Genomic DNA, 113,265 nt, shown 5'->3' on the forward strand with positions numbered 1-113,265 from the left:
CAGAGCGATCCCGTACGTCACTTGCCTGGGCGAGACTTCCACCGCCCGCAGGCGATCAGACTTTGCTCACTTTCCAGGCGATCATGCCCGTCGCGCCGGACTTCCCGGCTATGCCGACGAGCAGATCGGGAGAACCCGAGAAGCGCACGAGTGCCATGGACTGATCGCAGGGAACAACCTTTGGCTCCGCCGCTTCGGCAGGAGTGAAAGAGACTTCTACGTCTCCATGTCCCGCGCATACGACTGCCAGCCGGTATTTCGTCCCTTTGACCAGCCCGGGCTGCGTATGCACTCCGTCCTGGACTCGCTCCACCCCGGATGCGACAAGGGTTTCCTTGTCGCCGGCGCTGAGGGAGTCCATGGCCGCCTTCACTTGCGCGGTGAGCTTCCGCTCCGACGTTTGCGCCGATGACTCGGCATCGCCGGGGGGAGAGGCGTGTGCCGTGGAGCCGGTGGGGGTGGACTGGTGCGACGTCCCGGCAGTGCTGCACGCGGCGAGGAGAAGACTCGCGGCCAGAGCTGCCCCGGAAAGGCGGATCCGGCGCTTCGATAGATGCCCGACCATGGTCACGACGAGGTTTCCCAGAACTTCCAGCCCACGGAATTTGTGGGGAGTTTCGCGGTTCCGGATAGAGGTCGACTAATCCTCCGGGGCTGCGGCCTGGGCGGCGAGTGGTGCCGTTCCCCAGCGTCCGTTACGGCGGCCTCGGCCGCCGTAGCGCAAAGCGGTGAAGCTGCGGAGCGGGGCATGGCAGCCGTACGTATGGAGATGCCCATGGGACACCTTTCTGCGGGACCGCCCCCGGCGGTCGACTGCTTGGAGGCTATGCCGCAGGCGTGGGCGCGATAAGCAGTTGGCCAATCTCTGAGCGTAATTTGAGGTTGGGCGTGGATCAATTTAAGCCACCGCTCGGTGGTGAAGCCACATTTTCTCGTCAGCGGTACATCATTGCCCTGAGGTATTGCCTGCTTCAGGCGGCGCCAGGGGCAGGGCACTGCCCTTGCAAAGCAGATGTCGGCGGTTCGAAACTGTCCTCGCCTACCAGTGAAGTAGCCCGAAGGTCCTGCTCGGATGTTGTTTCATCGGAGCACGGGGAGCCCGCACTCGGCGGCGGCGAGGCCGGCCGGGGCGGTGCTGATCGTGTGCGAGGCGGTCGGGACGCGGTCGAGCAGTGCGGAGGCGGTGTGCTCCTCCGGCCGTGTTCGTCGTTGTGCGACCCGCCTGCCGGTCCGCGGTGTTGCGGCCACTGGCGGGGGCCCGGGGCCCCGGACGCAGGGGAATCGGAACGGCCGGGGCGGTCGGGGTCAGCGCCGCGTCGGGTGTCGTCGTGCGGCCATGTCCTGGTACTGGGCGAGGGCGACGAGCGGGTCACCGGCGGGGGCGGCGTGCGCGGACCGGTGTGCGCCGCAGGCGTACACGTCCTGACCGTCCACGACGGCGACTACGACGGTGGGTGCGCCGTCGGGGCCGGCGGTCGTGCGGCAGGTGCGGCAGCGGCGATCACGAGACACGGGCAGACTCCTCTTGGGCATCCGGCGTGGGCGACTGCGGGCGGGCGACGAGCGGGTCACCGCCGAGGGCTTCCCGCCCCCGGTGGAGCAGCGCGACGACTTCGTCAGGCCAGCACAGGTCACCGGGCGAGTCCATTTCGACGGCCCAGTAGGCGCGCCCCTCGGGCTCGGTGTGGTCGACGACCGGCACGCCGAGGTAGTGGCTGTGGCCGAGGCACTCCACCCCCGGGTACTCCCGGGGGTCCCACTGGCTCCCCATGGAGGTGGGCACGAGGAAGTAGTACTGGCGGCTGCCGATGTCCATGACGACCGCGCCACCATCGAACCAGTTGCTCAGGAACACGTCGACGGCGGCGATCTCCCCCGAACTCGCCTTCGCGGCGGGACCCTCGACGCCGGCCGCAGCGAAGACGAGATCGGCGGGCACGCGCACCGCGCCGAGGACGCCACCGCATGCCAGGACCGCGATGCCGTAGTCGCGCCACTCGGCCTTCGCCTCCTGAGCGTTGGGGGCGGCGCTCAGCAGCCAGTCGCGTACGGCCGTTCTCCGTTCCGCCCGGCTTACGACGGCGGTACTCACCGCAGACCGGACGGCAGGCGGGTAGGGAGTCACGGCGATCTCGCGGTGCGCTTCGACATGGGGCCCCATGAGGGTGAGGGGCTTTGGGGACTGGGCCATATCCGGAGCGTAGGAGCGGTATACCGGAGTCAGGCCACACGATGTGTGTGGGTTGTGCTTCACAGTCAAGGGAAGCCTATGGACACCTTCCAATTCGGCCGACGAGTCCATTACTGGCGCACCCGTCGCCGCATGTCGCGCCAGGAATTCGCCCACCTGATGGGCAAGTCACTCCGGTGGGTCGAGGAGCTGGAAGGAGGACGCCGCCAAGCCGATCCGCAGCTCTCCGTGATGCGCCTCGCCGCGCTGCGTCTCGGCATCACGCTGGAGCGGCTGATCGCCGACGTCGTCGACACTGAATGCGTGGGGGAGAGCGAGATCGAGGCCGTACGCCGAGCGCTCCACCGCCACGACGTGATCACGGGGGCGACCGACGACTCCGACGACGAGCCCCTGCCCATCGAACGTCTGCGATCCTCCCTGACCCATGCCCGAACAGGGTTCCAGGCCGGACACTTCGCGCAGTTGGGCAGCGCGATTCCCGTCCTGCTCGTCGACGCCACCCGGGCCGCCCGGCACCACTGCGGCGATGACCAGCTCACCGCTTACGAACTCCTTTCTCTCACGCTGGAATTGACAGAGGCCGCCGCGACCAAGTGGGGCGACACCGAACTGGCACTCATCGCCGGTCACCGCGCCGTCACCGCCGCAGAACGCAGCGAGAACCCCATCATCATGGCGTCCGCAGCCCGCCACCTTGGCGACGCGATGACCAACCACGGCCAGGCCGAAGCCGCCACCGAGTTCATCCTGGCATCCGCACGGCGCCTCGAACCCGAGCTGCTGCGCGGCGGCCCCGAGGGCTATTCGGTACTGGGGATGCTCTACCTCAAAGCCTCCATCTCGGCTGCGGTCGCCGCCGAGGCCGACGACCGACACCCCGATGCCCACGCGAACCAGGTACCTGACCTCCTTGACCAGGCAGACGGGCATGCCGAACGCCTCGGCTACGACGGCAACGAGCTGTGGTCCTCGTTCGGTCCGACGAACTGCGCGCTCTACCGAGTCTCCACACACGTCCATCTCAACGAAGGTGCGGAAGCCGTGGAGGCCGCGGCCGCCATCCCAGCCGAGGGATTTGCCGGCCTCCCCAGAGAACGCCGCGCGCACCTGCTTGCCGACCGTGCACTCGGTGAACTACAGGCCGGAAAACGAGAAACGGCCGTCGACACGCTGCTCGCCGCCGAGCGGCTGGCGCCCGAAGAAGTCCAGTGCCGACCACGCACGAAGAGCACCGTGGAGAATCTGCGCCTGCTCGGCGTCGGGTCTGCCGAGGGACGCTTGCGCGCGCTCGCCGATCGCTGTGGACTGCCTCAGTGACCACCAAAACCCTGTACCTGATCGGCTGCGCCGCTCCTCCCGCCGCGCGCCTTCACGTCCCCATCCGCGCCGCCCAGGCGGCCGGTTGGGACGTCTGCGCGATCCTGACGCCATCCGCGTACCGGTGGGCGGCCGAGGACACCGAGGGCGAGATCAAGGCCCTGGAGAAACTCACCGGCCACCCCGTCCGCTGGCAGTACAAACTCCCCTCTCAGAGTGACGTGCTGCCCTCGCCTGACGCCCTGCTCGTCGCCCCGCTCACGTCGAACACCCTGAACAAGTGGGCCGCTGGCATCAGCGACACCCTGGCCCTCGGCCTGATCACGGAAGGTATCGGCCTCGGCCTGCCCATCGTTGCCCTGCCACACTGGAACGATGCCCAGGGCGGCCATCCGGCCGTCGCCCGCAGTGTCCAGGAACTGCGCGCCGCCGGCGTCACCATCCTGCTCGGGGAAGGCGGGTTCGTCCCCCACAAGGCTCGCCAAGGCGACCTCGACGCCTACCCGTGGCAGGCCGCCATCGACGCCTTGCCGTCCTGACTCCGGACACGACGAAGTCGCCCCCTCCCGCGCCGTAGCGCGAGAAGGGGCATCGTCGTTCAGCGGGCGGTCAGTTCGTACAGGGTGAGACCGAGCGCGGCCGTGGCCGTCAGGGCCGCGCTCGAGGGCAGAGGCCACCGGGCGCGCTCCAGCGCGGTGAGGCGCGTGTCGTGGTCGGCTCGCTGCTTATCCGTCTGGTCGGAGCGCTGCACGAGCAGAGCGAGCGCGCCGTCGACTCGGGCGAACCCGGTCTCCAGTGCACCGCGTAGCCGCTCCAGTCCGAGGGCCTTTCCGGGTCGCGGCCCCGAGGGGGCGGGTCAGCGTTTCTTTTTCTTCCGCTGCTGCGGGGGTGTCCAGTCTCCCCGGTGCAACTGGCACCGGGAGTAACCGATCATGGCCGGATTCTTGCAGGGCTTCCCCGTCGTGGTCCGCTTTGATCCGCACGTGACCTGGTATCCCACACGCCCTCCCTGTCGATTGGAACGGACAGGGAAAATCGTCCTCCGGGGCGGCCGGCTTCGGAGGCGGGATCCTCCCGACAGGCCGATTCCGTAGGTGATGCGACCAGAATCAAGCGGTGTGCGGCGGAGCCGGGTGGCCGCTGCTCACGGTTCAGGGGTGGTAGCTGTCGGGATGGCCGGGGTGATGGTGCCCGCCCACCAGTCCGGTTGCTCGTCCGGCTGCCATGCGATCGCCAGGGGGCGGTCGGCGAACAGTTCGGCCTCGGCTAGTGCGGCCGTCTGGGCCTCGTCCGGGGTGCTGTCGGCCGACGGGTGGTCGAGGGCGCCGCACGCGAGGCCGGCCGGGGACGAGAGGTGGAGGTTGAATCGCCACTGCGTCGGGGTGCGGTAGAGGACGATGCTCGACGGGGTGCCCTGGGTGCCCTGCCGGCTTCTCCGGCTGCGTCTCTTCGCCACGGCCGCAGAGTAGCGCGCGGGGAGAGGCATGATGACGGCCATGAGTTTCGGCGAAGCCGACATACCCGGCGCGGTACGCGTTCCGGTCGAGAGCACCCGTGTCGCCGCTGTGGGCGAGGGCGGCGGGCCGCTCGTCTTCGAATGGGACGCGGGCGCACGCATCAAAGTGCGCGACCTCGGGGGTGAGATCGTCATCGAGGCGAACGCCGCCGGCCTGAGGACGCTGGCGGGGCATCTGCTCGTCCTGGCCGGAGACGGGGTGTTCGACGGGGCGCACCTTCACCTGGAGGCGGGCATCGGGCTCCGGGAAGGGTCCGTCGGTCTGGTTCTGGAGCGTGACGACGAGGAGTGAGCGCGCGCCCGCCGGGGGCGGGTTGTCGGGGCGCGTAGGCGGTGCCGCCGCCTCGGGCGAGGGTGGTGGCGAGGTGGCGGTGGGCGCGGGTGCGGGCGGCCGGCGGGATCGGTGGGAGGAGTTCCTCCCAGACGGGGAGGAACGTGCCGCGCAGCTGGAGCAGGCCGGCGGGGCGGGCGAAGAACCAGAAGTGGAGATGGGCGGCGCCGTCGCCCTGGGCCGTGTCTTCAAACTGCCGTCGTTCGGGCGGAGGCCGGGCCGTGCGGCGTCTGGTGCACTGCGCTCGCTTCGCTCGCTCCGTCTCGGCACTTTGATTCGCCCTTCGGATGCCGAGCAGCATCGCAAGGCGGAGGATCATCCTCGTACTGGGTGTACTTGGATGAATTCGACAACGCAGCGAGCGCGCGTGCCAGGCGTCGCACGGTGGGGGTACCTCCCAGGCGAAGCTCTGGGGGAGGCAGTTTGAAGGCACGGCCCAGCGATTGATATGGACGCGGGCCACGTCGTCGAGGGTGAGCAGGGCGCGTTCGACGCGTTGGAGGAGCGGGCCGAGTTCGGCGGCCAGGGCCGGGGGCAGATCCGTCAGGTCGTGGTGGGCACGCGGTTGGAGCAGCACCGTGGCGGGCAGCTGGGATTCGGTGCCGGGGGCGTCGAGGCGCCAGTGTTCGTCCGCCCACAGTGCCTCGGTGACCGGCCTGCGGCAGGTCGGGCAGTCGACCGGGCCGGCCTCGCCGGCCCGGTCCGGTTCCGGGAGGACGGGCGGCTGGAGCGGTCTGACCCGCAGCTCGCCCTCGAAGGGAAACGTGGCCCAGCCCGCCAGGGAGTCCTCGGGCAGCGGCAGCCGCTCGCCCACGGGCAGACGGTCGGTGAAGCTCTCGCGATCCATCGTTCCCTTTCGAAGTGCCAAGCACCCGGGGCGAGTTGGGGAATGCGGGCAGTGGCCTGGTGGGGCCGGGGGAGCAGGGTGGCATACTCCCCCGCATGGACGACATGGGGGATGGGCCGGAAGTGCCGCCGCGCAGTGGGGAGATGACGCCGAAGGCGTACATAGACGAGCGGCTCGGGCAGTATCAGGCGTGGTACGACCGCAAGGCCACCAAGATGAAGGCGATGCATCTGCGGATGCGGACCGTGTCGGTGGTCGGGGCCGCGCTCGTGCCCGTGCTCGTGAACCTGAACATGGGGTTCGCGCGGGCGACGGCCACCGTCCTGAGCGTGGTCGTGGTCGCGTCGGTGTCGTTGGAGAGCGTCTACCGCTACCGCGAGCAGTGGAAGAACTACCGCTCCACCGAGCAACTCCTCGGCCACGAGCGGGTCTACTTCGCCGCGCGCGTCGGGCCGTACCACAAGCTCTCCGGGCGGGAGGCGTTCACGACGCTGGTCGCACGCGTGGAGAAGGCGATCGCCAGTGAGAACTCGGCGACGCTCAACGTGATGACCCTGGGCGGGCAGGTCAACGCCGAGTTGCAGCAGTACGGGCTGCCCGCGCAGCGCGACGACGCCGCGAGCCCGTCCGCCCCGGCGCCCGCCCCCGCCCCGGCACCCGCACCGGCACCGGCACCCGCGCCCGTACCCGCCCCCGCCCCCGCCTCCACCGGCGAGGCCGCCCCCGCGTCCCCGCCCGTCGCCACGGGCTCCGCCGTCGGCGCCTGAAGGGAACCCGGAGCTCCGGGGTTTCGGGGCTTCCCCGCTCGGTGCCGGGTGCTCGACGCCGGACATCAGGCTCCCGGCGGTCAGGCGTCGAAGTCGTACTCCAGGACGTACGCCGACGAGTCCAGCGTCATCTCGTTGAACTCGACCGCGACTCCCGTCTCCGTCACCGCCGTTCGGCAGATCAGGATCACCGGTGTGCCCGACTCCAGTGACAGTCCGGCCGTCTCTGCCGGGGTCGGCATCCGGCAGCGGATCTCCTCGCGGAAGCGGGCGGGCCGGTGGCCGCGTTCGGCCAGCCGGGCGTAGGTGCCGCCGGGGCCGGTGTCCGGTTCCGTGATCGCGGTGCCCTCGGCGAGCGGGGCCGGCAGGTACGAGACCGCGAGCAGCACCGGCTTGCCGTCGAGGACGAAGCGCCGGCGGCGGACGCAGACCGCCGCGTCGGGGGAGTCCAGGCCCAGGGCGCGGGCCACCCGCGGGCCCGCCGGGGCGGTCGCGGCCACCTCTACCCGGTCCACCACGAGCGTACGGTCGCCGAGATCGGCCGACCAGACCGAGTGGCCGCTGCTCCATCGGTCGCGCGCCAGTCGGGTGATGCCCCGGCGGCGCAGCGGGCGGAAGGCCCGGACGAACACCCCGACACCCTTGCGGGCCTCGGCCAGACCTTCGGCCCGCAGCACGGACAGGGCCTGCCGGGCGGTCATCCGGGCGACGCCGTAGCCGGCCATCAGGTCGTTCTCGCCCGGCAGCCGGTCGCCGGGCGCGTAGCCGCCCGATTCCATCGCGGTTCTCAACTCGTCCGCGATGCGCTGGTACTTGGGCCGCCGGTCGCTGCCTCGGTCGGGCATGGGGGGACCACTCCCTTCGGTCTGCCGCACACCCTAAGGCCCGTTTCCCGGGGCTCATGGACACCTGTGCGCGGCCCCGGGCCCGGGGTCCGTCCATCGGGGGACATCTCTAGAGACGCGTTGACAGGGGGCAGCGCCGGAGCTTGTCTGAGTGGTATCCATCTGATCTCTGAAAGGGACGGGAGGGATAGGTGCAGGCACAGCCCGAGGTCGGTGACCTCGTGCGGGACACGGCCACCGGAAGGGTCGGCTTCTACGTCGACAGTGTCGCCGGGCGCTTCGTCATCCGGCCGGTGCGTGGCGGACTGGAGTGGTACGCCGAACCCGCCGACGTACAGCCCGCGACACCCCTGCGGGAGCTGCGCGCCCGCACGGCCGAGATCAACGCCCGCAGCAGACGGGGCTGGGGGACCTGACGCCGCCGACCGGACGTCTGACGCCACCGGTGGGGCGCGGCACACTGGAAGCATGTGCCGAAGCATCAAGACCCTCCGTCCGCCCGCGCTGCCCCACGAGGCCACCGGGGACGACATTCACGCGGCCGCGCTCCAGTATGTCCGCAAGGTCTCCGGCTTCCGCGCCCCCGCCGCGCACAACCGCGAGGTGTTCGACCGCGCCGTCGAGGAGGTGGCGGAGGCCACCGCCCGCCTGCTCGCCGGCCTGGAGGTACGGGGCACGCGCGCCGTGCTCGACCCGCACGGTTCGCAGGGGACGCACGGGGCGTAAGGACGGTAAGGGGAGTACGGAAAACGCGCGGCGCGTACGGGATGCGCGGCCCGCACGGAACGGGCGCCACTCGCCGCGCGATCCCCGTCAGGTCGCCGGAGTCGCGGGCGTTCGCTCCGGGGACGTCTGGGCCTGGGGAGGAATGACCACCTGAGCGGGCCCCTGAGCGGGCCCTCGGGCGGACTTCCGACCGGACTTCTGGGCGGAGTCCGGGGCCGCAGCGGCGGCCGTGACGGTGGCTCGCGCCGGGGTCGTACGCCGGAGGGTGAGGGCCGCGAGCGAGCCCGCCAGGAACAGCGCCAGGACCGGGACGCAGGCGCCCAGCCACGTCGCGCCGAGCCAGTGGCCGCCGAGCCGGCCGAGTGTCACGCCGTACCCCGCCCAGGCCGCGGCCGCCAGGGCCGACCAGGGCAGGAAGTCGCGGGCCCGGCGCCCGGTCGCGCCGGCGCCGAGGGCGACGACCGAGCGTCCGGCCGGTGCGAAGCGGGCGAGGACGACGAGCGGGCCGCCGCCCTGGACGAGGGTCTCGCCGAGGCGTTCGCGCGCCGCGGTCAGCCGCCGCGAGCGGGTGACGGCGCGGGCGATCCGGCCCTCGCCGCGCCGGGCCAGCCGGTACGCGGCGAGATCGCCGAGGAACGAGGCCGCGGCCGCGCACAGGAGCAGCGGGAGCAGGCCCGGGACGTACGGTGCCGTGGCCCCGGCGGCCCCGGAGGCCCCGCCCGCGACGGCCCCCGAGGCCCCGGCGGTCGCGGCCGAGACGCCGGCCGAGACCGAGGTGACCGAGGCCGAGGCCGTGGCGGCGGTCACGACGAGGATCCCGCTCGGCAGGACCGGCAGGAACACGTCGAGCAGGATGGACGCCGACACCACCGCGTAGATCCACGGGCTCGCGGTCAGCGACGCCAGTGACCACCCCGTGCCGTCGAGCACGTTCACGCTGCGAGAGCCTACGCGGCGCCCGTGCGGCGCGGGCCCGCCGGGTCGTGGACCCGCGCGTCGGGCCGGATCGCGGCGCGCGAGGCGGGGCCGGGTCGGACCGGCCCGTCGGGGTCGAGCGGCCGGGGCAGCCGGGGCGGCCGGCTCAGCAGCCGTTCAGGGTCGTCTGGAGGGCGCTCTTCTCCGCCGAGTCGAGGGTGAGGTTGTAGTAGTACTTCACCTGCACCCACATGCGGGCGTACGTGCACTGGTACGCGGTGCGCGACGGCATCCACTTGGCCGGGTCCTTGTCGCTCTTGGCCTGGTTGACGTTGTCGGTGACGGCGATGAGCTGGGGGCGGGTCAGATCGTTGGCGAAGGCCTGGCGCTGCGCGGTGGTCCAGGAGTTGGCGCCCGAACGCCATGCCTCGGCGAGCGGCACGACGTGGTCGATGTCGAGGTCGGACGCGGCGGTCCAGGTGGCGCCGTCGTACTCGGAGTACCAGCTGCCGCTGGTGGCGGCGCAGTTGGCGTCGGTGGTGACGTTCACGCCGTCCCGCTTGAGGACCGTCTCGCGGGTGTTGCAGGTGCCGGACTGGGTGATCCAGTGCGGGAAGAGATCACGGCTGTAACCGGTGGAGGAACCTTCCGCCTGCACCGTCAGGGAGGCGAGGTAGGTGCGCGCGGTGGCGGCGGTGACCGGGGTGGGCGGGGAGGCCTGCGCGGCGGGCGCGGTGGCGAGGAGACCGGTCACGGTCAGGGCGGCGGACGCGGCGAGAACGGCGAAGCGACGCGCGTAGACAGTGGGGGCGGACATACGAACTCCCTTGATGTGGGGGGGCCGGTGAGCCGGAGGCCCGGCCATCGTGCCGACGCACGGTTTCCTGGAGGGGTGCGTCAGGTTACAGAGTGACGACATGTGCACGTCACATCAAGGGGGGTCAGGTGGGTTGGCGTGCTGACGCCAACATTCCGGTGGGGGCATAGAGGGGCGAGGAGGGGTGAAAGGGGCAGCGCGGCCAAGTGTCGTGCCGCCACCCCTGGTTACGGAAGGTGCCCGCGCGCGGAGGCGGCGGATGTCCGTGTGCGATGGCGGGAGGCGCGCGCCCCCGGGGTGCTGCGGGAGGGTGTGGGGAGGGCGCGCGGTCCGGCCCGTCAGGCCAGCATGTCCTCGATCACGTCGGCCGCCCGTGCCGTACCGCCCTCCGCCAGCGCGTCGGCCCGCAGCCGTGCCGACCGGCCGGCCACCTCCGGGTCCTCGGTCAGCTCGCGCAGTGCCGCCCGCAGGTTCTCGGCGGTGGCGTCCTCGGTGTCGATCCGGCGGGCCACGCCCAGCTCCACCAGCCGGTCGGCGTTCATGAACTGGTCGGTCGCCTGCGGCACCGCGATCATCGGCACCCCGGCCAGCAGCGCCTCGCCGCAGCCGCCCATGCCGGCATGGGTGACGAAGGCGTCCGCCTGCTCCAGGATCGCCCGCTGCGGGACCCACGGGTGCACCTCGACATTCGCGGGGATGGTGCCGAGCTCCGCCGGGTCGGTGTGCTTGCCGACCTGGAGGACGACATGCCAGCCGGGCAGATCGCCGAAGGCTGCCAGGCACTGCCGGTAGAACTCCGGCCGGTGCGTGAACGCCGAGCCCAGCGAGACGAGGAGGACGTTCTCCGCCTCCGCCGGCCGGGCCCACTCGTCCTTCGCCGGAGGGTCGAAGCACGGGCCGGTGAAGGTCACCGTGTCACCGTCCACCCGGTCGGAATGCGGCTGCATCGCCCGGGTGATCAGCGCGAGTGCCCGCCCCGGAGGTCCGGGGAAGGTGTCCGCGTCCAGCGTGGTCGCTCCGCAACCGGCCAGCCACGAGGCGAACTTGGCCCGGTACGCGTCGGCTCCGGGCAGCGTCCACAGCTGCGCCGCGACCTCCTCGGCGTATCCGTCCCACCCCACGAACGTCGGGGACAGCTGAAGCGCGGGCCGGCCCTGCGCCTCGGCGAGGGCGCGGGCCGCGTAGGCGCCGATGTCGTACAGATACAGGTCCGCCGGATCGTCGTCGTAGAACGCGCGCAACTGCGGCAGCGCCTGGACGGCGTCGTCGAGGAACAGCTCCATCGCGGCGATCGGGGAGTCGGGCCAGACGTTGTCGGCGAACGGCAACGTCGAGGTGAAGGGCACCAGTTCGGCCCCGGTGGGCTCGATCAGATGGGCCACCGCCGGATCGTCGGCGTATGTCACCCGATGGCCGCGGGCCACCAGTTCACGGATCACCGCGAGGCTGGGCAGCATATGGCTGACGAGGGGAACGCCGACCATCGCGATGTGGGCGCGGGGGCGGGACATGAGGCATCAACTCTTCCGGTTCGACAGTGACTTCTTCGAGGGTGCCGTGGTGTCTTCGGCGGCGGTGCGATGCGAGGGCGACTCCTCGGCGGTGACTCTTCAGCGGCGACTTCTCCGGGCTCCGGTCAGGACGCCGGTCAGGACGCCGGTCCGGGCACCGGTCAGGGCCCGGTCACCCCTTCGGGGCGGCGGCCTCCAGTTCGGCGATGCTTCCCGACATGATCGTCCGGACATGCGCGGTGATGTGCTCGGCCGGCCAGTCCCACCACGCCACCGCCAGCAGCCGGGCCACGTCCTTCTCCTCGTAACGGGTTCGGATCAGCCGGGCCGGATTGCCGCCGACGATGCCGTAGTCGGGCACGTCCCGGGTCACCACCGAGCCTGAGCCGATGATCGCGCCGTGCCCGATCCGTACGCCCGGCAGCACGGTTGTGCCGTGGCCGAACCAGACGTCGTTGCCGACCACGGTGTCCCCCCGGTTCGGGAGCCCGGTCAGCAGATCGAAGTGGTCCGCCCACGAGCCGCCCATGGTGGGGAACGGGAAGGTCGAGGGGCCGTCCATCCGGTGGTTCGCGCCGTTCATGAGGAAGCGCACGCCCGTGCCCAGCGCGCAGAACTTCCCGATGACCAGCTTCTCCGGCCCGTAGTGGTAGAGCACGTTGCGCGTCTCGAACGCCGTGGGGTCGTCCGGGTCGTCGTAGTACGAGTACTCCCCGACCTCGATCAGCGGCGATGTCACCAGCGGCTTCAGCAGCACCACCCGGGGCTGCTCGGGCATCGGATGCAGGACGGTCGGATCGGCGGGCACCGGCATGCGGAGGCTCCCTCGTCGGCGGCGGGCTGGCGGTCTGCGGGCTGGCGGGCTGGCGGTCTGGCGGTCTGCGGGCTGGCGGGGGCTGGGCGGACTGACGGTCTGGAGGAGAGAGGGGCTGACGGTCTGGCGGGACTGATCGGGGCGGCTGCGCGGAGCGAGTGGATCGGACGCGTGTACGGCCCTGCGCCATGATCGCGGGCCCGCGCTCCGACCGCATCCCCATTTGCCCGCGCGCCGAACGGGTGAACGTCGCCCGGTCCTTACCCCACCGGCCCGACCGCGTTCCTAGGGTGCCGACCATGAGCATTCCCACCGAGCCGATCGGCAGCCTTCCACGCTCGGCCGCCCTGCACCACGCACGCATCCAGCACGCCAACGGTCGGATCAACGACCAGGAGTTGGCCGAGGTCCAGGCGCAGGCCGTCGCCGACACCCTGGACAGGCTCGAGAAACTGGGCAGTCCCGTCCTCGTCGACGGAGACCAGGCCAAACCGTCGGCCGTCACCTATCCCCTGGACGGGTTCACGGGCCTCGCCCCGGACGGGGTGGTCGTCCCCTACGCCGACGGCCACAGCCGGACCCTGCCCCGGCTGAGCTCCGGACCCTTCCGATACGGGGTGCGCGCCGACTCCTATCTCCGTACCTCCCGGCAGCACACCGAACTCCCCGTCAAGGCGACCGTGGCCGCCCCCTCCGGCCTGAGCCTGCTCTATCCCGCCGACGGGCTCGCCGGCTACCCGCGCGAGACCTTCCTGGACGACCTGCTCGCCGAGTCCGAGGCCGAGATCCGGGGCTGCCTCGACGCGGGCGCGCACCGGGTCCAGCTCGACTTCGGCGAGGCCCGGCTCGCGCTGAAGCTGGATCCGTCGGGCGGCCTGCTCGACGACCTCGTCGCGCTGAACAACCGGGTCCTGGAGCGGTTCACCGAGGAGGAACGGGCCCGGATCGGCGTGCACACCCACCCGGGCGCCGACCAGGGCTCCACGCACAGCCTGGACGTCGACTACGCCGAACTGCTGCCCCGGCTGTTCCAGCTCGCCGCGGGAAGTTTCTTCCTCCAGATGGCCAGCGAGACCGATCCCGACCGGGTGCTCGGCGTCGTGGCCGGCACGCTGCGAGCCGACGCCCAAGTCTTCGTGGGGGTGACCGACCCGTTGGACCCGCGGGTCGAGACGCCCGACGAGGTACGGGACCGGGTGCTGGTCGCGGCCCGCCACCTGCCCCTTGACCGGCTCGGGACCTGCGACGACGCCGGGTTCGCGATGTACGCGGACGACACCGCGCTCTCGCGCGAGACGGCCTTCGCCAAGATCGACGCCCGGCTGCGCGGCACGGAGCGCGCCGCCCGGGACCTGGGGCTGTAGACCATACGCCCCGAAGGCCCGTGATCCGCGAGCCATGCGATCCGCACGCCGCACCGCATGAACGAACCGCATGAACAGACCGCCCCGCCTTGAAGGCGGGGCGGTCCTCTGTCGTATGGGGCCTGTCAGGCGGGGGCGGGGGCGGAGGCGGGGCGCGGGGCGCCCGGCGTCCCCGTGTGGCGGCGCGTCCCCCGTGTGAGGGTGTCCGCCGCACGTGTTCGTTACGCGGCGTCGAACCGCAGCGTGATCGAGCCGTCCTCGGCCGGCTCGATCCGGATGCCCGCCAGGTCCGGCACATGGACGTCCGGGCCGAAGGCGGCGGCCCGCGGGCCCACGCCCACGACCCGCATGCCGGCCGCGCGGCCCGCCTGGATGCCCGCCTCGGAGTCCTCGAAGACGACGCAGTCCTCCGGCGCGAAGCCCAGCTCGGCCGCGCCCTTCAGGAAGCCTTCCGGGTTCGGCTTGCTCGCGCCCACGCTCTCGGCGGTGATCCGGACATCGGGCAGCGGAAGACCCGCGGCGCCCATCCGGGCAGTGGCGAGCTTCAGATCGGCCGAGGTCACGAGGGCGTGCGGCAGCGGCGCGAGCGCCGCCAGGAACGCGGGCGCGCCCGGCACCGGCACGACCCCGTCGAGGTCGGCGGTCTCCTCGGCGAGCATGGCGCGGTTGTCGGCGTAGTTCTGCTCCATGGGGCGGTCCGGCAGCAGCGCGGCCATCGTCGCGTATCCCTGGCGCCCGTGGACCACCGTCATGACCTCGTCGGGGACAAGCCCCTGGCGCTCGGCCCAGCGCCGCCAGCAGCGTTCGACGACGGCGTCGGAGTCGACGAGCGTGCCGTCCATGTCGAGCAGCAGGGCGCGGGCGGTGAGGGACGCCGGGGTGGTGGCGGTCATGCGGGATCTCCTGGTGGGGTCGGAGATGGGAGAAAAAGTACGAAGCGGCCCCGCCCGCCGGTCAGGGTATACGGGCGGAACCACTTTGTTCGTCAACGATACAAAACCCGGGCGGGAGCCCGCCAGCCCCTTTCCACATCCCGGACCGGGGGACGGACAGGGGCGGGCGGAGCAGGGGCCGGTCCGTGGCGGGCTCGGCACCCGTCGCTGACTCGGCACCCGTCGCCTGTCACTGGTCCGCTACCGGCCTACGGGTCCGCTACCGGTCCTGGCCGCCCCGCCGGGACTCCGCCTCCAGCGCCGCGCGCGTGCTCGGCCCGTACACGCCCCGGGGGTCGCCGGTGAGGCCCCTGGTCGCCTGGAACGCCGCGACCCCGCGTTCGACCCGCCGGGTGTACGAGCCGTTCGCGGGCCCGGCGTACAGCCCGATCTGCCGCAGCCGCCCCTGGAGCTCCACCACCTCCGGGCCGGACGATCCCGGGGACAGCGTCACCACCGGCGCGGTGGTCGTGGCCGCCGTCGGGACCGGGCGGCCCGGGTGCGCCGGGTGCGTCGCCGGAGCCGTCGGAGTGGCCGGCGCGCCATTGCCGCCGGAGGATGCGGCCGGGGTGCTGGAGGCGGAGGTCGAGGCCGAGGGATCGGAGGAGCCGGTGGAGTCGGAGGCGGAGGTCGTTCCAGGGGACGGCGAGACGGACGCCGGGGTCCGGTCCGGGGCCGCGGAGGCCGAGTCGGACGCCGAGGGGGAGGGGGAGGCCGGATCGGTCGGCGCCTCGGAGACGGCGTCGTTCCCGGAGCCACTCGGGGTGACCACGGGCACGTCGGCCCGGTCGTCTGGGCCCGGATCCCCGCCGCCGACCAGCGCGGAAGCCAGCAGCGTGGTCCCGACGACCCCGGCCGCGACGACCCCGGCGATCAGGGCCCCCCGGCCCCGGTTCTTCCGGCCGTCCGGGCTCCGACGCCGACCGCCGCGCCGCCCCGCGCCCGCCGCGCCTGCCGCCCCCGGGGCGTACCCGAGGGTGTGCGTGGGCTCGTCGTCGTACGGATCGACCCCGGCGCCCCCGAACCCGGCACCCGCGCCGGCCTCGGCACCCGCGCTGGTCCCGTGACCCGCGCCGATCCCGCTCCCGGCGTCAGTCTCGTACGCCTCCTCGCTCCCGTACGTACCCTCGTACGCGCCCCCATGCCCGTACCCAGGTCCAGGCCCAGGCCCATACCCGGGCCCGTACCCCGACAGCGCGTCCGGACCCAGTTCCGCGGCCCCCGCGCCCGCCGCCCCCGCGCCCGACCCCGCCCCCGGCATCGGAACCTCCGGCGGCAGCGGGCCCGCCGGCCTCATCGCCGTCTCCGCGTCCGTCGCGCCCAGCGTCACGTACGGCCGGATCCGCAGCGGCTCGAAGTCCTCCGCCGCCCGGGCCGCGACCTGTGCCGCCTCCTGCTCCGCGGCCCGTTCGGCGGCCTGCGCCCGCGCGCGATCGCAAGCGCAGCCGGGCCGGTGCGCCCCGCACTCGGGACAGACGTGTCCGGACATCGTTGGATCCCCTCCCCAGATAGCTGCGAGCGATTATGCAGCCCGCTTCTGTCCCCCGGGCGAACACCCGTACTCCCGTGCGAGCCTCCGCAGGCCGTAACAGGACAAACGCATCAGGATGGAGGGCACGGACCGGCCGGGACTCCCCTGGACCGGGCTTGCACCGGGCTTGCACCGGGCTTGGACCGGAACAGGAGAGAGCCGGGCGAGAACCGGGGAAGAGCCGGGGAGAAGCGAAGAAGAGCCGGGGAGAACCGGAGGGAGAGCACAGAGCCCATGGCCCAGGACGTACCCGCGCCGGACCCCGGCGAAGGCCCCGCACCGAGGGGGTCACCCAGGGGGTCACCCAGGAGGTTGGGCAAGAGGACGGGAACGGGCCAGGCGAGCGGTCCGAGCGGTCCGGGCACTCCGGCGGGTGACCCGGACGGCCGAACGGGGAACGCCCCAGCGGCGGCACCCGGCGAGGGCCAGAGCCACCGCACCGTCGTCGTCGCGATCGGCGCGCTGCTCATGGGCCTGCTCCTCGCGGCCCTCGACCAGACCATCGTCTCCACCGCCCTGCCGACCATCGTCAGCGAACTCGGCGGCATGGAGCACCTGTCCTGGGTGGTCACCGCCTATCTGCTCGCCTCCACCGCCGCCACCCCCCTGTGGGGCAAACTCGGCGACCAGTACGGCCGCAAGCGCCTCTTCCAGGGCGCCATCGTCCTCTTCCTCATCGGCTCGGCGCTCTGCGGCATCGCCCGCGACATGCCGCAGCTGATCGGCTTCCGCGCGCTCCAGGGCCTCGGCGGCGGCGGGCTCATCGTGCTGTCCCAGGCGATCGTCGGCGACCTCGTCACCCCGCGCGAACGCGGCCGCTACCAGGGCCTCTTCGGTGCCGTCTTCGGCGCCAGCAGCGTCCTCGGCCCGCTGCTCGGCGGCCTGTTCACCCAGCATCTGTCCTGGCGCTGGGTCTTCTACATCAATCTCCCCATCGGCGTCGTCGCCCTCTTCGTCATCGCCACCGTCCTGCACATCCGGGTCGGCACCACCCGCCACACCATCGACTACCTCGGCACCTTCCTCATCGCCTCGATCGCCACCAGCCTGGTCCTGGTCGCCTCCCTCGGCGGCAACACCTTAGCCTGGGCCTCGCCGCAGATCATCGGACTGGCGGTGCTCGGCGGGGTGCTCCTCGTCTGGTTCGTGTTCGTGGAGCGGCGCGCCGCCGAACCCGTCCTGCCCCTCAAGCTCTTCCGGATCCGGACCTTCACCCTCGCCTCGCTCATCAGCTTCGTCATCGGCTTCGCGATGTTCGGCGCGATGACGTACCTGCCGACCTTCCTCCAGGTCGTGCACCGGGTGACCCCCACCATGTCCGGCGTGCACATGCTGCCGATGGTCGTGGGTCTGCTGTGTACGTCCACCCTCTCCGGCCAGATCGTCTCCCGCACCGGCCGCTGGAAGGTCTTCCCGATCGCCGGCACCGCCGTCACCGCCGTCGGACTGCTGTTGCTCCACCGCATGACGGAGTTCACCCCGAACTACGTGATGAGCCTCTACTTCTTCGTCTTCGGCGCCGGGCTCGGCCTCGTCATGCAGGTCCTCGTCCTCATCGTGCAGAACTCCGTCTCCTACGAGGACCTCGGCGTCGCGACCTCCGGAGCCACCTTCTTCCGTTCCGTCGGCGCCGCCTTCGGTGTCGCCGTTTTCGGCACCGTCTTCACCGACCGTCTCACCGGCAATCTGACCGACGCCCTCGCCGGCATCCCGCTCCCGTCCGGCATCGGGCCCGCGACCCTCGCCGCCGACCCGCGCGCCGTCGTCGCGCTGCCGCCCCCGCTGCGGCCCGTGGTCCTGCACGCGTACGCCACGTCCATCACCGACGTCTTCCTGTACGCGGCGCCGGTCGTCCTGGTCGCGTTCCTCGTCGCCTGGTTCCTGAAGGAGGACCGGCTGCGCGGCTCGGTCACCGCGCCCGACGCCGGCGAGACCCTCGGCACCGGACCCGTCGAGCGTTCCTCGTACGAGGAGTGCGCCCGCGCCCTGTCGGTGCTCGGCTCCCGCGCGGGCCGCCGCAAGGTGTACGAGAAGATCACCGCCCGTGCCGGGCTCGACCTGCTGCCGGCCGCGAGCTGGCTGCTGCTGCGGGTCCGCCACCACGGCGCCGTCGAACCCGGCCGGCTCGCCGAGACCGTCCCCGTACCTCTGGGGACGATCACCGAGGCCGCCGGTCAGCTGGAGGAACGGCGGCTGGTGGCGCGCGCGGGCGCGGAGCTGGTGCTCACCGAGCGGGGGGCCGAGACGGCGCTGCGGCTGGGGCGGGCGCGTGAGGAGTCACTGGCCGAACTGCTCGGCGACTGGTGGGGGCCGGACCGGCCGACGGACCTGGTCCGGCTGGTGGAAGTGCTCACCGAGGAACTGAGCGGCTCGAACGGCTTCCACGCGGACGGTACGCGGGAGGGGAAGGAGCGGAAGGAGGGGAGGGAGCCGTCGGAGGGGCGGCCGCCGTCCGGCCCGCCGGAACCGGGTGACGACGGGCGGTCTCGCGGTTAGGGCGTGTCCGGCCCCGGGCCCCGGACCTCCGTACCCGCGAGCCCCGGGACCCGTCCGGGTTCAGAACTCGACCGGATCCCGCACCAGCGGACACGTCATGCAGTGCCCGCCCCCGCGCCCCCGCCCGAGTTCGGCGCCGACGATGGTGACCACCTCGATGCCGGCCTGCCGCAGCAGCGCGTTGGTCTGGGTGTTCCGGTCGTACGTGAAGACGACCCCCGGCTCCACGGCGACGGCGTTGTTGGCGCTGTCCCACTGCTGCCGCTCGGAGGAGTACTCGTCCCCGCCGGTCTCGATGATCCGCAGCCGCGACAGCCCGAGGGCCCTCGCCACGACGTCCGTGAAGGCGGCGCCGCCCTCGTCCGTGATGTCGAGGCCGGACGGCGACACGCCGTCGCCCGGGCGCAGGGTGAAGGTGTGGACGGCGCTCATGATCTTCGGGTAGAGGGTCACGACATCGCGGTCCGCGAAGGTGAAGACGGTGTCGAGATGCATCGCGGAGCGGAGCTTCGGCATGCTCGCGACGACGACCTGCTCGGCGGCACCGTTCTCGAAGAGCGCGCGGGCGACCTGGGTGACGGCCTGGCGCGAGGTGCGTTCGCTCATGCCCATGAGGACGACCCCGTTGCCGACGGGCATGATGTCGCCGCCCTCGAGCGTGGCCTGTCCCCAGTCCTGTTCCGGATCGCCCCACCACACGGTCGCGTCCCGGTAGCCGGGATGGAAGGTGTAGACGGCCTTCATCAGGAGGGTCTCGCCATGGCGGGCGGGCCAGTACAGCGGGTTGAGGGTGACACCGCCGTACAGCCAGCAGGTGGTGTCCCGCGTGTACAGGGAATTGGGCAGCGGCGGCATCAGATACTCGCGGGCGCCGTGCCCCTCGCGCGCGAGCGCCACGTACCCGGGACGGGAGTCCTCCGGCAGGTCCGCGACGGACAGCCCGCCGATGAGGTACTCGACGAGCAGCCGGGGGCCGAGCGAGTCCAGATACGCGCGGGTGTCGTCGACCAGGCCGAGCCCCACCTCGTTCGGCACGATCTTCCGGTCGAGGAGCCAGGAGCGGGCCTCGGGGATGGCCATGGTCTCGGCGAGGAGATCGTGCAGCTCGACGACCTCGACTCCGCGCCGGGTCAGTTCGGCGACGAAGGCGGCGTGGTCGCGCTGGGCGTTCTCCACCCACATGACGTCGTCGAAGAGCAGCTCGGCGGCGTTCGTCGGGGTGAGCCTGCGGTGGGCGAGTCCGGGGGAGCAGACGAGCACCTTCCGGAGCCGTCCGACCTCGGAGTGGACGCCGAGCGCCGGACGGGCGGCGCCGGTTTCGCCAGTGGCGCCGGTGTGGGGGGTGGTCATGGGCGGCCTTTCCGGTGTCCGGTGGGGGAGAACGGATGCGAAGAGTTGTGGGAGTTACGAGAGTTACGAGAGTTACGGAAGCGAGGAGAGCGAGGGGAAGTACGGGAGAGGTGAGGCGTCCGAGAGAGGCGGACAGTGCATGAGGGGACGCTGGGACGGCGGGCACGGCGTCGGCCCGTTCACAGGCTGATCCAGCCGGTGGCGAGGGCGACGATCCCGAGCACGGCCCCCGCGACGGAGACGGCGAGGATCACCCCCTCCCTCGGCGAGAACAGCCGCCGGTTCTGCTCGCGGCGCGCCTTGACGAAGAGGAGGGTGGCCGGGGCGTAGACGATGAGGGAGACGAGGACGAACTTCAGCCCGGCGGCGTACAGCAGGAACGCCGTATAGACGGTGGCCAGGGCGGCGACGACCAGCTCGCGGCGGGTCCCGGAGCCGGCCGGCACCCCCGCCCGCTCCGGCCGCAGCGCGATCTTCAGGGCGAAGGCGGCGGCCAGGAAGAAGGGGATGAGGGTCAGGGAACTGGTCAGATCGAGGGCGAAGTTGAACGCGTCGCCGGAGAACGCGGTGACGACCAGGACGACCTGCACGAGCGACGTCGACATCAGGAGCGCCGGGACCGGTACGTCGTCGTGGCTGACCCGGGCCAGGAAACGCGGCATGTCCTCGTCCTTCGCGGCGACGAACAGCACCTCCGCGGACATCAGGGTCCAGGCGAGATACGCGCCGAGGACGGAGACGATGAGCCCGACGCTGACGAACACCTGGCCCCAGGTGCCGACCGCCGCCTCCAGGACGCCCGCCATGGACGGCTGGCGCAGATGGGCGAGTTCGGCCATGGGCAGGATGCCGTACGACACGATCGTGACCGAGGCGAAGATCGCGAAGACGCTGAGGAACCCCAGGACCGTGGCCCGCCCGACGTCCTTGCGGCGCCTGGCGTGCCGCGAGTAGACGCTGGCCCCCTCCACGCCGAGGAAGACGAACACGGTGGCCAGCATCGTGCCGCGGACCTGGGTGAACAGGGAACCGGCGTAGTCCGCGCCGCGGATGTTGTCCACGAAGACGGACGGCTTGAAGAAGACCAGGGCCAGGACGACGAAGACGAGGATGGGGACGACCTTGGCGATGGTCACGATCCGGTTGACCGCGGTCGCCTCCCTCACCCCGCGGCGGATGAGCAGGAAGAAGGACCACAGGCCGACGGAGGACAGGAGGATCGCGAGGGCCGTGTCGCCGTCGCCGAGCGCGGGCGCGATCGCCCCGATCGTCGACATGATGAGCACCCAGTACGTCACGTTGCCCACGCAGGCGCTCGCCCAGTAGCCGAAGGCGGAGAAGAACCCGAGGTACTCGCCGAAGCCCGCTTTGGCGTACGCGTAGACGCCCGCGTCGAGATCGGGCCGGCGCACCGCGAGCGCCTGGAAGACGAACGCGAGCATCAGCATCCCGAGACCCGCGACCGCCCACGCGATCAGCGCCCCCGCGACCCCCGTCTCCTGCGCGAACCGCCGCGGCAGCGAGAAGACGCCGGCCCCCACCATGGAACCGACGACCAGCGCGGTGAGCGTGGGGAGAGTGAGCTTGGCGGGCTCCGGCGCGTCGGCGGACCGGGCGTCCTCGAGGGTGTCGGCATGCGGCAAGGGGCACCTCGTCCAAGCGCTCGGTCCACGGCGGAACCGACACCGACACCGGCACCGGCACGACGAGCGGCCGCGGCTGAGGCGGCGGCTGTGGCGGTGGCTCCGGAACGGCGGGCCCCGGATCCGAACGTACGCACCGCCGGGGCCCCGGTCCCGCTGGGCGCGTCCATCCGGGCGAGGTGGGGCGGGGCGAGGCGAGGGCCGGGGGCCTTGTGGCCTGGGGCCGGGGGTCGGCCGGGCTCCGAGGGAGGCCCGACCGGAGGGATCCGACCGCCGGGACCCCACCGGCCGGACGGGAACGAGACGGGGACGAGGCAGGGGAGAAAGGGGCTGAGACAGGGGCGGGACCAGGGTCAGGCGGGTGGCTAGACAGCCGCTCCCGCGAGCTCCTTGCCGTACCAGATCTCCATGTACGGGCCGCTGCAGTACGCCGGTATCTCCGCGTACCCGTGCCGTGTGTACAGCGCCCGCGCCTCCACCAGGTCGAGCCGGGTGTTCAGCACCATCCGGGTGGCGCCCAGCTCGCGGGCCGCGTCCTCCAGGCTCCGCAGCAGCTCGCCGGCGCCGCCCTTGCCGCGGAAGCCGTGCCGCAGGAACACCCGGGTCAGCTCGGCGCGCCCGCCGTCCAGCAGGAGCACCCCGCCGCAGCCGGCGGGCTCGCCGTCGTACCGGGCGACCAGGAACCGCCCGGTCGGCGGCGCCAGCCGTTCGACACCGTCGTTCGTCAGACCCGAGTCGACCTCCGCCTTGGTCGCCGGCCGCTTCCAGTAGCGGCTGGCGACGTCGTCGTAGTACGCGCGGCGAAGAGCGGAGGCGTCGGCCGTGTCGTACGCCTCGGGGGTGAATGTCCAGCCCCGCGCCGTACCCGTCGGGCCTGCCGTATCCGCCGGGCCCGCCACCGTGCTCACTCGGCGGCCGGCTTCGGGGCCGCCTGCTGGACGACCTCGAACGACCACACGGTGGACCCGGTCGCGGCGGGCTTCGGCCGCTCGCCGCCGCCCTCGCCACCATCCTGGCCGCCACCCTGGTGACCGGCCTTCATGGGGCCGTTCATCCAGTTCTGGAAGTCCTCCTCGCTGCGCCACCGGGTGTACACCAGGTAGTTTTCGGTGCCCTCCAGCGGGCGCAGCAGCTCGAACCACTCGAAGCCGTCCGACCCCTCGACCACACCGGCGCGGGACGCGAAGCGCTTCTCCAGCACCTCACGCTGCTCGGCGGGGACGGTCAGGACGTTGATCTTCACCACACTGGCCATACGGCACCTCTCGGGAAATACGGGCAGGGCGCTGTGCCGAGCCTTGATCGCATACCCGCAGTCTCTTACATCCACCGGCGACGTGGGCGTGGACCACGTGCGGCCCCTCTCGGCGGGAGGGCCGGCGGTGACCCCGGCTGGAGCCGGCCCAGCCGCTGACCCGCCTCGCACGAGGGGACCCGCGCCTCGGGCGCGGGCCCCCTCGTGCGAGGTCGAGCTTCCCCCGCTGCGCGGGTGTGGCTGACCGGCCGGTCAGGGCGGGGGCTTCGTGGGGGTGTCCGGCGGTGCCGCGGTCGCCTTCGACGCCCATGACGACGTGGAGGCGGACCAAGCGCTTACCGGATCTCGCCGATACCGCCGGTCATCTCGTGCGTCCGGCGGTTTCGGACGGTCGGTCTCAGGACCACTTCTCCGCGCGGACGAAGGAGCCCTGCTTGCCGTAGATGTGGATCCTCAGCGCGTGGCGGGTGTTGCTGACCGTGCCCGTGGCGACGATGCCCCCGTTGGGGTTGCACCGCTTCAAGCCGCTGTCCGCGATCTTCTTCGTGCGGCCCCCGCCCAGATCCTCGGAGATCCATACGCTCATCCGGGCGTGCGTGTTGTAGCAGCGCAGGACAGCGCGCGTCTTCCTGCTCGGCGACTTGTAGGCCCTGGACGTCCACTTACCGCTCTTCTGCGCGGGGACCCAGGAGTTGCCCCAGATCGTGTGCCAGCCGGCTCGTGCCGTGACGGCCGTGACGTCCGCACTGGGGGCGGCCGTCGCCGGATTCGCCACGGCCATGCCGGAGCCGAGTACCAGCGCGACGGCCGAGAGCGTGAGGGTCTTCTTGAAACTCATGGTCGAGGTTCCTTCCGCATCGCAAAGCGGCGCCGCGGTGCGGTGCCGCGCCGGCCCGGTGATCGGCCCGACGACGACCACTCCAGCCGCCCGCACCGTTGTTCAGCAGGCCCCTTCCGCCACTTTGAACAAACACCGGGGGCCAGTTGAGAGGCCGGGGCGAGCCCTTGCCGGTGCACGCGGCGGGTTCCTATCGTGACCACGAAACGGGTTGCGGGGCGCGAGGGGGCCGGTGGCGATGGGGCGTCGTGAAACACCGCTGGATCCGGCCGCGGGGCCGGTGCAGCGGTTCGCGGACGAGTTGCGCGAGCTGCGGCGCGAGGCGGGCGGGGGGCTGACCTACCGGGAGATGGCGCGCCGGGCCCATTACTCGGTGACCGCGCTCTCACAGGCCGCCGCGGGTGAGCAACTGCCCTCACTGGCGGTCACCCTGGCCTACGTGGCGGCCTGCGGCGGCGATGCGCGGGAGTGGGAGCGGCGGTGGCGTCAGACGGCCGAGGAGTCGGTGGTCCGCGGCCGCGAGGACAGCGGCGAGCAGTCGCCGTATCAGGGGCTGGCCCGGTTCGAAGCCGGGGATCACGAGCGGTTCTTCGGCCGCGGCACGCTGGTGGAGGACGTACGCGAACTGGTGCTGACCCACAGCTTCGCGGCCGTGTTCGGCCCCTCCGGCAGCGGTAAGTCCTCGCTGCTGCGGGCCGGGCTGATCCCCGCGCTGCGCACCGAGGGCGCCTCACTGGCGGAGATCCGGGTTCTCACCCCGGGTGAGCATCCGCTGCGCACCCACGCGAAGGCGCTGAGGCCGAAGGACGCCGACGGCGACACCGTCCTGGTGGTGGACCAGTTCGAGGAGGTCTTCACGCTGTGCCGGGACGTACAGGAGCGCACCGAGTTCATCGAGGCCCTGCTCGCCGCCCGCCGGCCGGACAGCGGGCTGCGCGTCGTGATCGCCGTACGCGCCGATTTCTACGGCCGCTGTGCCGAGTACCGCGAGTTCGCCGACGCGCTGCGGGAGGCCAATCTGCTGGTGGGGCCGATGAATCGCGCCGAGTTGCGCGAGGTGGTCGTCAGACCGGCCCAAGCAGCCGGGCTGATCGTCGAACGCGAACTGACCGCCCGCCTCGTGGCGGAGGTGGACGGCGAGGCCGGCGGCTTGCCGCTGCTGTCCCACGCCCTGCGCGAGACCTGGCGTCGACGCCGGGGCCGTGCGCTGACGATGGAGGCGTACGAGGCGGCGGGCGGCGTCCATGGCGCCATCGCCAAGACCGCCGAGGAGGTCTACACGGCGTTGTCCGCCGACGACGCGGAACTGGCCCGGCTCGTGCTGCTGCGGTTGATCACTCCCGGAGAGGGCTCCCCGGACACCCGCCGCCCCGTCGGCCGTGGAGAACTGGACTTCGCCCCCACCGCCCAAGTGGCGTTGGTCCTCGACCGCTTGGCCCAGGCCCGCCTCATCACCCTCGACGACGACACGGTCGACCTCGCCCACGAGGCCCTCATCACGTCCTGGCCCCGCCTGCGCACCTGGGTCGAGGAGACCCGCGATCGCCTGCGAACCCATCGCCGCCTGACGGAGGCGGCCGCCGAATGGGAGGCCCTGGCCCGTGATCCGGAGGCCCTCTACCGGGGCACGCGCCTGGCCACGGCGGACGAACACCTCTCCGACCAGCCGCTGACCCCTGTGGAACAGGCATTCCTGACCGCCGGCCGTACCACCCGCACCGGGGAACTGCGCCGCCGCCGCACCCTGCTGACCACCCTCGCCACCCTCCTCGCTCTCGCTCTCGTCGCGGGCGCCATCGCCTGGCAGCAGTCCCGCACCAGCGACCGCCGCCACCGGGAGTCCGAGGCACGCCGGATCGCCGCGGTGGCCGACGGCATGCGCGCCACCGACCCGGTCACCGCGGCCCGGCTGAGCGTCGCCTCCTGGCAGCTCGCCGACACCGTGGAGACCCGCTCGGCCGTGCTGTCCGCGCTGAACCGCCACGAACAGGATGTCTTCAGGGTCTCGGAACGCGACGCCCGCTCCACCGTCCGCCGCCTCACCGGCGACGGCCGGGAGTTGGTATCGGCCTCCCGCGACCACGTCCGTGTCTGGGACCTGCGCACCCACCGCCTCACTCACACCTACCCGGGGCCCGGCGAGCGGCTGTCCGGCCCCGAACAGGACGTGATCAGCCCGGACGGCCGGACGATCGCGCTGAGCGGGCCGGAGTCCGTGACGTTGTGGGACATCCGCACCGGACGGCAGACGGGGCACTTGCGAGCGATGCTGCCACTGTTCGTCGCCTTCAGCGGGGACGGGCGCAGCCTCGCGGTCCAAGCCGAGAGCGAGATACAGGTCTGGGACGTGCCGAGTCACCGACTGCGGCTGCGCGTCCCCACCGAAGAGGAAGAGCTGCCGGCCCTGGCCATCAGTGCGGACGGGCGCCGACTGGCGACCTGCGGCACCGGGCAGCCCCTGCGGATCTGGGACGTCGCCCGCCGCGTCCTTCAGCCCATGCGCCGGCCGGCCGGGCACGGCAGGGATTTCTGTTCGCGGACGCGGCTCACCTTCTCGCCGGACGGTACCGCCATCGGCCTCGGTTCCCCTGCCGGAGTCCTCGTCCGGGACATCGCCTCGGGGCGTGACCTCGCCCGACTGGACACGGAGGCGGCGGCCGACGTGCGGTTCAGCCCGGACGGTGCGTTCGTGGCCACGTTCGACGAGGAAGGCCGGGTCCTTCTGTGGCGCCTCGCGTCCCCCGATGCCGGCCCGGTGTTCCGCCACACTCTGGGCAGCGAGGCCGCCGACCAGTACGAAGTCGATTTCACCGCGGGTGTGATCCCATACCTCGACGGCTCGCGTACGGCCGTCCGATCCCTGGCCCTGGGCTCGGCGACCACGCCCGACTGGCGTCGGCAGAGCGTGGACGTCGCCCTGCTGTCCCGGGACGGCCGGACGTCGGCCACCCTGCGCGCCCCGGCGGACGGGAAGGGCGACAACAGTGTCCGCCTCTGGGACACCCGGACCGGCAAGGCATTCCTGACCCTGCCGGACAAGCCGTGTCCCGTCGAGGCCGCCGGCCCTCCGGCGGCGGCCGCCCCGCGTCTGAGATCGCCCGCCGAAAACGGGCCGGCCACGGTCTACGACGAGGAACTGCAAGCGACTTCGGAGCGCTCGTGCCTCGGCCTGATGGCCATGAGCGCCGACGGCCGGTCCTTCGCGTATGCCCAAAGTGACACGGACACGGGACAGTCCATCACCGTCTTGGACACGTCGACACATCGCGGGCGCGCGAACATCACCGTACCTCCCGGCCCGGACGGAACGGCCGGCGTCGACGGACTGGCCCTGAGCCCCGACGGCCGCACGCTGTATGTGTCCCGGAGCACCACGACACGGCAGGTCGTGGATGCCTGGGACGTACCGCGCGGGAAACGTCTGCGGACACTGGACGACGTCTCCGCACAGGACATGGCCATCCGTGACGACCAGCGCCTGCTCGTCACCGCGCAGGACGAGGTGACCGACCTCCGTACAGGGCGGACGGATTACCGTGCCCTCGGGGAGGACGTGTCCGATGTACTGGCCTTCAGCCCGGACGGGGCGTACTTCGCGGCCGGCGACGCCATGGGACACGTCACCGTGTGGGACGGCGATGTGCGCAACCGCGTCGGTGTGGCGGGAACCGGCCCCGGTGAGTCCGTCACCGCCCTCGCCTTCTCCCCGGACGGCCGCACCCTGGCGGTGTCCGGCAGTGGGGGCACCGTCCAGCTCTGGGACGTGGCCGCCAGCCGCCCCCTCGGTTCCGCACTCCCGTCCCCCGGCGACCTCCCCCAGGCGCTCGCCTTCGGCCGGGACGGCACCACGCTGTACGTCGCCGGCTCCCACGTCCGGCTGTGGAGGTACGACATCGCGCCCACCCAGGTGGCCCGCCAGGTCTGTGCGCGTACCGGCTCCGGGCTCTCCCGCGCGGACTGGAAGGCGTACCTGCCCGACATCCCGTACCGCAGGACCTGCTGATCCTTTGCCAGAGGTACATGGACAGGCACTCGAACAGTCCAAGGCGAATCGATTCCTCTTGAGCGAAGAGGTGAAGCCCCGCTCTCCGCCGGCCGCGATCACCGGCGGAGCGCCGCACGGGCATGTGGTCACGTGGCCATGCGGTTCGCGTCACTCGGCCACGTGGTCATGCGGTCACGTGTCACTCGGTCACGCGGGCGATCAGCAGGCCGTCGTAGCCCTTCGTGCCGACGGTCTGGACGGCGGTCGCGTCCAGGCGGGGTTCGCGGGCGATCAGGTCGAACATCTCGCGGGTGCCGGTGATCGCCGGGTCGTCCGGGTGCGGGGTGGCGACCTTGCCGCCGCGGACCACGTTGTCGACGATGATCAGGGAGCCGGGGCGGGTGAGCTTCAGGGCCCAGGCGACGTAGTGCGGGTTGTTGACCTTGTCGGCGTCGATGAAGACGAGGTCGAACGGGCCCGCGCCCTCCGCCTCCAGCTTCGGCAGGGTGTCCAGAGCCGCGCCGGTGCGCACCTCGGCGATCGTGTCGAGGCCGGCGTGGGCGAGGTTGGCGCGGGCGACGTCCGCGTGGGCGGGGGAGTACTCCAGCGTGATCAGCCGGCCGTCGGCGGGCAGCGCGCGGGCCAGCCAGATGGTGCTGTAGCCGCCGAGGGTGCCGATCTCCAGGATGCTGCGGGCGCCCTGGGTGACGGCGAGGAGGTGGAGCAGCTTGCCCTGGTTGGGGGCCACGGCGATGGGCGGAAGTCCGGCCTCCTCGGAGGCGGCGAGGGCGGCGGTCAGGGCGTCGTCCGCGGGGACGAGCAGCTCGGTGACGTACCCGTCGACGGCGTTCCAGCGGTCTTGATCGTTTTCGTATGCGGTGCTCATGCGGCCGAACGTACACCGGGCCGGGCCGGCGCCGGTGTACGTTCGGCCGCGGCGCGGGCGGCGGGAGCGGTGCGGGTGGCTCCGTGGATGGCGCCGCTCGTGGAATGCGTCAACCCACCCTGACCTGAAGCTCCTTGATGCCGTTGAGCCAGGACGCGCGCAGCCGGCGCGGCTCGCCGGCCAGGGTGAGGTCGGGGAGTTCGTCGGCGAGGGCCTCGAAGACGAGGTCGATCTCCTTGACCGCGAGGGACTTGCCGAGGCAGAAGTGCGGGCCGCCGCCGCCGAATCCGAGGTGGGGGTTGGGGTCCCGGGTGATGTCGAAGAGTTCGGGGCGGTCGAAGACCTCGGGGTCGTTGTTGGCGGACGAGTAGAAGATGCCGACCCGGTCGCCCTGCCGGATCCGCTGCCCGCCGAGTTCGGTGTCCTGGGTGGCGGTGCGCTGGAAGGCGGTCACCGGGGTCGCCCAGCGCACGATCTCCTCGGCGGCGGTGGCCGGCCGCTCCCGCTTGTACCGCTCCCACTGGTCGGGATGGGTGAGGAAGGCGTGCATGCCGTGGCTGATGGCGTTGCGCGTGGTCTCGTTGCCCGCGACGGCGAGCAGCAGTACGAAGAATCCGAACTCGTCGGAGGAGAGGTTCCCTTGGCCCTCGGCCGCGACGAGCTGGCTGACGATGTCCTCGGCCGGGCACTTCTTGCGGTCGGCGGCCAGGTTCATCGCGTAGCCGATGAGCTCCATGGCGGCCTCGACGCCGATCTCCTCGGTGATGGCGTACTCGGGATCGTCGTACGCGACCATCTTGTTCGACCAGTCGAAGATCCGGGCCCGGTCCTCCTGCGGTACGCCGATGAGTTCGGCGATGGCCTGGAGCGGCAGTTCGACGGCGACCCGGGTGACGAAGTCGAAGGTGCCGCCCGGTCCCGCGTCCGCCGCCGCTGCCTTGGCCTCGGCGACGATCGCGCGCGCCCGGGAGCGCAGCGCGGACTCCAGACCGCGGATGGCGCGCGGAGTGAAGCCGCGCTGCACGATCTGGCGGACCCGGCTGTGCTCGGGCGGGTCCATGTTGAGCATGATCAGCTTCTGGACCTCGATCTGGTCGGGGCTGATGTGCTCGTTGAAGCGGATGACGGCGGTGTTGGTCCGGGACGAGAACAACTCCGGGTGTGTGGAGACGTACTTGACGTCGGCGTGCCGGGTGACGGCCCAGTAGCCCTCGTCGGCGAAGCCGGTGACCCCGGCCGGCTGGGCGCACCACCAGACGGGCGCGGTCTGCCGCAGCCGGGCGAACTCCGGGTGCGGGATGCGGGCGTGGAGCAGATCGGGGTCGGTGGCGTCGAACCCTTCGGGGAGACGGGGACAGCGCATCGGCACACACTCCAGATATCTGATGGTCCATCAGAAGTTGCCGGGAAAGGTAGTGAGGGGTCCGGTAAGAGGCAAGGCGTACGCGGGGAAGTATTGCGTTCCGGACCCTTGCCTACCGGCGGTAACCCCCATAAGACTGCACTCGTAACTAGAACGCGTACTAGTTCTGCGTGAAGTTGCACATCCTCCGCACATTTCTGCGCGGTCCTGCCCGGTCGTGCGTGTCCTCGTGCCAAGTACGCGGTGAAGCAGGCGCAGTTCGCGCACCGCGCACCGCGCACGGTCCGCACACCTCGCACGCCGCGTACGGCCCGCGCCCCGCGCGCGGTCCGTACAGCCCGCACAGCTCACGCAGTTCGTGAAGCTCCTGGAGCTCACGCAGTTCCTGGAGCTCGCGCAGTCCGTGCAGTTCCACGTGACCGTCGACCGGTGGGGTGCCGGGAACACCCGCACCGGGCGAGGAGAGGACCAGCTCATGGCCGCGGAACCCGTCATCGTCGAAGCCGTACGCACCCCCATCGGCAAACGCCACGGCGCACTCGCCCACCTCCACCCCGCCTACCTCCTCGGCGAGACCTACCGCGAACTTCTCGGCCGTACCGGCATCCCCGCCGACTGCGTCGAGCAGATCGTCGGCGGCACCGTCACCCACGCCGGCGAACAGTCCATGAACCCCTCCCGTACCGCCTGGCTCGCCATGGGCCTGCCGTACGAGACCGCCGCCACCACCGTCGACTGCCAGTGCGGCTCCTCGCAGCAGGCCGCCCACATGGTGGCCAACATGGTCGCCGCCGGTGTCGTCGACATCGGGATCTCCTGCGGGGTCGAGGCCATGTCCCGGGTCCCGCTCGGCGCCGGCTCCAAGCACGGGCCCGGCAAGCCGTTCCCCGACGAGTGGAACGTCGACCTGCCCAACCAGTTCGAGGCCGCCGAGCGCATCGCCCGCCGCCGCGGTCTCAGCCGCGAGCGGGTCGACGCCTTCGGGCTGCTCTCGCAGGAGCGCGCCGCCGCCGCGTGGGCCGAGGAGCGCTTCAAGCGCGAGACCTTCGCCGTCCAGGTCCCCACCACCGAGGAGGAGCAGCACGCCGGACAGGGCATGTGGCGGCTGGTCGACCGGGACGAGGGGCTGCGCGACACCAGCCTGGAGGCGCTGGCCGGGCTCAAGCCGGTGCTGCCCACCGCCGTGCACACCGCCGGTACCGCCTCGCAGATCTCGGACGGCGCCGCCGCCCTGATGTGGGCCTCCAAGCGGATGGCCCGCGCGCTCAAACTGCGGCCCCGCGCGCGGATCGTCGCCCAGGCCCTGGTCGGCGCCGACCCGCACTATCACCTCGACGGGCCCGTCGACGCGACCCGCGCGGTACTCGGCAAGGCGGGCATGTCCCTGACGGACATCGACCTCGTGGAGATCAACGAGGCGTTCGCGGCGGTGGTGCTGAGCTGGGCGGACGTCTTCGGGCAGGACCTGGAGAAGGTGAACGTCAACGGCGGCGCCATCGCCCTCGGCCATCCCGTGGGCGCCACCGGGGCCCGGCTGATCACCACGGCCCTGCACGAGCTGGAGCGGCGGGACGGGGAATTCGCGCTGATCACGATGTGCGCGGGGGGCGCGCTCGCGACCGGCACCATCATCCAGCGGCTGTCGTAGGCGTACGCGGAGAGGGGCCCGTACGTATATACCCGTACGTATAGAGGGGTGCGGGTGCGGGTGCGGGTGCGGGGACGGGGACGCGCCCCCGCGTACGCGTCCCGACATCCCGCGTGCGCGTCCCGACGCACGGAAACGACGCAGGCCCCGCCCCTCCGGAGGTGGAGGGCGCGGGGCCTTGCGACGTCAGGGTGCCGCTAGCGCGGCGAGGCTACGACCGGGCTGCCGGTGGGGCGGCTCAGTACCAGCCGTGCGACTGCCAGAAGTTCCAGGCGTCGTTCGGGGAGCCGTAGCGCTCGTTCATGTAGTTGAGACCCCACTTGATCTGGGTGGCGGGGTTCGTCTTCCAGTCGGAGCCGGCCGAGGCCATCTTCGAGGCCGGGAGGGCCTGGACCAGGCCGTAGGCGCCGCTGGAGGAGTTGGTGGCGGTGTGGTTCCAGCCGGACTCGTGCTCGACGATCTTGCTGAAGGACGCGTACTGATTCGACGGCACGATCTGGCGGGCGATCTCCTGCGGGGTGCTGGCCGAAGCCGTACCCGTCGTGCCGAGCACCGCGCCGGAAGCGGCGACCAGAACCGCGGCGGAGGCGGCGAAGGTCTTCTTGCGGGCAGAGACACGGGTGGTGATCGAGCGGATCAAAACGTCATACCTAACGTCGGGGACAAAGGGCGCGCCGGGCGATTTCGACAAGCCGGAACCAGAGCCCGGGGAATCCGGGATCCGGGGGGAATCCGGTCTGCCTGCCCCGGTGACGAGCACCGGCTGCCTGGCGACGTCCACCAGAGAAGCAAACCCGGCGGGGGGCTTGCAACGCCCCCCGGTACGAGCCCCGATCGGAGACCGCCACCCGGCGCCCCCACCCCCGCCCCGGACATATCCGCAGGTCGCCGGGACATAGGAGGGGTGGCGAGCGGGGTGCCCGGGCCTACTACCCGGCTTCGGAAGTGATCTGGGCCCTATGAGCGGCCTCACCCGCCGGGGCCTTTTCGGGACCCCCGAAAGTGACCTGGGCCTCGAAGTTCGCGCGCCGCGTGGCCCGCCGGAGCGCCCGCAGAAGCGCCCCGCCGGTCGTGAGCGTGAGGACCACGGTGAGCAGCGCCCGGCCCAGGTCCCAGCCGAGCGAGGTGGCGGCCACGTACGCCAGGAACCGCACCAGGTTGTCCCCGAGCGGCTCCCCGGGCTGGAAGGAGATGCCCTCGCCCATGCCCTGGCCCGTGCCGGCGACCGTCACCCAGCCGTAGAGATTGGTGACCGTGCCGTACGCGAACGCCGCCACGAAGCCGTACGCCGCCAGCATCACCCGCTCCCCCCGGCCCCGGAGCCGCTCCGGGCCCGGCAGCAGCCCGGCGCCCATCGAGAACCAGCCCATGGCCAGCATCTGCGTCGGCAGCCACGGCCCCACCCCGCCCGTGAGCAGGGCCGACGCGAACATCGTGACCGCGCCGAGCACGAAACCGAAGCCCGGTCCGAGCACCCGGCCGCTCAGCACCATCAGGAAGAACATCGGCTCCAGGCCGGCCGTCCCGGCCCCGATCGGCCGCAGCGCCGCCCCCACGGCGGCGAGCACCCCCAGCATCGCCACCGCCTTCGCGTCCATGCCGCAGTCGGCGATCGTCGCGACGACGACGGCGATCAGCAGGGGCAGCAGCAGCGCGAAGAACCAGGGGGCGTCGGCGGCGTGGTCGGTGAGGGCCGAGCCCTTGTCCGCGAAGAGCGGCCAGCCGACCGCGATCAGCCCGACCACGGAGACGAGGACGAGCGCGGCGACGGAGCGCGGGCCCAGCCGGATGGGACGGGAGGAGGCGGTGGCGCGGGCGCGGGCGCGCGCTCGGGCTGCCGGCATCGGCTGCGGTTCCGGTGCCGATCCCGTCGACTGTGCCGGTTCGGTCGTCACCTCAGCGCCTCCTCGACCTGCTCGACCGTGAGCCACGGCTCCGGCGCCAGGATCTTCGCGACCTGGGGCGAGAAGGCCGGGGACGACACCACGACCTCCGCCGTCGGCCCGTCCGCCACCACCTCGCCGCCCGCGACGATCACCACCCGGTCCGCCAGCTCCGCCGCCAGCTCCACATCGTGTGTCGCCAGGACGATCGCGTGGCCCTCGGCCGCCAGCGCCCGCAGATGGGTCACGAGCCGGGCCTTGGCCGCGTAGTCCAGGCCGCGGGTCGGCTCGTCGAGCAGCAGCAGCGGCGGGCGGGCGGTCAGGACGACGGAGAGCGCGAGCGCGAGCCGCTGGCCCTCCGAGAGATCCCGTGGGTGGGTCGAGTCCGCCACCCCCGGCAGCAGCTCGGACACCAGCGTCCGGCAGCTGCCGGGCGCCGCGCCCGCGTCCTCGTCGGCCGCCGCGCACTCGGCCGCGACCGTGTCGGCGTACAGCAGGTCCCGGGGTTCCTGCGGGACGAGACCGACCTGCCGGATCAGCGCGCCCGGGTCCGTCGTGTGCGGGACCAGGCCCGCGACGCGGACCTCCCCGGAGGTCGGGGTGATCATGCCGACGAGGGTGCCGAGCAGGGTGGACTTGCCCGCGCCGTTGCGGCCCATGAGCGCGACCGTCTGCCCGGCCCGGACCTCCAGGTCCACCCGGCGCAGCGCCTCGACCCGGCCGCGGCGGACGGCGAGCCGTTCGATGGAGACGAGCGGGGCGGCGCGATCGGCGGCGGCGGGGCCGGTGCGGGGACGGCGCCGCCCGAAGAGGGAGAAGCCGCCGGTCCGCGCCGGAACGGGAGAGGGGAGAGGGGAAACCGGCCGGGAGGGGGAAACCGGGTCGGAGGGGGAAGCCAGGCCGGGTATACGGCCCGATGCGGGCGTACGGTCGGCCAGCCGGGCCCGCAGGGGCGCCGCGCGGCGGCGGGCGTCACGGACGGTGAGCGGCAGCGGGTCCCAGCCGACGGCGCGCCCGAGCGACACCACCGGCGGATGCACCGGCGACAGCGCCATGATGTCCGCGGGCGGACCCATGGTCGCCTCGGGGAGCAGCAGCACCTGGTCCGCGTACTGTACGACCCGTTCGAGCCGGTGCTCCGCCATCAGGACCGTCGTGCCCAGGTCGTGCACCAGCCGCTGGAGTACGGCGAGGACGTCCTCGGCCGCCGACGGGTCGAGAGCCGACGTCGGCTCGTCGAGCACAAGGACCTTGGGGTGCGGGGTCAGTACCGATCCGATCGCGACCCGCTGCTGCTGCCCGCCCGACAAGGTGGCGATCGGCCGGTCCCGCAGCTCGGCGAGACCCAGCAGATCGAGCGTCTCCTCGACGCGCCGCCGCATCACGGCGGGCGCGAGGCCGAGCGACTCCATCCCGTACGCCAGCTCGTCCTCGACGATGTCGGTGACGAAGTGGGAGAGCGGATCCTGACCCACCGTGCCCACCAGATCGGCCAGCTCGCGCGGCGGATGCGTCCGGGTGTCCCGGCCGCCGACGGTGACCCGGCCGTGCAGCGTGCCGCCGGTGAAGTGCGGGACGAGGCCCGACACCGCGCCGAGCAGCGTCGACTTGCCGACCCCGGACGGGCCGACGAGCAGCACCAGCTCGCCCTCGGGCACGGTCAGGTCGACGTCCTTCAGCGTGGGCTCGGCCTCGCCGTCGTACGTCACCGAGACGTTCTCGAAACAGATCATCGCGACGATTCCTCCGATCCCTCCGCCGCCTCGGCCGCTATGGCGGGCGTAGCTGCCTTGGCTGCCTTGGCCGTCCTGACTGTTCTGGCTGTCCTGGCTGTTCCGGCCGGCTTCGAGCCGGTGCGTGTCTGCCGCCCCGAAGGCTCCCCCGGCCCCTGCGACCCCTGTGCCCCCTGCGACACCCGGGGCCTCACCGGCCCCTTGGACGCCGGCCCGTTCGGCACCGGCGCCACGAACGCGGGCACCAGCCCCACCAGGACGGCCAGCGCCGGCCACAGCGGCAGTCCGGGCGCCTGAAGCGGTACGACCCCGGGGCGCAGCGCCTCCGGCAGCACCGACGCCGCCGCGATCATCGCGGTCGCCACGGCGGCCCCCGACCCCGCCACCAGCCAGGCCCGGACGCCCCACCGGTCCGGCCGGTACCGGGAACGGGTCGCCCGCCGTCCGCCGAGCCGCAGTCCGGCGACGGCCGCGCCGAGCCCGGCGACGAGCAGCGGCAGCCCGTACCCGGCGCCCTGCGCGGCGAGCAGTCCGTACGAGCCGGCGCACACCCCGAGCAGGCCGCCGAGGGTGAGGACGGCGGTGGTCCGCCGGACCGCGCGCGGGACGTGGGCCGTACGGCCGTAGCCGCGCGCGTCCATCGACGCCGCCACCGCGACCGACCGTTCCAGCGCGCCCTCCAGGACCGGCAGCCCGATCTGGGCCAGCGCCCGCAGTCCGCCGGTCGGGCGGCCGCGCAGCCGGCGGGCGGTGCGCAGCCGGGAGACGTCGGCGACCAGGTTCGGCGCGAAGGTCATGGCCACGACGACCGCCACGCCCACCTCGTACAGCGCGCCGGGCAGCGACTTCAGCAGCCGCGCCGGGTTGGCGAGCGCGTTCGCCGCGCCCACGCAGATCAGCAGGGTGGCCAGCTTCAATCCTTCGTACAGGGCGAACACCAGCTGCTCGGCGGTGACCCGGCCGCCGATCCGGATGCCCCGCACCCACTCGGGCAGCGGCAGCTCGGGCAGTGTGAACAGCTCCACCGACCCCGGGATCGGCGTGCCGAGGAGCATCGAGAAGAACACCCGCAGCGCCACCACGAACAGGCCGAGTTTCACGAACGCGCCGTACGAACGGGCCCAGGGCGCGTCCGTACGGCGGGCCGCGACGACATAGCCCGCGACTCCCACGAGCAGGCCGAGCAGCAGCGGATTGGTGGTGCGGGAGGCGGCCACGGCCAGGCCGAGCGCCCAGAGCCACCAGGCTCCGGGGTGCACGGCGTTGGAACGGTTCGCCTCGGGGGCGCGCAGCGGGGTCATCTCGGAGTCATCCCAGAGTCGGGGGCGTCTCGGTCGTTCCAGGGTCGGGGTCGTCCCGGAGCCAGGCCGTCCCGGGGGTCGGGGTCGTCCCGGGGGCGGGGTCGGGGCCGGTCTCAGGGGCGCGTCGGGGGCGCTCCCGAGACCGATCAGGATCAGTCGCGCCGGCGGCGCGCCTGCCAGACGCCGGCGGCGCCGAGCGCGAGCACGGCGGCGCCGCCCGCGACGACACCGACGGACGGGCCGCCGGAGGAACCGCCGTCACCGGCCGCCGAGGACTTCGCGGCGTCCCCGGCGTTCTCCGCCTTCACACCCTTCGCACCCTTCTCACCCTTCGCGCCCTTCTCACCCTTCTCGGCGTCCACCGCCACCTGCTCGCCGCAGCCCTTCGCCGGGTACCCGGCGATGCCGCACAGCATGGCGTTCGCGTCGTACCGCAGCGGCTTCGCGACCTCGGCCAGCGCCTCCGCCGCCGAGGCGTCCTCGCGGAGCACGGGGCAGCCGACCCGGACCCGCGGGCTGGGCGGCCGCTCGCCGGACGGGGCGTCCTGGCCGGTGCCGAAGTCGATCACGACCGCGACCCGCTTGGCGCCCGCCTTCTCCGCCACACCCGAGCAGATCGCCCGGAAGTCGGGGGCCGTGGAGGGCTTCGCGGCGGCGGCGGAGTTCGCGCTGACGGCGAAGCGGAAGCCGACGGAGTCGCCGTCGGCGGGCCGGGAGGTCGCGGGCCCCTGGGTGGCGAAGCCCCAGCCGTTCTCGCCCGACTCCCAAAAGGCCCAGTAGCGGTAGCCGGCGGCCTGGGCGGGCGAGGCGACGGCGATGGCCGAAACGAGGGCGAGGAGGCCCGCGGCGAGCACGGTGAGCAGGGCGCGGGGCGCTCCTGTGAGGGTCGTACCCGTACGGGTCGCCCCCGCGCCGGCCACTCCCGCCCCGGCCGCTCCGGCGCGGGTCACTTCTTGCGACCGCTCAGGAGGAAGCCGACGCCGACACCGACGACCGTGCCGATGCCGATGATCCACCACACGTTGAAGCCGCCCTCGTCGTCGGCGCCGGTGGACGCCTCCGAGTTGTCGGGGGTCTTCGGAGCCGGGCCGGTGGCGTTCAGTGCCTTGATCAGGTCGAGGGTGCCGAAGCTGCGCGGGTCGGTGTCCATGGCGTGCGCGGCGAACACGAGCTGCGCGTACGCGCCCGGGCCACCGGTCTTCGCCCAGTCCCCGGCGTTCTTCTCCAGCCACGCCAGCGCACCGGTGGCCTCCTTCTTCGCCCCGGCGGCGGCCAGCGCGACGACCGCGTCGGCGGTGTTGCCGTAGTCCGGCAGCTCGGCGGCGTCGGTGGCGCCCGGCATCGGCGGCAGATTCAGATGGCCGGTCTTCGCGAGCCGCGCGGCGAGGTGGGCGGCGCCGTTGGCGGCGGCCCGGTCGGGCGTCGGCGGGGTCGTGTCCGCGCAGGTCGGGGACTGCTGCGGCGCGGAGCCGCGCGCGGTCAGGCCCTTGCCGAGGCCGGCCACGGTGGCGGCGGCGGTCGCGTCGTCGTTCGCGACGAGCGTGCCCTTCTTGTCCGGCTGGTACGCGAAGGCGCCCGCGCCGCCGTCCTTGACCGCTTCGCCCGTGCAGGGCAGGGCGAAGGTGACCAGGGCGTCGTACGGCGTCTTGCCGTCGGCCGACTTCGTCATCCCGGGCCGCACCTTCGCGGCGGCGAGCGCGCCGATGACGAGGGAGGTCGAGTTGGCGTCGCTGGGGCTCGCCGGACCGCCCGCGGCGGCCGGGTTGTAGGCCCAGCCGCCGTCGGCGTTCTGCGTGCTCTTCAGCCAGGCGACGCCCGCGTCGGCGGCCTTGGTGGCCTTGTCCGGGTCGGCGGACTGCCGCGCCACGGCGACGAGCGCCTGTACGGCGGCGGCGGTGGCGTTGGAGTCCCGCATCGTCTTCGCGTCACAGGGCTGGGCCGCCGGGTCGGGGCGGAACGAGGTGAAGGCGCCGTCCGCGCACTGCTGGCCGAGCAGCCACTCCACCGCCTTGTCGGCGGGCTGGATACCGGAGGTGCGCTGGGCCAGGAAGGCCAGCGACTGGCGCCAGACACCGTCGTAGGTCGGGTCGCTCTCGCCGTACAGACCGGCCGGGACCTTGACCGGGGACGGCGTCGGCGACGGCGCGGCGGCGGCCACCCCGGCGGCGGTGGTGCTGAGCACGGCACCGGCCGCGAGTGCGGCGGCGGCGCGGCGAACGCTGATCATGGGTCCCTCTCCTCGTGTGCCTGGACACCGGCACACGAGGGCCAGCGCCCGGCCCGTATTCCTCGACGATGCCGGCGCTCACGTCCCGTACAGGGCAATCCGACTCGCCGCCCGATGGGCGGCTCACGGCTGCGGGTCAGTGCCGGACTTCCACCGGCTTCCCCCTGTACGGGCATGACGACAGCCGCCGAGTCTACCGGCCGGGCATCGTGCCGCCAGGGCGTCTTGGGTCACATGTGGCGGCCGTGGCCGGATCGGGAGCCGGGGATCGCCGGGGGCGGCGGCGGATTCCGGGGCGGGGAGCGCCGGGTACGGCACATCCGGATGTACGGCGGGCCCTGGGCGTACGGAGGGCCAGGGCGTACGTCGGGACCCGGCGTATCCGGGCGTACGGCGGGCCTCCGGCGCGGGCCCCCGGTGTCCGGCGCCGGCCCCCGTGCCGGCGGCTACACCGCCACGTACGCGACAGGCTCCGTACCGGCCACCGGCTCCGCGCGGCCGAGCTTCACCAGGCGGCGGAGGTGGGCCTGGGCCTCGCTGACGGCGATGGAACGCGAACCGTGCGGGATCCGGCCCCAGGGGCGGTTCCATTCCATGCGCTCGGCGAGCTGCCAGGGGGTGAGCGGGGTGGCGAGGAGGGCGAGCAGGCCGGCCAGCCGTTCCTCGTGGTGGGCGAGCAGGGCGCGGACGCGGCCGGCCGCGTCGGTGAAGGCGTGCTGATGGGCGGGGAGCACCTCGGCCACGCCGAGCCGGGCGACGCGTGCGAGGGAGTCGAGATAGTCGCCGAGCGGGTCGCCGCCGGTAGCGCCGTCCGTCGCCCCGTCCGCCGTTTTGTCCCCCGCCTCGTCCGGGTCCTCGTACAGCCCGATGTGCGGGCTGATCCCGGGCAACAGGTGGTCGCCGGAGAACAGCCGGCCGTGGCCGGGCAGCCCGGCGGGGTGGTCCTCCTCCAGATGCAGGCAGACATGGCCGGGGGTATGGCCGGGCGTCCACACGGCGCGCAGCCGCCGCCCCGGCAGGGCGAGGAGTTCGCCGGGGACGATCTCGCGGTCGGGCAGCGCGGCGCGTTCCCCGGGCAGGGTCCGGGTCCGCTCCCCGGCGGCCCGCCCGGCGGCCTGGGAGGACCGGCCCGTCCGGCCCGTCCGTCCGGCCAGTGCGGCGCGCAGCGGGGCGAGGTGCTCCTCGGGCGCTCCGGCGGCGACCAGCTTGCGGTCGAGATAGCCGAGCCAACTCCCGGGCGGGGCCTCGCGGGTGCGGCGGACGACGGCGATGTCGGCGGCGTGCATGGCGATCCACGCGCCGGACTCCTGCCGCACCCGGCCGGACAGGCCGTGGTGGTCGGGATGGTGGTGGGTGACGACGACTCCGTGGACGTCGGCAACTCCGATCCCCAACTCAGCCAACCCGGATGTGAGTTCGGCCCACGAGGCGGGATCGTCCCAGCCGGTGTCGATCAGTACGGGGCCGCGGTCGGTGTCGAGGACGTGGACGAGGGTGTGGCCGAGCGGATTGTTCGGGATGGGCACCCGTAGGGACCACACTCCGCCCCCGTGTTCGGTCACCGCTCCGGCCGGGCCGGTCGCCGCCGTCTGCGTCATGGGCGTTCTCGCCTCCGCTCGCCATCTCCGCCTGCCGGTCTGGCCGTTGCTCATCATAACGAGAACTGGTATCAGTTCTGAAACATCGTCAGATTCGTTCGAACGGGGTTCGGCCGGGACGGTCCGCGCGTCCGGCCGGCCGGGGCCCTCGGACGCGCGCGGGTTCCCGGGAGGCGGTCGGTCGTGACCGAGGTTGTGGAGCACGGAGAACTGTTCATCGGCGGCGCGTGGACCGCGCCGCTCGGCGACGGCGTCATCGAGGTGATCTCCCCGCACACCGAGGAGGTCATCGGCCGCGTCCCGCACGCCTCCCCGGCCGACGTCGACCGTGCCGTCGCCGCCGCCCGCCGGGCCTTCGACGAAGGACCCTGGCCGCGGATGAGCCTGGAGGAACGGATCGCGGTGATCGGCCGGATCAAGGACGCCCTCCTGGTCCGCCACGAGGAGATCGCCCGTGTCGTCAGCGCGCAGAACGGCTCGCCGTACTCCTGGTCGCTCCTCGCCCAGGCGCTGGGCGCGATGATGGTCTGGGACTCGGCGATCAAGGTCGCGCGCGCGTACGTGTACGAGGAGCCGCGCGCCGGGGCCCTCGGGCCGCTGCTCGTGCGGCGCGAACCGGTCGGCGTGGTCGCGGCCGTCGTCCCGTGGAACGTCCCGCAGTTCACCGCCGCCGCCAAACTCGCGCCCGCGCTGCTCGCCGGCTGCACCGCGATCCTCAAGCCGGCGCCGGAATCGCCGCTCGACGCGTATGTGCTCGCCGGGATCGCCGCAGAGGCCGGGCTGCCGGAGGGTGTCCTGTCGATCCTTCCCGCCGGCCGGGAGATCGGCGAGTACCTGGTGGGACACTCCGGCGTCGACAAGGTCTCCTTCACCGGTTCGGTCGCCGCCGGCAAGCGCGTCATGGAGGTCGCCGCCCGCCACCTGACCCGGGTCACCCTCGAACTCGGCGGCAAGTCCGCCGCCGTCGTCCTGCCGGACGCCGACGTGGCCACCGCCGTCGCCGGCATCGTGCCCGCCGCCTGGATGAACAACGGCCAGGCCTGCGTCGCCCAGACCCGCGTCCTCGCCCCCCGTTCCCGCTACGAGGAGATCGCCGAGGCCCTCGCGGCCGCGGCCGGCGCCCTCGTCGTCGGCGACCCCCTCGACCCGGCCACCCAGGTCGGCCCGCTCGTCGCGCGCCGCCAGCGTGAACGCTCCCTCGACTACATCGCCCACGGCCAGTTTGAGGGCGCCAAGATCCTGGCCGGCGGCGGCCGTCCGGCGGCCCTGGAACGCGGCTGGTACGTCGAACCGACCCTCTTCGGCGACGTCGACAACTCCATGCGGATCGCCCGCGAGGAGATCTTCGGCCCGGTCGTCTGTCTCATCCCGTACGGGGACGAGGCCGAGGCCCTGCGGATCGCCGACGACTCCGACTACGGCCTCAGCGGCAGCGTGTGGACCGGCGATGTCGAGCACGGCATCGACTTCGCCCGCAAGGTCCGCACCGGCACCTTCAACGTCAACACCTTCAGCCTCGACATGCTCGGCCCCTTCGGCGGATACAAGAACTCCGGTCTGGGCCGCGAGTTCGGCCCCGAGGGCCTGTCCGCCTATCTGGAGCACAAGATGATCCATCTGCCCGCCGGTTACCAGGCCCCGGGGAGTGGTGCCTGATGGGCGACCGCAGGGGTGACCGCTGGCACGTCGAGGTCGACCGCGGTGTCTGCATCGGATCCGGCATGTGCGTGGGTCACGCCCCGGACGCCTTCCGGCTCGACGCCGCCCGCCAGTCCCACCCGCGCGCCGCGGAGACGGACGCGGGCGAGAGCGTCCTCGCGGCGGCCGAGGGCTGCCCGGTCGAGGCCATCCTCCTCACCCTCGCCGACGGCGGCGAACCCGTCTTCCCGCCGGAGGAGTAGAAAGGGGCGACGGGGGCAGGCGCGGACCGGGAAGAACGGGAACGCGGACGGGTACTTCATGCGGGTACCTCGTGCGGGTATCGCGTGCGGGCATGTGCGCGGCGCGTCTCCCCTTGTGTGATCGGCGAGTTGGTTTCCGTATGCAAAACTACTCCCTTGATCACGGGGGCAAGAGGCTTTCGTGCGCGCGAGTTTGGGAGAGTTGTGCGCAAGGCGAAGTGGGTGGCCGCGGCTGCCGGTGTGGTGCTGCTGGCCGCGGGTTGTGGCAGCAACGACAGCTCGGACAAGGCCGGTTCGAACGCGAAGGAGAGCGGCTCGACGGCCGGGTCCGAGGCGGGCGGCGGCGCGGAGGCGGGCAGCGCGGAGCTGACCGCCGAAGCGGTGCGGAAGGAAATCGAGACCGCGGCGACCGGTGCCGGCTTCACCAAGAGCGACCGGCCCGAGAACGTGCCGGCGGGCCTGGAGCGGTGCATGGTCTCCTGGACCCCGGATGCCCAGAAGGCCGCCGACCCGAAGAAGTCCGCCGCGGACACGGTCACGGCGCTCGGCAAGGGCGGCTGGAAGACGGAGAAGACCTTCTCGCAGTCCGGATCGACGATCACCTCGCTCGCCAAGGGCACCTGGCAGCTGAAGTCCAGCGACCACAGCGCGGGCCCGGTGAAGCTCGTCATGTTCGTCGCCACGGACACCACGCCCGCGTGCGAGGCGCTGTTCAAGGCCGACCTGGAGAAGAACAAGAAGCCGTAGCGACGCGCGCCGGCCGCGCCCGCGCCCCTGACCGGGGGCCGGGCGCGGCCCCATGCCCCGTACCCGCGCCTACGGCAGTAGTGGGGGTTGGCCGCCTTTCGCCTGGTCACAGGCCCCGTGCGACACTTCACGCGCCCGCCGGACGATCGTGTCCGGCGGCCTGTGGAGGGGTGGGAAAGAGCATGCGCGGGGCAAGGGGACTCAAGGTTGTGGCGAGCTCCATGGCGGTGGCCGCGGTGCTCGGTGCCGGAGGATGCGGCGCCGACGGCGCCTCCCCGGAGGCGGCCTCGGCCTCGGGTCGGGCCTCCGTTTCCGCGTCGGCCGCGCCTCGGGCCGGGGAATCCGGGCCGTTCGGGAAGAAGCAGGTGCGGACCGACCTCGACGCCTCGGCCTCCGCCGCCGGTGCTCCGCCCGCCGACCCGGACTGGGCGGCGAGGGAGAAGAAGGCTCCGGCCGGCTCGCTCGGGGCCTGCGGGGTCTCCTACCGGGGCTACGGCACACAGTCCGACCCGGTCGATCTGCGCCGCTACGACGCGGTGATCGGTGAACTGCGCGGGCGCGGCTGGCAGGAGATCACGAAGCGCCGTGAACGCGAGGCCGCGGACGGGTCCGTCGGAGGGGTCGTCCTGATGCTCAAGAAGCGCGATTGGACCATGACGACGGAGTTCCTCGGCCACCGCGAAGGCGGATGGATCAATTTGTCGGCCTTCCAGGAGGACTGCGTCAAGAAGAACGGTTCCGACGCCGACATCGCCGAACGGCTGGGGCAGCAGCCCGGACAGTGAGGGCTCCCGCCCCGGGCGGCCGTTCCGCGCCGCTCAGTCGCGGGCCGGCTCCTTGGAGGCCTCGGACCCGGACCCGGACCCGGACCCGGCTTCGTTCCCGCCACCCGCGCCACCCGCGCCACCCGCGCCACCCGCGCCCGTGTCCGGCCCCGCCGTCTCCTGGGCCGTCAGGTCGATCAGCCGGCAGGCCATCTCGATGTCGATCTTCACCTGGGCGATCGACGCCCGCCCCGACAGCCAGGTGATCAGTGCCGAGTGCCAGGTGTGCTCGATCACCCGGACGGCCGAGAGCTGCTCCGGCGTCGGGTGCTCCGTGCCCATCGCGTCCAGGATGATCGCGGTCGTCAGCCGCGAGACGGTGTCGACCTCCGGGCTCACGCTCCGGTCGGCGAACGTCAGCGCCCGCACCATCGCGTCCGCGAGCTGCGGCTCGCGCTGCAGCGCCCGGAAGGCCCGCATCAGCGTCTGGGCGACCCGCTCCGCCGGGTCCTCGCCCGCCGGCGGGCGTCTGCGCAGGGTCGTGTGCATGCGCTGGAGCTGGTCCTGCATCGTGGCGACGAGCAGGTGCACCTTCGAGGGGAAGTAGCGGTAGAGCGTGCCCAGGGCCACCCCGGCCACCTCCGCGACCTCCCGCATCTGCACGGCGTCGAACCCGCCTCGCCCGGCGAGCTCCGCGCTGGCGTGCAGGATGCGCCGCCGACGGGCTTCCTGGCGTTCCGTCAGGGCTGGTGACGCAGGTCTTTCTGCCGCGGTCATGGGTCTCGTTCCGTGCGGTGGGAGAGGCGTGACGAGAAGCGGTGCAAGGGTGGCGCGAGGGTCGTACGCGGGTGGTGCGGGGGCCGGCGCCGGGCGGCGCGGGGGCCGGTGGAGAGCGCTGAGGGAGCGACAGTATGACGGGTCGGCGGCCGTGGCGGGAATCACCTGGTCCGCCTCTCTCCGCCCAGCTACCTGCCGGTAGATTCAGTGCTCCTCGGAGGACCAGAGGGTTCAAGTCTGTAACTTGTTCTAGATTAGCGCGGGCGGTTACGCTCCCGGGAAAAGCACGCTCGAAGGGGGTCCCAGTTGACCGCGGAGGCCATAGAGGCAAGCCCCCGGCAGGGTGGTGCCGCGGACGGTGACCGTCCGTTGCGGATCGCTCTCCTCACGTACAAGGGCAATCCGTTCTGCGGCGGCCAGGGCGTCTACGTCCGCCACCTCTCGCGTGAACTCGCCCGGCTCGGCCACAGCGTGGAGGTCATCGGCTCGCAGCCGTACCCCACCCTCGACGAGGGCGTCCCGCTCACCGAGATCGCGAGCCTCGACCTCTACCGTCAGCCCGACCCGTTCCGCACCCCGAAGCGCGACGAGTACCGGGACTGGATCGACCGCCTCGAAGTGGCCACCATGCGCACCGGCGGCTTCCCCGAGCCGCTCACCTTCTCCCTGCGGGCCCGGCGCATGCTCGCCGCCCGCAGCGGCTCGTTCGACGTCGTGCACGACAACCAGACCCTCGGGTACGGACTCCTCGGTGGCCCCCGCGCCCTCGGCGCGCCGCTCGTCACCACGATCCACCACCCCATCACCGTGGACCGGCAGCTCGAACTCGACGCCGCCGCCGACTGGAAGCGCCGCGCCTCCGTCCGCCGCTGGTACGGCTTCACCCGGATGCAGAGACGGGTCTCGCGCCGCCTGCCGTCCGTCCTCACCGTCTCCGGCACCTCCCGCCAGGAGATAGTCGAGCACCTCGGCGTCCGCCCCGACCGCATCAGCGTCGTCCACATCGGTGCCGACACCGACCTGTGGTCCCCGGACCCGGCCGTCGCCGAGGTCCCGGGCCGGATCGTCACCACCTCCAGCGCCGACGTCCCCCTCAAGGGCCTCGTCTACCTGATCGAGGCGCTCGCCAAGCTCCGCACCGAGCGGCCCGACGCCCATCTCGTCGTCGTCGGCAAGCGCGCCGAGGACGGCCCGGTCGCCCAGACCATCGAGCGGTTCGGGCTCGACGACGCCGTCCGCTTCGTCAAGGGCATCACCGACGCCGAACTGGTCGACCTCGTACGGTCGGCCGAGGTCGCCTGCGTCCCCTCCCTCTACGAGGGCTTCTCGCTGCCCGCCGCCGAGGCCATGGCCACCGGCACCCCGCTCGTCGCCACCGACGGCGGCGCCATCCCCGAGGTCGCCGGACCCGACGGCGAGACCTGTCTGTCGGTCCCGACCGGCGACGCGGGCGCCCTCGCCGCCGCCCTCGGCCGGCTGCTCGGCGACCCGGAGCTCCGCGCCCGCCTCGGCGCCGCCGGCCGCGCCCGCGTACTGGAACGTTTCACCTGGGCCCGCGCGGCCCAGGGCACCGCCGACCTGTACCGCGCCGCCATCGCCGCCCAAGGGGCCGGTCGCAGGGGCAGCGCCACGGCCCCCCGCCGCTGAACCGCCGCCCCTCGCCCGTACCGCATCCCCACCCGTAGCCCACCCGCACCGCACCCTCGCACGATCCAAGCGGCCCGCCCCGAGACGAGTCCCGAGACGAGCCACGAGACGCGTCCTGGGGGCGAACCCAGGGGTGAGGACCGGGGCGAACCCCGAGACGAACCCCGGGACGCGCCCCGAGCCGAACCCTGAGACCGGAGGCCCGAAGCCTCCCGGTCCCCGGAGTTTTCGACGCTTCGAAGCCTGAGCGCCCCGAAGCCCGAAAGCCCCCGAAGTCCCCGAAGCCCCTGAAAGGCAGACCCCCGTGCTGACCGTCGACTTCACCCGCTTCCCGCTCGCCCCCGGCGACCGCGTACTCGACCTGGGCTGCGGCGGGGGCCGGCACGCCTTCGAGTGCTACAAGCGCGGCGCCCAGGTCGTCGCCCTCGACCAGAACGCCGAGGAGATCCGCGAGGTCGCCAAGTGGTTCGCCGCCATCAAGGAGGGCGGCGAGGCCCCGGCCGGCGCCACCGCCACCGCGATGGAGGGCGACGCGCTCAACCTGCCGTTCCCCGACGAGTCCTTCGACGTCGTCATCATCTCCGAGGTCATGGAGCACATCCCGGACGACAAGGCCGTCCTCGCCGAGATGGTCCGCGTCCTCAAGCCGGGCGGCCGTATCGCCGTCACCGTGCCCCGCTACGGCCCCGAGAAGATCTGCTGGACGCTCTCCGACGCGTACCACGAGGTCGAGGGCGGCCACATCCGCATCTACAAGGCCGACGAACTCCTCGCCAAGATGCGCCAGGCCGGCCTCAAGCCGTACGGCACCCACCACGCCCACGCCCTCCACGCCCCGTACTGGTGGCTGAAGTGCGCCTTCGGTGTCGACAACGACAAGGCGCTGCCGGTCCGCGCGTTCCACAAGCTCCTGGTCTGGGACATCATGAAGAAGCCCGCCGCGACCCGGATCACCGAGCAGCTGCTCAACCCGGTCATCGGCAAGAGCTTCGTCGCCTACGCCACCAAGCCCCACCTCCCGAAGGCCGACGCCCAGTGACCTCACCCGAGCGGATCGCGGAGCACCTGGTCCTGCCGGGCGTCCTCACCGCCGAGCAGGCCGCGAAGACCGTGGCCGGCATCCTCGCCGTCCAGTGCGAGGACGGCGCCATCCCCTGGTTCCGGGGCCACCACCTCGACCCCTGGGACCACATCGAGGCCGCCATGGCCCTGGACACCGCCGGCGAGTACGAGGCCGCCGCCCGCGCCTACGCGTGGCTGGCCCGGCACCAGAACTCCGACGGCTCCTGGTACGCCGCCTACCGGGACGGCGACCCCGACGACGTCACCGACCGGGGCCGCGAGTCCAACTTCGTCGCGTACATCGCCGTCGGCGTCTGGCACCACTACCTGTCGACGGGCGACGACGTCTTCCTCGACCGCATGTGGCCCGTCGTCTACGCGGCCGTCGAGTTCGTGCTCGGCCTCCAGCAGGCCGGCGGACAGATCGGCTGGAAGCGGGAGTCGGACGGTACGGCGGTCGACGACGCGCTGCTGACCGGCAGTTCCTCCATCCACCAGGCGCTGCGCTGCGCCCTCGCCATCGCCGACGAACGCGAGGAGCCCCAGCCCGACTGGGAACTCGCGGCCGGAGCGCTCGGCCACGCGATCCGCAGCCACCCCGAGCGTTTCCTCGACAAGTCCCGCTACTCCATGGACTGGTACTACCCGGTCCTCGGCGGCGCGATCACCGGCCCCGAGGCCGCCGCGCGCATCGACGCCCAGTGGGACGCCTTCGTTGTCCCGGGGCTGGGTGTGCGGTGCGTGCTGCCCAATCCGTGGGTCACGGGCGGCGAGAGCTGTGAACTCGCCCTCACGCTCTGGGCGATGGGGGAGTCGGACCGCGCGCTCGACATCCTCAAGTCCATCGGCCATCTGCGGGCGGACAACGGCAACTACTGGACCGGTTACGTCTTCGAGGGCAACCAGGCCGTCTGGCCGGACGAACAGACGACGTGGACGGCCGGCTCGCTGCTGCTCGCGGTGGCGGCGCTGGGCGGCGACGAGGCGACGGTGGCGGTGTTCGGCGGCGAGCGGCTGCCGCGGGGGCTGGAACCGGACTGCTGCGACTGAACGATCAGCCGTTCGATTCGCGGGCGAGGGGCGTGAATCGGGCGCTGGGGTCGCTCGGGAGGGGCGCACCGCTGCGCGCGGAGCGGTGCGCTCAGCCCGCGATCCAGGCGGCGTTCGCCGTGCCGCCCGCCGCCGGCCACCGCCCCGGTGGCATCCCCGCCAGTTCCCTGAACTCCCGTCCCAGAGGGGACTGGTCGTAGAAGCCGCACACCGTCGCGGTGTCCGCCGCCCCGCGTCCCGCCGTCGGCTCCTCGACGGCGTGCCGCAGACGCGGCACTCGGGCGAGCCGCTTGGGCGAGAGCCCGATCTGCTCCCGGAACCGGCTCTCCAGGTGCCGAAGGCTCCAGCCGGTCCGGTCCGCGACCTCGCGGATCCGCATATGGCCCTGGGCCTGGTGGAGCAGCCGCCATGCCTCCAGGACCGCGGGGGCGACCGTGTGCTCGGGCGCCGCGTCGGCCGTCCACGCGAGCAGGCTCTCGTCGAGCAGGGCGAACCGCTCGTCCCAGCCCGGCGCGGGATGGCGTACGTCGTACCCGGGCACCCCTGAGCCGGGGCCCTGGGGAGACCTCCCCCAGGTGTTCAGGCCCGCGTTCAGGCCCGTGCTCAGGCCCGTGCTCAGGCCCGGTTCAGGTCCGCCAGGGTACGGAGTGTCACCGGGTCCGGCGCCGTGACCAGCAGGTCCGTCACCGGGCCCTCGCGCCACTCCTCCAGCCGTGCGGCGATCCGTTCCCTCGGTCCGACGAGCGAGATCTCGTCGGCGAAGGCGTCCGGTACGGCGAGGACCGCCTCGTCCCGTCGCCCGGCCGCGAAGAGGTCCCGGACGCGTCGGGCCTCGGCCCCGTATCCCATGCGTGTCATGAGGTCGGCGTGGAAGTTGCGGGCCGCGTGCCCCATGCCGCCGATGTAGAAGCCGAGCATCGTTTTGACGGGCAGCAGCCCCTCCGCCACGTCCGCGCAGACCCGGGCCCGCACCAGCGGCGCGACGAGGAAGCCGTCCCGGACGTCCGAGCCGTCCGCCGCCAGGCCGTAGACCTCGGCCCAGCGGGTGGGCGACCAGTACAGCGGCAGCCAGCCGTCGGCGAGGGCGAGGGTCTGGGCGACGTTCTTGGGGCCCTCGGCGCCGAGGAGGACGGGCAGGTCGGGCCGGAGCGGGTGGGTGATCGACTTGAGGGGCTTACCGAGTCCGAGTCCGGGGCCGGGGCCGGCTCCGGCAGTGGGGCCAGGTCCGGGGTACGGGTGCGGGTGGTAGCGCCCGTCTAGCGTGACGGGCCCTTCGCGGCGCAGTACCTGCCGGACCACGTCGATGTACTCGCGGGTCGCGGTCAGCGGTGAGCGCGGGAACGGCCGGCCGTACCAGCCCTCCACCACCTGCGGCCCCGAGAGCCCGAGCCCGAGCAGCATCCGTCCGCCGGAGAGGTGGTCGAGGGTGAGCGCGTGCATCGCGGTGGCGGTCGGGGCGCGGGCGGCCATCTGCGCGACCGCCGTGCCGAGCCGGATCCGGGAGGTGTGCGCGGCGATCCAGGTGAGCGCGGTGAACGCGTCGGATCCCCAGGCCTCCGCCGTCCACACGGAGTGGTAGCCGAGTCGTTCGGCCTCGCGGGCCAGTTCGAGGTGGGTGGGGGAGGGGCCGCGTCCCCAGTAGCCGAGGGCGAGTCCGAGACGCATGCCGGGCAACCTTTCTGACGTAACGTCAGTTCGCTTGCGTCCGGCGACTGTACGACAACGGCCCCCCACCCGGAAGAGATCCGGATGAGGGGCCGTCGACGAAGGCGGGCCCGGTGGTGGGACGGGGCGGCGAGCCGCGCCCGCCCCACCCCGCGATCGCTCGGGCGGGTTCAGCCGCGCTGGATGCCGGTGGTGTCCTGGAGCACGCCGCGCCGCCCGTCCTGCGTCTGGGCGACGAGCGCCTGACCGCGCTGCTCGACGGCCAGGTACCAGGTGCCGGGGGCCAGTTCGGCGAGCGGGGCCGAGCCGCCGTCCTCGCCGTACAGCGGGCGGGCGACGGGGACCGCGAACCAGAACGGCGCGAAGTCCGCCGCCGGAGCCTGCGCGTGGGCCGGAGTGGCCTGCTCCTGGGCCTGCGGCTGCGGCTGGGGCTGGGAGTGCTGCTGGGCCGCGGCGCCGTAGGACTGGCCGCCGCCGAGCGAGGGGTCGGGCTGCGCGGCGTACGGCTGCTGCTGGGCGCCCGGGTAGCCGTAGCCGCCGGGCGCGCCCTGCTGGCCGCCGAGGTGACCGGGCATGCCGGCCTGACCGGGCTGGGCCGCGTACGGCTGCGGGGTGCTCGGCCCGGCGGCCGGGAGCAGCGGGGCCTGCAGGGCCGGGACGAGCGGGCCCGCGATGGCGCCGCCGGCGAGGACGAGCGAGGCGATGAGACCGAGGATCAGACCGGCACCGGCGCTGTTCGCCTCGAACACCCACATCAGCAGGGTCCAGGCGGAGGCGATGGCGAGGGAGACGCCGACCTGGCCGAGTTCCAGACCGGCCACCTTGCGCTGCCGCATCTGGGGCACGGTCCGCGAGGCGACCACGAGGGCGGCGCCGGCGATGCCGAGGAGGAAGGAGCCCCAGCCGAGCGGGGACACCTCCCACGAGTACGCCGAGTCGAACGCGTCGCACGCGTTGCCCGGCAGGTCGCAGCCGGAGATGCCGAGGAACGAGGCGATGAACAGCACCACCGCTGCGCCGATCAGCACGCCATCGCCTCGGGTGAGGGAGCGGATATTCACGTAAAAGAATCCTTCGTCGGGTCGTCTCGTCGGGGTGGTGCGAAGCACGGGGGCGCCCCCGCCGCCGGGGCGAATCTATCGTCCGGCCGTCCGCCTGGCGGTTCTACCCCTGGAGGTAGGCCTCGATGCCGTCGGCGATCCCCCGCGCCGCCTTCTGACGCCAGCCGGCGTCCGTCAGCAGGGCGGCGTCCTTCGGATCGCGCATGTTGCCGCATTCGAGGAAGACCTTGGGCACGGTGGAGAGGTTGAGCCCCCCGAGGTCGTCGCGTACGTCCAAACCGGTACCGGAACCGATGTAGTTGGCGGGCCTGGTGCCGGTGGTCCGGGCGAAGTGCGTGACGAGCTTCTCACCGAGGGTACGGGACGGTGCCACGATCGCACCGGTGTCGGCGGCCCCGTCCTTCACGCGTGCGGGGAGGATCACATGGAACCCGCGGTTGCCGGTCGCCGATCCGTCGGCGTGGACGGAGACGACGGCGTCGGCCTTCGCGGTGTTGCCGATGCGGGCGCGTTCGTCGATGCAGGGGCCGTAGGGGCGCTCGGCGTCGTGGACGAGAACGACCTTGGCGCCCCCCTCTTCGAGGAGATCGCGCAGACGGTGTGAAACGTCCAGGGTGAAGGTGGCCTCGGTGTAACCGGCGTTGGTGGAGGTCCCCGTGGTGTCGCATTCCTTGCGAGTCGTCCCGATATCCACCTTCTTGTTGATTTCAGTGGAATGCCGGAAGTTCCCTGGGTTGTGGCCCGGGTCGACGACGATCACGCGACCGGCGAGCGGCCGGTCGGCCGTCGGCGTGGCACCGCCGGAGCGGGCGGGCCCGGACTGGCTCGGATTGGCCGATTCCCGCGCGCCGGCGGACTCGGTGCCCTGGGATCCGGCGGCTCCGGCCGGGCTCCCGGCCGGGGAGTCCTTGGCGTCGGAGGTCGTGGCGCCGGCGGCATCCGAGGACTGTGGCACCGGGGTCGCGGCGCCGCCGCACGCGGTCAGGGCGAACGGGAGTGCGAGCGGCAGGGCGAGGGCGAGGAGCTTGCGATGGTGGTACGGCACCTCGCGACCGTAGCGGTTTCCGGCCAGGAATGCCCGTAGCGGAACCAAGCCGGTGGAAGGTATGTGAGGGGAAAGTGAAGGATGCGCGGCACGTACCGGTGCGACGAACTAGCGTGACCGGACAGTGTGATGAACAGAGGGGGGACCGGTGGCCGGGGACCAGCACGACCACGGCGGCGACGGAACGACAGGGCGGGACGGGCGTACGGGCGACGGTGGGGCCGCCCCGGCGCCGCGGCCGCCCGCACAGCCTTCAGGGCAACCGCCCGTGCACGACGCGATTCCGCCCGGGTACGAGCCCGCGCGGTCGGGGGAGCGCGCGGCGGACGAGGTGAAGGACGCGGTGCCGAACGACGCGGTTCCGAACGACGCGGTTCCGAACGACGCGGTACCGGAGGCGAAGGATGCCGTGCCGGGGGCGGCGGGGGCGGCGGAAGCGGCTCAGGCGCCGGAGGCCCCGGAGGTGAACGACGCCGTGCCGCCGGGCTACGAGCCGGTGCGGCCCGCGAGCGGCGCGCCGCCGGAGGCGGGCGAGGCGCCCGTGTCCACCCCCGCGCCTGCCCCCACCCCCGCGCAGCCGGTGACACCTCCGCCGCCGGCGCCCTCCCTGCCTCCCGCGCCGCCCGTTCCTCCCGTCCAGAGGGAGAACGGAGCACCCGCGCCCGGGTTCGGGCCGCCGATGGCGGCACCGGGCGGATTCGGCGCGCCGGGGGCACCCGGGGTTCCTGGCGCACCCGGCCAGGGCGCGGTCCCGCCGGGGTTTGGAGCGCCCCAGCCCGGTTACGGCGGCTACGGCGGTGCCCCTCAGCCCGGCTACGGCGCGATACCCCAGGCGTACGGCGCGGTCCCGCCCGGCCAGGGCGGCCCGCCCCAGGGCCCCGGCGGGTTCCCGCTGCCGCCCATGGCCCCCGGACCGTCCGTCCCGCCCCCGCCGCCCGGCCCCGCGAACCCCGCGCAGGCCGCCGCCGTGGCCCTCCTCAACCTCTCCTGCCTGGGCCTCGGTTACGTGCTGCTCAAGCAGTGGGTGTTCGCCGTCGTCTGCTGGGCGGTCACCGTCGCGCTGCTCGTGGTGGCCCTGCCCGCCGACCCTGACGGCATCCCGCTGGGCGTCCTCGTCGCGTTCGGCGCCGTCCACCTCCTCGCGGCTGCCGACGGCGCCCGCCGCGCCCTGCGCGCCCGCCCGGAGGACCTGGCTCTGCCGGGCCGGCGCAAGCTCGTCCTGCCGGTCGCGATCGCCCTGCTGCTGGCCGTTCCTGGCGGGGGGACCTTCGCGTACGGCATGGCTCACGACGCGGCCGTCGAACAGCAGCTCCTCGACCGGCTGGCCGTCGCCGACAAGAAGGTGAAGGACAGCGCCGACGAGCCCTTCGAGTCGGTCAGGACCACCTACCGCGAGGCCCTCGACACGTACCAGGAGATCGGTACCAAGCACCCCGGTACGCAGGCGGCGGAGAAGGTCCCGATGCGGATCCAGACGTACTACAAGACCGTCTCCGCCCCGTACGACCGCGAGGACTTCTGCGGCTCCATCGCCGCCCTCAAGCACCTGCGGGCCCTGCCCGACCTGGTGGACGACAAGCTGATCGGCAACCTCGCCGGCAAGGCCGACGACCCGCTGGCCCACTCGCTGTACGAGTGCGGGACCCGCTCGATCGGCGCCTTTGGCACCGAGCAGACGGCGGCCGACCAGCTCAACGAGGTGATCAGCACCTTCCCGAAGTCGCCCTACCCCGCGCGCATCGAACCGGCCCTCCGCGCGAACCTGGCCGCCCGCGAGAACAACGGCGGCTCCACGCCCTGCGAGACGGCCGAGGAACTCCGGCGCTTCGGCACCACGGTGGGCCGGCTGCCCAGCGAGACGTACGGAGCGCTCGGCAAGGACGTGAGCCGGTCCACCTGGCGCAGTGAATTCGGCTGCGGACTCGACCAGTTCAAGAAGAAGGAGTACGACGAGGCGATCTCCACCATGGACGCCTACGTCAAGAACAACGCGTCCAGCCCGAAGGCCGACCAGGCCCGCAGCGTCTCCATCGCGGCGGAGATCGCCAAGGAGACCCCGGCCGCCGGCAAGAAGGTCCCGTCCGGCGCGACGGAGGGCTCGGGCCAGACGATGGTCGTCAGCAACGACGGCCCCGGCGAGGTCCAGCTCCTCTTCACCGGCCCGGTCACCGGCCGCGTCACCATCCCGTCCTGCGGCTCCTGCAAGTCCTACCCGGCCATCGTCGTCCCCAAGGGAGGCATCAAGCCCTGCTCCGGCTCCTCCTCGAAGTACCCGAAGCGGACGCTGCACCTGCCGGCGGGCAACTACCAGTTCCTGCAGAAGCGCAACAGCACGCGCACGTCGGCCGAGGTGAAGAAGGCGAGCAGCGACAAGATCGAGGCGGGGTACTCGTACACGAACTGTCTGTACGTGACGTCGTTGTACTAAAGGCCGTCGCCCGCCTCACCCCGCTTGGTTGGTGCGGGGTGGGGCGGGCGACGGTCGGCCTCGGGGGAGTGCGGGGAACCGGGGGCTGGAGGGGAGAAGGCGGCAGGTCGCGAAGCCCGCGCCCCGCCCGAGCGGGGATGGGCCCGACGAGTGGATGGGCCACCATGCGTTCAGCGAGTGCGCCCCGCCCGAGCGGGGACTTCCCTCAACCCCTCCGGCGCAGCACCCGCAGCGAGTCCGTCACCGAGATCTCCTCGAAGTCCCCGGACTCCAGAGCCCGGAGGTAGATCCGGTACGGCGCCTGGCCGCCGTCCGCCGGGTCCGGGAAGACGTCGTGGATGACGAGCAGACCGCCGGCCGCGACCTTGGGGGCCCAGCCCTCGTAGTCGTTGGTGGCGTGCTCGTCGGTGTGGCCGCCGTCGATGAAGACGAAGCCGAGCGGGCCCGCCCACACGGCCGCGACCTGCGGCGAGCGGCCCACGAGGGCGACGACGTGGTCCTCCAGGCCGGCCTTGCGCAGGGTGCGCCGGAAGGTCGGGAGGGTGTCCATGAGGCCGACCTCGGGGTCGACGACGGTCGGGTCGTGGTACTCCCAGCCCGGCTGCTGCTCCTCGCTGCCCCGGTGGTGGTCGACGGTCAGCGCGACCGTGCCCGCCGCCCGCGCCACGTCCGCGAGCAGGATCGTCGACCGCCCGCAGTAGGTGCCGACCTCAAGGAGGGGCAGCCCGAGCCGCGCCGCCTCGGCTGCCGCCGCGTACAGGGCGAGCCCTTCCTTGACCGGCATGAAGCCCTTCGCGGCCTCGAAGGCGGCGAGGATCTCGGGGGTGGGCTCGGCGGCGGGCATGGGCGGGTCCTCCTACTGGCGAGTACGCGGTACGAGCGCCCATCGTGCCTTACGCGTCGCACCCGAACCACACCCTCCCCCTCTCCCCTCCCTCCTTCCCCTCCCTTCTCACCCACGGTGAACCCCATCCGTCAGCTTGTGCCGGTATCCACTGGAAAGGGTTCTGCTGTGTGATTCACGCCATCGGAGCTGATTACCGCCACTACGCTCGGCGACGAACCAGAAGTAACGCTTGCGAGCGTGAGCTTGGGGGTGCCTCGGCATGGCCAACATCCGTAGCCTCGATCCCAGTGCGTCACCGCTGGACTACTACGGTTTCGAACTGCGGCGCCTGCGGGAGGAGGCAAAGCTCAGCCAACAGCAGTTGGGGGACGTCCTCTTCTGCACGGCTTCTCTCATCGGCCAGATCGAGACGGCGAAGAAGGTGCCCACCCGCCGTTTCTCGGAACAGCTCGACGCCGCGCTGATGACGGGTGGCCAGTTCACCCGCCTCATCGGCCTGGTCCTGCGCAGCCAGCTCCCGAACTGGTTCCAGCCCTACGCGGACATGGAAGCGCGGGCGATGTACATCCAGTCGTTCCAGACCACGTTGATCGACGGGCTGCTCCAGACTCCGGAGTACGCGCGGGAGATCCTGAGCGCCCGCCACGAGGGCGAGGACCTGGACACCAAGGTCGCGGCCCGGCTGGAACGGCAGCGGATCCTGGAGCGCGACACCCCACCGGTGCTCTGGGTGGTCATGAGCGAGGCCGTGCTCTGCCAGGAGGTCGGCGGGCGCGAGGTGATGCGGGGCCAACTCGCCCGTCTGCTGGAGATGCAGAGGCGGGAGTGGGTGAAGATCCAGATCCTTCCGTTCTCGGCGGGGGCCCACACGGGCATGCTGGGGGCCTTCAACATCCTGCGCTTCGAGGACGACCCCGACGTGGTCTACACGGAGGACTTCACGCAGGGGCGCATGACCGCCGATCCGGCGGCCGTCCGAGAGGGCCTGATCCGCTACGACCTTCTCCAGGCCGCCGCCCTCTCCGTGGAGAGTTCAGCCGCACTGATCGCCCGGGTGATGGAGGAGCGCTATGGCGGCCGAGCCGCACCTCGCGGGAGCGAATCGGCGTGAGTTTTCGCACCGCGCCGTGTGCGTGCCGTCCGGAGGGGCCCTCTGGCGCAAGTCGTCGCACAGCGGTGACACGGGTGGCCAGTGCGTCGAAGTCGCCTTTCTCACAGGGAAGATCGCCGTCCGGGACTCGAAGGATCTGCCGGGCCCGGTCATTCGCGCCTCTCCGGGTGTGTTCGCGGCATTCGTGACGGCGGTCGCCGGGGGCGCCGTCGGCTGAATCCTTCCTGCCGGCCCCGGGGCCCATGCCGGCCGGGTGCCCGCGTGTGACTCCGCCCCGCCCCTCTGTCGAGACCCCTGCGATGTCCCGCTGCCCGGATCCCTTACTTCACACCGCATCTGACCTTCCATCAGATTGGAACGTGTTCTAATCTGCGGCCATGGGCATCGCCATCACGCAGGAACAGCGGGAGCTCGCCCGATCCGTCCGCGGCTGGCTCGCCCGTGCCGTCCCCCGCGAAGAAGTCCGCAGGCACCTCGACGATCCCGCCCTCGCCTTCGGTCGCCCCGCCTACTGGGACGGCGCCGCCGCGCAGGGGCTGCTCGGCATTCATCTGCCCGAGGAGTACGGGGGAGGGGGCGGCGGCGACCTGGTCGATCTCGCCGTCGTCCTGGAAGAGGCCGGGCGGGCGCTGCTGCCCGGGCCCTACACCGGGACCGTGCTCGCCGCCGAGCTGCTGCACCGGGCCGGGCGCGGCGAGGAGGTGGCCGCACTCGCCGCCGGGGAGCGGATCGGGGCCGTCGCCTTCGGCCCCGGCAGTCTGGTCGCCGCGCCCTCCCGCACCGCCGACGGCCTGCTCCTCGGTGGTGTTGCCCCACCCGTGCTCGGCGCGGCCCACGCCGATCTGCTGGTCCTCGCGGCCCGCACACCGCGCGGCCGAACGGTCTGGCTCGCGGTGGACGCCGACACGCTCGCCGTACGGCCGCACGACAGCGCCGATCCGGTCCGGCCGACCGGTGAAGTCGCCGCCGACGGGGTGTTCGTGCCGAACGGGCGGGTGCTCGGAGCCGTCGATACCGCGCTCGTGCGCGACCTCGCCGGCGTCCTCCTCGCGGCCGAAGCGTGCGGGGTGGCCGCCCGAGCCCTCGACACCGCAGTCGAACACGCCCGCACGCGCGTGCAGTTCGGGCGGCTCATCGGGAAGTTCCAGGGGATCAAGCACTTATGCGCCGACATGCTCGTCCGGCTCGAACAGGCCCGCGCGCTGGTGTGGGACGCGGCCCGGGCCGCCCGGGGCGAGGGGGCCGACGTCCGCGCGTACACCGCCGCGCTCGCCGCCGGGGCCGCGCTGGACACCGCGTACGGCTGCGCCAAGGACTGTATCCAGGTGCTCGGCGGCATCGGCTTCACCTGGGAACACGACGCCCATCTGGCCCTGCGGCGCGCCCTGGTCGCCCGCCAGCTCCTCGGCCCGGGCGACACCCACCGCCTCGCCGCCGTACGCCACGCCGTGACCAAGGGAACGCGGCGCGATCTGCGTATCGAACTGCCGCCAGCGGCCCAGGAGTTCAGAAAGCAGGCCAGAGTGGCGCTCTCCGTCGCCGTCGGATCGGATCCGCGCGAGGCGCGCCGGCTGCTGGCCGGGACCGGGTACGCCGCGCCCCATCTGCCCCCGCCGTACGGGCTCGGCGCCGGGCCGGTCCGACAGCTCGCCGTACAGCGGGAGATGGCGGAACTCGGCGTCACCCTCAGTTCGCTGTCCATCGCGACCTGGGTGGTGCCCTCGCTCCTCGCGTACGGCACGCCCGCCCAGCGGGAACAGCACCTCGGGCCCACCCTGCGCGGCGAACGGCAGTGGTGCCAGCTCTTCTCCGAACCCGAGGCCGGCTCCGACCTGGCCTCGCTGCGCACCCGCGCCGAACGGGCCGAGGACGGATCATGGCGGATCACCGGGCAGAAGGTGTGGACGAGCAACGCCCGGGAAGCCGACTTCGGCATCCTCCTCGCCCGGACCGACCCCGAGGCGCCCAAGCACCGGGGGCTCGGCTACTTCCTCGTCGATATGCGCCGCACCCCCGGCATCACGATCCGCCCGCTGACCGAGATCACCGGGGACGCACTGTTCAACGAGGTGTGGTTCGACGGCGCCGTCCTGCCCGCCGACGCCGTCGTCGGCGGGGTGACCGACGGCTGGCGGGTCGCCCTCCACACCCTCGGCGACGAACGCGTCCACATGGCCGACCAGGCCACCTTCGACCTGGGCCTCGAAGCGCTGATCGCCGCCGCCGCAGGCGCCGACGACGCCGTACGGGCCCGGATCGGCGCCCTCGTCGCCGAGGCGCACGCCCTCGCCTGCATCGGGCTGCGGACCACCCTGAGCCGGGTCTCCGGCCTGGAACCCGGGCCGGGCGCGAGCGTCCGCAAGCTCGTCCAGACCGGGCACCAGCAGAAGGTCGCCGAACTCGCCCTCGAACTCCTCGGTCCCGACGGTGCGCTGACGGAAGGGCCCGGGAAGCGGGCGGTGCGCCAGCTGCTGATGTCGCGCTGCCTGACGATCGCGGGCGGTACGACCCAGGTGCAGCTCAATGTCATCGCCGAGCGACTGCTCGGCCTGCCCAGGGACTGATGCCGGGCACCCCGCGCCCAGCGCCGCCACCCGCCGTGCGCCGGGGCCCGGAGCCGAGAACCGACGACCGCGACCGAGTCGAGAGGAAACGCCGTGAAGACGTACATCGTGGGTGTCGGCATGACGAAGTTCGAGAAGCCGGAGACCCGGGACTGGAGCTACGGGGACATGGCGAAGGAGGCCGGCGGCGCCGCGCTGGCCGACGCGGGCATCCCGTACGAGCGGGTCCAGCAGGTCGCGGCCGGCTACTGCTTCCAGCCCTCCACGGCCGGGCAGCGCGCCGTCTACGGGCTCGGGCTCACCGGCGTTCCCGTCTACAACGTCAACAACAACTGCGCGACCGGCTCGACCGCGCTGATGATGGCCCGGCAGTTCGTGGCGGGCGGAGCGGCCGACTGCGTCCTCGCGCTCGGCTTCGAGAAGATGAGCCGGGGAGCGCTGGGCGGCGGGAGCGCGGGCGGCGCGGACCTCAAGTCCTCTCCCGTGGCCCGGCATTACGGCGTCATGGCCGCCCGCCACGGCTTCGCGGCGACCCCGCCCACCGCCCAGATCTTCGGCAACGCGGCCCGCGAACACATGGAGCGGTACGGCACGACCGAGGCCCAACTCGCCGCCGTCGCGGCCAAGAACCACCGGCACTCCGCCCGCAACCCCCGCGCCCAGTTCCGGGACGTCCACACGGCCGAGGAGATCCTGGCGGCCAAGACCGTCCACGCCCCTCTCACCCGCCTCCAGTGCTCCCCGACCTCCGACGGCGCCGCCGCCGCGCTCGTCGTCTCCGAACGCTTCGTGGAAGCACACGGTTTGGGCGAGCGGTCCGTGGAGATCGTCGCCCAGGCGATGACCACCGACACGGAGGAGTCCTTTGCCTCGGGCTCCTGTATCGACGTCGTCGGCCGCCCCATGTCGCGGGAGGCGGCCCTCCAGGTGTACGAGACGTCCGGGCTCGGCATCGAGGACGTCGACGTCGTCGAACTCCACGACTGCTTCTCCATCAACGAGCTTCTGACATATGAGGCGTTGGGCATGTGCGAGGACGGCGCCTCCGGCAAGCTCGTGGAGTCGGGCGCGACGACGTACGGCGGCCGCTGGGTCGTGAACCCGTCGGGCGGACTCATCTCCAAGGGCCACCCTCTGGGTGCCACCGGCCTCGCGCAGGCGGCCGAACTGGTCTGGCAGCTCCGGGGCGAAGCGGGCGAACGCCAGGTCGCCGGGGCGTCGGTGGGACTCGCGCACAACATCGGCCTCGGCGGTGCCGCCGTGGTGACCCTGCTCCGGCGGTAGGTGCTGTCCGGGGCCACCCTCACCTGGCCCGGATAAGCGATGTACGGGCCCGTATACGGATGCGACCATGACGGTCATGCCGCATTCGCCGCGAACAGGCTCCGACACCGGCCCCGAGTCCCCCACCGGCCCCGACTCCGCAGCCTCCGCCCCCATATCCGCCCTGCCCGCGCCCCTCAGCCTCTGGCTGGTGGTTCTCGTCTCCAGTGCGGGCCAGTTCCTCGTCACCCTCGACGTGTCCGTGGTGAACGTGGCGCTCCCGTCGATGCGGGAGACGCTGGGGCTGTCCGCGAGCGGACTGCAATGGGTCGTGAACGTGTACTCGATCGCGTTGGCCGGCTTCATGCTGCTCGGCGGGCGCGCGGCCGACCTCTTCGGCCGCAAACGCATGTTCCTGATCGGGCTCGCGCTCTTCACCGTCGCCTCGCTGGCGGGCGGACTCGCCCAGGAGGGCGGCCAGTTGCTCGCCGCGCGCGCCGTGCAGGGCCTCGGGGCGGCCGTCCTGTCCCCGGCCTCCCTCACCCTCGTCACCGGCGCCGTCCCGGCCGGACCCGCCCGCACCCGCGCCGTCGGCACCTGGACGGCGGTCGGCGCGGCGGGCGGCGCGGCGGGCGGCTTCGTGGGCGGGGTCCTGGTGGACCTGCTGTCCTGGCGCTGGGTGCTCCTCATCAACGTGCCCGTCGGCGTCCTCGTCCTCGCCGGCGCGCTGCGCTGGCTCACCGAGGGCCGGGCCGCAGCCGGCCGGCGCCGGCTCGACCTGCCGGGCGCGGTGCTCGTCACGGCGGGCCTCGCGACCCTCGCGTACGGCATCGTCCAGACCGGGGAGTCCGGCTGGACGGCCTCCGCGACCCTGGGCCCGCTCGCCGCCGGACTGCTGCTGCTCGCGGTCTTCGTCGCCGTCGAGGCGCGCACGGCCGAGCCGCTGATGCCGCTGCGGATCTTCCGTACGCGTGTGGTGTCGGCCGCCAACACCGCGATCCTGATGTGCGGCTTGTCCTCCTTCAGCACCTGGTTCTTCATGACGCTCTACGCCCAGAACGTCCTCGGCTACCCGCCGCTGATCGCCGGACTCGCCTTCCTCCCCAGCTCCGTCAGCGTCATCGCCGGCTCCAAACTGGCCCCGCGCCTGCTGCCTCGCTTCGGCGCCCGCAAGGTCGCCGCGCTCGGCGTGCTGATCGCCACGGTCGGCTACGGCTGGCAGTCGACGATGACGGCCGGCGGCACGTACGTCACGGCGATCCTGCTGCCCGGCATCCTCATGATGTTCGGCATGGGCCTCGGTACGACGTCCCTCGTCGTCCTCGCCACCGGCAACGTCCCGGCGGTCGACGCCGGCCTCGCCTCCGGCCTCATGAACACCTCCCGCACCATGGGCGGCGCCCTCGGCCTCGCGGCCCTCTCCACGGTCGCGGCCTCGGTCACCCAGGGCTCCACCACCCCCGAGGCCCTCACCGCCGGCTACGCCACCGCCTTCCGCGTGGCGGTCGGTGTCCTGCTGACGACGGCCGTGGTGATGGCGGTCTGGCTGCCCAAGTCGGACCACAAGGCGTAAGCGGGCAGGCGGCGTCGTGAAGAGCATGGGCCCGAATGAGGAGGCTGGAGAGATGGGCTTCTCCGTGTCGTTCGATCCGGCCGTTTCATCGGGGGCTATGGCTCCTGCCGTAGCGAGCCTGGAGCCGGGTGACGATGACGAGACCCTCGTCATGGAGGCGTGCGGCGCCCTCTCCGACGCCGGCGGCAGCACATTTCACATGGGCGGCTTCGGGAGCGGTGAGTGGCCGGTCGATGTCGCGTATGACCTGTCCGTCTTCATGGAGCAGCTTCCGACGCTTCTGGCGGGAATGCGCAACCGTCGCGAAGTGGAGGTGGACCTCTACTCGCAGGGAATCGAGAGGACCTTGACCTTCCGGCCCAGCGGAGATCTCGTCGTGATCCACTGCGAATCGCGGACCAACTGGGTCCCCAGCCCCGAGCGCGAGATCATCGCGCGAAGTGAGCTGGTCGCGATGCTCACTAAATTGGCCGTGGACTTCGCCGGAGGGTTGAAGGCGATCGGCTCCGAACTGTCGGAGGTCGCACCATTCGAACGTTGGCTGGAGGGTGAGGCGTAGCCTCACGGTCCCATCCCGCGACCTCCCCGGATGGCGGCGGCAGAGCTCAGAGCCAGCCCTGGCGGCGGGCCGCCCGGACCGCCTCCATGCGGTTGCGGGTGCCCGTCTTGCCGATGGCCGAGGAGAGGTAGTTGCGGACCGTCGACTCCGAGAGGTAGAGCTTCGCCGCGATGTCCGCGATCGTCGCGCCGTCCACGGAGGCGCCGAGGGCGTCGCGTTCGCGGGCCGTCAGGGGGTTGGGGCCCGCGCTGAGGGCCGCGGCGGCGAGGGCCGGGTCGACGACCGTCTCGCCGCGCAGGGCCTTGCGGATCGCTTCGGCCAGCTCCTCCACCGGCCCGTCCTTCACCAGGAAGCCGACCGCCCCCGCCTCCATCGCGCGGCGCAGATAGCCGGGCCGGCCGAAGGTGGTGAGGATGAGGACCCGGCAGTCGGGCACTTCGTCCCGCAGGTCCGCCGCCGCGTCCAGGCCCGAGCGGCCCGGCAGTTCGATGTCGAGCAGCGCGACGTCCGGCCGGGCGGTCAGTGCCGCCTCCACGATCTCGTCGCCCCGCCCCACCTGGGCGACCACCTCGATGTCCGGCTCCATCCCGAGCAGCAGCGCGAGCGCCCCGCGCATCATGCCCTGGTCCTCGGCGAGGAGGACTCTCGTGCAGCGCGCCGGGCGCTGGTCCTGCGGCATCTCGTTCACGGGCACCAGGGTAGGACGAAGGCGCGGCGGCGCCCCGTTCTCACTCCCGTCCCGCGTCCCAGTCGAGCTGCCGTCCTTGGCGCAGCAGCCTGAACAGCGAGACCAGCGCGCTCCCGGCAAGCTCCCTGCCCGCAGGCTGCCGGGCGTCCCCTACGGGCAGTCGTCCGGCCCGGACCGGGAGCAGGGGGCGGACACGGGGGCGGATCGAGAGCCGGTGCCGGGCCCTTCGTCCTCGGCGGGTTCCGCCGGCTCCACCGGAAGTTCGGCCGTCACCCGGAACCCCCGCTGCGGAAGCGGACCCGAGGTGAAGGTGCCACCGGCCGCGGCGAGACGTTCGCGCAGGCCCTTCAGGCCGCTGCCGGAGGTGTCCATGCCCGTCGCCCGGCCGGTGCCGTTGTCGGTGACGGTCAGCCGGACGCGTTCCGGGCCGCCGCCGATCTCTATCGCGCAGCGGGTCGCGCCACTGTGCCGCACGGCGTTGGTGGACGACTCGCGGACCACCCACCCCAGCAGCGCCTCGGTCTGCGGCTCCAGTGGCGGGCCCGATTGACGGACGACCGGCTCGATGCCGGCCGACGACAACAGGTCGCGGGCGCGGTCCAGTTCGGTGGTCAGGCTGCCCTCGCGGTAGCCGGTGACGGCCTCGCGGATCTCGGTCAGTGCCTGCCGGCCGACCGACTCGATGTCCGTGATCTGCGCCAGCGCCGCGTCCAGGTCGCGCGGGGCGAGCCGCCGGGCCGCCTCCGACTTCACGACGATCACGGACAGGGTGTGGCCCAGCAGATCGTGCAAGTCGCGGGAGAAGCGCAGCCGTTCCTTCTCGACGGCCGAACGGGCCAGTTCCTCACGGGTCTTGCGCAGTTGGTCGACCGTCTCGTCCAGCGTGAGGATGGCCGACGTCACCAGGATCGAGATGAAGGTGCCGTACACGATCCCGATCGAGCCCCAGTCCGCCTTCGCGAACGTCGCGCCCGCCACCGCCGCGAGCAGCGGGATGACGATCAGCCGGAGCTTGCGTCCGCGTCGTACGACCGCCCCGACCGCGAGGCCGAGCAGCGGGAAGAGCAGCAGCCAGGACTCGCCGTACCCGAGGACGAGCCCGAAGGTGAGGGCGCCGAGAGCGGTGAGCAGCCACCAGGTGAGCGGCTTCTCGCGGGTGCGCGCGTCGAAGGCGCGGATGACGACCGCGATGTAGAGGGAGTTGAAGGCCAGCAGACCGAGGCCGCCGATCCAGGGGTTCGGCGCCTCGCCCGAGACCAGGTGGGACAGCGCGCCGAGACCCAGCAACAGCCAGGGGATCAGACTGAGTCCGGTCGGACGGCCGCCGCGCCTGCTCGCGGCGCGGCGCCGCCGGAATTCTCCTCGTGCCATCGAATGTCCCCGTCCCTCGCCCCTCGTTTCCCCGACCGCCCCTCAGACGGTCCGTGCCGAACGACGGTACGAGACCGCCGCGTACAGGCCGAACAGCGCGGCCCACGCCACCAGGATCGCGACGGTCGCGAGGCCGGGCGCCGAGCCCTCGGTGATCGCGCGGCCCAGTTCGGAGAAGCGGTAGGTGGGGGTGTACGCGGAGAGGGAGCGCAGCCAGCCGGGGAACAGGTCGACCGGGAACCACAGACCGCCGACGACCGCGAGCCCCAGGTTGCAGGCCACGTTGACGGCTCCGGCCGACTGGCTGGTGAGCCGGTAGCCGTTGCCGAGTCCGAGCAGGGTGAAGGGCAGCGAGCCCGCCCACAGGGTGAGGGCGACGACGGCCCACTGCCAGGCGTCCAGGCGTACGCCGTTGACGGTGGCGCCCGCGAGCAGGACGGCGACGATGGCCGGCAGGACGATGACGCCGCCGGTCAGGGTCCGGCCGACGACGACCTGGCGCGGCGTCATCGGGGTGACTCTCAACTGGCGGAGCCAGCCGGTGGACTTGTCCTCGGCGACGCCGGTGCCGAGCGACAGGGCGGCGCCGAGCGCGCCGTACGCCGCCATGCCGATCATCGCGGCGGTCTTGAACGCGGAGTCGTTCTGGCCGCCGAGGTTGGTGAAGAGGAGGTACATCATGACCGGCACGCCGATGGACGAGATGACGAAACCGACATCGCGCAGGGTGCGGCGGACTTCGAGGCGGATGTACGCGGTGATCATCGGTTCGTCTCCAGGGATGCGGCGTCCTGGGCGGTGCCCTGGGCGGACGCGCGGGTGAGGGCGAGGAAGGCGTCGTTGAGGGAGACCGGGGCGACCTGGAGGCCGCGTACGGCGCCTTGCGCCGCGAGGGCGAGGACGGTCGCGTCGGAGTCGGCGCTGCGCAGATGGGCGCGGTCGCCGCGGATCTCGACGGAGGTGACGCCGGGGAGTGTGGCCAGGCCCTTGGAGGGGCCGCCGGCCAGGTCGAAGGAGACCGTGGTGCCGCCGGCGGCCCGCTTCAGGTCCTCGGCGGTGCCGTCGGCCACGATCCGGCCGGAGTCGACCACGACGATGCGGTCGGCGTGCTCGTCGGCCTCCTCCAGGTAGTGGGTGGAGAACAGGACCGTGTTGCCGCGCCGGGCGTAGCCGCGCATCGAGTCCCAGAAGGCCTCGCGGGCCTCGACGTCGAGGGCGGCGGTCGGTTCGTCGAGGATGATCAGCTCGGGGTTGCCGGCCAGCGCGACGGCGAAGCGGACGCGCTGGGCCTGGCCGCCGGAGAGCCGGTCGGCGCGGCGGTGGGCCAGGTCGGTGAGACCGGCCAGTTCCAGGGCCTCGTCGACGGGCAGCGGCTTCGGATAGGTGCGGGTGACGAAGTCGACCAGCTCGCGGATGGTGACCCGGGGGACGGGACGGCCGTCCTGGAGCATGGCGCCCACCCGGCCCGCGCCGACCGCGCGCTCGGGAACGTCCTCGAAGAGGCGCACCCGGCCGCTGTCGGGGGTGTCGAGGCCCAGGAGCAGATTGATGGTGGTGGACTTCCCGGCGCCATTGCGGCCGAGGAGGGCGACGGTCTCGCCGCGGTCGATGCGCAGATCGATGCCGTCCACGGCGCGGACCTCGCCGAAGGACTTGGTGACGGTGGTGAAGGCGACCGCGGTGCCGGCACGGCCGGCCCGGTCGGCGCTGGGGATGCTGGACGCTTGCTCGTTCGTCATGACAAGGACGCTACGGAGCGGCGGGAGACACCGGCAGGCGCTGGTGTACGGACCTGGCCGTGACAAATGTCCTGGGTGGCGGGCGGTCCGGCGGAGCACGCGGGTCCGGTACGGGTCCGCGTCCGTGCCCGTGGGGCCGTACGATACGGCTCCCCGCCCGCCCATGGGAGCATCCGACCCGTATCTGACGTGGCGTCAGGAGGGTTCCCCTCGTCAACTCCCTCCGCTATACATGGGATCGCCGCCCTAGAACGCGTTCTAGAACGGGAACGCGGTCAGGACCGGCTCCCGCACGGCCTCGGCGCGGTCGACGGTGCGGACGACCGCGCCGAGGTCCCCATCGCCACAAGGAGTAGCGACCCGATGCCCATTGACGCCGCCAAGGCCGTCGCCGCCGAGCCCGGCCGCTCGGAAATCGCCTGGGATCACAAGGACGTTCAGCTCTACCACCTCGGCCTCGGCGCGGGCGTCCCCGCGAACGACCCCGACGAGCTGCGCTACACCCTGGAATCCCGGCTCCACGTCCTGCCGAGCTTCGCCACCGTCGCGGGCGCGGGCATGGGCGTCGTCGGCGGACTGGGCGCCCCGGGTATCGACATCGACCTGGCCGCCGTGCTGCACGGCGGCCAGTCGATCACCCTGCACCGCCCGCTGCCCGTCGCCGGCCGGGCCGTCACCACCTCCCGGGTCGCCGCCGTCTACGACAAGGGCAAGGCCGCCGTCCTCGTGCTGCGCTCCGAGGCCGCCGACGAGGACGGGCCGCTGTGGACCAGCGACGCCCAGATCTTCGTCCGCGGCGAGGGCGGCTGGGGCGGTGACCGAGGCCCCTCCGAACGCCTCGACGTCCCGGGCCGTGCGCCGGACGCCACCGTGGAGCGGCCCATCCGCGAGGAGCAGGCCCTGCTCTACCGGCTGTCCGGCGACTGGAACCCGCTGCACGCCGACCCCGAGTTCGCCAAGCTCGCGGGCTTCGACCGGCCGATCCTGCACGGGCTCTGCTCGTACGGCATGACCCTCAAGGCCGTCGTCGACACCCTCCTCGGCGGCGACGTCACCCGCGTCCGCGGCTACCGCACCCGCTTCGCCGGCGTCGTCTTCCCCGGCGAGACCCTCCGCATCCGGATGTGGCGCCTGGCGGGTACGGGCACGGGCACGGAATCGGCTACGGACCCGGCCGGCGGCCGGGTTCAGGTGACCGTCACCGCCGTGGAACGCGATGACGCCCCCGTGCTCGCCGACACCGTCGTGACCATCGCCGACCCCTCCTGACCCCGGCGGTCGGACCACCCCTCCGCCCCGCACCGTCCGCCATCCGTCGTTCGCCGTTCGCCGTTCGCCGTTCGCCGTTCGCCGTCTCCAGTGTCTCGGGCCCGCCACGGGCCGATGGGAGCCGCACCATGCGCGCAGCCGTACTGCACGAGATAGGACAGGACAAACTCGAAGTCCTCGACGGCATCGAGGCGGTGGGGTTCGGCCCCGGGAAGGTGCGGATCCGGATCCGGGCCACCGGGCTGTGCCACTCCGACGTCTCCGCCATGAGCGGCGTCCTGCCGCAGCCCGCGCCCTTCGTCCCCGGGCACGAGGGCGCCGGCGAGATCCTGGAGGTCGGCGACGGCGTCACCGGACTCGCCGCCGGGCAGCGGGTAGTGCTGTGCTGGCTGCCCGCGTGCGGGAACTGCCCCGCGTGCAAGCGGGGGCAGACCCAGCTCTGCCTCGCCGGATTCATGAACGCCGGAACCCCCAACTTCCGGCGTTCGGACGTTGGTTCGTCCACCGGGGTGGGTGACGTCTTCGGCTTCGCCGGTACCGGTACGTTCGCCGAGGAGGTCGTCGTCGACGCGCGCTGCGCCGTGCCGATCCCCGACGACGTGCCCTTCGACATCGCCGCGCTCATCGGCTGCGGGGTCACCACCGGACTTGGCGCCGCGATCAACACCGCGAAGGTGGAAGCCGGTTCGTCGGTCGCGGTCATCGGCTGCGGCGGCGTCGGTATCTCGGCCGTCCAGGGGGCCCGGCTCCAGGGGGCGGCGCGGATCGTCGCCGTCGACCCCGTCGCGTCGCGCCGCGAGGCCGCCCTCGGCTTCGGCGCCACCGAGGCCGTCGCCCCCGACGGTCTTGCCGACGCCCGGCAGCGCCTCACCGGCGGCGAGGGTTTCGACTACGTCTTCGAGGTCGTCGGCAAGTCCGCCACCGCGCGCACCGCGTACGAGACCACCCGGCGCGGCGGCACCCTCTGCGTCGTCGGTGCGGGCGCCCTCGACGACTTCCTCCAGCTCAACATGTTCGAGCTGTTCTTCGACGAGAAGCGGATCCTGCCGTCGATGTACGGCGGCGGCGACGTGATCCGCTCGTACGAACGAACCATCGCGCTCTGGCGGGCCGGCCGGATCGACCTGGCCTCGATGATCACCCACCGGGTGCCGCTCAGCGGGATCAACGACGCGCTGGAGCAGATGCGGACGGGCGTGGCGCTGCGCACCTGCGTCGAGATCTGACCCGGCGGCGCGGTGGCGATCCGGTACGGCCCGGGACTGCCCGGTGCGGCCGGCACGGCCGTACCGGCACCGCACACGATCCGGACCGGCACCCGGGCGGACCCGCGCAGTGTCCGAAGCGAGAGCGCACGCGTTGATATCCGCGGGATCGACCGCGGACCCGCAAGCGCCTGTTCGCAGCGCGTGCAACGCATGAAACGCCTGCCATACCCGCAGCGGCCCGCGCCGGTGCCCGAGTGGTTCCGCAGCGGATCCGAAGTGGTTCCGAGGCTTCACCGGAGAGGACGCGAACCATGTCACTGCCCACTGTGTCCCCGCCCCCGGCGTCCCGGCCGCTGGCGGGGCTGAGCGCGATCGTCACCGGCGCCGGCCGAGGCCTCGGCCGGGCCGAGGCGCTCGAACTGGCCCGGCTCGGCGCGGCCGTCGTCGTCAACGACTACGGTCAGCCCGGCCGCGACGGCTCGGGCGAGGCGTCCGCCGCGCCCGCCGAGGAGGTCGCCGCCGAGATCCGCGCGGCGGGCGGCCGGGCCGTCGCCCACCTCGGCGACGTCGCCGACTTCGAGACCGCGCGCGCCCTGGTCGGCCTGGCCGTGCGCGAGTTCGGCAAGCTGGACGTCCTGGTCAACAACGCGGGCATCCTGCGCGACCGGATGGTCTTCTCGATGAGCGAGGACGAGTGGGACTCGGTCGTTCGGGTCCACCTCAAGGGCCACTTCAACACCACGCGCTTCGCCGCCGCGCACTGGCGCGAGCGCGCCAAGGCGGGTGAGGACGGTGTCTCCGGGCGGATCGTCAACACCTCCTCCGAGGCGTATCTCGCGGGTTCGGCCGGACAGCCCAACTACGCCGCCGCCAAGGGCGGCATCGTCGGCCTGACCACCTCCAGTGCCCTCGCCCTCGCCCGGTACGGCGTGACGGTCAACGCCATCTGCCCGCGGGCCCGCACCCGGATGACCGAGGACGTCTTCGCCGGGTTCGCCGAACCGGCGTCCGAGGACGCACTGGACCCGCTGGCCCCGGAGCACGTGGCGCCGCTCGTCGGCTATCTCGCCGCACCGGCCGCCGCCGGGGTCAACGGACAGCTGTTCGTCGTCCACGGTGGGATGGTCGCGATCGTCGACCGGCCCCGGGTGGCGGCCAAGTTCGACACGGCCAAGGACGTGTTCACGTACGAGGAGCTGGACGCCCTGCTCACCCCGCACTACGCGTCCCGGCCGGCGGGGGAGACCTTCGGGGCGGCGGAGGTCCTGAGCCTGAAGAGGGGCTGACCGGGGCCGGCGAGGGCGGACCGCGGCAGACGCGGAGCCGCCCGGGTCCGGGTGAGGGGCCGACCGGGCCCGGACGGGGAACAGGACGGGGCGGTGGCCGGAAACAACCCTGTTCCCCTGGCCTTCGAGGGCCCTTGGACCTCTGGACTTCCGGGGCCGCCCGCCGCACGGCCGACCGCGACCGGAGACACGGGAGAGGCCCTGGGGCCGGTCGTCCGACCGGCCCCAGGGCCCCTTTCCCCGTTGGTCGCGAGGACCGTCGGCAGTGCCTCTACTGCGTTTCGGGTTCGCGCCGGTGGCGGCCGTTCCCGGAGGACGAGGAGTCCTCCATCGGTGCGGCCGGGCCGCGGTGCTTGCCCGAGCCGTTCGGCTCCTGCGCGTCCGTGTTGCTCATGGTGGAACTCACCCCGTATGCGTCGCTCTTGCTGGTGCGGCCCGTGAGTCTAGCCAGCGGGTTCGCGGTCCGTCAGCGGCGCATCGCGGAGTGGAACCGGACGGCACACCTTCGCTTCGCCCACCCCGGTCCCCACCCCCGTTCCCGGCCCGGGTCCCCGCCACGGACCGGATCCGGGGCCCGCTCCGGGACCCGTTCCCGGGCCCGTCGTCGTCCCCGGCTCCCCGCCCGCGCGACGCTCCGGAACCGTTTCTCCGTCCGGCCCGGCACCCGGCTGCCCGCCCGCCCCGGCCCCGGGTCCCGACGGGGGCGCGGGAGGAGCGGCCGGCTCCGCCAGGGAGGCGAGGCCGCAGGGCGAGTCGTCCGTCATGTACGGCAGACGCAGTACTCCGTCCGCCGTCCACAGGCCCGATCCGGCCAGCCAGCCCCGAGGGGCGGCCGCGTGCCGCAACCGCCGCTCGCTCGGCCGCCACAGACCGACCCAGCTGCCCGCCGCCGCGTCGATCCGCAGCGCGACCCCGCACTCCTCCGGGAGCAGCGCCTGCCCCGGCCTCAGCGCGAACGGCGTCACGGCCGCGTCGTCGAGCCGCAGGCACTCCGGGAACCGCGCCGGCAGCGCGCTGCCGAGCACCCCCCAGGCCAGCCGGTCGTGCCCCGGTGACGGCGCGTCGGAGCGCAGGACGAGCAGTCCGCTGTCGACGTCCGCGAGCAGCAGCCGGTCATTGCTCTCCGGGGTGATCTCCAGCAGCCGGGTGACCTCGCCGCCGCGCTCCAGATCGACCGTGACCGTCTTCACCGGCCCGTCGCCCAGGCGTCGGTCGAGCGCCAGCATCCGGCCCGTACGGTCCAGCCACACCCCGCCCGTACAGCGGCCCCTGAGCTCGGCGACCCGCTCGGGCCCGAACGTCCCGCCCGCCACCAGCCACAGTGTCGTCGTGTCCGGGCCGGTGTGCGTCGCGTACGCGCGGACGCCGTCCGGCGACGGCGGCAGCAGGGCAAGGGCGCCCGGCGCGGGCACCTCGACCGCGCCGAGCGGCAGCTCGCCGGTCCCCGGCCCGGTCGGGTACAGCAGCGAGAACGTGTACCGCCTCCCGTCCACCCGGCGCTGCACGAGCACCCGGCCGTCCGCGAGCGGCTGCAGGGGCGTGCCCGGCGCCTCGGGCCGGGCGAGCGGCAGCGGGACCGCGTACGGCTCGGGCCCGTCCAGCGTCCACCGCTCCGCGTACAGGGAGCCCTCCGCGCCGCCGAGCCGTGCCGCGTAGGCGCCGTTCGCGGTGATCGCGAACCCTCGCGCGGGCGGCCCGGCGGTGCGGGCCGCCATCGGGTCCGCCGCCGTCTGCGCCGCTGTCTGCGCCGCCGTCACCCCGGCCCTCACCGGCATCGCTGCCGTCGCCGCTGTCGCTGTCGTCGCCGTCGGTGTGGTCATCGAGTCGTCACCTCCGGCCCACGAAGCTAGTTTTCGCACTTCCAGCCGAACAACACGCGGCGGGCCACTTCACCTCAAAGGATGACCGCGGGCGGATTCGGCTGAGGGATGCGGGTGGGTTGTGCAGACGCGAGGGGAGGTGGGTAAGGTAAGGCGAACCTAAGTTGAGTTGACGGGCTCGGTGAGGGGGCGTCGATGGTACCGGGCAAGCCGAGTCGGTCATTTCAGCCGTTTCGGCCCCTCGGGCCCGTCCCTCCCGCCCTCCGTCTTTCCGCCCGCACGTGACAGGAGACCCGTCATGTCCCTCCGCCGTCGCGGCACCGCTGCCGCCGCCCTCGCTCTCGCCGCCGCGCTCACCCTCGCGGCCTGTGGCGGAGGCGGTGACGGCGCCCAGGGCGCCGGCGCGGGGAAGAGCGGCGAGAGCGACAAGAAGAAGGACGTCGCCGTCGGCGGCAAGGACTTCGGCGACGCCGCCGCCAAGACGGCCGCCATGGGGACAGGCGCCAAGGCCGGCCAGTTCCCGCGGACCGTCACCCACGCCCTCGGCAGCACCGAGATCCCGGCCGCGCCCAAGCGGGTCGTCGTCCTCGACGTCGGCGAACTCGACAACGTCGTCTCCCTCGGCGTCAAGCCCGTTGGCTACGCCCCCTCCGAAGGCGACGAGGGCATCCCGGGCTACCTGAAGAAGGACGCCGGCACCCCGAAGTCCGTCGGCACCATCAACAACCTCAACCTGGAGGCCATCGCCAACCTCCAGCCCGACCTCATCCTCGGCAGCCAGTTGCGAGCCGCCGACAAGTACGAGGCGCTGTCGAAGATCGCGCCGACCGTGTTCTCCATCCGTCCGGGCTTCACCTGGAAGGAGAACTACCTGCTCAACGCCGCCGCCCTCGACAAGACCGCCCAGGCGAAGTCCCTGCTCTCCTCGTACGAGACCAAGGCGCGTGAGCTCGGCGAGGACATCGGCCCGAACAAGCCGACCATCTCGATGGTCCGCTACCTCCCGGGCAAGATCCGCCTCTACGCGAAGGCGTCCTTCATCGGCACCATCCTCCAGGACGCCGGCCTGCCCCGGCCGGCCAACCAGCAGGTGGACGATCTGGCGGTCGAGGTCAGCCCGGAGAAGATCGACGAGGCCGACGGCGACTGGATCTTCACCGGCGTGTACGGCGACGCCAAGGCGACCAAGCGCGACACCGCCCAGGCCAACCCGCTCTGGAAGAACCTCAAGGCGGTCAAGGCCGGCCAGGCCAAGGACGTCCCGGACGAGACCTGGTACCTGGGCCTCGGTGTCACGGCGGCGTTCTCCGTCCTCGACGACCTGCGGGCGGACCTGGTCAAGAAGTAGCGAGCGGGGGTACGGTCCCGGGCGCTGTCGTACGACGTAGGGGGCGCGCCCTACGTCGTACGGGTCGCGGCGTACGCCGTACAGCGCGAGGCGTACGGTGTACGAGCCTCGTACGCGGCCCCCGGCGGGTGTGTCGTCCCCAGGCCGGAGCGCGGCGCCCCGCCCACTTGTCCACAGGCCAGGACGGCGGAGCGCGGCGGGCAGGTAGCCTTTCCTCCGTGCCCCGTCTGTCTGAAGTCATCGCCGCGCTCGACGCCCTCTGGCCGCCCGAGCGGGCCGAGCAGTGGGATGCCGTCGGCACTGTCTGCGGCGACCCCGACGCCGAGGTCCGCCGTGTCCTGTTCGCCGTCGACCCCGTTCAGGAGATCGCCGACGAGGCGATCCGGCTCGGCGCCGACCTCCTCGTCACCCACCACCCGCTCTATCTGCGGGGGACGACGACCGTCGCCGCCTCCCACTTCAAGGGCCGCGTCGTGCACACGCTGATCAAGCACGACATCGCCCTGCACGTGGCGCACACCAACGCCGACACCGCCGACCCCGGCGTCTCCGACGCCCTGGCCGGCGCGCTCGACCTGCGCGTCACCGGTCCGCTCGTCCCCGAGAACAACCTCGGCCGGATCTGCGAACTGGACCAGCCCGAGACCCTCGCCGAGTTCGCCGCCCGCGCCGCCAAGCGGCTGCCCGCCACCGCGCAGGGCATCCGGGTGGCCGGCGACCCCGGCATGACCCTGCGCCGGGTCGCCGTCAGCGGCGGCTCCGGCGACAGCCTCTTCGACGCCGTGCGGGCCGCCGGTGTGGACGCGTTCCTCACCGCCGACCTGCGCCACCACCCCGTCTCCGAGGCCACCCAGCACTCCCCCCTCGGGCTCGTCGACGCCGCCCACTGGGCCACCGAATGGCCCTGGTGCGAGCAGGCCGCCGCCCAGCTCGACACGATCTCCGACCGTCACGGCTGGGACCTGCGCGTCCACGTCTCGAAGACGGTCACCGACCCCTGGTCCTCCCACCACACTTCTTCTGGAGCCCCCAACTGAACGCCGCGCCCGCCGACCAGATCCGACTCCTCGACGTCCAGGCCCTGGACGTGCGCCTCCAGCAGCTCGCGCACAAGCGCAAGTCGCTGCCCGAGCACGCCGAGATCGAGTCGATGAACAAGGACCTCACCCAGCTGCGCGACCTGCTCGTCGCCGCGCAGACCGAGGACAGCGACTGCGCCCGCGAGCAGACCAAGGCCGAGCAGGACGTCGACCAGGTGCGCCAGCGCGCCGCCCGCGACCAGCAGCGCCTCGACTCCGGTGCCGTCTCCTCCCCGAAGGACCTGGAGAGCCTTCAGCGCGAGATCGCCTCTCTCGCCCGCCGCCAGGGCGACCTGGAGGAGATCGTCCTGGAGGTCATGGAGCGCCGCGAGTCCGCCCAGGAGCGGGTCGCCGAGCTGACCGACCGGGTCTCCGCCGTCCAGGCCAAGGCCGACGACGCCACCGCGCGCCGCGACGCCGCCCTGGGCGCGCTCGACGCCGACGCCGCCTCCGTCACCAAGGAGCGCGAGCTCGTCGCCGGTTCCGTCCCGGCCGACCTGATGAAGCTCTACGAGAAGCTGCGCGCCCAGCAGGGCGGCGTCGGCGCGGCCCGGCTCTACCAGCGCCGCTGCGAGGGCTGCCACATCGAGTTCAACATCGCCGAGCTCAACGAGGTCCGGTCCGCCGCGACCAACGAGGTCGTCCGCTGCGAGAACTGCGGCCGGATCCTCGTCCGCACCTCCGAGTCCGGCCTGTAGTCCGGCCCGCCCGGCTCGGAGAATACGGGGACTGCCTGCGATGACCACGCCACGCGAGCTGATCGTGGAGGCCGACGGTGGCTCCCGGGGCAACCCGGGACCCGCCGGATACGGCGCCGTCGTCCTCGACCCGGCGACGGGCGAGACGCTCGCGGAGCGCGCCGAGTTCATCGGCGTCGCGACCAACAACGTGGCCGAGTACAAGGGCCTCGTCGCCGGGCTGCGGGCCGCGATCGACCTGTTCCCCGACGCCGACGTCCACGTCCGCATGGACTCCAAGCTGGTCGTCGAGCAGATGTCGGGGCGCTGGAAGATCAAGCACCCCGACATGAAGCCGCTCGCCGCCGAGGCCGCGCGGATCTACCCGCCCGGCCGGGTCCGCTACGAGTGGATCCCGCGCGAGCGCAACAAGCACGCCGACCGGCTCGCCAACGAGGCGATGGACGCGGGCCGGCGCGGCGAGCAGTGGAGCCCCGCCGGGTCGAGCGCCGCCATCGACCACACCGCCGACCTGGCCGCGGCCCGCAAGGCCGCGGGCGACGCGACCGCCGGCGCGGCGAAGGCGCGCGCGGCGCTGGCGGGTGCGGGGGCGCCTGGCGCCGGCTCGTCGGGTGCGGGCTTGTCGGGTGCGGGCTCGTCTCGTGCGGGCGCGGGGTCGTCCACCGCCCGCTCCACCGGCCCTGCCGGCCCCGCCGATGACGGGCTGTTCCCGCCCGACGAAGCCCTCGCCGCGCAGGCCCGCGCCTCCCTCGCCACCGCGGCCACCAGGGACCGTGAGACGGCCGCGGGCGACTTCGAAGCCGAGGCCGCCCATCCCGAGAGCACCCCCCTCACCTCCGAGCCCGCTCCCGCCGCCGGGGCCTCCGGTGCCCGGGGCTGGGCCGGTCCCGACATGGGCGCGCCCGCCACCTTCGTCCTGCTGCGCCACGGCGAAACCGCGCTCACCCCCGAGAAGCGGTTCTCCGGGAGCGGCGGCGCCGACCCCGAACTCTCGCCCGCCGGACTCCGCCAAGCGGAAGCCGTGGCCACCGCACTCGCCGCACGCGGCACCATCCAGGCCATCGTCAGCTCCCCGCTGACCCGCTGCCTCCAGACCGCCCAGGCCGTCGCCACCCGCCTCGGCCTCGACGTCCACGTCGACCACGGACTCCGCGAAACCGACTTCGGCGCCTGGGAAGGCCTCACCTTCGCCGAAGTCCGCGAACGCCACCCCGACGACCTCGACGCCTGGCTCGCCTCCCCGAAAGCCGCGCCCACCGGCGGCGGCGAAAGCTTCGCCACCGTCGCTCGCCGCGTCGCCACCACCCGCGACCGGCTCACCGCCGCGTACGCGGGCCGCACGGTCCTGCTCGTCACCCACGTGACCCCCATCAAGACCCTGATCCGACTCGCCCTCGGAGCACCGCCCGAGTCCCTGTTCCGGATGGAACTCTCCGCGGCGTCGATCTCGGCCGTGGCGTACTACGCGGACGGCAACGCGTCGGTGCGGCTGCTGAACGACACGTCGCACTTGCGTTAGCGCGGGGCGCTGCGCGCTGCTGTGCGGGTGGTGGTGCGGGTGACGCTGCGCTGTGCGGGCGGGCGGGGCGGGGCGTGGGGGCGCGTTCGGGGTTGCGGGGTGGTGCGCTGGGGTTCGTGGTGGGTGCGCGGGGGCCGGTCCGGGGGTCGTGTTCTGCACTGCATGATTTACGGCGCGGTCGCCTGACTTGTGCGTGAGGCGTTGCTGGTTCCGCGCCACAAATCACGCTTTACGTTTCGAACACGACCCCCTTCCCGGCCCCCGCTCCCGTCCGCGTCGTGGCGCACCGCCCCGCACCCCTCCCGCTTGAGTGGAGGGGGAGGAGACGGGTGCGGCGCGTGGGTGGGGAGGGGTGGGTGGGGGTGATGATGGGGATTCTTTAAAACAGCTGGCGTTCCGGGGTGGTCCGGCTCAGCATCAGCGGATGAGCTGGCACTTCACCGACGATCACACCGCCTTCCGGCGTACCGTCCACCCCCACCTCTCCTCCGATCCCGTACGGAACACCGCGCTCCTCACCCTCATCGACACCCCCGGGCAGATCACCGGCCCGCGCGGCTGGTGGCGCGATCCCGTCGACGGGCGCGTGGCCGGGGTCGTGGTGGTCCTGCCGGGGCGGGTGGTGCAGCTCGGGATGACGGGGGACGAGGCGGCGCGGGCGCTGGCCGAGGTGCTGCCCGGGGTGGGCGAGGTCGCGGCGGTACGGGGGGAGGCCGGCACCGCCGAGGCCACCGGGCGGGCGTGGGCGGCGGAGCGGGGGGTGCGGCTGTTCCGCCTCGGGGAGCTCGCACCGCCGGAGCCCGCCCCGGTGGGTGCCGTGCGGCTCGCGAAGCCCGCCGATGTGCCGTCGGCCGTCGGGTGGACGCGGGAGTTCGCGCGGGTCATCGGGGAGGACCCGGACGCCGACTACACGGCCGCCGTCGAGGGCCGGGTCGCGGCCGGCCGGCTGTGGCTGTGGGAGGTGGCCGGCGAGCCCGTCGCGATGGCGAGCGTGTCCCCGGTGGTGGCCGGTCAGGCGCGGGTCTCGCTCGTCTACACGCCGCCCGCCCACCGGGGCCGGGGGTACGCGGGCGGGGTGACCGGCGCGGCGAGCCGGGCCGCGCTCGACGCGGGCGCCGCGCATGTGGTGCTCTTCACCGACCGTGCGAACCCGACGAGCAACGCCCTCTACCAGCGGCTCGGCTTCCGGCCGGTCGTCGACCACACCGCCGTCGCGTTCACCTGACGGCGGCGGCGCCGCGCAGGGCCGCCGCCTCGCGGGCCAGGGGTACGGGCGTTGCGCACAGCGCAACGCCCGGCGAGGGTCTCAGTGGATCTCGTCCACCAGGACGTCCAGGGCCCCGGCCTTGCCGGTCTCCTCCACGACGTATCCCAGGTCCCGCAGCGCCTCGGTCAGCTCCGCGGGCCCGGCCGGCTCCGCGCCCGACTCCAGGAGCGCCCGGACGACGCGGCCCTTCGTCGCCTTGTTGAAGTGGCTGACGACCTTCCGCGTCGGCGCGTGCAGCACCCGTACGGTCGCCGTGCGCGCCGCGACCTCGCCCTTCGGCTTCCACGCTGTCGCGTACGCCGACGAGCGCAGATCCAGGACCATGCCGTCGCCCGCCGCCTCCGGCAGGACGGAGGCCATCGCGCCGCGCCAGTGCGCGCCCAGCGCGCCGAGTTCCGGCAGCTTCACACCCATCGAGCAGCGGTACGACGGGATGTGGTCGGTCACCCGCACCGCGCCCCACAGTCCGGAGAACACGAGCAGCGAACGGCCCGCCCGCTCCCGGGCCGCCGCGTCGAGCGTCGCCAGGCCGAGCGCGTCGTACAGCACCCCGGTGTAGATCTCCCCGGCGGGCCGCGCCCCTGCCGTGCGCAGCCCGGCGTTCTTCGCCACCTCGCCGCGCAGCCCCTCGCTCAGGCCCAGCACCGCGCGCGCGTTCTCCTCGTCGGCGACGCACAGCTCCACCAGCTCGTCCAGGACCGCCGACCGCGCCTGCGTGAGACCGGGCAGCGCCAGCGACTCCAGCTTGAGCGGCGCCCCGTCCCCCGAGGCGGCCTTTCCTTCGGAGGGCGGCAACAGGACGAGCACGGTGGTTCTCCTTCACGTATACGGAGGCTCAAGCCTAGGGGGTGCCGCACCATCGGCCATTCGAAAAGTTTCGGCGACTTGGTCGAGTGGAGTCGGATCTTCGGCAGCCTGCTATTCGGCAGGAAAATGCAGGTGGGGTAGGTGAGCTGGGGAATTGGCGCCGAAGGGTCAATTTCCTCGATTCGAAAGTTTCGGGGCTGTTGTCGAAAGTATTGACATCGAGTGAGCAGGGTCGCATATTCCTGGCTGGCGGATCCCGCCACAGCATCCGGATGACCTTCACCCCGTGTACGAGGAGGAAGCACCGCCATGCAACGAACCGGAACCGACGGATTCGGCGCGCTCGTCCGAGCCGCCTGCATCGCCGTCCTCGCGCTCCTGACAGCGCTCCTGGTGCCCGCGACCGCCCTTGCGGGCACCATCGTCAACACCAACCAGACCGGCACCAACAACGGCTACTACTACTCCTTCTGGACCGACACCCAGGGCTCCGTGTCCATGGACATGGGCAGCGGCGGTCAGTACAGCACCCAGTGGAGCAACACCAACAACTTCGTGTCCGGCAAGGGTTGGTCCACCGGTGGCCGCAAGGCGGTGACCTACTCGGGCACCTTCAACACCTCCGGCAACGCCTATCTGGCGCTCTACGGCTGGTCCACCAACCCGCTCGTCGAGTACTACATCGTCGACAACTGGGGCTCCTACCGGCCCACCGGTACGTTCAAGGGCACGGTCACCTCGGACGGCGGGACGTACGACATCTACAAGACGACCCGCTACAACGCCCCCTCGATCGAGGGCAACAAGACCTTCGACCAGTACTGGAGCGTGCGCCAGTCGAAGCGGACCGGCGGCACCATCACCACCGGCAACCACTTCGACGCCTGGGCCAACGCCGGGATGAATCTCGGCACGATGAACTACATGATCATGGCGACCGAGGGCTACCAGAGCAGCGGCAGCTCCAACATCACCGTGGGCGGCACCGACAGCGGCGGTGGCAACGGCGGCGGTGGCGGCGGTGGTACGAGCTGTTCGGCGACCCTGTCGGCCGGGGATTCGTGGAGCGACCGCTACAACCTGAACGTCGCGGTGAGCGGTTCCAGCAACTGGACCGTCACGGTCAACGTGCCGTCCCCGGCGAAGGTCCTGTCCACCTGGAACATCACCGCCTCGTACCCGACCAGTCAGACCCTGGTGGCCAAACCCAACGGCAGCGGCAACAACTGGGGCATGACCATCCAGCACAACGGCAACCAGACCTGGCCCACCGTCTCGTGTGCCGCCTCCTGACCTGGCCGACCGGCTGACCGGCTGATCGGTCGGCCGCCTCGGGGCTGTCCGGCGGATCAGGGTCGGACAGCCATCAAGACCGTACGAACAACGGCTCCGCCGCCCGTACCCACCTGGGTACGGGCGGCGGAGCCGACCGGTGTTCCGGGCGGAAGGCCCGAGCGGGTCGTCAGCCGATCTCGACGTCCGCGTGCAGCCGCCGCCGGTGGTCCAGCTCCCGCACCGGACCGGTGAGGGTCACCCGGGCGGTCAGCCGCGCGTCCGTGCTGGAGGCGCCGAAGCGCAGTTCCAGCTCGCCCGGCTCCACGATCCGCCGCCCCGACCGACCGGTGAACGAGGAGAGATCCGCCGGGACGGTCATCCGGACCCGCCGGCTCTCCCCGGGCTCCAGGCCATCGAGCCGCGCGTACGCGACGAGCCGCCGCACGGGCTGGACCACGGAGGCCACCGGGTCGTGCAGATACAGCTGGACGACCTCCGTGCCGGTCCGCTCGCCCGTGTTGGCGACCGTGAGGGCGAGCCGGAACGCGCCGTCCGTGGGCGCCTCGGCGTTCTCGACCGTGAGGTCGCTCCACGCGAAGGTGGTGTACGTCAGACCGTGCCCGAAACCGAACGCCGGGGACGGGTCGATGCTGGAGACCTCCGCCGCGTGGCCCAGTCGCGCGGCCAGATACGTGGACGGCTGGGCGCCCCCGCGGCGCGGCACGCTCACCGGCAGCCGGCCGCTCGGCGCGGTCCGCCCGCTGAGGACGGCGGCCAGCGCGGCCGTGCCCGACTCGCCCGGGAAGAACGACTGCACGACGGCCGCGGACTCCTCGGCCGCGCGCCCGAGGGTGTACGGCCGGCCGGCCAGCAGGACCGTCACCACCGGCGTACCGCTGTCCAGCAGCTCGTCCAGCAACCGGCCCTGCGCGCCGGGCAGTTCGAGGGACTCGGCGTCGCATCCCTCGCCGCTGGTGCCGCGCCCGAAGAGCCCGGCGCGGTCGCCGAGGGCGGCGATCACCAGATCCGCGCCCCGGGCCAGCGCGACGGCCTCGGCGAAGCCCTCGGTGCTGTCGTCGTCGATTCCGGTGCCCGGTGCGACGACGATCTCGACGGCCGGGAACTCCTTCCGCAACGCCTCGGCGAGGGTGGGCAGTTCGATGCCGAGCGGCATGTCCGGGTGCTGCCCGCCGACATGGACAGGGAAGGAGTAGCAGCCGAGGACGGCCGTGGGCGCCTCGGCGGTGGGGCCGATCAAAGCGATCCGCCGCACGGCCCCGGCCCCGCTCTCGGCCCCCGAATCGGTGCCGGATCCGCCGTCCAGGGGCAGGACGCCGTCGTTGCGCAGGAGGACGATCGCCCGTTCGGCGACCCGTCCGGCCAGCTCCCGGTTGGCGGCCGGGTCCAGGTCGACCGTGCCCCGCAGGGCGTCGGGTCCGGCCTCCGTGTCGACGCCCCGCAGTGCGGCCGGAACGGGACTCCAGTCGGGGTCGAGCAGACCCAGTTCGGCCTTCTGCGCGAGGACTCGCCGGAGCGCGCGGTCCACCAGCTCTTCGGATACGCGGCCGTCCCGGATCGCTTCGAGCAGCGGGGGGCCGAAGGTCTTCACGGTGGGCAGTTCCACGTCGACGCCGGCGGCCAGCGCGAGGCCCGCGGCCTCGGCGTCCGTGCCGGCCACACCGTGCAGGATCCGCAGGAACGCGATGCCGAAGTAGTCGGCCACCACCGTGCCGTCGAAGCCCCAGGTGTCCCGGAGCAGCCCGGTGAGCAACTCCTCGTCGGCGGCCGAGGGGACGCCGTCGGTGTCGGTGTACGCGTGCATCACCGACCGCACCCCGCTCTCCCGCACCGCCATCTCGAACGGCGGCAGGATCACGTCCGCGCGCTCCCGGGTGCCCATGCCGACCGGGGCGAGGTTGCGGCCCGCCCGGGAGGCGGAGTACCCGGCGAAGTGCTTGAGCGTGGCGACGACGCCGGCCGACTCCAGACCGCGTACGTACGCGGTGGCGATCGTGCCGACGAGATACGGGTCCTCGCCGATGGTCTCCTCGACCCGCCCCCAGCGCGCGTCACGGACGACGTCGAGGACGGGCGCGAGACCCTGGTGCACGCCGACCGCGCGCATGTCGCGGCCGATGGCCTCGGCCATCTCCCGGATCAGGGCGGGGTCGAAGGTGGCGCCCCAGGACAGCGGGACGGGATACGCGGTGGCGCCCCAGGCGGCGAAGCCCGCGAGACACTCCTCGTGAGCGACCGCCGGGATGCCGAACCGGTTGGCGGCGGCGATCCGCGCCTGCGTCCGCATCAGGGACAGGGCGCCGAGGGCGGGGTCGACGGGGAGCGTGCCGAAGGAGCGGGTGAGCTGGCCGAGCCCGTTCGGCAGCAGCGCGTCGAGGTCGACCGCCTCCTCCATGTCGTGCTGGTGCGGGGCGACTTCGGCGCCCTCGGCGGAGGCGCCCACCCAGACGCCGACGAGCTGGGCGGTCTTCTCCTCCAGCGTCATCTCGCCGATCAGAGCCTCGGCGCGGGCGGCCGCGCTCAGCGTGCGGTCGCGCCAGGCGGGCAACGGCCCGTCGGCGGACGGTGATTGGTGCGGGACTCGGGGCTGCGGCCGGGAGGCCGTGTCGTCGGTCATTTCCCTCCGACTCCCATCAGGCCCTGGACCAGGGCGCGTCGGGCGAACAGGTAGACGAGCAGGACGGGGAGCATGGACAGGACGACGGCGGCGAGCAGTGCGGGCATGTCGACGCCGTGTTCCGTCTGGAAGTCGTACAGGCCCATGGTGATGACCTTGTTCTCCGAGGACTGCGTGAGGACGAGCGGGAACAGGAAGCCGTTCCACGCCTGGAGCGAGGAGAACACCACGATGGTGGACAGACCGCTCTTGGACAGCGGCAGGACCAGCTGGCGGAAGATCCGCCAGGGACTGGCCCCGTCGAGGGTCATGGCCTCGTACAGCTCGGGGGAGATGTCCCGCATGACGCCGGTCAGGATGAGGGCGCAGACGGGCATCGCGAAGGCCGCGGTGGGCAGCACGACACCGATGAGGCTGTCGTACAGGCCGGCCCGGTCGATCAGGTAGAAGACGGGGACGATCACCGCCTGGGACGGGATCGCGAGGCCCAGCAGGAACAGCCGGAAGATCCGGCCGGTGGCCTTGCCGTCGCCTCGCACGATGGCGTACGCGAGCGGCGGGACGAGCAGGACGACGATGCCGACGACCGAGGCCGTGACGAGCACCGTGTTCAGGAAGTACTGGGCGAAACCCTCGCTCAGGTCGTTCACGTAGTTGTCGAGTGTGAAGCGCTCGGGGAAGGAGAGCGGGCCGTTCGAGGCGTAGTCGGCACGGGTCTGGAAGGTGGCGACCAGCATCACGTACAGCGGCAGGCCGACCACGAACAGCCAGATCAACGAGCCGAATCCGGCCAGGTAGTTGGGGCGGGACCGCATCACACGCCCTCCATGGTGCTGCGCATCTTGTCGTATCCCGTCAGACGGACCATGACCAGCGAGACGGCCGTCGCGACCAGGATGAGGAGCAGGGCGATGGCGGACGCGGCGCCGAAGTCGAAGCCCTTGAAGCCCTTTTGGTACATGTAGTAGGCGCTGTTCGTGGTGTCGGTGCCGGGGCCGCCCTGGGTGAGGATCAGGATCGTGTCGAAGGTCGTGAGCCCGCCGACCACCATGAGGATCATCGACGTCACGATGCTGTTGCGCAGCTGCGGCAGGGTGATGTGGAAGAACTGGCGGACCGTGCCGGCGCCGTCGATCTGGGCGGCCTGGTAGAGGACCTGGGGGATGGCGCGGGCGGCGCCCTGGTAGATCAGGGTGTGCAGCGGGGTGAACTGCCAGGTGCTGACGAAGACGAGGACGCCGATGGCGCCCGCCTGCACACCGAGCAGATTGCCGTCGCCGAACAGCCACTTCGCCTGGGAGGGCACGCCGAAGTTCGGGTCGAGCACGGCCCGCCACAGGACGGAGACCGCGGTGATGGACAGCAGGAGCGGGACGAAGTAGATCGCGGACAGCACGGCCCGGTTGCGCTGGTGCCCGGCGGCCCAGACCCCGAGCAGGATGCTGATCGGGGTCTGGACGGCGACGCCGAGGACGGTGAGCAGCAGACTCAGCCAGAGGCTGTCCATCATCACGGGGTCGGCGAGGAGCTTGTCCCAGTTCTCCAGGCCGGCGAACTCCGGGTCGCCGAGGCCGCTCCAGCGGGTGAAGGAGAGGACGAGGACCAGGAGCAGGGGGACGAGGGCGAACAGGCCGAAGAAGACGGCGGCGGGCACCGCCCAGACGAAGCCCGGGCGGCCCACCCCGCCGGGGCGGGCGCGGCGGCCCGTCCCGGCGGGGGTGTGCCCGGTCTTGCCGGGCTTCGCGGTCTTCCTCGTACGGTCCGCGCGGCGCGCGGACCGGGTGCCGTCCGCGGCGGTGGCTGAGGTAGGGGTCATGTCTGGCGCCTCGGAGGTCAGGCCGCGGGCAGGCTCTGCATGGCGGCGATGAAGGCGTCCGCGTCCGTCTTGCCGTTGAAGAACTGCTGGACGGCCTGGTAGATCGTGGTGGCCGCGGCGGGCGGGTACGCCTGGTCCCAGGAGAGCTGGAAGCCGGGGGCCTTGGCCACCAGGTCGTACTGGTACTTCGAGTACTCGGGGTTGTCCGAGTCACCGAGGAACCGGGGAGTGTTGACGGTGGTGGGCAGGTTGCCGATGGCCAGCTGAGCTTTGGCGAAGTCGTCCGAGTACATGAGCTTCAGGAACGCGGCGACGGCCTCGGGGTGCTTGGTCGACTTCAGCACCGAGTAGTAGTTGTTGGTGTTGCCGGCGAGGTTGGCCGGGTCGCCCTTGCCGCCCTTGACGCTCGGGAAGGTGCCGTAGCCCAGGTTCGTCTTCACGAAGTCCGGGTGGCCGTCCTTCAGCGTGGAGTACTCCCAGGAGCCCATGAGCTCGAAGCCCGCCTTGCCGGTGGCGAGGAGGGCGGGGGAGCCGCCGTCGGTGAACTTCACCGAGTCGTAGTTGGTGCCGAAGGCGCCGGCGTCGACCAGCTGCCGGATCATGCCGAGCGCCTTCTTGCTGTCGGCGCTCGCCCAGGCGCTCTTGTCGCCGCCCTGGGCCTTCGCGAACAGCTCGGGGCCGGCCACCCGGTCGTAGACGTACTGGAACCACATCTGGGTGGGCCACTTGTCGCCGCCGCCGAGGGCGATCGGGGTGATCCCCTTGTCCTTGAGCTTCTTGACGGCGGTCAGCAGCTCGTCCCAGGTCTTCGGCTCGGAGACGCCGGCGTCCGCGAGGACCTTCTTGTTGTGGAACATCAGCACGGGCTGGGTGCCGCGCATGGGGATGCCGTAGGCCTTGCCGTCGACGACCGCGGTGTTGAAGACCGACGGGAGGAAGTCGGACTTCAGGTGTTCGTCCTTGGCGATGAAGTCGTCGAGCGGCATCAGCAGCCCGGCGTCGACGTACGGCTTGATGCTGCCGCCGCCCCAGTTGAAGAACACGTCCGGCGCCTGCTTGCCGCTGATGACGGTCTGCAGCTTGGTCTGGTAGTCGGCGCCGGGGATGGTGTCGAGGACGGCCTTGACATCGGACGTCTTGTTGAACGTCTCGACGAGCTGCTTCTCGACCTTGTTGGTCGCGTCGCCGTACACCAGGATGTGGATTTTGTCCTGGCCCTTTCCGGCCGATGTTCCGGACCCGCCACAGGCTGCCAGGGACAGGGCCATGGCCAGGGACGCCCCGCCCACGACCGCGGTTCGCAGGAGCTGTGTATGACGCTTCATCGCTCGCCTCACCTTTCGAAAGTGTTTCGGCTCAGGTAGCGAAATTTCATGTGGCCGGACGCTATGGTCGGGCCGGTGAGTGGGTCAACCCTTCGGTGACGCGTTATCAAAGCGTGACTATGTAGGGGAGTTGCGCGGTGCTTTATGCTGCTCGGATGCGAGATGGCGAGGCGAACCGGCGAATCACGCTGGCGGAAGTGGCGCAGCAGGCCGGGGTGTCGCTTTCGACAGTTTCGAAAGTTCTCAACGGCCGGCAGGACGTGTCACCGGCCACGCGCGGCAGAGTGGAGCGCCTCCTGGAGGCCCACTCGTACCGCCGCACCACCCGTGCCGCCCGTGAGGCGCCGCTGATCGAACTCGTCTTCCACGAGCTGGACAGCGTGTGGTCGATGGAGCTGATCCGGGGCGTCGAGAACCTGGCCAAGGCCCACCAGGCGAGCGTGGTGCTGACCGAGAGCGGCACCCGCCACGCCCCCGCGGCGGACTGGATCGAAGGCGTGCTCCAGCGCCGTCCGATCGGCGTGATCCTGGTCTTCTCCTCGCTCCCCGATGTCGTCAAGCGGCAGCTCGGCGCGCGGTCGATCCCCTTCGTGATCATCGACCCGGCGGGGGACCCGGAGCCGGACGTCCCGTCCGTCGGATCCGCGAACTGGTCGGGCGGCGTCGCCGCGACCCGCCACCTCATCGACCTCGGCCACCGGCGCATCGGGATCGTCACCGGCCCCGAGGACGTGCTCTGCTCCCTGGCCCGGCTGGACGGCTATCGCTCGGCCATGAACATGGCCGGTCTCGACCACGACACGTCCCTCGTACGGTTCGGCGACTTCCATGTCGAGGGCGGCTACGCGCGGGCGATGGAACTCCTCCGGCTGCCCGACCGGCCCACCGCGATCTTCGCCGGGAGCGACCTCCAGGCGCTCGGCGTGATGGAGGCGGCCCGGGTCTGCGGGCTGCGGGTGCCCGAGGATCTGTCCGTTGTCGGGTACGACGATGTGATGATCGCCCGCTGGTCGAGCCCGGGGCTCACCACCGTCCACCAGCCCCTGCGCGAGATGGGCGAGGAAGCGGTGCAGATGTTGCTCCGGCTTCGGGCCGGCGAACCCTCGGTGACCCGTATGGAACTGGCCACCAGCCTCGTCGTCCGCAAGAGCACCGCCCCGCCGCCGGACCGCGTGGCGCCGGTGTCACCGCCCCCGGCGCACAGCACGCTGTGAGGGGTGGGGTGGGCGGGGCGCTTGAGGAGGGTCGCGTGGGGCGGCTCGGGCCTCGGGTCTCGGGTCTCGGGTCTCGGGCCTCAGTCCTCAGGCCGAGGCGGGTGGGCCCGGTACGGGCAAGGGTGCTGGGATCGCCGCTCCCGTGCGGATGACCCCTTCCGCCCCGGCCCCCGAGAACGGCCTCGGCCTGCGCCGGCGCGAGATCCGCGAACAGCGCGTCGGCGAGGCCGGCGTCCGGCACCCCCACCGCGAACTCGTCGGGGACGAGGGCGGCGAGGGCGGCGAGGGCGGCGGCCACCCGGGCGACCCGGGGATCACCGGGCTCGGCGTCGGCGAGCGCGTCGAGGCGGGCGTAGAGCGCGGCGGCGTCGCCGGCGGTGGCCCGCAGTAGCTCCACCATCCGGGCCCGCTCCCCGTGTGGTACGACCGTGTCGAGCAGCGTGAGCATCTCCCGGTCCAAGGCGGCCGTCGGCGACCCGGCGGCGACCGCCCCGAAACCGCCCGGCTCCGCCAGCCATCCGGCCAGCTCCGGCGACACGGGCCCGTTGGCCGGCAGCCGCCCCGCCCGGGCCTCGGCCAGCAGTTCCGCGAGCCGCGCCCGCCATTCCCGGACCACCCGCTCCTGCCGGGCCAGGTCGGCGTCCAGCTCCTCCAGTACGTCCACCAGCTCCCGCCCCTCGTCGCCCGCCAGCACGTCCCCGACCTCGTCGAGGCCGAGCCCCAGCTCCGTCAGCCGCCGTATCCGCGCGAGCAGGACGGCGTCCCGTATCCCGTACTCCCGGTATCCGTTCGCCCGCCGCGCCGGCTCGGGCAGCAGCCCCAGCCGGTGGTAGTGCCGCACGGCTCGCGGGGTCACCCCGATGAGCGCGGCGATCTCGCCGATCCGCATGACCCCAGTAGAAACGTTGACGCCGCGACAAGGTCAAGCGCGCGTTCCGGGGCCGCCGCCTCCCGGCCGTGTGCCACGATCGGGGCAAAGCGGGGCGATCCCAGGGACGGCGGTAGAACGATGTCCGATGATCACGGCATGACTGCCATGCCGCACGAACCACTCACGCAGGAAGACGTCCTGCTGGAGGGCTTTCTGGCGCTGGAGACGCCAGAGGGCTTCAGGGCGGAGCTGATCGAAGGGGAGATCGTCGTGACGCCGCCGCCGGACGGGGACCATGAGGACTGCATCGGCCTGATCGTTGAACAGATGATCGAGCGATCCCGTACGAGGATGCAGTACGCGCCGAACAAGGGGCTGACTCTCAAGGACGTCCCCGGCGCCCCGAGAGACCGTGTCATCCCGGACGGCACCTTCGCTCCCCGGGAACGCCGGCTCTTCCGGGGCGCCGACTCATGGATGCCGTGCGACGGGGTCTCCATGGTCCTGGAGGTCACCTCGACCCGCGCGCACCGGGACCGCGACACCAAACGCCGCTGCTACGCCCGCGGCGGCATCCCCTTCTACCTCCTGGTGGACCGGGACGACTCCACGGTGACGCTGTTCGCCGAACCGGAGGACGGCGACTACCGGGCGCGGCAGACGGTCCCCTTCGGCAAGCCCCTCACCCTCCCCGACCCCTTCGGCTTCGACCTGGTCACCGCCGACTTCCTGTGAGGGGCGCCCGTGGCGCCAGGTAGCATGGTCGGCACGGCAGACGAGCCGGGCGGACGGCCGCGTGGGTATCTTCGGATCCTCCCGAGGAACGTCCGGGCTCCACAGGGCAGGGTGGTGGCTAACGGCCACCCGGGGTGACCCGCGGGACAGTGCCACAGAAAACAGACCGCCGGGGACCTCGGTCCTCGGTAAGGGTGAAACGGTGGTGTAAGAGACCACCAGCGCCTGAGGTGACTCAGGCGGCTAGGTAAACCCCACCTGGAGCAAGGTCAAAAGGGGACACTCCGGTGTCCCTGCGCGAACGTTCGAGGGCTGCCCGCCCGAGTTCGCGGGTAGACCGCACGAGGCCGGCGGCAACGTCGGTCCTAGATGGATGGCCGTCGCCCCGACGACCGCGAGGTCCCGGGGTACAAAACCCGGCGTATAGCCCAGCTCGTCTGTCGCTCAACCATTCACACCCCCGCGAGGGGGTGTGGAGTGTCGCCATTACTGGAAAACTCCGTGACCGACCTCGGCGGCGGCCTTTTGGTGCCGACCGGACGTCCTGACGGCTGCTTTCTCACGTGACGAACGCGAAGCTGACCCTGAAGGGGAGATTGCCCGGCCAGGGATTCACCGCGTCCCGCATGATCGCAACATGGAAGGCGACTTGGCCGTTCAGCGGGACCACGTTCTGGATGCTCATGATGGCATCGCCGGTCTTGGGATTGCCGTTGGCGTCGAGCTCGCAAATCGAGGCTGTGACACGAGAACCTGGCTCGATGCCGCCATTCTGTAGATTGATCCAGAATGGGCCGGTGCCCGCGTGATCTGCGAAGCCGAGTTGTGTGTCCATCGCTCCTCCCGGTCATTCGGTGAGCAGCTCGCTCCGGAGTGCGGAAGCCCCTTTTCAACGGTACTCTCCGGCGGAATTCGCGCCTGTTGAGTGCAGCGAACGCGCCGCGACCCGGCGCAGGTGGCGGGCGAAGACCTCCCGGGCGTCCGGGGTGAGGGTGCGCAGCGCGACCATCGCCGTGATGACGACGTCGCAGAGTTCGGCCTCGACGTCCTCCCAGGTGTGACTGTGGCCCTTGCGCGGGTTCTGGCCGGTCGCGCCGATCACCGCCTGCGCCGTCTCGCCGACCTCCTCGGACAGCTTCAGGACGCGCAGCAGGACCTCCTGCCCCGGCGGCAGGGCCTGATGAGCCGTCAGCCAGGCGTGCAGGCCCGCGACGGTGTCCCAGGTGTCCAGGTCCGTCGGTTTCCTCGCATCGGCCGCATCGGCCGCATCGGTCGCGTCGGCTGCGTCGGTCACGTCGGTCGTACGGCTCGTGTCCGTCGGGTGGGGATCGGTCATGGAGGAAGCCTGCCGGCCCGCCGCCGTCACCCGCACCCGCCGGGTGGCGATCCACGGCGTCGCCGACACCTCGCCGACACTCCGCCGACGCCCCGCCGTCAACGCGCCACAGGCGTCGACCACACGATCGAGTGAGGCGTGGTGCGGGTGCGGAGAACGAGGTCGTCGGCGATGCCCCGACCGCCCCGCGAGCCCCACCCCTTCCCCCGCCTGCGACGCGGCCCGCGCGCGGAGCCGACGGCCCCGCGCCGGGAACTCATTAGCCCGACACGTGGAAGTAGCGCGTCCAACAACACGAGGTCGCCATGCATGGCTGCAATATCGGAAGGACAGCATCCGTCAGGGGAGGGGAACATGACCGACCATCAGTCCCACACCGACGTCTTTCGCCGCGCCGTCCGCGACCTCGGGCGCCGCCGCTTTCTCACGACCACCGGTGCCGCCGTCGCGCTGGCCTTCGCCGTCAACCTGCCGGCCACCGGTACGGCCGCCGCCGCCGAACTCGACCCGCGCCGCATCCGCGACAACCCGTTCACGCTGGGGGTGGCCTCCGGCGATCCGCTGCCCGGCTCCGTGCTGCTGTGGACGAAGCTCGCCCCGCGCCCGTACGAGACGGGCGGCGGCCTGCCGTCCGGCACCCGGGTCCCGGTGCGCTGGGAACTCGCCCGGGACCGGCGCTTCACCAAGTCCGTACGGCGCGGCACCACGCTCGCGCACCCCGAGTTCGACCACACCGTCCACGTCGAGGTCACGGGCCTGGCCTCCGGCTGCGACTACTTCTACCGCTTCCTCGCCGGCTCCTGGACCAGCCCCGTGGGCCGCACCCGCACCGCGCCCTCGGCAGGGGCCCAGAACAGCCGGCTCAAGATCGCCGCCGTGTCCTGCCAGGCGTACCAGGACGGCTACTACACGGCTTACGGCCATCTCGCGGACGAGGACGTCGACGCCGTGTTCCACCTCGGCGACTACCTCTACGAGTACGCGGTCAACGCCACCGGCGGCAACCGCCACTACACCGACCGCAGACTGCCGGACGTCTTCAACCGGGAGACCGTCAGCCTGGAGGACTACCGGCTGCGGTACGCGCTCTACAAGAGCGACCCCGACCTCATGGCCGCGCACGCCGCGCATCCCTTCGCCATGACCTGGGACGACCACGAGACCGAGAACAACTACGCGGGCGACGTCCCCGAGGACAACGGCCCGTCCGACGCGTTCCTGATCCGCCGCGCCGCCGCCTACCGCGCGTACTGGGAGAACCAGCCGCTGCGCCGGCCGCAGCGGCCCAGCGGCCCCGACATGAAGCTCTACCGGCGGCTCCGGTTCGGGACGCTCGCGCAGTTCGACATCCTCGACACGCGCCAGTACCGCTCCGACCAGGCGTACGGGGACGGGTGGCAGACGCCCGGGCCCGAGTCCGAGAACCCGGCGCGCACCATGACCGGCGCCACCCAGGAACGCTGGCTGATCAACGGCTGGCGCGACTCCCGGGCCCTGTGGAACGTCGTGTCCCAGCAGGTGCTCTTCTCCGAGCGGCGCAGCGTGCCGGGCGCCGACTTCAAGCTCTCCATGGACTGCTGGGACGGCTACCCGGCCTCCCGGCAGCGGGTCCTGGCCGGGGTGGCGGCCACCGGCATCGACAACCTGCTGGTGCTCACCGGGGACGTGCACGTCGCCTACGCCCTCGACATCAAGGAGGACTTCCGCGTCCCGTCCTCCCGGACCATCGGCTCCGAGATCGTCGCCACCTCCATCAGCAGCGGACACGACGGGACCGACCGGCCCGCCAACGCCGACACCTTCACCCAAGCCAACCCGCATCTTCGCTTCGCCCACGGGCGGCGCGGCTATGTGACGGTCGCGCTGGGGAAGCACGAGGCCCGCGCCGACTTCCGGGCGGTTTCCGCCGTGTCCACCCCGGGAGCGCCGGTCAGCACGGTCGCGTCCTTCGTGACCGAGGCGGGCCGGCCCGGTCTGAAGCGGGTCTAAGGGGGCCGGTCCGAAGCAGGTCCGCCCGAACCCGCTGCCCGGTCGGGCGTTCCCGGTGCATGCCTACGATAGGGAAGGTTTCAACAAAACGAGCGGATGAGCGGACGGGCGGGGGAGCGGTGGAACAGCGCGCACCGGGGAGCGACGGCTCCATAGGCAAGGGGTCCGCGGGCAAGGGGGCCATGGGCGGGTCCACGGGCAAGGGGTGCATAGCCGACAGGGCCGAGGCCGAGGGGCCCGCGTCCAAGAAGTCGACGGCCCCGGGCCTCGCCGGAACGACCGCCGCCGGAACGGCTCCCGCCACCCCCGCCGCACGGCGGGCCGGACTCCTCCTGGTTCTCGTCCTGGGCGGGCTCACCGCCCTCCCGCCGCTCTCCATGGACATGTACCTCCCGGCCCTGCCGGAGGTCACCGACATGCTGCGGGCCCCCGCCGCCACCGTCCAGCTCACCCTGACCGCCTGTCTGGCCGGCATGGCCGCCGGCCAGCTCGTCGTCGGCCCCATGAGCGACAAGTGGGGCCGCCGCCGGCCGCTGCTCATCGGCATGGTGCTGTACGTCCTCGCCACCGCCGTCTGCGCGTTCGCCCCCACCGTCGGACTGCTTATCGCCTTCCGGCTGCTCCAGGGACTCGCGGGCGCCGCCGGCATCGTGATCGCCCGGGCCGTCGTCCGTGACCTGTACGACGGCGTGGAGATGGCCCGGTTCTTCTCCACTCTCATGCTCGTCTCCGGCGCCGCGCCGATCGCCGCCCCGCTCATCGGCGGCCAGATCCTGCGGATCACCGACTGGCGGGGCGTCTTCCACGTCCTCACCGCCGTCGGACTGCTGCTCACTTTCGTCGTCTGGCGCTTCCTCGACGAGACCCTGCCGCCGGGCCGCCGTCACACGGGCGGTATCGGCGAGGCCCTGCGCACGATGCGCGGACTGTTCGCGGACCGTGTCTTCGCCGGCTACACGCTGGCCGGCGGACTCGCCTTCGCCGTGCTCTTCGCGTACATCTCCGCGTCGCCGTTCGTCATCCAGGAGATCTACGGGGCCTCGCCGCAGACCTTCAGCCTGCTCTTCGGGATCAACTCGGTCGGGCTGGTCGTCGTCGGCCAGATCAACGGCAAGCTGCTCGTCGGCCGGGTCAGCCTCGACAAGGTCCTGGGCATCGGTCTCACCGTCATGCTCTGCGGCGCGCTCGCGCTGCTCGTCATGACCAGCGGCGTGTTCGGCGACCCGGGGCTCGTCCCGGTCTCCGCTGGACTGTTCGTCCTGATGTCCTCGATGGGTCTCGTCATGCCCAACACCAACGCCCAGGCCCTGATGCGCGCCCCGCACGCAGCCGGGTCCGCCTCCGCGCTGCTCGGTACCTCCTCCTTCCTCATCGGCGCCGTCGCCTCCCCGCTGGTCGGCATCGCGGGCGAGGGCACCGCCGTCCCCATGGCTCTCGTCCAGGTCTGCTGCGCGCTCGGCGCCCTCGGCTGCTTCCTGCTGCTGTGCCGCCCGTGGTCCCGCTCGGAGGCCGCGCGCTGAGTCCGCCGCTCCGGGCCCGGGCCCCGGAGTCGGTCCCGAAGCCGGTCCCGCTCCGGGCGCGCCGCCACGGCGGGCCGGGCCGCGCGGTGTGACGATCGACGGCATGTGCCACTACTGCGGCTGCCGTGAGATCCCCCTGATCAAGGAGTTCATCGCCGAGCACGAGGCGGTCACCGACCTCGCCGGGGACGCCGTCCGGGCCCTCGGCGCCGGGGAACGGGACCGCGCCCGGACCCTCGTGGCGGAGATGGCCGCCCGGCTGCACACCCACTGGGCGGGCGAGGAGCAGGGCCTTTTCATGGTGATGGGGGAAGCACGATGAGTACGCCGCGTACGTGGGGTACATCGGCAACCTCGTCCGCGAACACCGCGAACTCGCCGTGTTCCTCGCCTCCCTCGACCTGGACACCGCCGAGCAGCGGTCCGCCTTCGTCCGCGCCGTGGGCGAACTTCACGAGCACATCGCCAAGGAGGAGGACGGTCTCTTCCCCGCCTCCCTCACCGAGCTGACCGGCGACCAGTGGGACCGCTCCATGGCCGCCTGGCGCGCCGTCCGCGCCGCCGACCCGGGCCACCCCGGCCCGCTCACCCCGCCGGGCCCGGGATCAGGCCCCGGCCCGGGACCCACCCCCGGCCCCGGACCCACCCCCGGCCCCGGACCCACCCCCGGCGGCGGACCGGCCGGCGCCCCCGGCACGTAGTGGCCGGTCCGCCGCGCAGGAGGTGGCGAGGACGGTCCCGCCTAGACTGTTGCGGTGAACGTCTCCGCCCCCACCGCCGACACCCTGCGCGCCGCGCTCGCCGCCGTCCTCGACGGCCTGCCGCCCCGGCAGGCCGCGCAGGCCGTCGACCGGCTGATCGCCAACTACCGGGGCACCACCCCGACCGACGTGCCCGTGCTGCGCGACCGGTCCGACGTCGCCGCCTACGCCGCGTACCGGATGCCCGCCACTTTCGAGGCGGTACGGGCCGCGCTCGGCGCCCTCGCCGACGCCGCGCCCGACTGGGCCCCGCGTACCCACATCGACCTCGGCGGCGGCACCGGCGCGGCGAGCTGGGCCGTCGCGGAGACCTGGGAGGGCGCCGCCCGCACCACCGTCCTCGACTGGGCCGAGCCGGCGCTGAAGCTCGGTGCGGAACTCGCCCGGGGCGTGTTCGAGGCCGAGTGGCGGCGCGAGCGGATCGGCATGTCGCTGAAGCTCGCCGACGACACGGACCTGGTGACCGTCTCGTACGTCCTCAACGAGCTCACCGAGGCCGACCGTGCCACCCTCGTCGCCGAGGCGGCCCGGGCGGCCCGCGCCGTCGTGATCGTCGAGCCCGGCACCCCCGACGGCTACGAGCGGATCATCGCCGCCCGCACCCTCCTCGTCGAGGCGGGGTTCACCGTCGCCGCGCCCTGTCCGCACAGCGGCGCCTGCCCGATCGTGCCGGGCACGGACTGGTGCCACTTCGCCGCCCGGGTCAGCCGTTCCTCGCTGCACCGGAAGGTCAAGGGCGGGTCGCTGCCGTACGAGGACGAGAAGTACGCGTACGTCGCCGCCACCCGGTTCCCCGTGACCCCGGCCCCCGCCCGGATCACCCGCAGGCCGCAGATCCGCAAGGGCCAGGTCCTGCTGGACCTGTGCGGCCCCGACGGCCTCGGCCGGGAGACCGTCACCAAGCGGCACGGCCCCCTGTACAAGCAGGCCCGGGACATCGACTGGGGCGACGCCTGGCCGCCGGAGCCGGACGAGGACTGACCGGCGGCGAGGACGGTCAAGGACGGCACGGGCCGGCGTCAGTTCGGTCTGGTCTCTTCGGCCACCCAGGACAGATACGACTCCGACCCGCCCGTCACGGGCAGGACGATCCACTGGGGAACGGCGTACGCGTGGTTCTCGCCCACCCACGCTTCCAGCTCGGGGAGCCGGTCCTCGGTCGTCTTGTACGAGACACGCCACTCCTGGGCGCTCTCGACGCGCCCCTGCCACCGGTAGACGGCCGTGAGCGCCGGGTCGATGTGCGCGCACGCCGCCAGCCTGTTCTCGACGGCACCGCGCGCCAGGGCCGCCGCCCCGTCCTCGTCGTCGACGGTCGTCTGCGCGATCACGATCGCGTGCTTCATGCGAGGACTCCTCCTGTTCGGTGTGGTGCGGACCCTACCCGCGTGGTCCAGGCCGGCCGGGTCCGTGTTCCGTGCGAGCCCGTGCCCCGGACCGGCCGAGAGGGGAGCGGGCAGAGGGAAGAGGAAGGCCGACGGGCCACGCGTCCTCACCGGCCTTCTTCCCCTGGGGGCGTCGCCCTGCGCCCCCTGGGCCAGGGCTCCTAGACGCGCAGCTCCTGCGTGCAGCACTTCACGCTGCCGCCGCCCTTGAGCAGCTCGCCCAGATCCATCCCGATCGGCTCGAACCCGCGCGCCCGCAGCGGTGCGTACAGCCCCACCGCCGCCTGCGGGAGGATCACGTGCCGCCCGTCGCTGACCGCGTTCAGACCGAGGACGGCGGCGTCCTCGTCCGTCACGGTCAGGGCGTCCGGGAACAGCCGCTCCAGGACGGCCCGGCTGCCGGCCGAGAACGCCTCGGGGAAGTACATGATCTCGTCGCGCGCGTCGTCGAGCACGCACAGCGCCGTGTCCAGGTGGTAGTAGCGCGGGTCCACCAGCTCCAGGCCGATCACGGGTCTGCCGAAGAACTCCTGGGCCTCGTCGCGCGCCAGCGGACTGGAGCGGAAGCCCCGGCCCGCCAGGACCCACGAGGCGGTGACGGCGAAGTCCCCCTCGCCCTCGTTGACATGCTCGGGCAGCCGGATGTCCAGGTCCGCCCAGCCGTGCTCACGGAACCAGTCCAGATGCGCCGACGCCTCCCCGGAGCGCTCCGGATGGGCGAACTTGGCGCCGAGCACCCGGCCGTCCACCACGGTCGCGCCGTTCGCGGCGAAGACCATGTCCGGCAGGCCCGGGGACGGTTCGAGGATCTCGACGGTGTGGCCGAGCGCGAGGTAGCGGTCGCGGAGGTCTTCCCACTGCGCGATGGCGAGGGGGACGTCGACCGGCTTCGTGGGGTCCATCCAGGGGTTGATGGAGTACGTCACCTTGAAGTGCGCGGGTGGGCACATCAGATAACGGCGGGGCGAGGCCTCGCGCGGAGTGTGGCGCAAAGAGGGCTCCTCTACGGTCGCTGAGCGCTGATCGTTTGAGCCCATGGTCCGCTTTCCGGGCGGCGAACGCAGTGGGCCGTTCGGGTGGTTCGCGCGAGGGGCCGGAAGACGGATGGCGAACGGAAGGAGCGAGGGCGAGGGACGCGAAGGCGGGGCCGGCGCGGGACCGGCGCGGGGCCCGGGAAGGGCCCGGCAAAGGGTGTGGGCGCGAGGTGCGGGGGAGCCGTCGGCCACGGTTCGGCGAGACGAGGCGTCTCGGCGCTGGTACGTTGACCCCATGCCCGACACCAAAGCCGCCCCCGACGCCTCCCGCCGCAGCGAGCGCTCGCGCCGCGCCATCTACGACGCCGCCCTCGCCCTGGTCGCCGAGAACGGCTACGCCCGGACCACCGTCGAGGGCATCGCCGCCCGCGCGGGTGTCGGAAAGCAGACGATCTACCGCTGGTGGCCCACGGGCACCAAGGCGGCCGTCCTCCTGGAGGCGTTTCTCGACCTCGCCACCCATACGGCCGAGGAGGCGGGCGGCGTGGCGGACGTCGACTTCCCCGACACCGGGGACCTGGCCGCCGATCTCAAGACCGTCCTGCGGGCCACCGTCGACGAGCTGACGGACTCGGCCTTCGAGCGGGCCACCCGCGCCCTGACCGCCGAGGGGATCCTCGACGCGACCCTGGGCGCCGAGTTCACCGCCCGGCTGCTGGAACCCCAGCTCCAGGCCTACATCCGCCGGATCGAGGCCGCGCAGGCCACGGGCGCCGTGGACCCGGCCGTCGATCCCCGTATCGCCGTCGAACTCTTCGTCGGCCCGCTGCATCACCGCTGGCTGCACCGTACGCAGCCGCTCACCCACGACTACGCCGACGCCCTCGTCGATCACGCCCTGCTCGGTCTCGCCCCGCGGCGCTGAGACGGCGCCGGGGGCGGCCCCAGGCCGGACCGGGACCGCCCCCGGGACCGGCCCCGGCGCGCTGCCCCGACGTCCCGAGCCCGCCCTCGGACACCTGCCCGCGCACGTCCGCGCCCCGTCCGCGCCCCGTCCGCGCCCCGCCCCGGTTCCCCGCTCCGTTCACCCGGGGCGCAGGATGGTGGGACCATGGATCCGTACGGGCGGGCATGGCGACGTTGAGGTGTGAGGGGATAGATGGGCGACGGGATCGGCCGCAACCGCGGCACGGAGAGCAGACTCGCGCAGTGGCTGCGCAAGCGCCCCCGGCGGAACGCCGCCGAGGCGGGGAACGACCGCGCGCGTGACCGCGAGACGATGCTCCTGGCCGCCGCGGCGGCGGGACTGCCGCTGGCCCCGGCCGCGCACCCCGTCGGCTACCGCTGTTCCTGTGAGCGGATCGGCTGCCCCACCCCCGGCCGCCACCCCGTCTCCTTCGCCTGGCAGACCCAGTCGACCACCGACCGCGCGCAGATCGAGCGCTGGGCGCAGGGCTCGCCCGAGGCGAACTTCATCACCGCCACCGGCATGGTCCACGACGTGCTCGACGTCCCCCTGCGGGCCGGCCGCGCCGCGCTGGAGCGGCTGCTCGCCGAGGGCGTCGAGGTCGGTCCGGTCGTCGTCTCCGACGCCGCCGACGACCGGCCGGACGAGGGCCGCATGCTCTTCTTCACCGCCACCCGGGGTACTCCCGAGGACGAGGACGAGTGGTGGCCGTGCGAGCTGGACTGCCATCCGGAGACCATGGACGAGCATCCGGGGCTGCGCTGGCACTGCCGCGGCTCGTACGTGCTGGTCCCGCCGTCCCGGCTGCCCGGCGACGAGGACAGCCAGCCGGTGCTCACCTGGGTTCGCGGCCCCGAGCACCCGCTGCCGGACCCGCTGAACCTGCTGGAGTCCCTCACCGACGCCTGCGCCCGGCACGCGGCCGAGCAGGAGGCCCAGGGCGCGGCCCCCGAGGTCGCCTGGCCGCTGACCCACTGACCCGCTGACCCGGTGCCTGCCCGCCGGGCCCGCACCGCGCCCGACAGCCCGGCGGCTCGCGCCGCCGGCACGCCCGTACACGACCCGCCCTGTCCGTACGCGCCTCAACCCCGCGCCCTGCGCCCCCTCGCCCTGCGCCCTGCGCCTACGAGCCTTCCGCCGCCGTCACGCCCTGGAGCCGGGTCAGCACCGTGACGGCGTTCCGCTCCGTGCCGGCGGGCTTGAGCAGAGCCGTCTGGCTGGACACCCACCGCTTGGTGACGGTGTTCTTGACCTCGCCGGTCATCAGCGCCTTGACGTCCGCGCCGACCTTGGGCCGGTAACCCGCCGCCGCCGTCTGCCGCTCGTAGTAGCGGGTGGCGAAGAAGACCAGCGTGCCGCCGTCCTCGGTGGCGAACGCGAGCGGGGCGAAGTCGCCGCGGCTCTCGGCCTGGTCGACGTACTGCGTGACGAGCCCGGTCCGAGCGGCCGCCTTCTTCCGCTGCTCCCGCCACACGGTGGTGTGCGTGCCGGGCGTGAACGGCCCCTGCTGCCCGTCCTTGAGGAACGACACGTACCGCTCGCCCAGGACGCCCGGCGCGATCACCGGCGTGGTCGAGCCGGCGGCGACCGGCACCGCGTACCCCTGCTCCCGCTTGAAGACGGGCACCCGGGAGGCGCTCATGACCGACAGATAGGCGGCCTTCCACGGCTCGGTGGCGCCGCCGCGGACGAAGACGAGGAGCCAGCGGGTGTCGCCGGGACCCTGGTCGGTGTCCCGGTTGGAGTCGGTGTCCGCGAGGAAGAAGCGCGGCCAGCCGGCCTTGCGCGGGATGACGAACTTCGTGTCGGTGAGTTCGAGCGGCCGGTGGTCCGGGTTGCCGTGGGGATTGGTGATCTTGCGCGAGCGCAGGCCCGCCTGGTTGATCTCCCCGAACGGACCAGTGACCCGGCCCGCGTCGCGGGCCGGGTCGTAGGTCTTGTTCGCCTCGTTGAAGGCGGTGGTGAAGTCCTTGAGCGCCTGCTCGGCCTCGGCGGCCGTGGCCGCCGGGACCAGCGCGCTCTCGCCGTGCACCGTCACACAGCCGCTCGCGGTCAGCGTGAGCAGGGCCGCCGCGGCCGCCGCGAGCACCGTGCCCGCCGGACGCCGGCCCTGCGGACCCCGCCGCCCCGCTGCCGCGTGCCGGACAGGTTCGACGGGTCGGACGGGTCCTGTGAGCGTGTCAGCCGGCCGCCTCGGCCGCCCGGTTCGCCTCAGCCTTCTCATCGGTCTCGGTCGTCGCCTTCTGCTTCGCCACCCGCTTGGACGTCCCCGACCCTATCGGGGCGAGGAAGAAGAGGAGCGTCGGGACCAGATACAGCGCCCACACCGTGACCTGGAGGACCGTCGGGTCCGGCTGGAAGTTGAACACGCCCTTCAGGAGCGTGCCGTACCAGCTGTCCGGCGGGATCGTCTCGGAGATGTCGAACGCCTTGTTCTGCAGCCCGCCGAGGAAGCCGCCCTCCTGGAGGTCGTGCACGCCGTACGCGAGGACGCCCGCGGCCACCACGACCAGCATGCCGCCGGTCCAGGTGAAGAACTTCGCCAGGTTGATCTTGAGCGCGCCCCGGTAGAACAGCCAGCCGAGCAGGACCGCCGTGAGCAGACCGAGGATCGCGCCGAGCAGCGGCTCGTACGAACCGTTCGTGGAGGTCCGCACGGACGTCCACATGAACAGCGCCGTCTCCAGGCCCTCCCGGCCGACGGCCAGGAACGCGGTCGCGACGAGCGCGCCCGTGCCCATCTGGAGCGCCGCGTCCAGCTTGCCGTGCAGTTCCGTCTTCAGGTGCCGCGCGGTGCGCCGCATCCAGAAGACCATCCATGTCACCAGGCCGACGGCGATGATCGACAGCGAACCGCCGAGCAGCTCCTGCGCCTCGAAGGTCAGCTCCTGCGAGCCGAACTCGAGCCCGGCGCCGAAGGCGAGCGCGACCGTGACCGCGACGGCGATGCCGGCCCAGACCGGCTTGAGGGCGTCGCGGCGGCCGGTCTTCACCAGGTAGGCGATGAGGATGCAGACCACCAGGCTGGCCTCAAGGCCCTCCCGCAGGCCGATCAGATAGTTGCCGAGCACGTCGGTGTCCTTTCCGAGTGACGAGAGTGACGAGAGATACGGGAGTTACGAGTTACGAGTTACGAGTGACGGGTCGACGGGTGACGACCAGAGGGAGCGGCCGGGCAGGACCCGACGGACCCGGCTAGGCCTGCGCGAAGAGCGCCCGCCCCCACCAGTCGTTCTTGTCCCGGACACCCGGGGGAATCGCGAACACGGCCGACCCCACGTGCTGGATGTACTGATTGAGCGCGTCGTGCCGGGCCAGCCGGGTCTGCACCGGTATGAAGCCGGTTCGCACGTCCCGCTGGTACGCCAGGAAGAACAGGCCCGCGTCGAGCCGGCCGAGGCCGTCCGTGCCGTCCGTGAAGGAGTAGCCGCGGCGCAGCAGCGTCGCCCCGTCGTTGGAGTCGGGGTGCGCGAGGCGGACGTGCGCGGACGGCTTCATGGCCTTGAGGAACGGCTCGTCGTGCTCCTTGGCCTTGCCCGGCGCCGCGCCTTCCTTCTTGTCGCGGCCGAACACGTCCTCCTGCTCGGACAGCGGGGCCCGGTCCCAGGTCTCGATGTTCATCCGGATCCGGCGGGCGACGAGGTACGAGCCGCCGGCCATCCAGCCGTCGGCGCCCTTGCCGTCCTGGACGTCCTTGCCGGACACCCAGACGTGCTTGGCGAGCCGGTCGGTCTCGGTGCCCGCGATGTTGCGGGTGCCGTCCTTGAAGCCGAAGAGGTTGCGCGGGGTCTGGGCGTCCGGGGTCGTCGAGGACGTCTTGCCGAAGCCGAGCTGGGACCAGCGCACCGCGACCTTGCCGAAGCCGATGCGGGCCAGGTTGCGGATGGCGTGCACGGCGACCTGGGGGTCGTCCGCGCAGGCCTGGACGCACAGGTCGCCGCCGCTGCGGGCCGGGTCCAGGTTGTCGCCGGGGAACTTGGGCAGATCGGTCAGGGCCGCCGGGCGGCGGCCGGCGAGTCCGAAGCGGCCGTCGAAGAGGGAGGGGCCGAAGCCGATGGTGAGGGTGAGCCGGGAGGCCGGGAGGCCGAGCGCCTCGCCGGTGTCGTCCGGCGGGGCCTCCGGCAGACCGCCGTACGCGCCCTCGCCGACCTCGTGGCCCGCGGTCATCCGCTCGGCGGCCCGGGTCCAGTCCTTGAGCAGCTGGATCAGCTCCTCGCGGTCCTTCGTCTTCACGTCGAAGGCGGCGAAGTGCAGCCGGTCCTGGACGGCGGTGGCGATACCGGCCTGGTGGGTGCCGTGGAAGGGGATGGCGGAGCCGGTGTCGGCGACGGGGGCGGTGGCGTCCTCCCGGCCCCGGGCCAGGACGACGGCCCCGCCCGCGGCGGCGGCGCCGAGCGCGAGCCCGGCCCCGCCCCAGCCGATGACCGAGCGGCGGGACGGCGTGGTGCCGTCCTTGTCCGCCTTGTTCGCCTTGTCCGCCGGATCGTTTTTCCCGGGGGTCTCGCTCGTGGAGGTCTGCTCGCTCATGCCTGGTCCCTCATTTCCCGACTGCCGTCCGCCGCCGTCTGTCGCCGCTGTCCGTCACTGCCGTCCGTGGCCGTCCGCGCCGCTGTGCGCAGTGTCCGGAGCGGCGTGTGCGGACGGCGTGTTCGCGGGCGGCTACTTCACGACCGCGGCGGCGAGCTTGGAGAGCGGCTCGGCCAGCGCGTTGACGCCGTCCGACAGCTCCTTGCGCTGCTCCTTGGTGACCTTCTCGTACGAGACGAAGTCGTAGCCGGTCTTGTCCGCGCGGTACTTGTCGAGCAGCGTGTTCAGGGCGGCGAACTGCTTGTCCAGCTCGGCGACCAGCTTGGCGTCGTTCTTCCGCGCGACCGGCTTCAGCAGCTCGAAGGACTTCTGGGCGCCCTCGACGTTGCCCTTGAAGTCGACGAGGTCGGTGTGCGAGTAGCGCTCCTCCTCGCCGGTGACCTTGCCGGTGGCGACCTCGTCGAGCAGTTCCTTGGCGCCGTTGGCCATGGAGGTCGGCGTGATGTCGGCGGTGCCGACCCGCTTCACCCAGTCGGCGACGTCCTTGTCGAGGAGGTCGGCGAGCTGCTTCTCACGGGCGGTGATCTTCTTGTCGTGCCACAGCGCCTTCTCCAGGCGGTGCCAGCCGGTCCAGTCCTTCACCGGGTCCTGGCCGTCCTCCAGGCCGTCCTCGCGGACGTCGACCTTCGGGTCGATGTCACCGAAGGACTCGGCGACCGGCTCGGTGCGCTCCCAGCCGATCCGGGACTCGGCGTACGCCTTCTTGGCGGCCTCGACGTCACCGGCGCGGACGGCGTCGGTGAACACCTTCACCTTGGGCAGCGTCGCGTCGGCCTGGGCCTGCACGTACTGGCGGTAGCCGGCGACGGCGGCGTCCATCTCGGGGGAGCGCTTGGCGGCGGCGGCGGCCTTGCCCCCGGTGACGGTGACCTTCTGGCGGATGCCGTTGCCCTTCATGCCGGGCTTGCAGGCGATCTCGTAGTCGCCCGCCTTGATCTCCGCGGTGATGGTGGTCTTGGTGCCGGGGCCGATGTTCTCGCGCTCGGCGACGATGCGGTCGTCCGGGTAGAGGACGTAGACCTCGGTGATCTTGCTGCCGCGGTTCTCCACGTTCAGCGTGACGTGACCGGCCGGGATGTCCTTCGTGCCGACCTCGCACGAGTCGTCCTTCGCGATCACCTGGATCGCGCCCTCCCCGCCCTTGGCGTCGCTCTTCTGGGCGCAGCCGGTGACGGCGGCCAGGGTCGCCGCGGTCGCGGCGGCGGTGACGACGGAAAGACGGACGGCTCGCATGCGGGGCTCCACTCGGGGACGGCTCTGCTGGATACGGCGGAAATAGTGAGGCAGACCTAACTTAACCGAGGCTTACCTGAGTAGAACCCCCCTGGGTCGTGATTCAGCTCTCAGGGCGGGCGGAGGGCTCCCGCCCTTGTCACGACTGGCTTACGGCCTGGTCAATGAACGGTCAAGAGAGAGGTGAAAGATGCCGATTGAGCGATTCGCCCCCTTTGAGGTCGACGGGGGGCAACGGGGGGCGGTGGGGGCGGTGGGGGATCGACGGGGGTGGCGGACCCCGGGCCGGGTGGTTCAATGCCGGGCAGGACCACGGCCGCGACGGCGACCGGACGCGCGCCCGTGCCCGTGCCCGCGCCCGGACGCGCGAGGGCGGCCGTGACCGTGAAGTGATCGTGACCGGAGAGGGGACGGGGAACGTGAACAGAGGCGAGGTCCGGCCGGAGCCGGCCGGCGCTATGACCGACATCGACGTCGTACGGGTCTTCTGCTCGGGCGACGGCCGGTACGGCAACCGGCTCGGTGTCGTACGCGAGGGGCGGGCGTACCGCGACGAGGCGTCCCGGCAGGCGCTCGCCAAGGAGCTGGGCTTCAGCGAGACCGTGTTCGTGGACGACCCGGAGCGCGGGTTCGTCGACATCTACACCCCGGGGACCCGGCTGCCCTTCGCCGGATATCCGCTCGTCGGCGTGGCCTGGCTGCTCGACCTGGAGGTGGTCCGCCCGCCCGCCGGAGAGGTGTGGGTCCGCGGGGACGGCGAGTTCACCTGGATCGAGGCCCGCGCGGAGTGGGCGCCGCCGCGCACGCTCCGGCGGTACGCGACGGCCGAGGAGGTCGAGGGGCTCGCCGTCCCGGAGCCGGGGGAGTGGATCTACGCCTGGGCCTGGGAGGACGAGTCCGCCGGACGGATCCGCGCCCGGGGCTTCCCGGGGCGCGGGGACGGCATCGACGAGGACGAGGCCACCGGCGCGGCGGCGCTGCTGCTCACCGCCGAACTGGGCCGCGCGCTCAACATCACCCAGGGGCGGGGCTCGCAGATGCTCACCGCCCCCGGTCCGGACGGCATCGTCGAGCTGGGCGGCCGGGTCCGCCTCGAATCCACGCCGACCCGCTGATCGGTCGATCCGGCGGCCTGGCGGTTTCGTACGCCCGTACGGGAGTGCCTGAGCGCTCCCGTACGGCGCCCGCCCAGAGGGTCGGGCGCCCGGCCCTCAAGCCCTCAAGCCCTCAAGCCCTCAAGTCCTCAGGCGCTCAGTGAGAACTCACCCGCCAGCTCCCGGAACACCGCCCCGTTGAAGTCGAAGGCCCGCTTGCACTCGTCGACGATCCGCCGCTTCTCCAGCTCGTCGGCGGCCACGGCGTCCAGCAGCCCCCGGTAGTCCCGCTTGAAGGCGGCCGGGTTCCCGATCGCGTCGAAGACGTAGAACCGCACCCCGTCGCCCTTCCGCGCGAAGCCCCAGGTGCGCTCCGCCCGGTCGCGGATGATCTGGCCGCCCGAGAGATCGCCCAGGTAGCGCGTGTAGTGGTGCGCCACGTATCCGCCCGGCCAGGTGCGGGCGCACTCCGCGATCCGCTCCGCGTACGCCTGGGTGGACGGGAGGGCCGAGACCCCGGCCCGCCAGTCGGGCCCCCGCAGATGCGCGAGATCACGTTCCAGGGCCTCGGTGCGGAAGAGCTCCGGCCGTATGAAGGGCCCCGCGACCGGGTCGGACCGCAGGGCCCCCGGGCCGCCCTCCAAGGCGCGGTAGACGAACCAGAGCTGCTCCGTGTAGCGGGCGTACGCGTCGACACCGAGGCGTCCGCCGAGGAGGTCGGTCATGAAGCCCGACGTCTCCGCCTCGGTGTGCCGCTCGTGCGAGGCCGTGCGGATGAGCGTCGAGAAGGGCGTGGTCAAGACGTGCCTCCGGGACCGTAGGGGTCGTAGAACCACGGTGATCGTGCCGACCCGGGCCGACCCCGGTCAACCGGTTCCCGACATCCTGTCGGTAAAAACGCTACCCCTCGGCCGGATCACGGCAACGTGAGGATCTCCGCCCCGGTCTCGGTCACCACCAGCGTGTGCTCGAACTGCGCGGTCCGCTTGCGGTCCTTGGTGACCACGGTCCAGCCGTCGTCCCACATGTCGTACTCGTGCGTGCCGAGCGTCAGCATCGGCTCGATCGTGAACGTCATGCCGGGCCGGATCAGCGTGGTGTGGTGCGGCGAGTCGTAGTGCGGCACGATCAGGCCGGAGTGGAACGCCGTGCTGATGCCGTGCCCGGTGAAGTCCCGTACGACGCCGTAGCCGAAGCGCTTGGCGTACGACTCGATGACCCGCCCGATGATGTTGATCTGGCGGCCCGGGCGTACGGCCTTGATGGCCCGGTTCAGCGACTCCCGGGTCCGCTCGACGAGCAGCCGCGACTCCTCGTCGACGTCGCCGCACAGATAGGTCGCGTTGTTGTCGCCGTGGACGCCGTGGATGTACGCGGTCACGTCCAGGTTGACGATGTCGCCGTCGTTCAGGACGGTGGAGTCGGGGATGCCGTGGCAGATGACCTCGTTGACCGAGGTGCACAGCGACTTCGGGAAGCCGCGGTAGTCGAGCGTCGACGGATAGGCCCCGTGGTCGCACAGGAACTCGTGCGCCACCCGGTCCAGCTCGTCGGTGGTGACACCCGGCGCGATGATCTTGGCGGCCTCCTCCATCGCCTGCGCGGCGAGGCGGCCGGCGATCCGCATCCGCTCGATGGTGTCGGCGTCCTGCACCTCGGGCCCCGTGTACGGGGCGGGCGCGGGCTTGCCGACGTACTCGGGGCGGCGGATGGACCCCGGAACGGCACGGTGGGGGGACATCTCCCCCGGTACGAGAAGCGACTGGCCAGACATGTCAGCGAGTCTAACTACCGTGTCCGGGGCAGCATGGTGACGAAGGAAGGAGCCGGGAGATGGCCCTGTTCAAGAAGCGTACGGCCGGCAAGCCGGGCGAGTGGTACTACTGCCTGGAGCACAAGAAGGTCGAGGAAGGGCCCGAGTGCCCGGCCAAGAACCGGTTCGGCCCTTACGCCAGCCGCGAGGAGGCCTCCCACGCCATGGAGAACGCGGCGGAACGCAACCTGGAGTGGGACACCGACCCCCGCTGGCACGACAGGGCGGGCAAGGGCGACAAGGGCCACAAGGGCGACGACGCGTCCGGCGGCTGAGAGCTGAGAGCGGGGGCTGAGGCGTGAGCCTTCCGGGCCGGGGTGGCGGGGGCGGGTGTACGTTTCCCGGATCCCGGCCCGGCCACCCTCCCCGGCCTGGAATGCCCCCGCTCACGAGGCCGCCCCCGCTCGGGAGGCGGCCGAGGCGGCCTCGCCGGTCAGGGCCTCCTGTCGCGCCTTGCGGGCCCGCGCGTCCGGGTCCGTCTCCGCGTCGTACGCCAGCAGCTTCGGCAGCGCCAGGCACAGCAGTCCCACCGACGCCACGCACGCGAGGCCACCGGACCAGACCGCCGACCGGGTGCCCGTCCAGCCGGCCAGGGTGCCCGCCCGGACCTGTCCCAGCTGCGGCCCGACGCTGTACGAGAGGACCTCGATGCCCGCGAGCCGGCCGCGCAGCTCCTCCGGGATGGTCTGGTTCCAGATGGTGGCCCGGCCGAGCCCGCTCAGCATGTCGCCGGCGCCCGCGACGGCCAGACAGAGCAGCACCGCCCACACGTTCCCGAACCAGCCCGCCGCCGCGATGGCCACGCCCCAGCCGGTCGCCCCGGCCACCACCAGGAGCCCGTGCCGCCGCACCCGTGAGGTCCAGCCGCTCGTCACCCCGAGCACCAGCGAGCCCACCGAACCCGCCGCGTACATCAGGCCGAGCGACCAGTCGGCGTGCAGTTCGTCGGCGAGGAACGGGAAGACCGCGTTCGGGAACGCGAACAACATCGCCGCCAGATCGATCGCGTACGTGCCGAGCAGTACCGGCCGCGAGCACGCGTACCGCGCGCCCTCGGTGATCCCGCGCAGCGACGGCTTGTCGGCGTCGTGCGCGGCCGGCGCGGGCGCGAGCCCCCGGCACAGCAGCAGCGACACCAGATAGCCCGCGACCGTCACCGCGTAGGCGGCGGCATGGCCCGCGTACGCCACCATCAGACCCGCGAGCGACGGTCCAGCGATCGAACCGACCTGCCAGCGCAGCGAGTTGAGCGCGGCCGCCGCCGTCTGGTGCTCGTGCCGCACGATCCGCGCGAGCAGCGAGTCGAGCGCGGGCCGCTGCAGACCGGTCAGCGCGGAGACGGCGCCGGCGACCACGTACAGCGGCCACAGCAGGGGGTGCGGAAGGAGCGCGTTCAGCAGCAGGACCAGGGCGAGCAGCCCGAGCCCCGCCTCCGTCGCCATGATCACCTTGCGCCGGTCGACGGCGTCCGCGAGCGCCCCGCCGTACAGCCCGAACACCACCAGCGGGACCAGCTCCACCGCGCCCATCGCGCCGACGGCGAAGGGGGAGCCGGTCAGCTCCTTGATCTGGAGCGGCAGCGCGATCAGCGCCATGAACGACGCGAAGACGGTGACGGCGCCCTGGGCCCACAGCCGCCGGAAGTCGGCGGAGGAGCGCCAGGGCGCGAGGTCGGGGAGCAGAGCGGCGATTCGTTTCACGAGAGGTCATGGTCGGTGGCCCGGTCCGCGCCGACAACCGAATTCCGGGGGCGGGGACGGGAATCGGCCGGGTGGGAGCAGGTGCGGGGCCGGGGCGGCTACCCCGGTTGCCCGCCGGCGGTCGGGTGGCTCACCAGCGGTCCGGAGGCGGGGCCGTCAGATGGTCGGCGAGCCGGGACAGCCGGTCACGGAAGCGGAGTCGTCCGCTCCGGGGGGCCGGCGGCAGACAGTTCTCCCCGGTCGCCGCGCTCACCAGGTGCTGCACGGTGTCCAGATCGACCCCGGCGTCCGCCGTGACCGTCAGTGTCTCGTGCGCGAGCCCTCCCACCTCCGGGTCGCCGTGGTCCAGGGACAGCACAGTCGCCCCCGCGCGGCGCGCGTCGTGGACCCGTTCCAAGAGCCCCTCGCCCGGCTGCTCCGGCGCCACCATCAGCAGCGTCGCCCCGCGCCCCGCCGACGCGATCCGGCCGAGCCCGACCGCCAGGTGCGCCGGGTCGCCGGGCCGGACCCGGTGGCGGACCAGCGTGGGCGCCAGCTCCGGCCGCCCGGACCAGACGGACTCGTCGACGAGATGCGCGGCCATGTGCCACGGCTCGTACTCCTCCGTGCCGACGAGCAGCAGCCCGCCGCCGTGCGACACGACCGAGGAGCGGAGGGAGCCCGCGAAACGGCGGGCGGCCGCCGGCCACTGTGTACCGGCGAGCACTTCGCGCAGCAGCGCGACACGTACGGCGTCCATGGCCCCGCATGCTGCCCGGGGCCGGTGCCCCCGCGCGGGCGTTCGCGGCGGACTCACCCGGACGGGTCCGTCCCGGCGACCGGTCAGTAATGTCGGAGCCATGACTTCCTCCTCCACGCCTGCCGCCCCTGCCACTCCTTCCGTGCCCGCCCCCGCCGCCGCGCCTGCCGCCGCGCCCAAGGACCCGTGGGACCTCCCCGACGTCTCGGGACTCGTCGTCGGCGTCCTCGGCGGCACCGGCGATCAGGGCCGCGGCCTCGCCTACCGGCTCGCCAAGGCCGGCCAGCGGGTGGTCATCGGCTCCCGCGCGGCCGACCGGGCCGAGGCCGCCGCGGCCGAGCTGGGCCTCGGCGTCGAGGGTGCGGACAACGCCGAGTGCGCCCGGCGCAGCGACATCGTGATCGTCGCCGTGCCGTGGGACGGGCACGCCGCGACCCTGGAGGCGCTGCGCGGGGAACTGGCGGGCAAGCTCGTCGTGGACTGCGTCAACCCGCTCGGCTTCGACAAGAAGGGCGCCTACGCGCTCAAGCCCGCCGAGGGCTCGGCCGCCGAGCAGGCCGCCGCGCTGCTGCCCGGCTCCCGGGTGACGGCCGCCTTCCACCACCTGTCGGCGGTGCTGCTCCAGGACGCCTCGATCGACACGATCGACACCGATGTGATGGTCCTCGGCGAGGAGCGGGCGGACGTGGAGATCGTCCAGGCCCTGGCGGGCCGGATCCCCGGGATGCGGGGCATCTTCGCGGGCCGGCTGCGCAACGCCCACCAGGTCGAGTCGCTCGTCGCCAACCTGATCTCGGTCAACCGCCGCTACAAGGCGCACGCGGGCCTGCGCGTCACCGACGTCTGAGCGCCGTCCGCGGCGGCGGGGGCGCCGGGACGCCGGAGGTGAAGAGCGGGGGCAGGGGCGAGCGGAGGGCCGCGCGCGGCGCGCGCGAGGCATGGGGGACACTGGACGGGCACATCGCCCTTATCCGGACGGACAGGAGCCGACCCATGCCCCGCCTCGCTCTCTTCGCCTTGGTCGTCTGCGCCCTCGCGGTCGCCGCGGCCGTCGTCTCCTTCGTCCAGGGCAACCTGATCGGCATCGTGTGGGTGCTGCTCGCCGGTCTGTCCTCGAACATGGCGTGGTTCTACGTGAAGCGGGCCCGCCTCACCGCGCGGCAGGGCTGACCCCACCCGGGCCCGGGGGCGATCCCCGGCCCGAGGGCGATCCCCGGTCCGGGTGATCCCGGGCCGGGTCAGATACGGCAGATCTCCGCGGCCGGCTCCCAGAACCGGTAGAGAGCCGACCCGCAGTAGCGGGACAGCTCCGGCACGCCGAGCGCCCGCATCAGCGCGTCGATCGCGTCGAAGAACGCGCCGTTGAGCGCCGGGACGAACAGCAGCGCGACGATGATGAAGAAGCCGTACGGCGCGTACGGCTCGATCCGCCGCTTGATCCCGTACGACAGCCAGGGCTCGATCACCCCGTAGCCGTCCAGGCCCGGCACCGGCATCAGGTTCAGGAGCGACGCCGTCACCTGGAGGAACGCCAGGAACGCCAGCGCGTACTGGAACGGGCGCGGCACCCCGTCGAGCAGGCCCAGCCAGAACGGCGCCGTGCACACGAGCGCGAACAGGACGTTCGTGAGCGGGCCGGCCGCCGAGATCAGGCTGTGCTTCCAGCGGCCGTGCACCCGGCCCCGGTCGATGAAGACCGCGCCGCCCGGCAGACCGATGCCGCCCAGCATCAGGAACAGCACCGGGATGACGATGCTCAGCCACGCGTGCGTGTACGCGAGCGGGTTCAGGGTCAGATAGCCGCGGGCGCCGACCGTGATGTCCCCGCCGTGCAGGGCGGTGCGGGCGTGCGCGTACTCGTGGAGACAGAGCGAGACGATCCACGCCGAGGTGACGAAGAGGAAGATCGCGATGGCCGGGGAGGCCGCGAAGTCCGTCCACACGGCCCAGCCGGTGACGGCCATGACCGCGAGGATCGCCAGGAAGACGGGGCTGACCCGCCGCTCGTGGTGGCGAGGGGTGGTCGTGGACATATGAGGGGTCTCCCGGGTGCGATGGGTCGCGTACGTGCCGGAAACGTACCGGGTCGGGGCGAGGGTTCCGGGCCGGGGGCGGTACGGGCCGCCTCTCGCGGACAATGGGGCCGTGCGTTATTCGGTCCTCGGCCCCACCCGGGCCCATACGTCGGACGGTACGCGGGGGCGTCCAGCGTCCGGCGCCGCCGTGCCCGGTCTCCCCGCGCCCGCGGCCCCGGCCCATGGTGCTCAGGCCCATGGCGCTCAGGCCCTCGGCGCCCCGGCCCCTGGCGCCGCCGTGCCCGAAACCGCCGCCCCCGGTACCGCCGTGGCCGTGGGCGGGCCGCGGGTCCGCGCGCTGCTCACCGTGCTCGCGCTGCGGGCCGGACGGCCGGTGCCCGTCGGTGTGCTCGTCGACGAGGTGTGGGGAGCGCAGCCGCCCGCCGACGCCGTGGCCGCGCTCCAGGCCCTGGTCGGCCGGCTGCGCCGGGCCCTCGGCCATGAGCGGGTGGTGTCCGCGGACGGCGGCTACCGGCTGGCCGCCGAGCCCGACGACGTCGACGCCCACCGCTTCACCCGGCTCACCGCCGAGGGCGTACGGGAACTCGACGCGGGCCGCCCCGGGCGCGCCGCCGCGCTCCTCGACGAGGCCCTGGAGCTGTGGACCGGCCCGCCCTTCGCCGATCTGCCCGACCGGGAGGCCGAGGCCGCCCGCTGGGAGGCCCGCAGGCTCGACGCCCGCCGGGCCAGGCTCGCCGCCGCGCTCGCGCTCGGCGAAGGACCCTCGGCGCTGCCGGAACTGGACGTGCTCTGCGCGGAGCACCCGCTCGACGAGCCGCTCCAGGCGCTGCGGATCCGGGCGCTCGGCGCGGCGGGCCGGCCGTCGGAGGCCCTCGCGGCGTACGAGACGATACGACGGTCCCTCGCCGACCGGCTCGGCACCGACCCGTCGCCCGAACTGCGCTCCCTTTACGCCGAGTTGCTGAAGGGGTCGGCCGCCGCCGGCGCGACGGCGGGGTCGGGGACAGCACCCCGGGGCGGCGGCAATCTGCGCGCCCGGCTCACCAGTTTCGTCGGCCGCGAGGACGACCTCGCCGCCGTCCGGGGCGCGCTCGGCACCACCCGGCTCGTCACCCTCCTCGGGCCCGGCGGCGCGGGCAAGACTCGGCTCTCCCAGGAGGCCGCCGAACGGGCCGCCGGGCAATGGCCCGACGGGGTCTGGTTCGTCGAACTCGCCCCCGTCACCGACCCGGAGGCCGTCGCCGAGGCCGTGCTCGGCGCGCTCGGCGCCCGCGAGACCGTGCTGCGCGGCGCGGGCGCCGAAGAGCTGCGCCACGCCGAGGACTCCGCCGGCCGGATCGTCGAACACTGCGCGGACCGGCGCCTGTTGCTGATCCTGGACAACTGCGAGCACGTGGTGGGCGCGGCGGCGGAGTTGGTGGAGCGGGTTCTCGCGCGCTGCCCGGCCGTCACGGTGCTGGCGACGAGCCGCGAACCCCTGGGCGTACCGGGGGAGTCGACGCTCCCGGTCGGTCCGCTGCCCCGGGACACCGCCGTCCGGCTCTTCGGCGAGCGCGGGGCGGCCGTACGGCCCGGATTCCGGGTGGCCGACGACGAGGCTGCGGCGGACGAGATCATACGGCGCCTCGACGGGCTGCCGCTCGCCATCGAACTGGCCGCCGCCCGGCTGCGCCTTCTCACTCCGCGCCAGATCGCCGACCGGCTCGACGACCGCTTCCGGCTGCTGACCTCCGGCGCCCGCACCGTCCTGCCGCGCCAGCAGACCCTGCGCGCGGTCGTCGACTGGTCGTGGGACCTGCTCGACGCCCCCGAACGCGCCGTCCTGCGGCGCCTCGCGGTCTTCACCGGCGGCTGCGACCTGGAGGCAGCCGAGGCCGTGTGCGCCGGCCCGGAGACGGGGCCCTCGAAGCCGGGAGATGCGGATGTGGACACGAACACGGGCCCGGACGCGGCCCATGTCCTCGATCTCCTCGGCTCCCTCGTCGACAAGTCGCTCGTGGTCGCCGCCGAGGACGACACCGGCATGCGCTACCGCCTCCTGGAGACCGTCGCCGAGTACGCTGCCGAACGCCTCGACGAGGCCGGTGAACGGGAGTTCGCCGAGCGCCGCCATCTCGTCCACTACCGCGAGTTCGCCCGCCGCACCGACCCGGAGCTGCGCACCGGCCGGCAGGCCGCCGCCATGGCCCGGTTCGTCGCCGAGTACGGCAATCTGCGCACCGCGCTGCGCTCCGCCGTACGGCTGCGCGACGAGCACGAGGCGCTGGTCCTCGTCCACGCGCTGGTCTGGTACTGGACCATGCGCGACCTGCGCGCCGACGCCCTGCACTGGGCGGAGACGGTCGCCGCGCTCGGCCCCGACCCGTTCGGCCCGGACGCCGCTCCCGTCGTCCCGCTCCATGAGCCGTGCACCGCCGCCCCGCCGCCGCTCGCCGAGGACCAGCTGGCCGAGGCCCGGCGCGGG

103 protein-coding genes, 1 other RNA gene, 1 pseudogene and 1 riboswitch (1 of these 106 running past the window's edge) are annotated in these 113,265 nt (G+C 72.5%); of the genes and pseudogenes, 48 read left to right on the forward strand and 57 right to left on the reverse strand.

Annotated features, from left to right (window positions below; translation table 11 throughout):
* Positions 1-55 precede the first annotated feature (55 nt).
* From ACGFRB_RS06340 to ACGFRB_RS06350, 3 genes are all read right to left on the reverse strand, one after another.
* On the reverse strand, positions 56-571 hold the full coding sequence (locus ACGFRB_RS06340; RefSeq protein WP_393239758.1) for a hypothetical protein: 516 nt from the start codon (positions 569-571) through the stop codon (positions 56-58).
* A 734-nt stretch (positions 572-1,305) separates the two neighbouring features.
* Positions 1,306-1,512, reverse strand: coding sequence for a hypothetical protein (locus tag ACGFRB_RS06345; RefSeq protein WP_393239761.1), 207 nt, complete (start codon positions 1,510-1,512; stop codon positions 1,306-1,308).
* Entirely contained in the window at positions 1,502-2,191 is a 690-nt protein-coding gene (locus ACGFRB_RS06350; protein WP_393239764.1) for a hypothetical protein, read from the reverse strand. Before ACGFRB_RS06350 ends, ACGFRB_RS06345 begins: the two co-directional genes overlap by 11 nt.
* A gap of 78 nt (positions 2,192-2,269) precedes the next feature.
* Between ACGFRB_RS06350 and ACGFRB_RS06355 the strand changes: the two genes are divergently transcribed.
* Positions 2,270-3,511: a helix-turn-helix transcriptional regulator gene (locus tag ACGFRB_RS06355; protein ID WP_363005264.1), complete on the forward strand. Its 1,242-nt coding sequence runs from the start codon at positions 2,270-2,272 to the stop codon at positions 3,509-3,511.
* A complete protein-coding gene (locus ACGFRB_RS06360) occupies positions 3,508-4,050 on the forward strand; it encodes a flavoprotein (RefSeq protein ID WP_393239767.1) in 543 nt (180 codons plus the stop codon). Before ACGFRB_RS06355 ends, ACGFRB_RS06360 begins: the two co-directional genes overlap by 4 nt.
* A 59-nt stretch (positions 4,051-4,109) precedes the next feature.
* Here the strand turns inward: ACGFRB_RS06360 and ACGFRB_RS06365 are convergent, their stop codons facing one another.
* Both ACGFRB_RS06365 and ACGFRB_RS06370 read right to left on the reverse strand, forming a co-directional pair.
* Entirely contained in the window at positions 4,110-4,328 is a 219-nt protein-coding gene (locus ACGFRB_RS06365) for a hypothetical protein (protein ID WP_393240559.1), read from the reverse strand.
* Positions 4,329-4,655: 327 nt separating this feature from the next.
* The gene (locus ACGFRB_RS06370; protein WP_393239770.1) at positions 4,656-4,967 is read right to left on the reverse strand and encodes a hypothetical protein; all 312 of its coding nucleotides are present in this window, start codon (positions 4,965-4,967) and stop codon (positions 4,656-4,658) included.
* A gap of 40 nt (positions 4,968-5,007) precedes the next feature.
* On the opposite strand from ACGFRB_RS06370, the gene ACGFRB_RS06375 reads away from it, so the two are divergent.
* Positions 5,008-5,319, forward strand: coding sequence for a hypothetical protein (locus ACGFRB_RS06375; protein WP_393239773.1), 312 nt, complete (start codon positions 5,008-5,010; stop codon positions 5,317-5,319).
* Positions 5,320-6,300: 981 nt separating this feature from the next.
* Positions 6,301-6,972, forward strand: coding sequence for a DUF4231 domain-containing protein (locus tag ACGFRB_RS06380; protein WP_393239776.1), 672 nt, complete (start codon positions 6,301-6,303; stop codon positions 6,970-6,972).
* A gap of 80 nt (positions 6,973-7,052) precedes the next feature.
* Here ACGFRB_RS06380 and ACGFRB_RS06385 read toward each other — a convergent pair whose 3' ends face one another.
* A complete protein-coding gene (locus ACGFRB_RS06385) occupies positions 7,053-7,817 on the reverse strand; it encodes a GntR family transcriptional regulator (RefSeq protein ID WP_393239779.1) in 765 nt (254 codons plus the stop codon).
* Between the two features lie 191 nt (positions 7,818-8,008).
* Between ACGFRB_RS06385 and ACGFRB_RS06390 the strand changes: the two genes are divergently transcribed.
* Positions 8,009-8,233, forward strand: coding sequence for a hypothetical protein (locus ACGFRB_RS06390; RefSeq protein WP_393239781.1), 225 nt, complete (start codon positions 8,009-8,011; stop codon positions 8,231-8,233).
* Positions 8,234-8,285: 52 nt separating this feature from the next.
* Positions 8,286-8,543, forward strand: a complete 258-nt coding sequence (locus ACGFRB_RS06395; RefSeq protein WP_363005252.1) for a DUF2277 domain-containing protein — start codon at positions 8,286-8,288, stop codon at positions 8,541-8,543.
* Positions 8,544-8,630: 87 nt separating this feature from the next.
* Here the strand turns inward: ACGFRB_RS06395 and ACGFRB_RS06400 are convergent, their stop codons facing one another.
* The 4 genes from ACGFRB_RS06400 to ACGFRB_RS06415 all read right to left on the reverse strand — a co-directional run bounded on the left by ACGFRB_RS06400 (position 8,631) and on the right by ACGFRB_RS06415 (position 12,600).
* Complete coding sequence (locus ACGFRB_RS06400; protein ID WP_393240561.1) at positions 8,631-9,449, reverse strand: DedA family protein; 819 nt, start codon at positions 9,447-9,449, stop codon at positions 8,631-8,633.
* Between the two features lie 175 nt (positions 9,450-9,624).
* On the reverse strand, positions 9,625-10,275 hold the full coding sequence (locus ACGFRB_RS06405; RefSeq protein WP_393239784.1) for an HNH endonuclease family protein: 651 nt from the start codon (positions 10,273-10,275) through the stop codon (positions 9,625-9,627).
* A gap of 338 nt (positions 10,276-10,613) precedes the next feature.
* Positions 10,614-11,786, reverse strand: a complete 1,173-nt coding sequence (locus ACGFRB_RS06410) for a macrolide family glycosyltransferase (protein ID WP_393239787.1) — start codon at positions 11,784-11,786, stop codon at positions 10,614-10,616.
* 172 nt (positions 11,787-11,958) lie between these two features.
* Positions 11,959-12,600 (reverse strand): CatB-related O-acetyltransferase, encoded by a 642-nt coding sequence (locus ACGFRB_RS06415; protein WP_393239790.1) that lies wholly within the window; start codon positions 12,598-12,600, stop codon positions 11,959-11,961.
* A gap of 299 nt (positions 12,601-12,899) precedes the next feature.
* On the opposite strand from ACGFRB_RS06415, the gene ACGFRB_RS06420 reads away from it, so the two are divergent.
* Complete coding sequence (locus ACGFRB_RS06420) at positions 12,900-13,964, forward strand: 5-methyltetrahydropteroyltriglutamate--homocysteine methyltransferase (RefSeq protein WP_393239793.1); 1,065 nt, start codon at positions 12,900-12,902, stop codon at positions 13,962-13,964.
* A gap of 221 nt (positions 13,965-14,185) precedes the next feature.
* On the opposite strand, the gene ACGFRB_RS06425 is transcribed toward ACGFRB_RS06420, so the two are convergent.
* Positions 14,186-14,857 carry an HAD-IA family hydrolase gene (locus tag ACGFRB_RS06425; protein WP_363005240.1) on the reverse strand — a complete coding sequence of 224 codons (672 nt, stop codon included), beginning with the start codon at positions 14,855-14,857 and terminating at the stop codon, positions 14,186-14,188.
* Positions 14,858-15,116: 259 nt separating this feature from the next.
* On the reverse strand, positions 15,117-16,385 hold the full coding sequence (locus tag ACGFRB_RS06430) for a peptidoglycan-binding protein (RefSeq protein ID WP_393239796.1): 1,269 nt from the start codon (positions 16,383-16,385) through the stop codon (positions 15,117-15,119).
* A gap of 276 nt (positions 16,386-16,661) precedes the next feature.
* Here ACGFRB_RS06430 and ACGFRB_RS06435 point away from each other — a divergent pair, with 276 nt between their 5' ends.
* Positions 16,662-18,923, forward strand: coding sequence for an MFS transporter (locus ACGFRB_RS06435; protein ID WP_393239799.1), 2,262 nt, complete (start codon positions 16,662-16,664; stop codon positions 18,921-18,923).
* A gap of 60 nt (positions 18,924-18,983) precedes the next feature.
* Here the strand turns inward: ACGFRB_RS06435 and ACGFRB_RS06440 are convergent, their stop codons facing one another.
* The 5 genes from ACGFRB_RS06440 to ACGFRB_RS06460 form a co-directional block, all read right to left on the reverse strand.
* Positions 18,984-20,273: an arginine deiminase gene (locus tag ACGFRB_RS06440; protein ID WP_393239802.1), complete on the reverse strand. Its 1,290-nt coding sequence runs from the start codon at positions 20,271-20,273 to the stop codon at positions 18,984-18,986.
* A gap of 179 nt (positions 20,274-20,452) precedes the next feature.
* Positions 20,453-21,916, reverse strand: a complete 1,464-nt coding sequence (locus tag ACGFRB_RS06445) for a basic amino acid/polyamine antiporter (RefSeq protein WP_393239805.1) — start codon at positions 21,914-21,916, stop codon at positions 20,453-20,455.
* 365 nt (positions 21,917-22,281) lie between these two features.
* The gene (locus ACGFRB_RS06450) at positions 22,282-22,815 is read right to left on the reverse strand and encodes a GNAT family N-acetyltransferase (protein WP_393240565.1); all 534 of its coding nucleotides are present in this window, start codon (positions 22,813-22,815) and stop codon (positions 22,282-22,284) included.
* Positions 22,816-22,820: 5 nt separating this feature from the next.
* Positions 22,821-23,171: an antibiotic biosynthesis monooxygenase family protein gene (locus ACGFRB_RS06455; protein ID WP_393239808.1), complete on the reverse strand. Its 351-nt coding sequence runs from the start codon at positions 23,169-23,171 to the stop codon at positions 22,821-22,823.
* A 397-nt stretch (positions 23,172-23,568) separates the two neighbouring features.
* Complete coding sequence (locus ACGFRB_RS06460) at positions 23,569-24,009, reverse strand: hypothetical protein (RefSeq protein ID WP_393239811.1); 441 nt, start codon at positions 24,007-24,009, stop codon at positions 23,569-23,571.
* A 238-nt stretch (positions 24,010-24,247) separates the two neighbouring features.
* Here ACGFRB_RS06460 and ACGFRB_RS06465 point away from each other — a divergent pair, with 238 nt between their 5' ends.
* A complete protein-coding gene (locus ACGFRB_RS06465; RefSeq protein ID WP_393239814.1) occupies positions 24,248-28,012 on the forward strand; it encodes a DNA-binding protein in 3,765 nt (1,254 codons plus the stop codon).
* A 181-nt stretch (positions 28,013-28,193) separates the two neighbouring features.
* On the opposite strand, the gene ACGFRB_RS06470 is transcribed toward ACGFRB_RS06465, so the two are convergent.
* Positions 28,194-28,880 (reverse strand): O-methyltransferase, encoded by a 687-nt coding sequence (locus ACGFRB_RS06470; protein WP_393239817.1) that lies wholly within the window; start codon positions 28,878-28,880, stop codon positions 28,194-28,196.
* Positions 28,881-28,989: 109 nt separating this feature from the next.
* The gene (locus ACGFRB_RS06475) at positions 28,990-30,243 is read right to left on the reverse strand and encodes a cytochrome P450 (protein ID WP_393239819.1); all 1,254 of its coding nucleotides are present in this window, start codon (positions 30,241-30,243) and stop codon (positions 28,990-28,992) included.
* Positions 30,244-30,718: 475 nt separating this feature from the next.
* Between ACGFRB_RS06475 and ACGFRB_RS06480 the strand changes: the two genes are divergently transcribed.
* The gene (locus ACGFRB_RS06480; protein ID WP_393240568.1) at positions 30,719-31,891 is read left to right on the forward strand and encodes a steroid 3-ketoacyl-CoA thiolase; all 1,173 of its coding nucleotides are present in this window, start codon (positions 30,719-30,721) and stop codon (positions 31,889-31,891) included.
* 238 nt (positions 31,892-32,129) lie between these two features.
* Here ACGFRB_RS06480 and ACGFRB_RS06485 read toward each other — a convergent pair whose 3' ends face one another.
* The 7 genes from ACGFRB_RS06485 to ACGFRB_RS06515 all read right to left on the reverse strand — a co-directional run bounded on the left by ACGFRB_RS06485 (position 32,130) and on the right by ACGFRB_RS06515 (position 40,633).
* Positions 32,130-32,531, reverse strand: coding sequence for a transglycosylase SLT domain-containing protein (locus ACGFRB_RS06485; RefSeq protein WP_361234810.1), 402 nt, complete (start codon positions 32,529-32,531; stop codon positions 32,130-32,132).
* Positions 32,532-32,820: 289 nt separating this feature from the next.
* On the reverse strand, positions 32,821-33,735 hold the full coding sequence (locus tag ACGFRB_RS06490; protein WP_393239823.1) for an ECF transporter S component: 915 nt from the start codon (positions 33,733-33,735) through the stop codon (positions 32,821-32,823).
* A 47-nt stretch (positions 33,736-33,782) separates the two neighbouring features.
* A complete protein-coding gene (locus tag ACGFRB_RS06495; protein ID WP_393239826.1) occupies positions 33,783-35,507 on the reverse strand; it encodes an ABC transporter ATP-binding protein in 1,725 nt (574 codons plus the stop codon).
* Complete coding sequence (locus ACGFRB_RS06500; RefSeq protein WP_393239829.1) at positions 35,504-36,808, reverse strand: energy-coupling factor transporter transmembrane component T; 1,305 nt, start codon at positions 36,806-36,808, stop codon at positions 35,504-35,506. The genes ACGFRB_RS06495 and ACGFRB_RS06500 overlap by 4 nt, the downstream gene beginning before the upstream one ends.
* Before the next feature lie 152 nt (positions 36,809-36,960).
* Entirely contained in the window at positions 36,961-37,758 is a 798-nt protein-coding gene (locus ACGFRB_RS06505) for an SCO2322 family protein (RefSeq protein ID WP_393239832.1), read from the reverse strand.
* Positions 37,755-39,032, reverse strand: coding sequence for a prenyltransferase/squalene oxidase repeat-containing protein (locus tag ACGFRB_RS06510; RefSeq protein WP_393240571.1), 1,278 nt, complete (start codon positions 39,030-39,032; stop codon positions 37,755-37,757). Before ACGFRB_RS06510 ends, ACGFRB_RS06505 begins: the two co-directional genes overlap by 4 nt.
* A gap of 95 nt (positions 39,033-39,127) precedes the next feature.
* Positions 39,128-39,201: riboswitch (cobalamin riboswitch) on the reverse strand.
* Positions 39,202-39,481: 280 nt separating this feature from the next.
* Positions 39,482-40,633 carry an MBL fold metallo-hydrolase gene (locus ACGFRB_RS06515; RefSeq protein WP_393239835.1) on the reverse strand — a complete coding sequence of 384 codons (1,152 nt, stop codon included), beginning with the start codon at positions 40,631-40,633 and terminating at the stop codon, positions 39,482-39,484.
* 183 nt (positions 40,634-40,816) lie between these two features.
* Between ACGFRB_RS06515 and ACGFRB_RS06520 the strand changes: the two genes are divergently transcribed.
* The 4 genes from ACGFRB_RS06520 to ACGFRB_RS06535 all read left to right on the forward strand — a co-directional run bounded on the left by ACGFRB_RS06520 (position 40,817) and on the right by ACGFRB_RS06535 (position 44,066).
* Positions 40,817-42,289, forward strand: a complete 1,473-nt coding sequence (locus ACGFRB_RS06520; protein WP_393239838.1) for an aldehyde dehydrogenase — start codon at positions 40,817-40,819, stop codon at positions 42,287-42,289.
* Positions 42,289-42,534 (forward strand): ferredoxin, encoded by a 246-nt coding sequence (locus ACGFRB_RS06525; RefSeq protein ID WP_363005208.1) that lies wholly within the window; start codon positions 42,289-42,291, stop codon positions 42,532-42,534. The genes ACGFRB_RS06520 and ACGFRB_RS06525 overlap by 1 nt, the downstream gene beginning before the upstream one ends.
* 204 nt (positions 42,535-42,738) lie before the next feature.
* Positions 42,739-43,281, forward strand: a complete 543-nt coding sequence (locus tag ACGFRB_RS06530) for a hypothetical protein (RefSeq protein ID WP_393239841.1) — start codon at positions 42,739-42,741, stop codon at positions 43,279-43,281.
* Positions 43,282-43,490: 209 nt separating this feature from the next.
* The gene (locus ACGFRB_RS06535) at positions 43,491-44,066 is read left to right on the forward strand and encodes a hypothetical protein (RefSeq protein WP_393239844.1); all 576 of its coding nucleotides are present in this window, start codon (positions 43,491-43,493) and stop codon (positions 44,064-44,066) included.
* 33 nt (positions 44,067-44,099) lie between these two features.
* Here ACGFRB_RS06535 and ACGFRB_RS06540 read toward each other — a convergent pair whose 3' ends face one another.
* Positions 44,100-44,822 carry a TetR family transcriptional regulator gene (locus ACGFRB_RS06540; RefSeq protein ID WP_393239847.1) on the reverse strand — a complete coding sequence of 241 codons (723 nt, stop codon included), beginning with the start codon at positions 44,820-44,822 and terminating at the stop codon, positions 44,100-44,102.
* Between the two features lie 306 nt (positions 44,823-45,128).
* Between ACGFRB_RS06540 and ACGFRB_RS06545 the strand changes: the two genes are divergently transcribed.
* The 3 genes from ACGFRB_RS06545 (at position 45,129) to ACGFRB_RS06555 (ending at position 48,581) form a co-directional block, all read left to right on the forward strand.
* Complete coding sequence (locus ACGFRB_RS06545) at positions 45,129-46,469, forward strand: glycosyltransferase family 4 protein (protein ID WP_363005200.1); 1,341 nt, start codon at positions 45,129-45,131, stop codon at positions 46,467-46,469.
* Between the two features lie 304 nt (positions 46,470-46,773).
* Entirely contained in the window at positions 46,774-47,508 is a 735-nt protein-coding gene (locus tag ACGFRB_RS06550) for a methyltransferase domain-containing protein (RefSeq protein ID WP_393239850.1), read from the forward strand.
* Complete coding sequence (locus tag ACGFRB_RS06555; protein WP_393239853.1) at positions 47,505-48,581, forward strand: prenyltransferase; 1,077 nt, start codon at positions 47,505-47,507, stop codon at positions 48,579-48,581. The genes ACGFRB_RS06550 and ACGFRB_RS06555 overlap by 4 nt, the downstream gene beginning before the upstream one ends.
* Positions 48,582-48,672: 91 nt before the next feature.
* Here ACGFRB_RS06555 and ACGFRB_RS06560 read toward each other — a convergent pair whose 3' ends face one another.
* The 4 genes from ACGFRB_RS06560 to ACGFRB_RS06575 form a co-directional block, all read right to left on the reverse strand.
* A complete protein-coding gene (locus ACGFRB_RS06560; RefSeq protein ID WP_393239856.1) occupies positions 48,673-49,122 on the reverse strand; it encodes a helix-turn-helix domain-containing protein in 450 nt (149 codons plus the stop codon).
* Positions 49,123-49,196: 74 nt separating this feature from the next.
* Positions 49,197-50,246 (reverse strand): LLM class F420-dependent oxidoreductase, encoded by a 1,050-nt coding sequence (locus ACGFRB_RS06565; RefSeq protein ID WP_393239859.1) that lies wholly within the window; start codon positions 50,244-50,246, stop codon positions 49,197-49,199.
* Between the two features lie 170 nt (positions 50,247-50,416).
* A complete protein-coding gene (locus tag ACGFRB_RS06570) occupies positions 50,417-51,307 on the reverse strand; it encodes a hypothetical protein (RefSeq protein WP_393239862.1) in 891 nt (296 codons plus the stop codon).
* Positions 51,308-51,410: 103 nt separating this feature from the next.
* A complete protein-coding gene (locus ACGFRB_RS06575) occupies positions 51,411-52,352 on the reverse strand; it encodes an N-acetylmuramoyl-L-alanine amidase (protein WP_393239865.1) in 942 nt (313 codons plus the stop codon).
* Positions 52,353-52,620: 268 nt separating this feature from the next.
* On the opposite strand from ACGFRB_RS06575, the gene ACGFRB_RS06580 reads away from it, so the two are divergent.
* On the forward strand, positions 52,621-54,780 hold the full coding sequence (locus tag ACGFRB_RS06580; protein ID WP_393239868.1) for a hypothetical protein: 2,160 nt from the start codon (positions 52,621-52,623) through the stop codon (positions 54,778-54,780).
* Between the two features lie 205 nt (positions 54,781-54,985).
* Here ACGFRB_RS06580 and ACGFRB_RS06585 read toward each other — a convergent pair whose 3' ends face one another.
* Entirely contained in the window at positions 54,986-55,624 is a 639-nt protein-coding gene (locus ACGFRB_RS06585) for a class I SAM-dependent methyltransferase (RefSeq protein ID WP_393239871.1), read from the reverse strand.
* Positions 55,625-55,886: 262 nt separating this feature from the next.
* Between ACGFRB_RS06585 and ACGFRB_RS06590 the strand changes: the two genes are divergently transcribed.
* From ACGFRB_RS06590 to ACGFRB_RS06615, 6 genes are all read left to right on the forward strand, one after another.
* Positions 55,887-56,738 (forward strand): Scr1 family TA system antitoxin-like transcriptional regulator, encoded by an 852-nt coding sequence (locus tag ACGFRB_RS06590; RefSeq protein ID WP_393239874.1) that lies wholly within the window; start codon positions 55,887-55,889, stop codon positions 56,736-56,738.
* Positions 56,698-56,955, forward strand: a complete 258-nt coding sequence (locus tag ACGFRB_RS06595) for a DUF397 domain-containing protein (protein WP_393239877.1) — start codon at positions 56,698-56,700, stop codon at positions 56,953-56,955. Before ACGFRB_RS06590 ends, ACGFRB_RS06595 begins: the two co-directional genes overlap by 41 nt.
* 160 nt (positions 56,956-57,115) lie before the next feature.
* A complete protein-coding gene (locus ACGFRB_RS06600) occupies positions 57,116-59,302 on the forward strand; it encodes an acyl-CoA dehydrogenase (RefSeq protein WP_393239880.1) in 2,187 nt (728 codons plus the stop codon).
* 93 nt (positions 59,303-59,395) lie between these two features.
* A complete protein-coding gene (locus ACGFRB_RS06605; protein ID WP_393239883.1) occupies positions 59,396-60,586 on the forward strand; it encodes a Nonspecific lipid-transfer protein in 1,191 nt (396 codons plus the stop codon).
* A 76-nt stretch (positions 60,587-60,662) separates the two neighbouring features.
* Positions 60,663-62,138 carry an MFS transporter gene (locus ACGFRB_RS06610; RefSeq protein ID WP_393239886.1) on the forward strand — a complete coding sequence of 492 codons (1,476 nt, stop codon included), beginning with the start codon at positions 60,663-60,665 and terminating at the stop codon, positions 62,136-62,138.
* Between the two features lie 16 nt (positions 62,139-62,154).
* Positions 62,155-62,697 carry a hypothetical protein gene (locus tag ACGFRB_RS06615; protein ID WP_393239889.1) on the forward strand — a complete coding sequence of 181 codons (543 nt, stop codon included), beginning with the start codon at positions 62,155-62,157 and terminating at the stop codon, positions 62,695-62,697.
* Positions 62,698-62,743: 46 nt separating this feature from the next.
* On the opposite strand, the gene ACGFRB_RS06620 is transcribed toward ACGFRB_RS06615, so the two are convergent.
* The 4 genes from ACGFRB_RS06620 to ACGFRB_RS06635 form a co-directional block, all read right to left on the reverse strand.
* Complete coding sequence (locus tag ACGFRB_RS06620; protein ID WP_393240574.1) at positions 62,744-63,376, reverse strand: response regulator; 633 nt, start codon at positions 63,374-63,376, stop codon at positions 62,744-62,746.
* A 159-nt stretch (positions 63,377-63,535) separates the two neighbouring features.
* Entirely contained in the window at positions 63,536-64,756 is a 1,221-nt protein-coding gene (locus ACGFRB_RS06625; RefSeq protein WP_393239892.1) for a sensor histidine kinase, read from the reverse strand.
* Positions 64,757-64,798: 42 nt separating this feature from the next.
* Complete coding sequence (locus ACGFRB_RS06630; RefSeq protein ID WP_363005356.1) at positions 64,799-65,518, reverse strand: ABC transporter permease; 720 nt, start codon at positions 65,516-65,518, stop codon at positions 64,799-64,801.
* Positions 65,518-66,495, reverse strand: a complete 978-nt coding sequence (locus ACGFRB_RS06635) for an ABC transporter ATP-binding protein (RefSeq protein WP_393239895.1) — start codon at positions 66,493-66,495, stop codon at positions 65,518-65,520. The genes ACGFRB_RS06630 and ACGFRB_RS06635 overlap by 1 nt, the downstream gene beginning before the upstream one ends.
* Positions 66,496-66,858: 363 nt before the next feature.
* On the opposite strand from ACGFRB_RS06635, the gene ACGFRB_RS06640 reads away from it, so the two are divergent.
* The 3 genes from ACGFRB_RS06640 to ACGFRB_RS06650 all read left to right on the forward strand — a co-directional run bounded on the left by ACGFRB_RS06640 (position 66,859) and on the right by ACGFRB_RS06650 (position 70,258).
* On the forward strand, positions 66,859-67,764 hold the full coding sequence (locus ACGFRB_RS06640) for a MaoC/PaaZ C-terminal domain-containing protein (protein ID WP_393239898.1): 906 nt from the start codon (positions 66,859-66,861) through the stop codon (positions 67,762-67,764).
* 128 nt (positions 67,765-67,892) lie between these two features.
* The gene (locus ACGFRB_RS06645; protein WP_393239901.1) at positions 67,893-68,990 is read left to right on the forward strand and encodes a Zn-dependent alcohol dehydrogenase; all 1,098 of its coding nucleotides are present in this window, start codon (positions 67,893-67,895) and stop codon (positions 68,988-68,990) included.
* A gap of 293 nt (positions 68,991-69,283) precedes the next feature.
* Positions 69,284-70,258, forward strand: a complete 975-nt coding sequence (locus ACGFRB_RS06650; RefSeq protein WP_393239904.1) for a 3-oxoacyl-ACP reductase — start codon at positions 69,284-69,286, stop codon at positions 70,256-70,258.
* Between the two features lie 271 nt (positions 70,259-70,529).
* Here the strand turns inward: ACGFRB_RS06650 and ACGFRB_RS06655 are convergent, their stop codons facing one another.
* Together ACGFRB_RS06655 and ACGFRB_RS06660 are read right to left on the reverse strand one after the other, a co-directional pair.
* A complete protein-coding gene (locus ACGFRB_RS06655) occupies positions 70,530-70,652 on the reverse strand; it encodes a hypothetical protein (RefSeq protein ID WP_363005161.1) in 123 nt (40 codons plus the stop codon).
* 49 nt (positions 70,653-70,701) lie between these two features.
* On the reverse strand, positions 70,702-71,973 hold the full coding sequence (locus tag ACGFRB_RS06660) for a hypothetical protein (RefSeq protein WP_393240578.1): 1,272 nt from the start codon (positions 71,971-71,973) through the stop codon (positions 70,702-70,704).
* Positions 71,974-72,376: 403 nt separating this feature from the next.
* Between ACGFRB_RS06660 and ACGFRB_RS06665 the strand changes: the two genes are divergently transcribed.
* From ACGFRB_RS06665 to ACGFRB_RS06685, 5 genes are all read left to right on the forward strand, one after another.
* Positions 72,377-73,426: an ABC transporter substrate-binding protein gene (locus ACGFRB_RS06665; RefSeq protein WP_393239907.1), complete on the forward strand. Its 1,050-nt coding sequence runs from the start codon at positions 72,377-72,379 to the stop codon at positions 73,424-73,426.
* Between the two features lie 218 nt (positions 73,427-73,644).
* Positions 73,645-74,463, forward strand: coding sequence for a Nif3-like dinuclear metal center hexameric protein (locus tag ACGFRB_RS06670; RefSeq protein WP_363005157.1), 819 nt, complete (start codon positions 73,645-73,647; stop codon positions 74,461-74,463).
* Entirely contained in the window at positions 74,460-75,203 is a 744-nt protein-coding gene (locus tag ACGFRB_RS06675) for a zinc ribbon domain-containing protein (protein WP_393240581.1), read from the forward strand. Before ACGFRB_RS06670 ends, ACGFRB_RS06675 begins: the two co-directional genes overlap by 4 nt.
* Before the next feature lie 40 nt (positions 75,204-75,243).
* Positions 75,244-76,722, forward strand: coding sequence for a bifunctional RNase H/acid phosphatase (locus ACGFRB_RS06680; RefSeq protein WP_393239911.1), 1,479 nt, complete (start codon positions 75,244-75,246; stop codon positions 76,720-76,722).
* Positions 76,723-77,146: 424 nt separating this feature from the next.
* On the forward strand, positions 77,147-77,947 hold the full coding sequence (locus tag ACGFRB_RS06685; RefSeq protein WP_393239914.1) for a GNAT family N-acetyltransferase: 801 nt from the start codon (positions 77,147-77,149) through the stop codon (positions 77,945-77,947).
* An 81-nt stretch (positions 77,948-78,028) separates the two neighbouring features.
* On the opposite strand, the gene yaaA is transcribed toward ACGFRB_RS06685, so the two are convergent.
* The gene (yaaA, locus tag ACGFRB_RS06690) at positions 78,029-78,796 is read right to left on the reverse strand and encodes a peroxide stress protein YaaA (RefSeq protein WP_393239917.1); all 768 of its coding nucleotides are present in this window, start codon (positions 78,794-78,796) and stop codon (positions 78,029-78,031) included.
* A gap of 309 nt (positions 78,797-79,105) precedes the next feature.
* On the opposite strand from yaaA, the gene ACGFRB_RS06695 reads away from it, so the two are divergent.
* On the forward strand, positions 79,106-80,089 hold the full coding sequence (locus tag ACGFRB_RS06695) for a glycoside hydrolase family 11 protein (RefSeq protein WP_393239920.1): 984 nt from the start codon (positions 79,106-79,108) through the stop codon (positions 80,087-80,089).
* A gap of 169 nt (positions 80,090-80,258) precedes the next feature.
* Here ACGFRB_RS06695 and ACGFRB_RS06700 read toward each other — a convergent pair whose 3' ends face one another.
* From ACGFRB_RS06700 to ACGFRB_RS06715, 4 genes are all read right to left on the reverse strand, one after another.
* Positions 80,259-82,574, reverse strand: coding sequence for a beta-glucosidase (locus ACGFRB_RS06700; RefSeq protein ID WP_393240584.1), 2,316 nt, complete (start codon positions 82,572-82,574; stop codon positions 80,259-80,261).
* A 128-nt stretch (positions 82,575-82,702) separates the two neighbouring features.
* Positions 82,703-83,521: a carbohydrate ABC transporter permease gene (locus ACGFRB_RS06705; protein ID WP_393239923.1), complete on the reverse strand. Its 819-nt coding sequence runs from the start codon at positions 83,519-83,521 to the stop codon at positions 82,703-82,705.
* Positions 83,521-84,522, reverse strand: coding sequence for a carbohydrate ABC transporter permease (locus tag ACGFRB_RS06710; protein ID WP_393239926.1), 1,002 nt, complete (start codon positions 84,520-84,522; stop codon positions 83,521-83,523). Before ACGFRB_RS06710 ends, ACGFRB_RS06705 begins: the two co-directional genes overlap by 1 nt.
* Before the next feature lie 17 nt (positions 84,523-84,539).
* Entirely contained in the window at positions 84,540-85,847 is a 1,308-nt protein-coding gene (locus ACGFRB_RS06715) for an ABC transporter substrate-binding protein (protein WP_393239929.1), read from the reverse strand.
* A gap of 155 nt (positions 85,848-86,002) precedes the next feature.
* Here ACGFRB_RS06715 and ACGFRB_RS06720 point away from each other — a divergent pair, with 155 nt between their 5' ends.
* A complete protein-coding gene (locus ACGFRB_RS06720; RefSeq protein ID WP_363005141.1) occupies positions 86,003-87,061 on the forward strand; it encodes a LacI family DNA-binding transcriptional regulator in 1,059 nt (352 codons plus the stop codon).
* Positions 87,062-87,236: 175 nt separating this feature from the next.
* Here ACGFRB_RS06720 and ACGFRB_RS06725 read toward each other — a convergent pair.
* Positions 87,237-87,950: pseudogene (locus ACGFRB_RS06725) on the reverse strand (MerR family transcriptional regulator); the annotation flags it as partial.
* A 138-nt stretch (positions 87,951-88,088) separates the two neighbouring features.
* Here ACGFRB_RS06725 and ACGFRB_RS06730 point away from each other — a divergent pair.
* Positions 88,089-88,667 (forward strand): Uma2 family endonuclease, encoded by a 579-nt coding sequence (locus ACGFRB_RS06730; protein ID WP_393239934.1) that lies wholly within the window; start codon positions 88,089-88,091, stop codon positions 88,665-88,667.
* Between the two features lie 41 nt (positions 88,668-88,708).
* An RNA gene (gene rnpB, locus ACGFRB_RS06735) (RNase P RNA component class A) lies at positions 88,709-89,107 on the forward strand.
* A gap of 119 nt (positions 89,108-89,226) precedes the next feature.
* Here the strand turns inward: rnpB and ACGFRB_RS06740 are convergent.
* Positions 89,227-89,502, reverse strand: coding sequence for a hypothetical protein (locus ACGFRB_RS06740; RefSeq protein ID WP_393239937.1), 276 nt, complete (start codon positions 89,500-89,502; stop codon positions 89,227-89,229).
* Positions 89,503-89,556: 54 nt separating this feature from the next.
* A complete protein-coding gene (locus tag ACGFRB_RS06745) occupies positions 89,557-90,003 on the reverse strand; it encodes a MazG-like family protein (RefSeq protein ID WP_393239940.1) in 447 nt (148 codons plus the stop codon).
* A gap of 354 nt (positions 90,004-90,357) precedes the next feature.
* Between ACGFRB_RS06745 and ACGFRB_RS06750 the strand changes: the two genes are divergently transcribed.
* From ACGFRB_RS06750 to ACGFRB_RS06770, 5 genes are all read left to right on the forward strand, one after another.
* On the forward strand, positions 90,358-91,992 hold the full coding sequence (locus ACGFRB_RS06750; protein ID WP_393239943.1) for an alkaline phosphatase D family protein: 1,635 nt from the start codon (positions 90,358-90,360) through the stop codon (positions 91,990-91,992).
* 59 nt (positions 91,993-92,051) lie between these two features.
* The gene (locus ACGFRB_RS06755) at positions 92,052-93,512 is read left to right on the forward strand and encodes a multidrug effflux MFS transporter (protein WP_393239946.1); all 1,461 of its coding nucleotides are present in this window, start codon (positions 92,052-92,054) and stop codon (positions 93,510-93,512) included.
* A gap of 103 nt (positions 93,513-93,615) precedes the next feature.
* On the forward strand, positions 93,616-93,834 hold the full coding sequence (locus ACGFRB_RS06760) for a hypothetical protein (protein ID WP_393239949.1): 219 nt from the start codon (positions 93,616-93,618) through the stop codon (positions 93,832-93,834).
* Between the two features lie 13 nt (positions 93,835-93,847).
* Positions 93,848-94,213, forward strand: a complete 366-nt coding sequence (locus tag ACGFRB_RS06765; protein ID WP_393239952.1) for a hypothetical protein — start codon at positions 93,848-93,850, stop codon at positions 94,211-94,213.
* Positions 94,214-94,267: 54 nt separating this feature from the next.
* Positions 94,268-95,254: a small ribosomal subunit Rsm22 family protein gene (locus ACGFRB_RS06770; RefSeq protein WP_393239955.1), complete on the forward strand. Its 987-nt coding sequence runs from the start codon at positions 94,268-94,270 to the stop codon at positions 95,252-95,254.
* Positions 95,255-95,292: 38 nt separating this feature from the next.
* Here the strand turns inward: ACGFRB_RS06770 and cutA are convergent, their stop codons facing one another.
* Together cutA and ddaH are read right to left on the reverse strand one after the other, a co-directional pair.
* Entirely contained in the window at positions 95,293-95,619 is a 327-nt protein-coding gene (cutA, locus tag ACGFRB_RS06775) for a divalent-cation tolerance protein CutA (RefSeq protein WP_393239958.1), read from the reverse strand.
* A 200-nt stretch (positions 95,620-95,819) separates the two neighbouring features.
* Entirely contained in the window at positions 95,820-96,695 is an 876-nt protein-coding gene (gene ddaH, locus ACGFRB_RS06780) for a dimethylargininase (RefSeq protein WP_363004892.1), read from the reverse strand.
* Between the two features lie 232 nt (positions 96,696-96,927).
* Between ddaH and ACGFRB_RS06785 the strand changes: the two genes are divergently transcribed.
* On the forward strand, positions 96,928-97,557 hold the full coding sequence (locus ACGFRB_RS06785) for a TetR/AcrR family transcriptional regulator (RefSeq protein WP_363004890.1): 630 nt from the start codon (positions 96,928-96,930) through the stop codon (positions 97,555-97,557).
* Positions 97,558-97,791: 234 nt separating this feature from the next.
* Positions 97,792-98,577 (forward strand): bifunctional DNA primase/polymerase, encoded by a 786-nt coding sequence (locus ACGFRB_RS06790; RefSeq protein WP_393239962.1) that lies wholly within the window; start codon positions 97,792-97,794, stop codon positions 98,575-98,577.
* 145 nt (positions 98,578-98,722) lie between these two features.
* On the opposite strand, the gene ACGFRB_RS06795 is transcribed toward ACGFRB_RS06790, so the two are convergent.
* From ACGFRB_RS06795 to efeO, 4 genes are all read right to left on the reverse strand, one after another.
* Positions 98,723-99,688, reverse strand: a complete 966-nt coding sequence (locus tag ACGFRB_RS06795; protein WP_393239965.1) for a hypothetical protein — start codon at positions 99,686-99,688, stop codon at positions 98,723-98,725.
* Between the two features lie 91 nt (positions 99,689-99,779).
* Complete coding sequence (gene efeU / locus ACGFRB_RS06800) at positions 99,780-100,670, reverse strand: iron uptake transporter permease EfeU (RefSeq protein ID WP_393239968.1); 891 nt, start codon at positions 100,668-100,670, stop codon at positions 99,780-99,782.
* 124 nt (positions 100,671-100,794) lie between these two features.
* Entirely contained in the window at positions 100,795-102,126 is a 1,332-nt protein-coding gene (efeB, locus tag ACGFRB_RS06805) for an iron uptake transporter deferrochelatase/peroxidase subunit (protein WP_393239970.1), read from the reverse strand.
* Positions 102,127-102,258: 132 nt separating this feature from the next.
* Positions 102,259-103,419, reverse strand: coding sequence for an iron uptake system protein EfeO (gene efeO, locus ACGFRB_RS06810; RefSeq protein WP_393239973.1), 1,161 nt, complete (start codon positions 103,417-103,419; stop codon positions 102,259-102,261).
* Between the two features lie 458 nt (positions 103,420-103,877).
* Between efeO and ACGFRB_RS06815 the strand changes: the two genes are divergently transcribed.
* Complete coding sequence (locus tag ACGFRB_RS06815) at positions 103,878-104,534, forward strand: PhzF family phenazine biosynthesis protein (protein WP_393239976.1); 657 nt, start codon at positions 103,878-103,880, stop codon at positions 104,532-104,534.
* A 128-nt stretch (positions 104,535-104,662) separates the two neighbouring features.
* Here the strand turns inward: ACGFRB_RS06815 and ACGFRB_RS06820 are convergent, their stop codons facing one another.
* Positions 104,663-105,313: a heme oxygenase (biliverdin-producing) gene (locus ACGFRB_RS06820; protein ID WP_393239978.1), complete on the reverse strand. Its 651-nt coding sequence runs from the start codon at positions 105,311-105,313 to the stop codon at positions 104,663-104,665.
* A 116-nt stretch (positions 105,314-105,429) separates the two neighbouring features.
* Complete coding sequence (gene map / locus ACGFRB_RS06825; protein WP_363004874.1) at positions 105,430-106,287, reverse strand: type I methionyl aminopeptidase; 858 nt, start codon at positions 106,285-106,287, stop codon at positions 105,430-105,432.
* 59 nt (positions 106,288-106,346) lie between these two features.
* On the opposite strand from map, the gene ACGFRB_RS06830 reads away from it, so the two are divergent.
* A complete protein-coding gene (locus ACGFRB_RS06830) occupies positions 106,347-106,601 on the forward strand; it encodes a hypothetical protein (RefSeq protein WP_363004872.1) in 255 nt (84 codons plus the stop codon).
* A gap of 111 nt (positions 106,602-106,712) precedes the next feature.
* Here the strand turns inward: ACGFRB_RS06830 and ACGFRB_RS06835 are convergent, their stop codons facing one another.
* Complete coding sequence (locus ACGFRB_RS06835) at positions 106,713-108,026, reverse strand: MFS transporter (protein WP_393239982.1); 1,314 nt, start codon at positions 108,024-108,026, stop codon at positions 106,713-106,715.
* 130 nt (positions 108,027-108,156) lie between these two features.
* Positions 108,157-108,765, reverse strand: a complete 609-nt coding sequence (locus tag ACGFRB_RS06840) for a hypothetical protein (RefSeq protein WP_363004860.1) — start codon at positions 108,763-108,765, stop codon at positions 108,157-108,159.
* Positions 108,766-108,865: 100 nt separating this feature from the next.
* On the opposite strand from ACGFRB_RS06840, the gene npdG reads away from it, so the two are divergent.
* Complete coding sequence (gene npdG / locus ACGFRB_RS06845) at positions 108,866-109,612, forward strand: NADPH-dependent F420 reductase (RefSeq protein WP_393239985.1); 747 nt, start codon at positions 108,866-108,868, stop codon at positions 109,610-109,612.
* A gap of 146 nt (positions 109,613-109,758) precedes the next feature.
* Positions 109,759-109,935 (forward strand): hypothetical protein, encoded by a 177-nt coding sequence (locus ACGFRB_RS06850; protein WP_363004856.1) that lies wholly within the window; start codon positions 109,759-109,761, stop codon positions 109,933-109,935.
* A 68-nt stretch (positions 109,936-110,003) separates the two neighbouring features.
* On the opposite strand, the gene ACGFRB_RS06855 is transcribed toward ACGFRB_RS06850, so the two are convergent.
* Positions 110,004-110,798 carry a site-2 protease family protein gene (locus tag ACGFRB_RS06855; protein ID WP_393239987.1) on the reverse strand — a complete coding sequence of 265 codons (795 nt, stop codon included), beginning with the start codon at positions 110,796-110,798 and terminating at the stop codon, positions 110,004-110,006.
* 280 nt (positions 110,799-111,078) lie between these two features.
* On the opposite strand from ACGFRB_RS06855, the gene ACGFRB_RS06860 reads away from it, so the two are divergent.
* Positions 111,079-113,265, forward strand: partial view of a BTAD domain-containing putative transcriptional regulator gene (locus ACGFRB_RS06860; RefSeq protein ID WP_393239990.1) — the 5' portion only. It continues 1,206 nt past the right edge of the window; only the first 2,187 of its 3,393 coding nucleotides appear in the window; its start codon is at positions 111,079-111,081; the stop codon falls past the right edge of the window.

This window comes from Streptomyces sp. NPDC048718 (assembly GCF_043198875.1).
Lineage (GTDB): Bacteria > Actinomycetota > Actinomycetes > Streptomycetales > Streptomycetaceae > Streptomyces.

Excerpts from the sequence above, each read along its gene's own strand:
- ACGFRB_RS06350 (WP_393239764.1), bottom strand. The coding sequence starts at position 2,191 with ATGGCCCAGTCCCCAAAGCCCCTCACCCTCATGGGGCCCCATGTCGAA.
- ACGFRB_RS06355 (WP_363005264.1), top strand. The coding sequence starts at position 2,270 with ATGGACACCTTCCAATTCGGCCGACGAGTCCATTACTGGCGCACCCGT.
- ACGFRB_RS06375 (WP_393239773.1), top strand. The coding sequence starts at position 5,008 with ATGAGTTTCGGCGAAGCCGACATACCCGGCGCGGTACGCGTTCCGGTC.
- ACGFRB_RS06380 (WP_393239776.1), top strand. The coding sequence starts at position 6,301 with ATGGACGACATGGGGGATGGGCCGGAAGTGCCGCCGCGCAGTGGGGAG.
- ACGFRB_RS06385 (WP_393239779.1), bottom strand. The coding sequence starts at position 7,817 with ATGCCCGACCGAGGCAGCGACCGGCGGCCCAAGTACCAGCGCATCGCG.
- ACGFRB_RS06395 (WP_363005252.1), top strand. The coding sequence starts at position 8,286 with ATGTGCCGAAGCATCAAGACCCTCCGTCCGCCCGCGCTGCCCCACGAG.
- ACGFRB_RS06405 (WP_393239784.1), bottom strand. The coding sequence starts at position 10,275 with ATGTCCGCCCCCACTGTCTACGCGCGTCGCTTCGCCGTTCTCGCCGCG.
- ACGFRB_RS06410 (WP_393239787.1), bottom strand. The coding sequence starts at position 11,786 with ATGTCCCGCCCCCGCGCCCACATCGCGATGGTCGGCGTTCCCCTCGTC.
- ACGFRB_RS06415 (WP_393239790.1), bottom strand. The coding sequence starts at position 12,600 with ATGCCGGTGCCCGCCGATCCGACCGTCCTGCATCCGATGCCCGAGCAG.
- ACGFRB_RS06420 (WP_393239793.1), top strand. The coding sequence starts at position 12,900 with ATGAGCATTCCCACCGAGCCGATCGGCAGCCTTCCACGCTCGGCCGCC.
- ACGFRB_RS06425 (WP_363005240.1), bottom strand. The coding sequence starts at position 14,857 with ATGACCGCCACCACCCCGGCGTCCCTCACCGCCCGCGCCCTGCTGCTC.
- ACGFRB_RS06430 (WP_393239796.1), bottom strand. The coding sequence starts at position 16,385 with ATGTCCGGACACGTCTGTCCCGAGTGCGGGGCGCACCGGCCCGGCTGC.
- ACGFRB_RS06435 (WP_393239799.1), top strand. The coding sequence starts at position 16,662 with ATGGCCCAGGACGTACCCGCGCCGGACCCCGGCGAAGGCCCCGCACCG.
- ACGFRB_RS06440 (WP_393239802.1), bottom strand. The coding sequence starts at position 20,273 with ATGACCACCCCCCACACCGGCGCCACTGGCGAAACCGGCGCCGCCCGT.
- ACGFRB_RS06455 (WP_393239808.1), bottom strand. The coding sequence starts at position 23,171 with ATGGCCAGTGTGGTGAAGATCAACGTCCTGACCGTCCCCGCCGAGCAG.
- ACGFRB_RS06460 (WP_393239811.1), bottom strand. The coding sequence starts at position 24,009 with ATGAGTTTCAAGAAGACCCTCACGCTCTCGGCCGTCGCGCTGGTACTC.
- ACGFRB_RS06465 (WP_393239814.1), top strand. The coding sequence starts at position 24,248 with ATGGGGCGTCGTGAAACACCGCTGGATCCGGCCGCGGGGCCGGTGCAG.
- ACGFRB_RS06470 (WP_393239817.1), bottom strand. The coding sequence starts at position 28,880 with ATGAGCACCGCATACGAAAACGATCAAGACCGCTGGAACGCCGTCGAC.
- ACGFRB_RS06475 (WP_393239819.1), bottom strand. The coding sequence starts at position 30,243 with ATGCGCTGTCCCCGTCTCCCCGAAGGGTTCGACGCCACCGACCCCGAT.
- ACGFRB_RS06480 (WP_393240568.1), top strand. The coding sequence starts at position 30,719 with ATGGCCGCGGAACCCGTCATCGTCGAAGCCGTACGCACCCCCATCGGC.
- ACGFRB_RS06490 (WP_393239823.1), bottom strand. The coding sequence starts at position 33,735 with ATGCCGGCAGCCCGAGCGCGCGCCCGCGCCCGCGCCACCGCCTCCTCC.
- ACGFRB_RS06495 (WP_393239826.1), bottom strand. The coding sequence starts at position 35,507 with ATGATCTGTTTCGAGAACGTCTCGGTGACGTACGACGGCGAGGCCGAG.
- ACGFRB_RS06500 (WP_393239829.1), bottom strand. The coding sequence starts at position 36,808 with ATGACCCCGCTGCGCGCCCCCGAGGCGAACCGTTCCAACGCCGTGCAC.
- ACGFRB_RS06515 (WP_393239835.1), bottom strand. The coding sequence starts at position 40,633 with ATGACGCAGACGGCGGCGACCGGCCCGGCCGGAGCGGTGACCGAACAC.
- ACGFRB_RS06525 (WP_363005208.1), top strand. The coding sequence starts at position 42,289 with ATGGGCGACCGCAGGGGTGACCGCTGGCACGTCGAGGTCGACCGCGGT.
- ACGFRB_RS06540 (WP_393239847.1), bottom strand. The coding sequence starts at position 44,822 with ATGACCGCGGCAGAAAGACCTGCGTCACCAGCCCTGACGGAACGCCAG.
- ACGFRB_RS06565 (WP_393239859.1), bottom strand. The coding sequence starts at position 50,246 with ATGCGTCTCGGACTCGCCCTCGGCTACTGGGGACGCGGCCCCTCCCCC.
- ACGFRB_RS06585 (WP_393239871.1), bottom strand. The coding sequence starts at position 55,624 with ATGCCCGCCGCCGAGCCCACCCCCGAGATCCTCGCCGCCTTCGAGGCC.
- ACGFRB_RS06590 (WP_393239874.1), top strand. The coding sequence starts at position 55,887 with ATGGCCAACATCCGTAGCCTCGATCCCAGTGCGTCACCGCTGGACTAC.
- ACGFRB_RS06595 (WP_393239877.1), top strand. The coding sequence starts at position 56,698 with ATGGCGGCCGAGCCGCACCTCGCGGGAGCGAATCGGCGTGAGTTTTCG.
- ACGFRB_RS06600 (WP_393239880.1), top strand. The coding sequence starts at position 57,116 with ATGGGCATCGCCATCACGCAGGAACAGCGGGAGCTCGCCCGATCCGTC.
- ACGFRB_RS06610 (WP_393239886.1), top strand. The coding sequence starts at position 60,663 with ATGCCGCATTCGCCGCGAACAGGCTCCGACACCGGCCCCGAGTCCCCC.
- ACGFRB_RS06620 (WP_393240574.1), bottom strand. The coding sequence starts at position 63,376 with ATGCCGCAGGACCAGCGCCCGGCGCGCTGCACGAGAGTCCTCCTCGCC.
- ACGFRB_RS06625 (WP_393239892.1), bottom strand. The coding sequence starts at position 64,756 with ATGGCACGAGGAGAATTCCGGCGGCGCCGCGCCGCGAGCAGGCGCGGC.
- ACGFRB_RS06635 (WP_393239895.1), bottom strand. The coding sequence starts at position 66,495 with ATGACGAACGAGCAAGCGTCCAGCATCCCCAGCGCCGACCGGGCCGGC.
- ACGFRB_RS06640 (WP_393239898.1), top strand. The coding sequence starts at position 66,859 with ATGCCCATTGACGCCGCCAAGGCCGTCGCCGCCGAGCCCGGCCGCTCG.
- ACGFRB_RS06645 (WP_393239901.1), top strand. The coding sequence starts at position 67,893 with ATGCGCGCAGCCGTACTGCACGAGATAGGACAGGACAAACTCGAAGTC.
- ACGFRB_RS06650 (WP_393239904.1), top strand. The coding sequence starts at position 69,284 with ATGTCACTGCCCACTGTGTCCCCGCCCCCGGCGTCCCGGCCGCTGGCG.
- ACGFRB_RS06655 (WP_363005161.1), bottom strand. The coding sequence starts at position 70,652 with ATGAGCAACACGGACGCGCAGGAGCCGAACGGCTCGGGCAAGCACCGC.
- ACGFRB_RS06660 (WP_393240578.1), bottom strand. The coding sequence starts at position 71,973 with ATGGCGGCCCGCACCGCCGGGCCGCCCGCGCGAGGGTTCGCGATCACC.
- ACGFRB_RS06665 (WP_393239907.1), top strand. The coding sequence starts at position 72,377 with ATGTCCCTCCGCCGTCGCGGCACCGCTGCCGCCGCCCTCGCTCTCGCC.
- ACGFRB_RS06680 (WP_393239911.1), top strand. The coding sequence starts at position 75,244 with ATGACCACGCCACGCGAGCTGATCGTGGAGGCCGACGGTGGCTCCCGG.
- ACGFRB_RS06685 (WP_393239914.1), top strand. The coding sequence starts at position 77,147 with ATGAGCTGGCACTTCACCGACGATCACACCGCCTTCCGGCGTACCGTC.
- ACGFRB_RS06695 (WP_393239920.1), top strand. The coding sequence starts at position 79,106 with ATGCAACGAACCGGAACCGACGGATTCGGCGCGCTCGTCCGAGCCGCC.
- ACGFRB_RS06700 (WP_393240584.1), bottom strand. The coding sequence starts at position 82,574 with ATGACGCTGGAGGAGAAGACCGCCCAGCTCGTCGGCGTCTGGGTGGGC.
- ACGFRB_RS06705 (WP_393239923.1), bottom strand. The coding sequence starts at position 83,521 with ATGCGGTCCCGCCCCAACTACCTGGCCGGATTCGGCTCGTTGATCTGG.
- ACGFRB_RS06710 (WP_393239926.1), bottom strand. The coding sequence starts at position 84,522 with ATGACCCCTACCTCAGCCACCGCCGCGGACGGCACCCGGTCCGCGCGC.
- ACGFRB_RS06715 (WP_393239929.1), bottom strand. The coding sequence starts at position 85,847 with ATGAAGCGTCATACACAGCTCCTGCGAACCGCGGTCGTGGGCGGGGCG.
- ACGFRB_RS06720 (WP_363005141.1), top strand. The coding sequence starts at position 86,003 with ATGCGAGATGGCGAGGCGAACCGGCGAATCACGCTGGCGGAAGTGGCG.
- ACGFRB_RS06730 (WP_393239934.1), top strand. The coding sequence starts at position 88,089 with ATGACTGCCATGCCGCACGAACCACTCACGCAGGAAGACGTCCTGCTG.
- ACGFRB_RS06740 (WP_393239937.1), bottom strand. The coding sequence starts at position 89,502 with ATGGACACACAACTCGGCTTCGCAGATCACGCGGGCACCGGCCCATTC.
- ACGFRB_RS06745 (WP_393239940.1), bottom strand. The coding sequence starts at position 90,003 with ATGACCGATCCCCACCCGACGGACACGAGCCGTACGACCGACGTGACC.
- ACGFRB_RS06750 (WP_393239943.1), top strand. The coding sequence starts at position 90,358 with ATGACCGACCATCAGTCCCACACCGACGTCTTTCGCCGCGCCGTCCGC.
- ACGFRB_RS06755 (WP_393239946.1), top strand. The coding sequence starts at position 92,052 with ATGCCTACGATAGGGAAGGTTTCAACAAAACGAGCGGATGAGCGGACG.
- ACGFRB_RS06760 (WP_393239949.1), top strand. The coding sequence starts at position 93,616 with ATGTGCCACTACTGCGGCTGCCGTGAGATCCCCCTGATCAAGGAGTTC.
- cutA (WP_393239958.1), bottom strand. The coding sequence starts at position 95,619 with ATGAAGCACGCGATCGTGATCGCGCAGACGACCGTCGACGACGAGGAC.
- ddaH (WP_363004892.1), bottom strand. The coding sequence starts at position 96,695 with ATGGGCTCAAACGATCAGCGCTCAGCGACCGTAGAGGAGCCCTCTTTG.
- ACGFRB_RS06785 (WP_363004890.1), top strand. The coding sequence starts at position 96,928 with ATGCCCGACACCAAAGCCGCCCCCGACGCCTCCCGCCGCAGCGAGCGC.
- ACGFRB_RS06790 (WP_393239962.1), top strand. The coding sequence starts at position 97,792 with ATGGGCGACGGGATCGGCCGCAACCGCGGCACGGAGAGCAGACTCGCG.
- efeB (WP_393239970.1), bottom strand. The coding sequence starts at position 102,126 with ATGAGCGAGCAGACCTCCACGAGCGAGACCCCCGGGAAAAACGATCCG.
- efeO (WP_393239973.1), bottom strand. The coding sequence starts at position 103,419 with ATGCGAGCCGTCCGTCTTTCCGTCGTCACCGCCGCCGCGACCGCGGCG.
- ACGFRB_RS06815 (WP_393239976.1), top strand. The coding sequence starts at position 103,878 with ATGACCGACATCGACGTCGTACGGGTCTTCTGCTCGGGCGACGGCCGG.
- map (WP_363004874.1), bottom strand. The coding sequence starts at position 106,287 with ATGTCTGGCCAGTCGCTTCTCGTACCGGGGGAGATGTCCCCCCACCGT.
- ACGFRB_RS06830 (WP_363004872.1), top strand. The coding sequence starts at position 106,347 with ATGGCCCTGTTCAAGAAGCGTACGGCCGGCAAGCCGGGCGAGTGGTAC.
- ACGFRB_RS06840 (WP_363004860.1), bottom strand. The coding sequence starts at position 108,765 with ATGGACGCCGTACGTGTCGCGCTGCTGCGCGAAGTGCTCGCCGGTACA.
- npdG (WP_393239985.1), top strand. The coding sequence starts at position 108,866 with ATGACTTCCTCCTCCACGCCTGCCGCCCCTGCCACTCCTTCCGTGCCC.
- ACGFRB_RS06850 (WP_363004856.1), top strand. The coding sequence starts at position 109,759 with ATGCCCCGCCTCGCTCTCTTCGCCTTGGTCGTCTGCGCCCTCGCGGTC.
- ACGFRB_RS06855 (WP_393239987.1), bottom strand. The coding sequence starts at position 110,798 with ATGTCCACGACCACCCCTCGCCACCACGAGCGGCGGGTCAGCCCCGTC.